This is a genomic window from Koromonas soli, assembly GCF_059726265.1.
In genome coordinates, this window is sequence record NZ_AP040872.1 from 3391394 (window position 1) to 3506736 (window position 115343).

Consider the following 115343-nt stretch of genomic DNA (forward strand, 5'->3'; position numbering starts at 1 on the left):
GGGGCTGGCGTGGGTTTCTCACGCTACGCCGATGGGCTGTGGAGCGCATTGCTGTTTCAGGCGCTGGCGGGTGTGGCTGTGGGCGCGACCTACATGCCGGGGCTGCGCATTCTTACCACGCGGCTGGGCGAGCGCACGAGGGTGCGGGCAGTTCCCTACTACACGACGACCTTCGCAGTGGGCACAAGCATTTCATACATGCTGAGCGGGTTTATGGCTGCGCACCATGGCTGGCGCTCGGCTTACCTGGCGACGGCAGCAGGGCCGCTGGTGGCAATGGTGCTGGTGTCGATTGCGACGTGGGGGATCGAGCCGGAAAAACTGGAGAACAATTCGAAGAGGCATCCGCTGGATTTTCGTCCGGTGTTGAAGAACCGGCAGGCGATGGCGTATGTGCTCGCGTATGGCGGGCACTGCTGGGAACTGTTCGCATTCCGGGCGTGGCTGCCGACTTTCCTGCTGTTCGCGTGGCATCACTTCGGGCGGGAGAACGCACGGGTGGCGGTGGCGCGATGGTCGATGCTGATTATCCTGATCGGGGTTCCGGCGAGCATTATTGGCGCGGAGTCGGCGGATGCGCGGACACGGAATCGCAATATCCGGCGATATCAACTGGCGAGCGTCGCGCTGTGCCTGGTGGGAGTGGCATGCACGGGGTTTTCAATATGGCTTACGGTGGCGGCGCTACTCGCTTATAACGTGGCCATCGCCGCCGATTCCGGAGCGCTGACGGCGGGTACAGTGGTGTGTTCGAGGCCGGAAGACCAGGGAGCGACGCTGGCGGTGTACTCGCTGATCGGCTTCTGTGGCGCGGGACTGGGACCGCTGCTGGCAGGGATGGCGCTGGACCTCAATGGGGGATTCCAGAATGCGCACGCATGGTATTTCGGATTCGGCGCGATGGGAGTGGGGTCGGCACTGGCGGCAATCGCAATTACGGTGGGAGAGAAGTAGGGAGCGGAACTCCCTCGCAGGTTATTGCCGAGAGAAGCGGAGGAACTTTGACGCCCGCGTTTCGCCGGTTTTACTCAACGCAGACGGCCGATTGGGGATAGGTGGATACTAGTCCTGTATTATGCAGCTATCTTCGTGCTCTTCGTTTACCCTGGACATTCGGAAGCGTTTAGCTACTCTCAACGTCATACAATAGGCAAACTATCCGTTAGGCACTAAGTTCACACGAAAGGAATGACGTGATTCAAATACTGCATCGCGTTTCTTTCACGGCATGTTGCCTTGCGGCAATCTTCATCGTTCTTTCGTGGGACACCGGAGGGGACACCGGTTGGTTGACTGGCCCTCTTCTCAATTTGGTAAGTTTCAGCCCTCTATTGTTCCTAATTGCTGGCGTTTCAGTGTGGATACGTTTCCGCTTCGCCGCAGCAATTGCGCTCGGAGCGTCGGTAATATGCTGGCCGTGGTGTTTGTACGTGATCAACCCTAATGTCTACAAGCCCGTATACGTGGTGTACAAGTCAATTAATTCACAAGTAGAGTGGTCGAAGTCTCCCGTGCCCGATTCGTTCTGGTATTCGTTCTCGCGCAGCCCTCAACTCTGGCTGGAGGCTCTGTTCCTGTTACTTGTCGGTGTCTTCAGCATCTACTTGTTGAGTTCTAAGACCCCTTCGCCATTGCGCAAGGCTGATAGTTAACGAAAATCGCCATTGCACGAAGTGTCCCAATTCGAAACTGTGGGGAGGAGTCCTTATGGCAGATCACCGAAGCGAAGAGCGAGATGGGTGGTTTTCAACTGGTTCCACACCCCAAATGGACAACTCCAGCATCCATGCAAAGGGGATGCACGTTGCCCAACTCATTGCTGCTGTCGTGATCTTCACGCTCCAGTACGCCACGGGACATTCAGCATCGGAGAGCATATTCGACGCGGTAATCACCTTCATTGGGGCGGAGATCTCATTGTATGCGTACCGTCGGGTTTGGCCGAAGAAGGGCGGTTCCTAGCGCATCCACCTCCGATACCCAACACTAAATCGCCTTTCGTTAAGTAATAGTCCAGTGCCTTAACTATCTGGTTGAAACTTCAGCTACTTTGATGACCTAGATGGAAATTGAGCAACGAGGAGTGTAGGCGTATGCGGCAGTGGATTGCATGGTTTGTCATCGCAGTTTGCGGCGTGGCGTATGCACAAAAGGTGGACGCTGACTCCAACGAGAGAATCCTGCGCGCTCTACGCACCTTCAACAAAGCGCAAGCTCTTTATCAACTTTATGGCAAAGGTTTCGCGTGTCAGCTAGAGCAACTGGGGCCACCACGGAGCGGCGCAAAGCCTTCCGCTCAGGCAGCGGGGTTGATTGACGAGGAACTCGCATCCGGCAAGTTCGCGGGCTATCACATTCGATTGAACTGCACACCTGACGACTTTCAGGTCACGGCTGTTCCTGCGCCCGAAGGCGTAGGAGCGGTGTGGTGCGTTGATAAGAGTGCTGTCTTGCGAACTGCGGATTCGGCCGATACTTGCATCGTTGAAGGTAACGTTCCGCCACGGCTGAAGCGGGCGACAGCAGATCAGTTCTCAAAGACGGCTCCAAGCGTGGCTCAGGAAACTCAGGCGCGTGGGTACTGGGTCGATCCGTCCGATGGGCTTATGTGGGCCGCGATAGATAGCGGCAACAAGGCAATGAAGTACTGCCGCCAGCTGCAAGTGGCGGGATATTCGGATTGGAGGTTGGCGACGATCGACGAACTGGAGAGCCTCGTTAACCTGCCGGCTTACGCTACCGAGTATGTAGGCAGCTCCGACATTCTGCATCGCAATGCTGGCCTTCAAGTGAGCGGAGGCCTTCTGCTTACCGACGGGCGCCAATGGAGCAGCACTCCGGTCATTGAGGCAAATGGGCATGCTTCAGGCGCCCATTTCTGGTCCTTCTGGTTCGACGAAGGGCGCAGGTGGAAGGGCTTCGAAGATTGGGCCGAAGGCGACACCATGCACGCGCTCTGTGTCCGAGGCGGTAACGCTCCGGCGTCGAAATAAATCCATCTCCGGCGCGGAGAAGCGCTCGCACAGTGAACCCTGCCGAACTGGGCGATATATCGCCTAGTATCTCACTATCCCAAACGGTACCGACAATAACGCCAATATCCCCACTCAAGCCAAAAGAGGGCTTGAATGGGCACCCAGCCTGGGGTGCCGATTCGGTGGTTGGTGACCTGGATCGCAAGAAGAGATGGACGTGGCGGCTGGGATCCTTCACTTCGTTCAGGATGACACCTGAAAACAAAAGATCATTCAGCGGCAACCCTGGATTGGGGAGTGGCATCTTAGGGTTAAGGTTCGGCCAAACAGCCCTCGGCTGCTCGACCCTGCGAGCCTGATTTCAGAACGACAAGGAATTGGATTTACATGGAACAAGGAACAGTAAAGTGGTTTAACGACGCAAAGGGATTTGGATTCATCACCCGCCAGAGCGGCGAAGATGTCTTCGTGCATTTCACGGCCATCCAGGCAAATGGGTTCCGCACCCTGCAGGAAGGCCAGGCCGTTCAGTTCAACGTCGTGAAGGGACCCAAAGGGTTGCAGGCCGAGAGCGTAGCCGTACTCTAAGACCATCCGCATGATCGCTGGGGCAGCTTAAGGGCTGCCCCTTTTGTTTTGCGCGAAACTGTCGATGGAAATTACGAAAGCAGGGTGGCGATTTTGGCGAGAAGCTCGCGAGGGTGAAGCGGCTTGGCGAGGACATTAAATGAATATCCCTCGGCTCGGGCGCTCTCAAGCAAGTCCTGTGTGGCGGCGTTGCCGGAAAAGATGAGGATGTTGTAGTGCGGGTATTTCGAATAGACGGTCTTGGCCATCTCGATGCCATTGATCTCGGGCATGATGACGTCGGTGATGATGAGGTCGGGAGCGAACTCCTCAAGGATTGCAAGGGCCTCGGCGGCGCTGTAGGCGCAGCGGCACTCGTATCCGGCTCGACGAAGGATCTGGGAGAGTGTATCCGTGATGGGCTGCTCGTCGTCGACGACCAGGATACGCCTCCGGGATATCTTCACCGTGTCCTGAGACGAGAGCATTGTGCCGTCACTCCTTGAAATACAGGTTCAGCGCCGTGCAGCGGGAAACTGCACAAGATACTGAGATTGTGATGAGAGAACGTTCTTCTTAAAGTGTACACTGGCTGGCTGGTCATCGCGGCTACGAAATGGTTGGATGGCATGGCCGGTTTGACGGTTATTTGAACAAATGGAGTACATGTACAACACTCCGCAGCATATACTCGATAGTCCTGAGTGAACTCCTCTTCGAGAGACTCTGTTACAACGCTGAAAGCCAGATTGAAATCAGGTGGTTGGTGCCGACTGGGACCCTATGGAATACAGTGAAGCTGGTTCAGTTCTTCTACTCCGCGTGCCGGCCGGAATCTGCGCTCTGCCATTGTCGGAAGTGATCGAGACCATGCGCCCGCTGCCTATCTCACCGGTAGCGGACGCGCCGGATTTCCTGTGTGGGGTGTCGGTGATCCGCGGCGTGCCGACTCCGGTGATTCAACTGGGAGCTTTGCTCGACGGCAGCCAGGACCAGGCTCGTGAGCGATTTGTAACGGTAAGGAGCGGAGGGCGCGTAATCGCTCTCGCGGTGCAGGACGTGATCGGGGTGGCCGCGCCGGATCAACTGAAGTTGGGGAGCCTTCCGCCGCTGCTGAAGAATGCGCGGAGGGAAGCCGTGAAAGCAATCGGAACGCTTGACTCCGACCTGCTGGTGATGTTGCAGACAGCGGCGATTGTGCCTGAGTCCGTCTGGAAGACACTCCAACCGCATGAGGCGACGTTGTGAAGCCCAGGTTCCGGATTGCTGAGCTCAGCGAATTTCGAGACGCCATCAACCGGCATCTTGGGCTGCGCTTTGAGGACGCGAAGCTGGACGAACTGACCGATGTACTGAACGCGCGTCTGAAAGCGACGAGCAGCCGGCTGGAGAGCTATCTCAACCTGCTGGGACAATCACGCGAAGAACAATATGCGGTAGCCAGCCATCTCACGGTGCCGGAGACATTCTTCTTCCGCATGAAGGACCACTTCCGCGCATTGCGAGAACTGATTCTGCCGGAGTTTCTGCAGCACGGACGGGTGCGGATTCTGTCGGCGGGCTCGGCCACTGGCGAGGAAGCCTACTCGATCGCCATGCTGCTGCAGGAGTGCTGCGATGTGCGCAAGACGGCAATCACGATTACCGGCGTCGATATTAACCCGGCGGTGATCGCCAAAGCGAGGCAGGCAAAATACACGGAATGGGCACTGCGGGAAACTCCTCCGGACGTGCAGGAAAAGTACTTTCACCGACAGGGTCGCGTGTTTCAACTCGACGACGAGATTCGGCAGATGGTGACGTTCCAGGAAGGCAACCTGATGGATGCCGACGCCAGTTTCTGGACAAGAGGAAGCTGGGACATCATCTTCATACGAAATGTGCTGATGTATTTCTCGCCCAACTGCACGAAGGAAGTCATTGCACACGCAGAACAGGCACTCGCGCCCGGGGGATACCTGTTCATGGGCGCGGCGGAAAATCTTCGAGGCGTTTCGCAAGCTTTCCATTTGCGCCAGACGCATGATGCTTTCTACTACCAGCGACGCGCGGAGGGCGAGACGGTGCCGCTTACGCCGGAAGTGGGGCGGAGCACAAGCAGACCATCGTCAAAGGCCGAGAAGCATATGGCCACGGAAGGTGTGCCGCAGATCGAAGGCGACTGGCTCGATACGATACGGGCAGCCTCGGAGCGGGTGAAAGGGCTTACAGCGGGGCGTCCGCAGCAAGAACCCGGCGCGGCATCGTCGGCTCCTCCGAGACCGGAGCCAATCCCGGACGTGGCGGCGGCAATGGAGTTATTGAGGCGGGAGCGGTTTGCCGAGGCACTGGAGGCATTGCCCGAGCAATCTGGCAGAAACAGCGAGGCGCAACTACTGCGCGCTGTGGTGCTGGCGAATTCAGGTAAGCTGACCGAAGCAGAAAGTGCTTGCGAACTGTTGCTGAAGAACGATGAGTTAAACGCGGGAGCGCACTACGTGATGGCCCTGTGCCGTGAACACGCGGCGGACTGGAGCGGCGCGAGCAAACACGATCAGGCGGCGATTTATCTGGATCCGTCGTTCGCTATGCCGCACCTCCACATGGGTTTGCTGGCGCGGCGGGGGCAGGAGCTGGACGCGGCGCGGCGCGAACTGCAACAGGCAGCGCTGCTGCTGGAGCGCGAGGATGCTTCGCGTATTCTGCTATTCGGCGGTGGATTTACACGCGAGTCGCTTGTGGAGCTTTGTAAGCGCGAGTTGAAGGCGTGCGGAGGTATGCCGTGAGTTCAACCGAAATGAAACTGCGAAGCAAAGTGGCGGATCTGCGCGAGCTTTTCGACAACAGTTTTGCCGTGCCGGAGCGGATGGAGCACGCGGCGGTTGAACATCTGCTGGCGATTCGCGCAGGTTCCGAGCAACTGGCGATCGCAGTGAAAGACATTTCAGGGTTGACGATGGCCAGTGGCACCATTCTGCCGGTGCCGAGCAGCGTGCCGGAACTGGTGGGGATCACGGGCGTGCATGGTGTGGTAGTGCCGGTATTCAGCCTGGCGGCGTTGCTTGGCACTGGGTCGCGGATGGCGGAGTACCGATGGCTGATCCTGAGTGGCGAGAAGCAGACGGCCATCGCACTGGGCGTCGATCTGGTCGAGGGAAACCTTGAGGTGCCAACCGACGAAATCATCCCCTCGGGCACTGATGTAAAGTCGCACTACATAAAACACACCGTGAGGGTCGGGAAGACGCTGCGCGGTGTGGTCGATCTGCAAGTCCTGATTCAAAAGATAAGAGGAAGAGGGCGCGTCTAGTCGCCCGATCCGCAGAAAGAAGGAGTCGAGAGCATGGGTAACTCCTGGACTTTTGGCAAGAAGCTGGCACTGGGATTCGGCCTGACGGCCGCTTTGTCCATTGTGATGGCCCTTACGGCGTTGTATGCACTGCACCGGGCAGTTTCGAGCAAAGATCACGTGATCTCGGTGAATGCCCAGAACCTGATCGATGCGGCTAGGTTGCAGACGGAAGCCGCGCGCAAGGGACTGGCCGTTCGTGGCTATCTGCTCTCGGGCGACCGCCAGTTCTTTGAGAAAGAAGAGGCGGCGCATCAGGACTTCCTGCGCATTCTGATCAAGCTGAAGGGCAACGTTTACACCGACAGGGGTAAAGAACTGCTGTCCCGGATTGAACAGCTTGATGCCGAACATCAGCGGCTGATCGACCGCGCCAATAAGTTGCGCGAAGGCAAGACGCCGACCATGGAAAACATGTCGAACTTCATGACCAAGGAAGTTGCGCCAATGCGGCAGCGCCTGGACGGGAGTATCGATGAGTTTGCAGCATGGGAGCAGGAACTGCTCGACAAGGGTGTTAATGAATCGACACAGGCGGCACAGAAGGCTTCTACCTCGCTGATCATCATGGCGCTGATGGTGATCGCGCTGGCGACTGGACTGGCTTCGCTGCTGACCCGAAACCTGACAAAACAGGTGGGGACCGCCGTGCATGAGGTACAAAGCTCCTCGGCCGAATTGCAGACGACGGCGACACAGCAGGCTACGGGAGCACGAGAGCAGGCGACAGCCCTGAGCGAAATCACAACCACGATCAGTGAATTGCTGGCAACGTCGCGCCAGATTGCGGAGAGCGCGCAAAGGGTTTCGCAGATTTCGGCGGAGACCTCGAACGCTGCGGCAGCGGGCGACCGCGTGATGCAGAGCGCACACGAGTCCGTGCTGGGCATAAAGAAGCAGGTGGACGTAATCGTAAGTCACATGCTGGATTTGGGCCGGAAGTCACAGCAAATCGGCGGCATTGTGGATATTATCAACGAACTGACGGAGCAGACGAACATTCTCGCCATCAACGCGACCATCGAGGCAGCGGGAGCGGGCGAGAGTGGTAAACGTTTTGCCGTGGTGGCAGACGAAATTCGAAAGCTCGCGGACCGTGTGGGCGGCTCGACCAAAGACATAAGAACACTGATCGAAGAAATTCGTGCGGCGGTGAACTCTACGGTGATGGCAACCGAGGGTGGATCCAAGGCAGTGGACGCAGGGACTCGCGGCTTCTCCGACATCACGACAGCCCTGGGCCAGATCAATTCACTGCTCTCGACAACAACCGACGCAGCACGCGAAATCGAACTGAGTACGAAGCAGCAGACAACCGCCGTGGAACAGGTGAAGGTGGCTGTATCGAACGTGGCGCAGGTGAGCAAGGAAGCGGAGGTCAGCACGGTGCAGGCCCTCAAGACCGCTTCGCAACTGGCTGAACTGTCGCGCAACCTTAGCCTGCTGATCCAGCCGAGGATGAACGGGACACACTAATGGCGCGAGACCTGTACAAGTACTTTCGAATCGAGGCAAGAGAGATCGTGGAGCAGTTGAGCCGCGGCATGCTTCGCTTTGAGCAAGGTGCTTTTGAGCAGGCCAACGTCGCAAGCCTATTGCGGCTGGCGCACACTCTGAAGGGCGCAGCCCACGTCGTTAAGCAAGCGAGAATCGCACAACTGGCGCACGAACTGGAAGACACACTGGGACCGTACTCCTCAGGTGAAGAGATTCCGGCGGAGACTGTGCGCTCCATGCTGCGCCAGGTAGACGAGATCAATACCTGCATCGCAGGGCTCGATGGACAACCATCCACTAGCGAAACGCCGAGCGCGGGCTTGCAGGCGACGGCGAATCCGCAGGAAACGCCGACAACACCAGAACCCGCGCCTGCGGTGGACGATGTTTTCGATACAGTGCGGGTCGAAATTGGCGATATGGATGTGCTGCTGAATGGCATCGCCGAAGCGAGCTTGCAGGTTGCAGGACTCAAAGCTCGACTGGCGGCGGTGGAACATGCCGCGGACCTGGGCTCGGTGCTGATGAACCAACTGGCGCGTCGCGCGGCAAACGTCACCGAAGAACGGGCAAACGCCTCCTGGGCCAAGGCGCGAGTGCTGGCCGAGGATATGACGAGTCTGCTGAAACCGCTGCGCCGCACGCTGACCGCCGGACTGGAACAGGTGGAGAGCGAGCTGGCGCAGGTGCGCGATACTGCCAGCCAGGTGCGGTTGATTCCCGTGAGCGCCGTGTTTGGCACGATGCGAAGAGCGGTGCGGAACAGCGCAGAGACCCTAGGCAAGGAAGTTGAATTCGAAACTTCGGGCGGAGAGCATCGGCTCGATGCACACGTACTTGCCGCGATGCGGGATCTGCTGCTGCACGTCGTTCGCAACGCTGTGGCACACGGAATTGAAACACGCCCGGAGCGCATGGCTGCGGGCAAGATTCCGGTGGGCAAGATTACGCTCGAGGTTCGCAGGCAGGGGCATCGTGTTGCATTTGCCTGCCACGATGATGGCAAGGGTTTCGATGTGGTGGCGCTTCGTAGAGCAATTGTCGCGAATGGGATACGCTCGGAGAGCGACGCAGAAGCGATGGATTTGCACGAGCTGCTGCGCGCAAGAGTTGCCGGAATCAGCACGAGCCGCACGGTGGATGAGATTTCCGGACGCGGCATTGGGCTCGACGTGGTACGGGATGTGGCAACGAAGCTTAAAGCCGAAGTCAACATTCAGACGGAAGCGGGCAAGGGTTCCACCATACAGATCTCGGTGCCTGTATCGCTGCTGTCGCTTCCTGCGATACAAGTGGAGAGCGATGGAGTGAGCGCTTCGCTGCCACTGGATGCAGTGCGGCAGACGCTGCGGGCCGCAGACAGCGATATCGTGCATCATCCGGACGGAGATGCAATTGTCTTTGAAGGAAAGACGATTCCGTTTGTGTGGCTGGGACGCGCGCTCGAGCGAGACGCGGGAAAACCAGTGGCGAGACATGAGAAGTTTTCCGCGGTAATTGTGCGCTCGGGCGTGGAAGTGGCCGCAATCGGCGTGGATCGATTGCTGGGAACAGAAACCGTGCTGCTGCGTCCGATTCCGGCATATGCGGGAGTGGCTCCGGTGGTGGCGGGAGCGGCACTCGATGCAGAGGGGAATCCGCAACTGGTTCTGGACCCGGCGGCGCTGGTGTTGACGGCGCAGGAAGTGCGAAGCGAGACAACGGCACTGGCGGTGGAGGAGACTCCGGTGGTGCTGGTGGTGGATGATTCGCTGACGACGCGAATGCTGGAGAAAAGCATTCTGGAGTCGGCGGGATATGAAGTGGAGTTGGCCAACTCAGCCGAAGAGGCGATTGAAAAAGGGCTGGCGCGGCATTATGACCTTTTTGTAGTGGACGTAGAAATGCCCGGCATGAGCGGGTTTGAATTTGTAGCAAAGACGCGGGAATACTCAACGCTGGCAGACACCCCATCAATCCTGGTCACCTCGCGGAGTTCGCCGGAAGATAAAAAGCGTGGCGAGGAAGCGGGGGCACGAGCCTATATCGTGAAGGGCGAATTCGATCAGGGTGAGTTGCTGCAGCGAATCCGTGAATTAATCAGCTAAATATGCAGAAGATACGTGTCCTTGTAGTCGATGATTCGCTTACGGTGCGGAAACGCATTGTGGAGGTGCTCGCCTCCGACCCGGCGCTGGATGTTATCTCGGAAGCAGATAACGGGCGCCGGGCGATTGAGTTGTGCCGCACGCTGCGTCCGGATGTGATCACACTGGACATGATGATGCCCGAGATGGCCGGAGTGGCGGTGACCGAGTACGTAATGGCGTACTGCCCGACGCCGATCCTGATCGTGTCTGCCTCAACCAATCGCGGAGAGCTGTTCAAGACCTATGATGCGCTGGCGGCCGGTGCGCTGGATGTGCTGGAGAAGCCTAGAACGCAGGACGTGGACAGCGAGTGGGAACGGAAACTAATCTCGACGGTGAAGCTGATTTCGCGCATTAAGGTGATCACTCATCCACGCGCGAGATTGATGCAGTCGCCGGGAGATGGCGATGACGTTGCAGTGAAGTCAGGCAATCCAGACTCGGACTATTCGGTAGTCGCTATTGGTGCCTCGACTGGAGGGCCCGGCGCAGTGCTGGAGATACTTCGCGGACTACCCTCGAATTTCCCGATTCCGATTCTGCTGCTGATTCACCTGGCCGAGCCATTTGCAATGGCATTGGCGGAATGGCTGGATGCACAGTCGCCGTTGCGGGTGCGCTACGCCCGCGATCGCGAAGCACTCCCCGCCAATGGCGTGGTGATGGCTCCGGCGGGAAAGCATCTGGTAGTAAGCGAAGGGCGGTTGCGCCTGACCAGCGACGCGGAACGGCACTCGTGCCGCCCATCGGTGGACGTATTGTTTGAGTCGGTGACACGGGAGTTCGGAGCACGCAGTATTCAATGTCTGCTGACAGGGATGGGCAAGGACGGAGCGGCGGGATTGCTGCAAGCCCGGAGAGCAGGGGCGCTGACGATCGCGCAGAATGAAGCAAGCTCGGTCGTTTTTGGAATGCCGGGCGAAGCCGTGCGAATAGGAGCTGCGCAGCGCGTACTGCCGATTGAAGATATCTCTCGCGAGTTGCTGGAAGCCCTGAAGAAACCACAAGGCCGGAGGCGCAGTTGAGAGTTCTGATTGTGGACGACAGCCTCACGGTTCGGATGGACCTTAGCGATGCGTTTGAGAACGCAGGATTGGAGACGACGCCGTGCACCTGTCTGCAGGATGCGCGCGAGGCGCTGTCGAGACTTTCCTTTCACTTGATCGTGCTGGACGTGCTGCTGCCAGATGGCGACGGAATCACGTTTCTGAGCGAGCTGAAACACGATCCGGCTACGGCGAATGTGCCGGTGATGCTGCTCTCGACCGAAGCGCAGGTGGGCAACCGTGTGCGCGGGCTGAAGACGGGCGCAGAGGAATACGTTGGCAAGCCGTATGACGCTGGTTACGTGGTGGCGCGCGGCAAGGAGTTGATGCACGCGGGCCGCGAAGATGGCGGCGGCCAGACGGAACGCAGAGTGCTTCTGATCGATGACAGTCCAACTTTTCGCGGTGAGATGCAGGCAACACTGGAATCCTCAGGCTATAAGGTTCTGACGGCCTCTTCGGGAGAAGAGGGGTTGCAGATGGCGGTGAACAATCGCCCAGCAGCCTTGATTGTCGATAACGGGTTGCCGGGAATCGATGGCACGACGGTGGTTCGACGAGTGAGAGAAGACGCCGCACTGCGACGGACGCCGTGCCTGTTGCTGACCGCCTCGGAAGACCCGGCAGAAGAGTTGCGCGCGCTGGAAGGCGGCGCGGATGGGTTCATCCGCAAAGATCAGGACTTCAGCATTATCCTGGCGCGCCTGGCGGCGGTGCTGCGATCTTCGAGCACGCCCTCGGCGTTCGATCCGCAATCGGGGTTCCTGGGGCCAAAGAAAGTTTTGGCCGTGGATGACAGCGCAACATTCCGAGAGGAGTTTGCGGCACAACTGCGGCAGGAAGGTTATGACGTGGTGCTGGCCTGCTCTGGCGAGGAAGCGCTGGAACTGCTCTCGGTGCAACCGGTGGACTGCATTCTGCTGGATGTGAATATGCCGGGGATGTCGGGGCACGAGACGTGCCGCTGCATCAAGGAGTCACCTGAACTGCGCGACATTCCACTGCTGATGCTGACGTCGCTCGACTCGCCGCAGGCGATGAGCGATGGCATTAACGCGGGCGCGGATGACTACATCTCGAAGCGAATCGAGTTTGGAGTTGTCAGGGCACGTATTCGCGCGGCACTGAGGCGCAAGCAGTTTGAAGACGAAAATCGATCGGTTCGTGAGCAACTGCTGCGCAAGGAAATGGAAGCTGCGGAGGCGCGGGCGCAGCGCGAGTTGGCGGAGACGCGTGCCGCGTTCCTGTCGGAGTTGCGCGAGACGGAAGAGCGGCTCAGGCTGGCGGCGGAAGCGGCAGATATTGGCGTGTGGTGCTGGTATCCGCAAACAGGGGAGCACGAGTGGGATGAGCAGTGCAGAAAGCTGCTTGGCTTGCCGGAAACCGTCAAGCCAAGTCATACGGCCTTCATCTCAAGTCTGCATCCCGACGACCGCCTGCGCACGGAACAGGAACTGTCGTCGGCGTTGAAGAACCAGAGCGAGTTCGAGGTTGAGTGCAGAGTCGTGTGGCCGGATGGCTCTACTCACTGGATTATCGCTCGCGGTCGCGCGCTGAGCGAAAACGGCGAAAAAGCGGTGCGCATGAGCGGCGTCGTAATGGACGTCTCGGACCGCAAGCGCACGGAGGCAGCACTGGTGCGAAGCGAAAAGCTGGCATCGGTGGGCCGCATGGCTGCCACGATGGCGCACGAGATTAATAATCCGCTGGAAGCAGCAACCAATGCGCTGTTCCTGATTTCATGTGACGAGCAACTGAACCCGGAGACTCGGGCCAACGTGGACCTGGCGGAGCGCGAGTTGAGTCGCGTGGCACACATGACGCGGCAGACACTGGGCTTCTATCGCGAAGGTTCGCGGGCAGGAGAAGTGAACCTGTCGGAGATGGTGGACGAGCTGGTCGGACTGTACTCCCGCAAGATCACCTCGAAATACATTTCACTGGAGAGAACGTACCGCGGCGCGTGTGTGGTAAATGGCATTGCGGGCGAGTTGCGGCAGGTGCTATCAAATCTGCTCGCCAACAGCATTGATGCCGTGCCCTCGCGAGGCACAATCTATGTTCGCGTTTCGAAGGTGCACGTCAGAGACTACGCGGTGCGCGTCACGATTGCTGACACGGGCGTGGGAATTCGGCGAGAGGATCTGGCCTCGATCTTCGACGCGTTCTTTACAACGAAAAAGGATGTGGGAACCGGACTGGGATTGTGGGTCACACGCCAGATTGTGGAGAAGCATGGCGGCGTAATCAGGGTGCGCAGCAAAAAAGGAAAAGGCACCGTGTTTTGCGTGTTCCTGCGATTGGAAGCCGAGGACAACGAAACTCCTGTCAACTCGGAAGTGAATCAGGAGAGCTCGCCAAGGTAGCGTTGAGCAAAGCTTCCTAAATAGCGTGAGCCGCGGCTGATGATACAGGCGCTACGGAGTGAGTGGCATGAGATGGCGCGGCACAATCGCGTAATGCAAAGCACGGTGATGGCACAGGTACAACACCTGCAAGCTGGCGGCATCGTATGACTATCGGACGGTTGTGCATCGATGATGTCCGGTTTCTCAAATGCCAATTTCCCGAAGAACCGCAGCCTCGAATCGAAGCACACCATCCCCTCAACCACAGCTAGTCACATCGAGAAGACCTCCCCAGAAAAGCAGACGCGCGATATGGATTGCGGGTGCAGTGGTGCTGGCCGCTATGTGCGCTGTCGCAATACTGTTTGCGGTGAAGTGGCCGTTCACACGCGCAGGAATCACCGAACGACTGCATCAACACTCCTCCGCAGTCGTTGAGTTTGGAAGCTTCCAGCAGGTGTTTTTCCCGAGACCGGGATTCGTCGTCGAGCAGGTGACGCTGCGGCGTGCTCCGAATGCGGAACCGAGCGTGACAATCCGGCGGTTGACGCTACTCTCCAGCTACACGGGGATGATTGGCTCATCGAAGTCGATTGAATCGGTAAAAGCGGAAGGCTTGGTGGTACGTGTCTCCACCAAGGGAGCGTCGGAAAACCTGGAGTTTCATAGAGCACAGAACCAGAAGGGACAGTTCACGCTCGAGCACCTGATCGCCGATGGGGCTGAGTTGCAGGTGGTCTCGAGTGAACCCCAAAAAGCGTTACGCTTCACGATCGAGCGCATGCGAGTGGACAATATCGGCGCAAACAAGACGAGCAAATTCGAGGCGGCTTTGCAGAATCCGCTGCCGATGATGCAGATTGCAGCGCAGGGAAACATTGGGCCATGGCGTTCGGATGAACCGATGCAGACGGTGGTAACGGGATCATTCCATGTGAGCGAGGGCAAGCTGGAGACGGTGCCCGGGATTGGGGGCCTGATGAGCAGCAATGGGCAGTTCAAAGGGGCGCTTAACAATATCGCGGTGACGGGACAGGTGGATGTCGCAGGATTCGAGGTGCGCAAGGCGCATCATCCGATGCCGCTGCATGTTGGGTTCAACGGCGCGGTGGATGCCAGCAGCGGGCTGGTCAAACTGCAAGCGGTGGACGCGCAGTTAGGATCAACCGCGATCCAAGGCTATGGCGTGATATCGCCCCAGGTAGCGCAGGATGCGCATGATGTGGTGAGGATGCAGTTTACCTGTGCTCATGGGCGAGTGGAAGATCTGCTGCGCCTGTTCGTCTCTGCGCCGCAGCCGTCGATGATGGGACCGATCCGTTTTAAGACAAGCGCCAATGTTGAACGCGGGAATAAGCCATTCCTGGAAGAAGTGCGGCTGACCGGCAACTTTGTGATCAACGATGCGCACTTCACCTCTCCGCAAACACAGCAGAAGTTGAACGAAATGGGAGCGAAGTCGCGAGGGGATGCGAAGGATGACGACCCGCCGGATCATGCAATTTCTGTGATGTCGAGCGATGTGGATATGAGGGATGCGATTGCGCATCTCTCCAACGCAAGATTCCGCGTGCCCGGAGCGGATGCCAACGGGGCAGGAACATTCGACGTACACAACAGCCATGTGAACTTGAAGGGCAAGCTGCGGATGCAGGCAGAGGTTTCCGAAGCGACAAGAGGAATGAAATCATTTCTGCTGAAATTCGTGGACCCACTCTTCAAGAAGCACAATGCTGGGGCGGAACTGCCGGTGAGCGTCACAGGAACGACCCGGCAGCCGAAATTCAAAGTAGGGCTGAAGTAGGCTTCACGGTTGTCGCGATCCTCAAAGAGCAATTAACGTAGTAGGCGAACTCTCTGTGAGGATTCGCCATGGCGGACACTGCTTTCTTTGAGCCTGATCTATTCGATTTTCTGCGGCAGTTGAAACGCAACAACAACCGCGAGTGGTTTGCGAAAAACAAGGCGCGGTATCAGACAGTGGTGGTGGACCCGGCAATGGAGTTCATCACGAGCTTCGCTCCGCACCTGGCGAAGCTGAGTGGACATTTCGTGGCCGACGCACGGCCTACGCGCGGATCGCTATTCCGCATCTATCGGGACACGCGATTCTCGCAGGATGGGCTGCCGTACAAGACGCACGTTGGAATGCGCTTTATGCACGAGAGCGGGAAAGATGTGCATGCGCCAATCTTCTATCTGCACCTGGAGCCGACAGGGTGTTTTGTAGCTGCGGGAGTGTGGCATCCGGATAATCCAACGCTGACGAAGATACGGACGGCGATCGTGAAGGATCCGCAACAATGGCGCAAGGTGGCAGGTAAGTACGAATTGGAAGGCGGAAGTCTGACGCGTCCGCCGAAGGGATTTGATCCTAAGCATCCCTGCATAGAAGACCTGAAGCGCAAGGACTACATTGCATCGGTCGAGTTGACGGCAGAGCAGGTGTGCAGCGCGAAATTCATGCGCGATTTCGTCTCGGCCTGCAAGTCGCTGACGCCGCTGGTGGAGTTTACGACGAAGGCGATGGGATTGAAATTCTGAGTCGAGTGGGAGCGTGTTTCTGCTTCAGTCGCGCAGATAGCCTTGCTTGCTGGGATCGGGCATGAGGATGGCAACGAGGAGAGCGAGCGCGCACATAGCGGTGACGTACCAGTAAAAAGTCGCTTCCCTGCCGATGGATTTCAATTCGAGGGCGACGAACTCGGCGGAGCCGCCGAAGACTGCATTGGCCAGAGCGTAAGACAAGCCGACGGCGAGCGCACGAATCTCGATGGGAAACATCTCGGCCTTGATGAGCCCGCCGATGGATGTGTACAGGCTGATGATGGACAACTCAAGCATGACAATCGCGAACGCCGCATAAGGGCTCCTCACGTGGGCCAGAGCATGCAGCACGGGAACGGTGCTGAGGGCGCCTAAGGCTCCGAACCAGATCATGGAAGCGCGGCGGCCAATGCGGTCGGAGAGCGCTCCGAACAAGGGCTGGACAAGCATGTACACGAGCAGCGCCACAGTCATCACTTCGCTGGCGGAGCGGGCGCTCATGCCAGCGGTGTTGACCAGGTACTTCTGCATGTAGGTGGTAAAGGTATAGAACATGAGCGAGCCACCGGCGGTGAATCCGAGCACGGTGACGAAGGCGCGCTTGTGCTTCATGACTCCGGCGATGGTGCCCGCCTCAAGATTGCGGCGCGATTCCGATGTCGTGGTCTCATCGAGCGAACGGCGCAAATAAAAGGCGACGATGGCGGCGAGGGCTCCTAGAGCGAAAGGAATGCGCCAGCCCCAGGCCTTCAACTGTTCGTTGCTGAGAAAGTGTTGCAGGATGACGAGCACCATGACGGCGAGGAGTTGGCCGCCGATGAGCGTGACGTATTGGAAAGACGCGAAGAAGCCGCGACGTCCGCGCAAAGCGACCTCGCTCATGTAGGTGGCGCTGGTGCCGTATTCTCCGCCAACGGACAAGCCCTGCAGCAGGCGCGCGAGCAGAAGCAGAGCGGGCGCGGCGGTGCCGATCTGCTTATAGGTTGGCAACAATGCGATGAGCAGCGAGCCCGAGCACATCATGAGGACGGAGGTCATCATGCCTGTCTTGCGGCCACGTTTGTCGGCGATGCGTCCGAAGAGCCAGCCTCCGATGGGGCGCATGAGGAACCCGGCGGCGAAGACTCCAGCAGACTTAAGTAGCTGGACGGTGGCATTGCCGCTCGGGAAAAAAGATCCGGCAAAGTAGATGGCGCAGAAAGCGTAAACGTAAAAGTCGAACCACTCGACGAGGTTTCCGGAAGAAGCGCCAATGATGGCGACGATGCGTTTCCGGGTGTCTGCTGCGGTCGAGAGTTGCGACGAGGTCATGCGCACAATCCTGTGTTCGAATGAATCTTACGATGCGCGAGTGCTGAATGACAAAAAGAAGGCGGCCCTTGCGAGCCGCCTTGCGATGCAGGTGAAGCAGTTACTGCCTGCCGTTGGGGAAGATGTCGAAGACATAATCGTGGGCGGCGAGTGCGGCCTTTGCCGACTCACCACGCTTGACGAGTTCTTCGCGTGAGAGATCGAAGATGGCATCCAGAATCTGCGTCCGCTCCTGCGCACTGGCTGAGCCGACGACGAACAGAACGCGCGCGCTGTGCTGGATGTAACGCTTGGAGATCAGCTGGCGCTTCAGAAGCTCCATGATGACCTGTGCCTTGGAACGATCAAAGCGGCCGGGATCGCCACGGCGGTCGAGTTCGGCGAAGAACTCCTTTGTCCACTCATCGTGATAGGTGAAGACCTTCTCGAACAGTTCGGACGTGAAGCGCGTGCCAGCCTTCACATGATCGGCGTTGGTTGCGGGCACGACACCATCTTCGGTGAGTGCGGGACGCTTGAGGTATCCGTCCTTGGTGATGGTGGCCTGGTGCTGCACGAGCGTCCACAGCCAGGACATATCGATGCGATAGGTGGCTAGGTCGTTCATGAAGCGCAGGTACAGTTCGTAATCGTCGATGGCGGCGGCAAAGTTTCCGTTAAGTATCTGGAAGCCGTAGTTGGCAGCCATGTAGAAGGCGTGCTGGATGTGCTCGATGGTGATGTCGCCCTTGGGAACTCCGTAGATGGACTCCCACAGCTCGGGCGAGAGGAACTTCTCGGGCGTGTCGAGCGACTCGCGGGCGATGACCTGGGGCGTGATGCGTCCATTGCCATCGATGAGGCCGCGAGACTGGAAGAGCTGCTGCTCGGCCTCGACGAGCCCGCTGCCGACGGTGGGCACGGGCTTGCCCTTTACGTCAACGGTCTCGCGCTTGGCATCGAGCATCTTCTGCAACTCGGGGAGAGATGCACGGAGAGGCGCATTGCCCGCGGCAACATACGCCTGCTCGGGGCTGGCGACCCAGCTCTGGCGATATGCGTCGTAGAGCTTGCCTTTGACTTCGCCGGAAAGTATCTGGTCGAGAGTGGGGCGCGTGCCGGCGGGCAGTTGTCCGTCCGGAACAAACATGAGCCCGAGGAGGCGCTCGCGCAGCTTATCGATGGCCATGGCACGCAAGGCAAGCTGGTTGTAGCGCGCACGACCATAAGCATCACTCGACTGATAGATCATGACGGCAGCCATTCCGCCAATGGGTCCGCCCTGCGTGAACTCACCATGCTTTAAACCTGCGAGCAGGATGTTCAAGGCGTTGTAGCGCTGGTAGGCGATCATGTTGGGCGCGGCCATGCCGACGGTTTGCGGGTCGGGGAAAACGCCGTTGGGATCGTCCTTCCACATCTCGATGAGGCTGCCAAGGTAGTCCCAACGACCGACGTTGGTGCCGAGAAGACGGCGGCGCAGGGTCCAAACAATAGCGGGCAGGAAGCGTCCGCCGTTGCCTTCCTCGTAGAGCATCTTGATCTTGATGGTTCCGGCGGGAACGCCAATCATCTGTTCGAGGCGCGCAAACAGCTTCTCGACGATGAGGGCTTCGTGCGGTGTCTGGAGCTTAGGAATGTAGAAGTAAACGCCGGTTCCGGATTTCTTCAGCGACTCGTAGTTGTTGAACGTCCAGAGAACGGCGATGACGATGAGGCCCGGAGCAGGCTGATTATCAACGCGCACGTGATCGTAGCGGATGTGGATGCTCGGCGGGCGTACGAAACGCGTGGGCCATTGTCCGGAGTCGCGGCCGATGGTGTATTTGCGCGTTTTATCCTTCTTCTGCACCTCGTAGGCGCGGTCTTTCCACTTGCCTTCGAAGATCTCCTTGGCATTCTTGAGGGCTCCGAAGACTCCGATGGGAGCATGGACGGGAGTGCCATCAGGACGGAAGTGCGTGGGCGAGGCATCCTCGAAGTCCGGCATATTCATGGGCGCGTTGCTGTTCAGGGCGTTGAAAGCCATGTCGAGCGGATACCACGGTCCGGTCAACTCAAGCCCCGGATTGTTGAGCGGATGAGCGTCAGCCGGGATGGGAACCTGGTCATTGAGGCGCCAGCGATGCGGAGTTTCACGATCGAGGAAGTTGTCGATGAGTCCCTGGATGATTTCGCGGAAGGTCCACGGCTGACCACTGATGGGATCCTCGAAATGCTCGTCCCACTTGGGCCATGCGTACTTCTCTCGCACCGGCAACGGCGAATTGAGAATGGCACGGCGGGCTGAAAGCGCAGCGGCAATCGCTGGATTCAGCTCACGGGTAAGTGTGGCGATGGTCTCCTCGACCTTAAGCTCGTGTCCACCTACTTGCTTTGTGCCAAATAGCTCAGGAAAACTCTGCAGAACGTCCTCTCGAATCATCGCAGCTGCTCCTTCTAGGCTGATGGCGGTCTTCAGGCCTGAAAACCGCAACTTGAAATGGAATCATTAAACTGGCTGCTCGTCAAACAGCGGTCAGGGCGCTAGCTGGCGATCGCCCGGATACCACGCGGGCTCGGAACCATGCTCCGCATTATGGTGAACAGAAATGCGACGAGAGGCAGAGCGGCAAGTAGGTAGAAGTCAGGACAATGATGCCTCAGAATGACGTGGCTGAAAACCCCTGTTGCGAAGGCAGTGGCGGCAAGGCACACGTCTGTCAAAGGACCCACCTCTGCCAAAAGAGGGCAGAGGTGGGGCACCACATTTCGAACTGAATGGAATGGCGTACTGCTCAGAGCCGTGCGACGTTCTTCTCGCTTATTAGTTTTTGCGCTGTGGAGAGGTCGGAGACAAGGCGAGCGTAAATCGCGCGTGACTGGTGTTCGTCTGAACTGCGGAGGACGAAGCTGGGGTGCACGCTGATGACGGTGTGAGCGGAGTAGGGCGTTTGGATCACCTTGCCCGCATCGCGAGTGATGCGGACGCTGCTGCCGAGCAAAGATTTGGCGGCGGTGGCGCCCAGCAGAAGGATGGCTTGCGGCTGGATGGACTGGAGTTCGGCTTCGAGCCAGGGGCGGCAGGCAATGATTTCCGACATGCGCGGGGTCTGGTGAATGCGGCGCTTGCCCTGACGGATGAACTTGAAGTGCTTCACAGCATTGGTCAGGTAGATGTCGGAGCGCAGGATACCGGCTTCATCCATGGCGCGCTGGAGGACCTCGCCCGCAGGGCCGACGAAGGAATGGCCAGTGAGGTCTTCTACGTCTCCGGGTTGTTCGCCGACGAGCACAAGACGGGCGGTGGGCGAGCCCTCGCCGAAGATAGTTTGCGTGGCATCGCAGTGCAGCGGGCATGCGGTGCAGGCGCTGGCAGCTTCGCGCAAGACGTTGAGGTCGCGACTGGGCGGGACGATGTGTTGCGCGGAGGTCGATTGCTGACGATGCATGGTTTCGAGACGGGCGGGGACATCGGCCAGCACTTCGGGCAACGCCTGCAACTCGGGGAGGTTGGTCCAGAAGCGCGAAGGCATTTCCTGCCGCATGAGATCGAGATTCATGCGGGCGGGGTTGAAGGTGGTGCGGTAGTAGGTGGACCAGAGCGATTCCAACTCGTCTTTGTTTGAAGACTGCGGCATGGCGACGCCGGGCGAGTAGGAAAGACGAAGGCCGTCCCAGTTGGCCGATCCGTGCGGAGTGAGGATCGTCCAGCGCATGGCAGCAAAACGCTTCTCGAAAAACGGGGCGACGAGGCGGATGATGCGGTAGTCGGGACGATACCAGGCGACGAACCATTCGGCTCCGTCGCGTTCCATGCGGCGGAAACGGACGAAGGCATGCATGTGGTGAATGTCTCGAACGATTTCCTGACGCATGCGGTTGAGGCGCAAAACTTCAGGATCGATTTGCACGGAGAGCAGGCTGCGCTCGCCGTGAACGACACGCCACAGAACGCTGTAGAGCAGATGCCATCGCGCTGGATCGGTGTGGCACGAAACAAGGCGTGCAAGATCGAAGTAGCGCCGGGGAACGCGGAGCTTGCTGCCGGATTCGCCAACGGGCTCGGAGGGAAGAAGCGATAACTGCTCGGCATCGGCCTCCGACCAGGCGACATCGTGAGGCGCTACGTTGGAGGCCAGCAGTTCGCGGCAACGCTGGCGGAAGCTGGCGAACTGCGGCTCAACCGAAACGTGGATCACAACTCACCTGCTACGGCCGCGGTGGCTGCGTCGAATAGTGCAAGCTGCTCGGGAACGGCGGTCACGGTCGGCAGGCGATTGGAGTCGAGCAACACGACCGAGGGACTATGGTCGGTAGTGATGACGAACGGCTTGCAGCGGCGTAGCGAGACGCGCAGCTTGCGCAGATCGTCGAGCGAGAGATGGTGATAGCGCCGGATGGACAGAATGCGCATGGCATTGCGATAGCCGATGCCGGGGACGCGCAGCAATTCTTCGCGAGTGGCGCGGTTCACATCCACTGGGAAGAACTCGCGATGGCGCAAGGCCCAGGCGTGTTTGGGATCCACCTTGGCGTCGAGGTTGGGTTCCTGCTCGGTGGTGAGCTCGTCGGCGTGGAATCCGTAGTAGCGCATGAGCCAATCGGCTTCATAAAGGCGATGCTCGCGCACAAGCGGCGGGGCCGCAATGGGCAGGCGGGCATCAGCCTTGGGGAATGGGCTGAACGCGGAGTAGTACACGCGACGCAACTTGTAGGCGGAATACAGGTGCGAAGACTTCGCCAGAATCTGCGCGTCGGTGCTGGGAGTAGCGCCAACGACCATTTGCGTGCTTTGTCCGGCGGGGGCGAGGAGGCGAGCCGATTTCGATTTGGCACGCTCTTCTTTCGAGGACACGATTTCAGTTGTAACGCGCCCAAGAGTGTTCTCGATGACAGCGCTGTTCTTTTCTGGCGCGAGCTTGTCGAGATCGGTCTGCGTGGGCAGCTCGACGTTGGCACTCAGTCGGTCGGCATAGCCGGCGGCCTGACGAAGAAGTTCGGGCGAGCAGCCGGGAATCGTCTTGAGATGGATGTAGCCGTTGAAGCGGTGGTCGGTGCGAAGGGTACGCGCGACCTCGATGAGCTGCTCCATGGTGTAGTCGGGCGACTGGATGATGCCGGAGCTCAGGAAAAGCCCTTCAATGTAATTTCGCTTGTAGAAGTCGATGGTGAGTTGCGCGACCTCGGCGGGAGTGAAGCGGGCCCGCGGGATGTCGCTGGAGCTGCGATTGACGCAGAAGACACAGTCGTAAATGCAGTAGTTCGTCAGCAGGATCTTGAGCAACGAGACACAGCGGCCGTCGGGCGTGTAGCTGTGGCAGATGCCGCAAGCAGCCGTGTTGCCGAGAGCTCCAAGTTCGGCACTGCGGCGCGATCCGCTGCTCGCGCAGGAGGCGTCGTACTTCGCCGAGTCTGAGAGGATGCGAAGCTTGGTTTCCAGCTCCATTGACCAGATTGTAACAAGAGAAGAGAAGGCGAACATAGGCCAGAATTGGCCCGATATCCGGGGGAGAAAAAGGTTTTCACGGCGGGCTGAGGGCTGAGTCTAAATCAAACTCCCCCGCCGTAAACTCGCGAAACGCGAGTTTACGGGAGGGCACCTGGGTGGAAGAAAATCCCCGCCACCTACATTGGTGACGGGGACTGGAGGAAGACTGCTCAGGAGGTTAGAAGTCGAACTTCAGCGAGATCTCTGACAGGCGACGTCCGACGGTCAGAGGGGCGAAGCCGAAATTCCTGTTGGCGCTTGTCGCTGTCGCGGGCGAGTTGCCGGACAGATTGAGCGTCGTCTGATTGGGATACGGCGTGCCGAAGCTATGCAGCGGGTGGTTCAGGAAGTTGAAGGCTGCATAACGGAAGCGCAGTTTGCGACTTTCGCCGAGAGAGAAGGACTTCTCAAGGCTGAGATCGCTGTTGAAGAACGCCGGGCCGTGCATGTAAGGCATGATGTACGGACCGTTGGTTCCAATCTCCGGCAGGGCGAAGCATCCGCCGTTGATGAACTGGTTCTTGCCAAGGCCGGAGCGTGGGTTGCACTTCATGACCGGCTGCAAGCTCACGTCAGGCGTTCCGAGGATGGTCTGGCTGTTGACCGGGTAGCTTCCGCCGTCGGTGGGAGTGATGGTGCCCTGCAGGTAGAAGTCCGGCGAGAAGCTGACTCCGGTCTGCATGTTGCCGCCGCTCTCGAGGGTGGTGATGCCCGAGATCATCCAGTCGTTGGCGATCAAGCCGAGCGTTCGCTGCGGAGTGACCTTGCCGAACTGGTAGGAGTAGGAGAGGTTGAGGATGTGGCTACGGTCATAGTTCATCGGGCCGTAGTTGTTCTTGATGTGGAAGGGATCGACCGGCGCGGTGTAGTTGAAGTCAGCCGCGGAGCCGAGGATGCCGAGTGCCTTGGACCATGTGTAATTGATGTTGTAAGTCAGGCGTCCGGACTGCTTCACGAGCAGAGCCTGGAAGCCATTGTAGTTGGCATAGGTATTGTGCTGCGGCACGATGATGCTGCCATATTGCGGATAGGGACGGGCGGCCTGAACGCTCGGCTCACCGGCCCAGTCCTGCGTGTTGTTCAACTGCGCGGCCTGGTAAGGCGTGCATCCCTCGGGATTGCAGGGGCGCGGCATCCAGGAGGCCGTGGCAGCGTTGATCTTGGCTGCCGCAGCGGCGGTGAACAGGTAGCCGACAGGAACGGCGTTGATGTTATTGAGCACGACGGCCTGCGTGGTGCCGTTGTTCATCAGCGAGTTGCTGTTATTGCCGGCGTAGGAGAACTGGAGGTATGTCGTCTTGTTCAACTGCTGGGCGATGCTCAAGCTGTAGTTGTTGGTGACCGGCGTCTTGCGATCGCTGGCGAGGAGTCCGGAGACGGAGGAAATCGGCAGCGAGGTCTGGGTGCCTCCGGCATTGCCGTAGGTCGCCGGATTCTGGTGGACGGTGCTGACACCAGCAAGGGTGTTTCCGCTGAAGCCTTGCAGGTCGGCTTTGCGCAGTCCGGTTGCGGTTTGGAACGCGCCAATCACGTCGTCGGCGGAGTCATGGAAGCGATAGGCTCCGTAGCCGCCGCGGATGACGGTCTTACCGTTCTTGAACACATCCCACGCGATGCCGAAACGCGGTGCAAAGTAGGCTCCGGTGGAACTGGTGCCGGAGTTGGGTATCGCAGGATTGATGCCATGCCACTGGAATCCGGGGAACGGATTGGAGGTGGCGTTCATGTTGGTGCCGATGAGGTTTGGCTGCCAGACGGCTGCGCCGAGCCCGTGCGAGTCCGTCCAGGCTCCGAGATGGCTTACGCGAAGACCGTAGGTGAGAACAACGCTCTGGCTGAGACGCCATGCATCCTGCGCATAACCTTCAATGTTCCAGAAGTAAATGTTGGTGCGCGGGGTGAACGAGGTCTGGTGGAAGTCCTGAATCTGGCCTTCAAAGAAGTTGGCCAGCGAGTTTCCGCTGTTGAAGTGGGGCGTGGGATCGAAAGCCGGGCTGCCGTCTGGATAGAAGCCGTTGTAGCTGTGGAGTTCGTTGCCGGCGGCGCCGAACCAATAGTTCTGAATGACGCCGTTGGCCTGGCTCTGGTTGGCCTGATTGTTGGCTACGCGCTGGCCGAAGATTCCGAACTTGAGGCCATGCTTGCCGACGACTTTGCTGAGGTTGTCGCTGAGGGCGGGCTGATACTTATGCAGGTACAGTCCACCGGTAGTGAAGTCCGGCCATAGACCGAGCGGCAGGCCGCCGTAGGGAGCATAGGTTCCGAGTTGCGGATATTGCTTGGAGCCGTTATCAAAGACTGCGTTGTATGGGTAGTTGATGGTGGATTTCAGCAGGGCCTTCTGGTTCTTCGGCTCGAACTGCTGGGTGAAATAGGTGAGAGTCGCAGTCAACTCGTTGGTCAGCGTGGGGGAGAAGACCTTGACGTAGTTGGCCGAGGCGCTGTGCACGTTGATGCGGTTGAGGAGGCCGCCGCCAGGGGTGTTCACGGCACCCATGATGCTTTGCGGAGCATAGTAGGGAACCTGCGGCTGTCCCTGCAGTCCGTGTTCGAAGCTGTAACGGAAGAAGACGAGGTTGTTGGAGTTGATGTTGTAGTCGAGACGGCTGGTGGTCTGGAAGATGTTGTTGCCCACCAGATTGAGCGTCTGATAGTTGTAGCCGTCGCTGTTGGTGGCCGCAAGATTGGGCAGTGGCAGGGTGTTGTTCACCAAGGCCATGGCACCAGGATCGAGGAAGGCCGCGATGTTGCCGTTGGTCAGCGCGCCACCGTTATCTCCCACGGTCGGGGTGGGCGAAATCTGGGCGTAGGTGCCGCTGGTGTAGCTGGGGCCGAGGTAGTTCTTGATGGCCTCGGTGCTGAAGTCGCCCTTGCGCATGGCGGCCGTGGGCACGAGCGCGTTGACTATGGCGCTGCTGGCAGAGCCGTAGGCGTAAACGTCTTTCTGGAAATCAAGCTCGGCACCAGTGAAGAATGTCAGCTTCTTCGTTCCGGGGACCGGACCGCTGAGAGTGAAACCGGGATAGATGTAACGGTCGTCGGGGCGTGCGATCTTGCTGTACTTCGCCAACGAGTCGTTGGAGTTCAGTGCGCTGGTTCGGGCGTAGGTGTAGAGCGAGCCGTGATAGGTCTGGGTTCCGGGCTTGGTGACGCCGGTGATGACCACGGGACCGTTGGACTGATCGACGCCGAAGTTGGAGGTCTGCACCTGGACTTCGCTGACGAATGCGACGTTGATGTTCTGAAGGTTGGCACCCATGTTGCCGGAGTCGGTAAGGTTGGCACCGTCAAGTTTGAGAGTGGTGCCCGCTACAGGAGCGCCGTTGGAGATATAAGCATTGCCCATGCCGATGTTCACTTGCGAGAAGTCGGGGGCAGTATTGGTGTTATCAGTGCTGCGAATGGCAAACCCGGGAAGAATCTTTTGAAGTTCGGTGGCGTCGCGTCCGACAACCGAAAGACGATCGACATCGGTGGAGGAAATGGTGGAACTGAGTTGGCCGCTATCGAGCGGGATTTCGCCGGTTGCGCCCTCGACGGATACGGTTTCTGCGGTCGAGGCGAGGCCCAGCTTGATGTCCTGCAAGGCGAGCGCATCACCCGGGTTGATGTGAACGCTGGGCCGGACGAAGTCGCGGAAGCCAGCCATCTTGATAGTGATGCGATAGTCTCCGCTGGGCACGGCGGCAAAGTAAAACGCACCTGAGGCGGTGGTCGTGAGAGTGCGTTCGAGCCCGTTCTGAAGATTGGTGATGGTGACTACGGCACCAGAGACGACGGCAGAGCCGGGATCCTGAACCATGCCGCTCAGGCTGCCTGCTCCGACCTGTCCTGTTGCCACGCCGCACAGACAGAATGCAACGAGGCATATAACGAATGCGGAAATCCACCGCTTTGCACACCAGCGGCCGCCGCGAACAGCTTTGTTGTAAGTACTCATTCCTGCCTCCCCAAAGACAACATCCCCACGGCGGCCGAGATCATTGCCGGCTCGCTCGATGACGGGGTACCTAAGCTGAACCTTTATAAGTCAGCCACAATGGGAGGGTAAGGTGAGTTACAGAAAAAGCAGCACTCTTATCAGGTAAAACATTTTTGGATTGAGCAGCTTAGACCAGGTTTTCCGATGTGCTTAACATCACGGCCTCATCTTTTTTACCTTCGAACAGACTCGCCGGATCAATTGCCCGACAGACCGCGTGTATCGAACGACGGCATAGAACGCCAGGGACGGGTGTTTCCTGAAGCAAACAGAACTCAGAGGTTCAATTCGCTTTTATGGCGAGTTGGCCCGAACGCAGCGAACCTTTGCGCCGGGGTTTGTCGTCGGGATAACGTGGCTGCATTGCCTCCCATCCAATCCGCAAGATTTGCGAAGGCATTTCAAAGTGAGCGGAGCTTTGCGCGATCTTGATTGACCGCCACTTCAACGAGTGCAAAACTACACAGCCGTTCGAAGAACCTCGCAAACATCGGAGAGCCGTCATGAAGGCCACCATCCCGATCCCGGACGACGAGTCGGCACGGTTGAGGGCACTATTCGAACTGCAAATCCTGGATACGCCTCCGGAAGAGGCTTTTGAGCAGATCACTCAACTTGCGGCGATGATCTGCAAGGCTCCGATGGCGATCATGACCCTGCTGGACGAGAGCAGGCAATGGTTTAAGTCGCGAGTCGGAGTCAAATTCACCGAGACTCCCCGGGAAGTTGCATTTTGCGCATACGCCATCATGCAACGCGACATGATGGTGGTCCGGGACGCATCCGCCGACCCACGGTTTCAAGACAACATTCTGGTCACCGGAGAGCTGAACGTTCGCTTCTATGCAGGCGTTCCCTTGCTGATTGGCGAAATGGCCGTGGGAACACTGGCGGTGCTCGACACAGTACCCCGCGATATCACAGAGGACCAGCGCACCGGCCTGCGCCTGCTTGCCCATCAATGTGTTCAGCATCTGGAGAACAGGCGATTTGCATTCAGCAGGAAAGAGATGCTGGAAGGAGTTCTGGATGCCTCGCCGCTGGCCATCATTCTGCTGAACACTCGCGGAGAGGTTATCTCGTGGAACAAGTCTGCCGAGCGCATCTTTGGCTGGCGCAGTGAGGAGGTGCTGAACAAGCCGTATCCGGCCGTGCCCGCCGGACTTGAGGCCGAATTCGATAGAACGCTGGCTGGAATGTTGTCGGGCTCCGAGTACCAGTTCGACACCGTGCGACAGCGGAAGGACAACGCGACTTTCCCGGCAAGGATATGGGCGGCGGCAGTAAGAAATCCCACAGGAGAGGTGGTGGGTGCCGTGGTGCTGGTGGAAGACATGACGGCAGATGTGCAGATGGAGAACAATCTCCTGCAGCTTGGAGCCGCAATTTCGGCTTCGGAAGACGCCATCATCTCCGAGGATCTCGAAGGATATATAACAACCTGGGCTGGAGCAGCAGAGAAGATACTCGGATACTCCGCGGAGGAAATGGTTGGGCGTCATATCAGTACTCTGCTACCGCCAGAACGCAGGGGAGGGGTCGCGAAATCGTTAAAACGTATTCGCAACGGTGAGTCCTTTACCAGCTCGCGCGTGGAACAGGTGCGCAAGGATGGAAGGAAGATCATCGTCTCCGCGTCATTCACGCCATTGCGCAACTCGACAGAACAAATCACCGGGGTCTGCGTCGTGGTGCGCGACGTCACGGCGCAGATTCACATTGAGCAACAACTGGCGCAGGCGCAGAAGATGGAAGCCGTAGGACGCCTTGCCGGAGGCGTGGCACACGACTTCAACAACATGCTCGGAGTCATCCTGGGCTATGCGGAACTTGCCGAGTCGAGTCTTCCACCGGACAGTCCGGTGAAGAGAAGTCTGGAGATGATCAAGACGACGGCAATGCGCTCCGGAGACCTGACGCGGCAGTTGCTGGCCTTCAGCCGAAAGCAGGTTCTAGAGCCGACACTGCTGGAGCTGGACGAGGTGGTGACTGAGTCGCAGAGGATGATGTCTCGCGTGATTGGCGAGCACATCGAGCTGCAATTTCAACTGAACGCAGGGCAAGGACGGGTAAGAACCGATCGCAGCCAATTACAGCAGGTGCTGATGAACCTGGCGGTAAACGCACGCGACGCCATGCCGGAAGGCGGAAAGCTGTGCATTGAAACCTACACGTTCAAAGGCAGCCCCGCACCGCACATGCCGGAGGACCGATACCTGGTGATAAGGATTTCCGATACCGGATCGGGCATCGACCAGTCAACGCAGGAGCATATGTTCGAGCCGTTCTTCACCACTAAGGAGTCCGGCAAAGGTACGGGATTGGGACTCTCAACAGTGCACGGCATTGTGACGCAGAGCGGCGGGCATGTCGCGGTGCACAGCGAGATGGGGAAGGGCACGACCTTCGAAGTGTATCTTCCAGAGGTAAGAGAGAAGAATCAAGGCGAGCGACTGAAAGCGGTCGAGCGGCAAGACTCCGGCGGCGGAGCCACGGTACTGCTGGTGGAAGACGAACTTTCTTTGCGGAAGATCATTGCCGAATGGCTGCGCGCTCACGGCTATCGGGTCATCGAGACGGAGAACGGAGAGCGGGCGGTGCAGGAACTCAGCCATGGGGATATTGCAGTCGATGCGATCGTCACGGACGTTGTAATGCCGAAGGTGAGTGGGAAACAGGTCGTGCGGGAACTTCGGTCACGGTATCCAGATCTGAAGGTGCTCTACATGTCAGGCTATGCGGATGGGGTGCTGGACCTCAGCGATATTGGCGACCGAGGCGTTGCCTTCCTGGCGAAACCTTTTACGGCGTCGGCTCTGACAGCAGCCCTGAGCAAGCTGATGAACCAGGACGAAAACTCCGAGGAGCTTCGGCCAGGTGCGTGAAGGCCGACACTGGAATGAGCTGTTCATGGGCCAGGTTCTTGGTTGCGCTGCTTTCTGACTGGGTGGATCTGCCACGGATCAGGTGATATCTCGTCTGTTTGGCTCTCGCGGCGCTGCCGACGTCGCTCTGTGCCAAGCGCCTCCCTCTTGAGGCGTTCGATCTCTTTGCCCTGTTCGTCGGCCATTTTCTCGAGGAATTCCCGAATGGTCGGCATCTTCACCGGCTGTCCGATTGATACGAGCTCGCCTTCTCTGTGCAGCATGCCTGATTCGATTCTCATATCGCATTTTGGGATGTGAGGAATGCCGTTCAACCGTTCCGGTTTATTTGCGTGAAGACTCCGGAGGTCGGCTGCTGCCTGAATCCAGTGTCGCTCGACTGACAGCAACACCTGCCGCAGATGCGATAGCTTACACTGAAACTACATGCTCAACCGGGGCTATGCCTACACCACAATCATCAGCAGGAAATACCACGGACAAACCCTGCTCACCCACCTGGCAAGCCATTACCCCCACTCAACCCCACAGGCCTGGCAACAAAACCTGAACAACGGCGAAGTCACCCTCAACGGCGTTACCGCCACCGGAAGCGAGTTGGTCGCTTCAGGCCAAATCCTTGTCTGGAACCGTCCACCCTGGATCGAGCCAGACGCACCTCGGCACTTCGAAGTCCTGTTTGATGACCCCTATCTGTTGGCCGTCAACAAACCCAGCCGGCTGCCCACCCTTCCGGGCGCTGGCTTCATGGAAAACACCCTCCTGCGCTTGGTGCAAAAGCAAACACCCAACGCAAACCCTGTCCACCGGCTGGGCCGAGCGACCAGCGGCATCGTCCTCTTCGCCAAAACCCGGAAGGCGGCCGCGAAGCTGGAGGCAAACTGGAACACAACCAAAATTCAAAAGATCTATCGGGCGCTAGCTCAAAACGTTGCACCGCACGACGCCTACGAAATCCTCACGCCTATCGGACTCGTACCGCACCCGCGCATCGGTTTCGTGTGGGCCGCCAACCCAAGTGGCAAACCGTCGAAGTCATTGGCGAAGGTGATCTCACGCACCTCAAGCACCACGACATTTGAAGTAAGCCTGAATTCGGGCCGCCCTCATCAAATCAGAATCCATCTGGCATCCATCGGCCATCCACTGGTAGGCGATCCTCTGTACGGCTTAAACGGCCAGCCGCTTGAAAACCTTCCCGGCCTCCCCGGCGATGGAGGGTACTTCCTGCACGCCCAATTTCTGAAATTCCACCACCCCATCACCGCAGAACAAGTCAGTCTTGAAGCAGCTTTGCCATCCGGGTTCTCGTTGCATCAGTGAGTGGATCTCCCGCCTTATGTCGTGACCAAGACGTTGTTCTCCTGCAGCCGTTATCATCGTAGATGGAATTTAAGATTGACTGTAGGTGAGGCCTGCACATGCCGCTTTCCGCCACGCGTATTTGGCGACAATTACCGAATGAGATTAGAGTTTCTGCCAGCAAAGTGTTTTGGGTGGAGACGCCGAAAGAACAGAAACAGTTCCTCTTTGCAGCTCTCGCGAAAGCAAAAAACGTTCGTGAGATTAGTGTTCGCCGGGCTCCGATTGAGCGCCTAGCCAATTGGACCGCAGCAACTCTGAATCTTTCTGAGCAGATTGCAAATAGCGTGCTGCAGGAATATCTGCTCCATGATCATCGTGCGACGGTCGTGAGCTATGTTGAATCGTTGGGGATTCCACATTCCGATGGAATAATCGAAGAGAGCTTTGACCTCGCCTCGCTGCCGAAAGAGCGCGTCCAAGATGCTGCTCGTACTCTTCTCGCATCTGCCACCAACCGGCAAGCAGCCGAACTCTATTTGAAGTATCTCGTAGTTCAGGGCGGGCCCTGGTCGGCGATTGAAGAGGTCCTGCCAGCAGAGGAGTTGTAAAACACTTACGGCTTTGGGGGCGGCCGTTGCCGAGCGCAATCAATCCTGCCCCCAATGCGACTCTGGCTGCCGGGCTCTGGCAAATCAATCTATATCTGCGCAACGTGGAATCGCGTTTACTTCCGGACTGGCGACAACTGATTCCGAGCTGGGTTAGCTAAATGAGCTGATCCGCGCCTCTGGCATTGAGCTGGGTTGCCCTCGGGCGTGCGATATTCCTGCATGAACTCTCCTTTCTAATTGACTCCTGGGATGCTCCGGACAACAATGCCCGCCTCAGATTTCGGGGGCAGCAAGGCAAGCAGAAATTATCTATTTCAGCATAAAGAGCGCGGGGTTTTATCACGTGCGCTTTGGCCTTTTATGTTTCAGCGAGCAATTGCTGCTGAGTACATTGCCATACCGATCACCCCGGCAAGGCCGTGTGTCTGCTCCGATTTCAGTGACAGAGGAGGGGAATCTTATGCACGGAACAGTTATTCATAGCGGACAGCAAGTGGGTAGCGGGCAGCAACAGAGCAGCAAGGGAAATGGATTCAAACAGAAAGCCAAGCACTCCGCCACAAAGCTGTACAACTGGGTTGTCCTCATGATCGTGCTCGGTGCGTTCGTCGGGCACTTCTATCCATCGGTGGGCGTGGCGATGCAGCCGGTCGCGGATGGCTTTATCAGTCTTATAAAGATGCTCATTCCGCCAGTGATTCTGTGCACCGTCGTGTTGGGTATTGCCGGTGCAGGCAGCATCCGGAAAGCAGGACGCGTAGGTGGAAAAGCAATCATTTACTTCGAGGTGGTCAGCACATTCGCCCTGGTGCTCGGCCTGTTCATGGCCAACGTGTTCGGGCCAGGCCGCAACTTCCACGCCGATCCTTCGAAGCTGGATCCCAAGCTGGTGGCAGGGTACGTGACGCAGGCGCAACACATGACCATTGCTGACCATTTGCTGAAGATGATTCCGAGGACGTTCTTCAGCGCGTTCACCGAGGGGGACATTCTCCAGGTGCTCCTCATCTCGGTGCTTGTGGGCTTCGCTTTGGCCCGGGTCCCGGAGGAATACGCGCGGCCCGTGAAAGAGCTACTAGGGAATATCAGCAAGGTACTGTTCGGGGTCATGCGGCTTGTGCTGTATACGGCACCGCTGGGTGCCGGAGCCGCCATCGCGTTCACCATCGGCAAATTCGGATTGCGCTCGCTGCTCCCGCTGGGGGCGCTCATCCTTCTGTTCTATGCGACATGCGCGGCCTTTGTCTTGGTCGTGCTCGGGACAATCGCGCGCTTCTCCGCGTTCAACATTCTGAAGCTACTCCGGTATATCAAGAGCGAGCTCCTGTTGGTGCTGGCGACCAGCTCATCGGAGTCTGCGCTGATTCCTCTGATGGAGAAACTGGAGCGCATTGGATTGTCCCGTTCGGTTGTTGGCTTGGTGGTCCCCACTGGCTACTCGTTCAATTTGGATGGAACGAATATCTATATGACACTGGCGTCCATCTTTATCGCGCAGGCTTTGGGCATACACCTCACGGTCGGCCAACAGATGTCCATCTTGCTGGTGGCCATGCTCACAAGCAAAGGCGCATCGGGGGTCACGGGCTCCGGCTTCATCACGTTGGCCGCAACCCTCGCGGTGGTTCCTGGAATTCCGGTGGCAGGCATGGCACTGATCCTCGGAATCGACAAGTTCATGTCCGAGGCACGGGCGATTACGAATCATATTGGCAACTGCACCGCAGCGGTGGTGATGGCCTCTTGGGAAGACGAATTGGACTGGGACAAATTCCGGGCGGAGTTAGATCGAGGTAGCCAGTCCACAATTTAGTGCGGTGGCGCAGCTTTCGTTCGTGACCGTTTCTGACTTGGTGCCGTTTCCCTCGGGTTGACGGCACCTTGCGGAATTTCCGCGGTCGCAGACGAGCCTGATTTTTGAGCGCTGCCGATCTGATTGCGGCATTCGAACGTGAGCTAGCGTCGGCGCAAGCCATTGCCCAGACTAGTAGGAGATTTTATTTGTAGAAGGTTGGAAGCGTCTGGCGGAGAGAGGGGGATTCGAACCCCCGGTACAGCTTTTGACCGTACAACGGTTTAGCAAACCGCCGCCTTCAGCCACTCGGCCATCTCTCCGCACACATCGGCTGAGCCGATTATAACGGAACCGTTTCTGTTTCGTATATCCATCGGCCAGCGATTTCGATGTTTATTTTAGTACAGCCGCAAAAGCTTTTTCTCCGGGTCTACAAGTAGCTTCTGAGTGCCGAGGGGGACCTTGATCTCAATATGTGCTTCGTTTCCATCGGCAAACACGCGCTGGAGGAAGATGCGCTCACCTCCGGCAAGCTCGGCAAAGAGAGGGACGGAGGTGATCAGCGAGTCGGGAGCCTGCTCCTGGACGAGGGAGAAAGTAGCGATTCTGGCCTCTCCGCGGCGCTTGAAAGCGAGTTTCCGGATTTCGATCTTGGGGACCGAACTGCCGCGGATCCATTCGTCGAAAAACCAACTCAGGGTGCGTGCACCCTCGAAGCGAGCCTTGGTGGGAAGGAATTCTTCCAGCACCTTGCGGAAATCATCGGTTGTGGCCGTGCTTCGGTCATAGCGGCGGCCAAACTCGCGCAACGCGGCGAGGAAACGTCCACTTTGCGGGAGGGCTTCTTGCTTTGCCGCAATTTGGGCGGGCGCAGATTTAACGTCGAGTTTCTCGTAGTCGGCGAAGTAGTCGCGCAGCATGATCATCAGCCACAGACCGCGTCCGTAGGTGACTGGGATGTAGGCATTGGGAAAAACGGACGACGATAGGCGATAACCTAAGGTGACGGGGCCAGCGTCGGCGTAGCTTTTGCCCTTGGCATTGGTGGCGAGCAACTCTTCGCGGTAGTACTCGAGCAGGGCACGGGCGAGCGTCGGCCGTTCCTCTTCCATGATCATGAATGCACTCAGATTGGCAAGCGCCTCCATGAGCCACTGATCGCGATAGCTCTGCCATGCGACTCGGTCTCCCCACCACTGATGCGCCGTCTCGTGGTCCTGCATGAATCCGTCGTAGATCAGACGACGGAACTCATCGAGCGAGAGCGCGCGCCGTTCCTGATCGGTAAGGTAGGCGTAGCTGCTGAGGTACACCAGGGTTGGCCATCCCTGCGACACAGGTCCGGGCAATTGGGTGAGCGCCAGTTCTTTGTAAGGAAAAGGGCCAAACCACTGGGAGTACTTTCGAATCGTCTCTGCAGAACGCTGGGCGATGGCGACGTTGCGGGTGGAGGATTCTGAGGCGAGCACCGAAGTCGCTTTTGCGATGGGCTCTTCGACGACTCCGGCGGTGTAGCTTGCAACGGTGACGTCCTCGACCTGGGATGAGGCTTTTACGAAACGCCCGAGGTTGAATCCGGCGAGCGGGATGTTGCCTTCGGATTTCCACTGGCCGACGCGCTGGTCACCTTGCTCCAGTGTGGAGATGTGGTGCCCGGTGGCGACAAGCGTCCAGTCCTGCGGCCAGCGAAACTTGAGATCGAAGCGGCTCATCTGCACGCCGCGGTTGGGATACCAGGTTCCGCGCGCGCCCACGTAGAGCAGTCCGGGGGCGGCTTGCTGCATGACCGGTCCGGCATATTGAAACTGCAACTGATAGTGCTCGCCGGGGCTCAGCGTGTGGGGCATGACGATGGTGACAAGGTCGTTTCCAACCCTGGCGAGTTCGCTTCCGGTGAGGGCCTCGTTTTGCAGGAACTCCACATCAGCGCCGTCCACTTTTACCGAGCGCACCTGAAGCCAACGAGATAACTCGAAGCTGAGCAAGCGCTGTCCGCCATCGTGAACCTCAAGGTCGAGGTCGGCAGTTGCTTCGAGCGTTTCAGGCGGAGTGAGCACGGTGTCAATGCGAAAGGCAGTGATGGCAACGGCGGAAGAGGAGCCTACGGGATCGATGACCCGGCGTTCACCCGAGGCTTTTCGGCTGGGGAAGGCCATCCAGACGTCGAAATACAGCGTGTCACCAGAATGCCCGAGGCTTCCGATGGTGAAGCGGTCTTCCTGCAGCGAGTCATCGAAAAGGTCGAGATTACCGAGTCGTGTCGCTAGCCGGGCGTGGAGAAAGTGATCGAGTGAGGCCAGCGCGGGCGCTTCCATGAAGCTTCCTGCCAGCCGCAAAGCATCTAGTTCGGCGAGTTCGCGAGCTCGCGCATCGTGCTCGGCAATGAATTCCTGCTGCTCCTCGCTCTCACGGAGATAGGGCTTGAGCTGCGTCAGTAGATCGTCATTGAAACGGAAATAGGCAGCGGAGAATTTCTCGTCGAGCACACCCATGCCGGAGAACAGGCCGAGTGAGGCGCGTTCGGTGATGTTGGGCGGACGCATGAGCACCTCGCCCTCGCCAACGAAATAGGCCCCGGTCACCCGGCCCTCGACGTCCTGAGTGAATGCAATGGTGCCGTCGGTGAGATACAGATGGAGGTCGTCGCGATCCATCACCGCCTCGCGGATGTGGAAGACCTTACTGGGGTCGAGTCCCACAGAGCGAAGCGCGCGATAAAGCGCCGCCGTTGGCCCGCTTCGCTGCGCTTTATCGACCTGTCGAGGCGGTGGCGGAGCGGTGGCCATGCCGGGAAACTGAAGCGTGGGGTCTTCCCATGGCGGCGTGGCACCGTGCTGCGCAAGGAGAGCCGAGGCGCTCAGAAGGAGCGCGGAAAGCACGAGGAAGGCGCGATGGATCTTCAGTCGCATTCTGATCTATGTCGTTTCCATTCTGCCGTTCGCACGACGGCAAACACGATACAGCATCAGGCTGGCACATGGATATCTGTTCGCAGCGCCTCGAAAACGTGCTAATTTCAACTTGTCTCAGCCATGAAGCTTTTGAATCTCCTAGCCCCGCATCCCACTGCGTTGCGCACCCCGGCACCGCTGGTGAGTCCAGTAATGGATTCAGTGCGGGTTGACTTGCAATATCATGGCTTTCGCACGGGCGGAGACTTCTTCGATGCGCTCAACATCGAGGAGTCGCGGCTGGTGTGCCTGATGGTTGATGTCGCTGGCCGCAGGGCAAGTGCAATGGACCTGGCTGCTGCGATGCAAGATGAATTTCGCTGGCGCTCCCCGAAGCTTTTCGCTGGCGAGATCAACGAATCGGAAGCTATCTCCGCACTGTGTCTGCACCTGAACCGGACAATCTTGACGACCAGCGCCCGGGCGCACATGACAGCAGCCTTCCTTGCGGCTTTCAATTGCGAGCTCGGCACGCTGACCTATATCAATGCCGGACACGTTCCGGGGTTGCTGCTGGCTGAGGACTCTACCGAATTTCTGGAATCGACCGGCCTGCCGCTTGGCTTGTTTTCGCACGCCACACACGAGGCCTGCTTTCGGGTGATTCCCAAGGGTGGCGCCCTGGTGCTGGCCTCGCGCGGAATTGTGGAAGCGCGCGGGAATTCCGGAGCGCTCGACTGCATGGGCCGAAATCCTGAATTCGGCGCACAGGGCCTGCTGCGGGCGACCGAGGGCGCGGAGCGAGTGGCCCAGTCTCTCTGCCGTCGCGTACTGGATGCCGCCCTGATGCATGCAGGTGCGCACATCGACAACGATATGTCGGTTGCCGCCATTTCCCGCGACGCGTAGCCAGAAACCGGTTTCGGGTACAAGGCACCCTGCTTTGCTATTCCCGATTGGCAAACCGGGTAGCCGCTGGATGATGTGCTTGCCGGGAGTTACAATAGAGCGTCTTGTACCGTCAAATTACCAGCGGCGTTCCGCCTGTGAACCGGGCCGGATTCGCAACGCGCCCCGGATCTCAATGAAGAAGCTTTTGTTGTCGCTGATCGCCCTCTGTTGTGTAGCCTCGCCAGCCCTCGCGCAGCAAGACACTGTCGTTGAGGAGATCGTCGCCCGCGTAAACAACTCGATCATCACGCGTGCCGACCTTAAGAAGAACCAGGAGCAAGCCACACAGGACCAGCGGGATCAGAATCTGCCGCGCAATGTCGTTGAGCAGCGCGAGGCAAACTCGCTGCGCGACCTGATTGACCAGCAACTGCTGTTGCAGAAGGCCGCTGACCTCGGTATCTCCGCCGATGCCGACCTGGTGAAGCGCCTGGATGACCTGCGTCGAGAGATGAAGGCCAGCTCGATGGAAGACCTGCAGAAAATGGCCGAGTCGCAGGGCGTGAGCTGGGAAGATTTCAAGCTGAACACGAAGAACAATATTCTGACCCAGAAGGTGATTGGCTCGGAAGTCGGTCAGCACGTTCAGGTGACGCGCGAAGAAGCTCAGAAGTTCTACGACGAACACAAGTCGGAAATCGAACAACCGGAGCGCGTGCGTCTGAGCGAGATCCTGATCGCTACGAATCCGAACGCTCCCAAGCCAGAGGCGGGCAAGGAAAACAAGATGACGGAGCCGACGGCTGAGCAGGTGGCCGCAGCGGAAGCCAAGGCCAACGCCATCTATCAGCAGCTCAAGTCGGGCGCGAAGTTCGATGAACTCGCACGCAAGGAATCAAATGGCTCCAGCGCCGATCAGGGCGGCGATATCGGCTACTTCAAGCGCAACGATCTGGCGAAAGAGCTGGAAGACAAGACGTTCAACCTGAAGGCCGGGCAGTTTACCGAACCGATCCGCACGCGTCAGGGATTCATCATCTTGCGGGTGAATGATCACATTGACGCAGGTCTGCCTCCGTTTGAACGCGTTCGCGACCAGATTCAGGAACAGCTCTACAGCCAGAAGATTCAGCCTGCTCTGCGCGAATACCTGACCAAGCTGCGCGAAGAGGCCTACATCGACATCAAGCCGGGATTTACTGACACCGGCGCCAGCCCGAATCAGACCAAGCTGGTCTATACCTCCGAAGCCGGCCCCAAGACAAAGCAGGTTCGCGGCAAGATGGGCATGGGCAAGAAGAAGACCGTGGTCGTGGTCGGCCATGACAAGAATGAAAAGCAGCCCACAGGAAGCACTTCAGCACTGGGACGCGCCAAGTCAGACGTGGATGCCAACCAGAAAGCGGAAGACGACCGCAAGGCAGCCGCCGCCGTAGCTGCGGCAAAGGCCAAGGCTGACGCCGAGGAGCGGGAAAAGCTGAGCAAGATGTCTCCGAAGGAGCGCAGCAAGTACCTGACGCACAAGAGGAACGAGGCGAAGGCGGAAGCCAAGCAGGCGAAGAAGGAAGCCAAGAGAGAACAGAAGCTAGCCAGGAAAGAAGCGAAGAAGAAAGCTCAGGAAGCCAAGGCTGCGAAGAAAGGCAAGACTCCCGCGGCAAAGGCTGATGAGACCAAGACGGCGGAGAATCAGCAAGATGATCCGAACGCACCGCCGAAGAAGAAGAAATCCATCTCCTGGTTCTAATCGCAAAAGTCAGCAGTTCTTGGGCGCGAGCTTCACGGCTCGCGCTTTCTTATTGCAAGAAAAAGGCGGCCCTGACGGACCGCCCACGATTACTACTCTCGCTGCTAATTACTTACCGAATCCCTTGCGCCGCTGTTTGCTGTAAGCGGCCAAAGCGGACTCGATGACCGGAAAGGCGTCCTCGGGCGGCTGGACTACATCGACCTCGACGGCCTTGCCCTCGAGCAGCTTGTAGTCCTGGAAGAAGCGGCGCAGCATCATGAGCCGGTGCGGAGGCATTTCCTGCGCGTCGGTGTAGCTGTTGAACTCCGGATCTTTGCTGGCGACGGCGATGATCTTGTGATCTTTCTTGCCGCCGTCGATCATCGTCATCAGTCCCACGGTGCGCGCCTGGATGATGGTCAACGGCACCACCGGCTCCTGACAAAACACCAGAACATCGAGCGGGTCATCGTCTTCCGCCAGTGTCTGCGGGATGAACCCGTAGTTCGCCGGATAGTACACGGCCGAATACAGGATTCGGTCCAGCTTGATCATCCCGCTCTGCTTGTCCAGCTCGTACTTTACGCTCGAACCAAACGGAATCTCGATTACCGCATTAAACTCACTCGGAATGTTTTCACCGGGTGTGATGTCGTGCCATGCATGAATCATTAATTACCCCTAACCAAAACCATCTGCTGTCATTGTACTGAATCCTGCTCTCGACGCCCATTCTGCGACGATTTCGAAGAGCTAACGTGTAGAATCATCCCAGCTTACCGGCTTCAACGCGATGATCGAAACAACAGCCTCCGACAGAGTGCCGAAACCGCGCAGGGGTAGAGCCGCAGCCAGTATGGTGGCCGCCGGAATCCTGCTCAGTCGAATCAGCGGCCTGATTCAGTTCCGCCTCTTCGCACATTATCTCGGCATTTCCGATGCAGCCGATGCGTACCGTGCGGCGTTTCGCGTACCCAACATGCTGCAAAATCTGCTCGGCGAAGGCGTACTCTCCGCATCGTTCATTCCCGTGTATGCGAGGCTTCGCGCGGAGGGGCGCAAGCAGGAAGCAAGCGAACTGGCTGAAGCCGTCTTCGTTCTGTTGTTTCTTGTAGCCAGCATCATCGTCGCACTCGGGATCATTTGTGCTCCACTACTGGTGACGGTGCTCGCGCCCGGTTTTCACGGAGAAAAGCGCGACCTCACGATCGCTTTCGTGCGCATTGTGTTCCCCGGCACGGGACTGCTGGTGTTTGCCGCCTGGTGTCTCGGAGTGCTGAACAGCCATGGGCGTTTCTTTCTCTCCTACGCTTCGGCTGTGATGATGAACGTGGCCATCATCGCCACTCTGCTGTGGCAGGGCGGATTGCGCGGGCATGGCTCAGTCTCAATCGCTTACGCAATCTCGTGGGCTGCGGTTGCAGGAGCCGTTCTGCAATTCGGAGTACAGGCGCCTACTGTGTTTTCCGTGCTGCGCCCGCTGAGCGGACACCTGCAATTGCGGTCGGTTCATGTGGCAGCCGTGATTGCGGCATTCATTCCGGTATTCATCAGCCGCGGTGTGTTCCAGATATCCGGGTTCATCGATCTTCAGATTGCCAGCTTTCTGCCGAGCGGAAACGTGCTGCTCAACTACGCGCAGACGCTCTACATGTTGCCGGTGTCTCTGTTCGGTATGTCGGTTTCTGCCGCGGAGCTGCCTGCGATGTCGAGCGCCGTCGGCACGGATTCGGAGATCGCGACGACGCTACGCTCTCGCCTCAGCGCGGGCCTGGAGAAAATCTCCTACTTCGTCGTTCCCTCGGCAGTGGCATTTCTGGCGCTCGGAAACGTCGTTACGTCGACACTGTATCGCACGGGAAAGTTCACCGAGCAGGATGTGTTGTTTGTGTGGGCCGCACTGGCTGGCTCGGGTGTGGGACTGCTGGCACAGACGATGGGTCGTCTCTACTCATCCACCTTCTATGCGCTGCGTGACACGCGCACTCCCCTGAAGTACGCTCTCGTTCGCGTCGTCCTCACCTTGTGCCTGGGATACCTGTTTGCGCTGCCTCTGCCGCGCGCGCTCGGGATTGATCGCAACTGGGGCGTTGCCGGACTGACGTCTTCGGCGGGCATTGCAGGATGGATCGAATTTCTGCTGCTGCGTCGCGGTATTCAGGCGAAGATAGGGCACGTTGCGTTCTCAGCGACGCGGGTGCTGAAGCTATGGGTTGCTGCGCTTACCGGCGCTGGTGTCGCAATTTTGGTTGAGTGGCGACTGCACGTGGTCTCGCCAGTGCTGAGAGGCGTGGTGATTCTCACCATCTTCGGCTGCATCTATCTGGCGCTTACGCAAACGATGGGATTAGGCGGCGGACTCGAATCGATCGTAGGAAGATTCAGCAGAAGACGCGCGTAGGGCTTCACTGCTCTCCTTCATGCAATTCGCTTGCTCGCTTCGAGCCCTTAAGCAAACCAAGGGCAACACGCTTCCAACCGAAGCCATCAACAGTGATGCCTCACCATCCTCTGTGCGAACTCTGAGGCAAATCCACTCCGAAGAGAGAACACTCCATGGCAAAGTTTGTCAGTTGCAGGAACGTAGGAGTTGATTGCGATTTCGTGGCTCGTGGCCAGACTGAGCAGGAAATCCTGGATCAATGCGCGGAACATGCTCGCACTGCCCATGGCATGAACGAGCTCTCACCCGAGTTAGCCCAGAAGGTCCGAGCAGGAATCCGCGAAGAAGGAGAGAACGCGGCATAAGCAGGGCGGGCAAGAAGTTTGCAGGTGAATACGAGGGCGGCCCACATCCGCCCTCATTTGGCGAATGTGGCACAACAAGAAATCGTTTATCCGGCGGCCTTCAACTTGGTCTTGATCACTTTCATCGCGCTCCAGTCATAGCCAAAGCGCCTGCCGCAATCGAGACACACAACATAATGGGAGCAGCCGGCCGGAAGTTCTTCGGACCAGTCCAGGTGTCCCTGATGCTGCCGTGCCATGTCCATCGAAAAAGGCACAGACAGGTGAGCGTGCCGGCACCCCAAAGAAAATAAGCTCAGCACTTTCTTAAACATGTTCAGAACACACCTCGCGAGACTCGAGCCCGCTGACTTTGACACCGTCTGTCTGAACCGGCATCTGCTTCGTTAGTTCGCCTCGGAAAGGTGACGATGTCGGTCACCTTCAGGAGGCTGATGTGATACTGGCCCGGCAGTTGGCTACCGGGCCAGCAAATTCCGTCACCAGGTACGCCGAATGCAGAAGACTTAGGCGCGAACAGCAGCCTTGTCCTGCGCTGGCGTTTCCACCGGTTGGGGCTTTTCGTTGGCGTTGGGCTTGCGAATATCGATGCCGCCCTTGAAGTACGCGCCATCCTCAATACTGATGCGCTGCGCGATCACATCACCGGTCAGCGAGCCTTCGTTGCGAATGTCAACGCGGTCGGTGGCCGATACGTTTCCGCGAACCTTGCCCAGGATCACAGCTTCACGCGCCGTGATGTTAGCGGCGATCACACCATTGCGGCCTACGGTGACGCGATTGCCCGGAAGATGAATCGAGCCTTCCACTCTTCCGTCGATGTAAAGTGATTCCGATCCGGTCACTTCACCCTTGATGACAAGAGACTTGCCAATCGTCGCCTGGTCAGATACTGCCGGTTGAGCGGTCATCGGCTTCGGCGGATTGTTGTTGTACTCGGTTACGGGAGACGGTGTGGAGGTCGGACGCTGCGGTTCCGCAGACGCAGGGCTATTGCCAGGCTGATTAGAGGGCTTCCACATTGTTGTTAATGAATCCTTTCATTAAGCAGGTGTGCACCTGCGTCGCCATTCTCTGTGCAAATCCGTAAGTGTGAACTGCGCAAAGGCTTCTTGGTTTGGCTTGTCTGAAGTAGAGGCGTGCTGTTCGTTCCCTGTATGCACTATATTCCACTTCCCCGGAAGTTTCTGCACTGGCCAAAATACCTGATGACTCCTAAGATTCCTCCCTAGTTATTGCGTACTGTTGTGTAACCCACTTCGATCCTCGATTTCCCGTATCTCACGCGAACGCGATACCATCTCACATTGACAGATGATCTCTGCTAGCGATCTGCTGCAACACATCGAAGACCAGCCTCACCACGCCGCCGGATATAAGCAGCTCATCCGGGAACTTTCCCTGCGCGGCCGCGAACGGCAGGAACTGGAGTCCATGCTCGCCGATCTGGTCGTGCGTGGCAAACTTGTCCTGGTGGCGCGCGACCGTTATGCCATCGCCTCAGCCGCCGCGAATCGCAACCTTGTTGTCGGCACGTTGAGCATGCATCGCGACGGCTTCGGCTTTGTACGCGCACTCGACCGCGAAGTACGCGAACGCCTTGCGGGCGATGTCTTCATTCCGCCATTTGATACCGGCGACGCCATGCATGGCGACCAGGTGCTGGTCGAGCTTTCGCCTCACTCGCGCGAGGGACGCTTCGAAGGCCGCGTCGTGCGCGTGATGGAACGCGCCCATCCCACCGTGGTCGGCACCTTCCACTACGGCGGGCGGCAGAACTATGTACGCCCGATCGATGACCGCATCAAGATGGACATCATCATCCCGGAAGGCGATGAGATCGTTGCCAAAGCTCCCGATGCGGACACTCGACTCGCACACGATCGCGTCATAGGAGCTGAGGCGAGCCGCCGTCCATGGGAAGACCTTGAGGGCATCGTCGTCGATTGCGAAATTACGAGCTGGCCGACGGCGAGCAAGAATCCGCGAGGACGGGTCACGGAGATCATCGGCTACGAAGACGATTTCGGTGTCGATGTCGAGATCATCATCCGCAAGCATCATCTTCCGCATCGCTTCCCTCCGTCTGTGCTGGCCGAAGCACGCGAGATATCGCCAGCGATTCCGGCCATTGAACTGGAGCGCCGTCGCGACTTCCGTGATCTTCCGATCGTAACGATCGACGGCGAAACGGCGCGAGATTTCGACGACGCAGTGTTTGTCCGCAAGCTTCCGAAGGGCAATTACGAGCTCCAGGTTCACATTGCCGACGTGGCGCACTACGTCCGCCCCGGCATGGATATTGACCGCGAAGCAGAAATCCGCGGGACGAGCGTGTACTTTCCCGATCGTGCCATTCCGATGCTTCCGGTGGAACTGTCCACCGACATCTGTTCGCTGCGCCCGCATCTGGACCGCCTCGTCATGTCGTGCATCATGCGGATCGACTCGCGCGGGGAGATCAGGGAATTCGAGATCATGCCAGGCGTGATTCGCAGCGCCGAGCGCATGACCTACAACGCCGTACAGGAAATTCTGGATGGTGATGCAGAGACGCGCGAACGCTACGCGCCGATGGTGGACAACTTCCTGCTGATGCAGGAGCTCGCTGAGATTCTGAACGAGAAGCGACAGCGCCGCGGCTCTATCGACTTCGATCTTCCCGAACCGCTCATTGAGTTCGACGAGAACGGCTTAATGCAGGCCGTGACGCGCTCCGAGCGCCTGTTCTCGCATCGGCTAATCGAGGAATTCATGTTGGCCGCCAATGAAACGGTCGCGACCTATCTCGAACGGAAGCCGGTTGCATCCCTCTATCGTGTCCACGAACCGCCCGACCCCAAACGCGTCGCCGATTTCGAGAATCTCGCAGCGGGATTTGGCTACTCGCTCGGTATCGGAGCGCTGCCTGTCTCGCGCTTTCGCATGAAGCCCGAGAAGCGCGTCGCCCACGTTGGTTCGCGCTCAACGGCGCACAAGGCCAAGCCACAGGATGTCGAGATTCCGCAGGAAGTGGCGATCACTCCGGCAATGTACCAGAAGCTCGCGGCGAAGATCGCCGGTAAGCCGGAAGAGCGCATTGTGAGCTACCTGATGCTGCGCTCGCTGCGCCAGGCTCATTATTCGGAAATCAACGATGGCCACTTCGCACTCGCCGCCACCTGCTATACGCATTTCACCTCGCCCATCCGGCGCTATCCCGACCTGCTGGTGCACCGAATTTTGAAAGGCGTGCTAGCCGATGACCCGGAAAGCATGGACGGCGCAGTCGCAATCGGCACGGGAGGTCACGTCGAGCAGAACGCCGAGGCGCGCTGGCCCGCCACCAAGGTCGCAGAAAGAAAGTCCGCGCGCACTCAGCCAAAGGACGATGTACATCGCAAGCCGCTGCACGGCCCTATTCCCGAGCAGGAATTGCACCAGCAAGCTGAGGATGCCAGCATGGCCGAGCGCCGTGCGGATGCCGCCGAACGTGAACTGGTGGAATGGAAGAAGGTGAAGTTCATGTCGGACCGCGTTGGCGAAGACTTCGACGGCCTGATCGTGAGCATCACCAAGTTCGGAATGTTCGTAGAACTCACCGATCTTTTCGTCGAGGGCCTGATCCCGCTGAACACGATGTACGACGACCGCTACACTTTCCACGAAAACACGCGGCAACTCATCGGGCAGCGCACGCGACGAACGTTTTCCCTGGGTGACCGTGTGCGGGTGGTGCTCGACCGTATTGACCAAGTGGAGCGCAAGCTGAACTTCGCACTGGTGGATGAGCGCCCCACTCCCACCAAGCGAGGCAAGAAGCGACGGCACTACTGAGCGGATGGCTTTGACGTATCCTCCCCCGGGACTAGTACAATTTCAGTCGAAACCAGTACGAGGACTTTCCTAAATGGCACACATGGTGCAGTGCGTGAAGCTGGGACGCGAGGCCGAAGGCCTGGATGAAGCGCCCTTTGACAGCCCTCTCGGGCAAAAGATCTACGACAACGTAAGCAAGCAGGCGTGGGACCAGTGGCAGAATCACATGAAAATGCTGCTGAACGAATATCGCCTTCAGCCATGGAAGAAAGAGCATCAGGACTTCATCGTTCAGCAGATGGAGCAATACTTCTTCGGCGGCGGAGCGCAGGCTCCCGAGGGCTACAAGCCTCCCGAAGCATAATCGTGGGCAAAAATTGAGAACGCGGGCGAGTTGGCCCGCGTTTTCCACCACGCTCTCGCCTTGGTCAGTGTTAAAATCGAATCACCCCTTCGGCGCGCCTGCGCCGTAAACCGTCGGGATGTGGCTCAGCCTGGTAGAGCACTCGCTTGGGGTGCGAGGGGTCGGCAGTTCAAATCTGCCCATCCCGACCATTTTCTTCTCCTGAACTGTTACCGCTCCCAAAGTTCCACCCCGGGATCAAGCCATCTTCTGATTCGAAGCGGCATCTATCTCCCTGTCGCGCGCCCAAACCGATCTTGGACTCAACCGCCCAACCTTCTACATGCGGGAGACCTCCATGGATGCTATAAGCAAGCGCAATTTCATTCTTCAGCAGGGTTTCGCCGAGGCACCGCCTGTGGCTGGCTGCTCTTTCCAATACTCTGCGCTGCATTTTCAACCGCGAGTTGTGCTCATCTGGATCATTGTTGGAATCGCGTTACAGTCGCCGCCTGTTTTTCTAGCGTTGACCGCGATCCTGTGGTTCAGTGCGCTTCTGCCGAGTCTCAATCCGTTCGACGCCTTCTATAACTTGAACTTGGCTCTGAGTCGGCGCAATAACGGAGTTCGCCTCAGCCCGGCCCCTGCCCCTCGTCGTGCGGCACAACTCATGGCTGGAGCATTTGCACTGTCATGCGTGCTGTTGATCTATGCCGGGGTGGCAATTGCGTCCTATGTAGTTGAGGCGATCTTCCTGACGGCCGTTTTGGCGCTTACGATTGGTGGTTTTTGCCTGGGTTCCTACGTCTATCATTTGTTACGCGGGCAAAGTGAGTTTGCGCGGCATACGCTCCCCTGGGCGCGCTGAATGCAGTGTGCTGCGCACAGAAGCTGTACTGACCGTAGTCGGCCTCGGACCCCACTGTAAGCAACCTCAGTAGCTGATTCGGCAACTCACAGTCTTTTGGAGAGCTGAGCATGCCGCCATCTATCGCTTATCGTGTGAACCCTTCCGCTGAAGAAATCCAGGTCGGACCTGTGCTCGTGCGCTTCCTGATCACGGGGGCAAACTCGAACGGCAGCATTGCGGCCTTCGAACTCGAGGTGCCCAAGACACAACGGCTACCGGCTCCGGCACACAGTCACGACCATTATGAGGAAACTATCTACGGCATCAGCGGAGTGCTGACTTTCACCGTAGATGGAACGCCGATTGGCGTTGGCCCAGGGCAGGCACTTTGCATTCCGCGCGGCGCCGTTCATCGCTTCGACAATAACGGAGCGGACGATGCCAAAGTGCTCTGCTCGATTTCACCCGCGGCGATAGGGCCTGAATACTTCCGCGAAACTGCTGAGGTGCTCAGGGCTTCGGCTGGCGGCCCTCCAGATAAGGCGAAGTTGACCGAAATCATGCTTCGACACGGCCTGACTCCCGCTACGATGGGCTAAGTCCCATAGTCGCCGAAGCCCTCGCCATGTTTCAATGTGCAAAATGTTGAGCACCCCGCAGTCGCTCCGTGGCATCTATTCACAACCAAGAACTTCCACCCGAGTGGAACCTTTATGAGCCAAGCCAATCTGTTCGGCCGACGCGCACCTGTCTTTTCTGAACCTACATTCCTGATGTGTCCGCCAAAACTTTACGAGGTTGATTACGTCATCAATCCCTGGATGACGGGCAATGTACATCAGGCTTCGCGCGAACGCGCTTCTGCGCAATGGGAGCAATTGAATCGTGCGCTCGAGCAGGTCGCGAAAGTACTGCTCGTCAAGCCGCAACCCGGCTGGCCCGACATGGTCTTCACGGCCAATGCAGGATTGGTGTGGCACGGGTCGGTAGTTGTCAGCAGATTCTTCCATCCGGAGAGGCAGGGAGAGGAGCCGCACTTTCGCAAGTGGTTCGCAGATGTGGGCTTCACGGTGGCTGAAATGCCTCGTGATACGTATTTCGAAGGGGAAGGCGATGCACTGTTTGAGGCGGAAGGCTCGCGGCTGTGGGCAGGCCACGGCGTAAGAACAGCGCAGTCGAGCCACGAACATCTCGCTGCGCAGTGGAAGGCCGAGGTGATTTCGCTGCGGTTAATCGATCCTCGGTTCTACCACCTCGATACCTGTTTCTGCCCACTCTTCGGCGGATATCTGATGTACTTCCCTGCCGCGTTCGACACAGAGTCTCTACACGAAATCGAGAGCTGTTTCCCAGCAGCGCGGCGAGTTGCTGTAAGCGAAGCCGACGCTGTGCGATTTGCCTGCAACGCGATCAACGTAGGCCGCACGATTGTGCTGAACGAAATCAGCAATGAACTGCGGCAACGCTTGCGAGCACTTGGTTTCCAGGTGGTGCAGGTGCAGTTGCCGGAGTTCCTGAAAGCGGGCGGGGCGGCCAAATGTCTCGTGCTGCGGCTGAGCGAGATGGATGTCACGCACCGGGCCGCCTCCGCAGGGCTGTACAGCCCTCTGGAGGATGCAACGCAATCTGGACGGCCTGGCCTCGGTGTTTGACGTCAGCCGTCCAGTTGATTACAGCAGGTGGCAGGCTTCTCCAAAGTCGAGTCGGGGCGAGCGTGGATAGAGCGCGGCCGGGTCGCCATAGCCAATATTGCAAATGAAATTGGACTTGATGGTCCCGGGCACAAACTCTTCCCAGATTTTTTGATCCTTTACCTTCTCGCCGAAGAATTCCTCATCGACCTTGGCAGGATCAAAGCCTGACATGGGTCCGCAATCGAGACCGAGCGCGCGCGCGGCCATGATCATGTATGCGCCCTGCAACGAGCTGTTGCGCTTGGCGGTCGTGTCGGTGAGTTCGGGATTGTTGGCAAACATGTCGCGGAACTGCGGGGTCTTCGGCGCCAGTTTCGTCAGCTTCTCGTAAAAACGCAGATCGTATGCGACGATCGCCGTTACGGGCGCAGCCATTGTCTTATCGACGTTTCCCGGCGCGAGAGCCGGACGAAGGCGTTCTTTCGCCTCTTTTGTGCGCAGGAAGAGAAAGCGCGCAGGACTGCCATTCGCGCTGGTCGGGGCCCACTTCAGCAGATCGTATAGTTGGCGAATCGTTTCATCCGAAACAGGCTTGTCGAGCCAGCCGTTATAGGTGCGCGCATTGCGAAACAGCAGATCAAGAGCGTTGTCGTTCAGAGGTTCATGCAAGGTCGTGTTCTCTCGTCCAGAAGTTTGTTGCAACATGTAGTTTTGGATGACCCGTAATCTACGTTGGATTCAGACTATCCATCCCGAAGCGAAGTCACTCCATCTGAGCTAGGTTAAGCTGCTAGTGGAGGAGACAACGATGAATAACGTGCGCGTCGGAACATCCGGCTGGGCTTACGCTTCGTGGAAGCCTGATTTCTATCAGCCCAAGACTCCGGCGTCGAAGTTCCTCGAGTATTACGCAACGCAACTCAACTGCGTGGAAGTCAACTTCACCTTTCGCCAGCGGCCGGCGGCAAAGACGTTACAGAGTTGGATTGACTGCACGCCCGCCGATTTCACATTTGTCACGAAGGCGCATCAACGCATCACGCACATCAAGCGACTCAAGGAAGTGGGCGAGGACATTGCCGGATTCTTTCAATCGCTCGAGCCGGTTGCCGCCGCAGGAAAACTCGGCCCTGTGCTCTTTCAGCTTCCTCCAAACCTCAAGCTCGATGTGGATCGCCTGCGCGCATTCCTGAAGTGCATTCCTGAAGGAAGGAAAGCGGCCATTGAATTTCGCCATGAGAGTTGGTGGAACGATTCGGTCTTCGATCTTATGCGACAGTCGGACGTGGCACTCTGCATTGCGGAAAGCGATGAGTTGCAATCACCCGAAGTTCATACAGCAAGCTTCGCGTATTACCGCTACAGGAAGTCGGATTACACCGAAGCTGATATGGACGCGATGGCGCAACATCTGGGGCAGGTCGCTGCCGAGCGTGATATCTACGTGTTTATGAAGCATGAGGAGACGCCGGAAGGCGCGCTGAATGCACGCCTTCTGTTGAGCGCGCTACGCGAGGCACAGCGCGGCGAACGTGTCGCCTAGTTCGCGGTCAGCGTCACTTTGTCGAGCCACACGGTGTAGGGCTCCTGCGCATGATCGCCATCCATCTGAAACGCGACGTCAATGTCTTCCATGGGCCAGAAAGCGTTAATGCCCTGATACTTATCTACCGTGCTGGTCTGGTCATTTACCGACACGCTGATGTAATGCACCTGATTGCCGACACGCTCGAAATTCCAAACCAGGTGAATCCATGTGTTGGCCGGCAGTTGCGTGCATGGAACCTTCGTCGGAATCCATTGGTTCATAGCACCGTCCCACACGTCCCAGACTCCATCGGCCTTGAAGTTGCACTCCGTGCCAAACACCCAGCGCTGGTTGTTAATCGTCTGGTTGACATCGAACTCCAGCGCTTGCGCGCGCTCGGGTTGGTCGATCATGAAATACAGGTCATAAGTGAAATGCAATACGCTCGCGCCTGCCGCGAAATAGTTCGTGAAGAGTTCATTGGAGTACGGAGTGGCGCCGCCAATGGTGAACTTTGTCGATGATCCGCTGAGCGAAGGCGAGCTCTGCCCCTGGGTGATGGTGTAGGTGGCATCTCCCAGGCCGGAGGCGCAAGTCTGGCCCGCACGCGGATGTCCCGGTGCAAAGTTTCGCGTGCATGGCTCCCAACCTGCCAGTTGCTGCAAATTGCTGAAGGTGCCGTTCTGCTGTCCGGTAACGTTCAGTTGGAAACTCGTGCTCACATCATTGCCGCTTTTATCGGTGCCAATCACCTCGACCGTGTGGGCGCCATTGCTCATCAGAATCTGCGCATTGATTGTGTTGAAGAAACTGAAGAACACGGCGGTTCCATCCACGTACACGCGCATGTGGTCGATGGGATTCACAAGGCTCGCGACTGCCTGGAGATTCACGGGCGACGTTACGCTCGCATTATTTGTTGGCGTCGACACACATACCGATCCTGCGCTGGTCGAACCTGGAGAGGGTGGTGGAACAGGAGCCGGAGTCGGGAAAGGCGCGACTCCGGTCATCGGCCCTTGATTTTCTGCCAGTGTGACTGTGGGACAGGAACTGGCGGGGGCGGGCGGCGCTACCGGTGGCGTCACTGGAGGCGTAACAGGACCTGTTGTGGGCGGCTGCGTGGGTGCAGGCGAGTTGCTCTTACCTGTTCCGCAGCCTACGAGCAGCGCAATCGCAATAACCGCAATCCAGCTGACAAGAGATTTCTTCGAAGGGACGCGACTCAGGCACGCGCGCACAAATTGGCTCCTGAAAGGATTCGTAGGGCGTAGGATGCGAGTTCAATGCGCGGTGTGGTTTAGCCTTGCGGCGGCTCCCGGTATTTTGGCGGACATTTGCGGACATTTAACGTTCACGGCTTGGTGTCGCTCACCTGCCCGAAGTTGAGCAGCGTCACGAAGATCACACCACCGCAGATATTTCCCGAGGTTGCAAACAGCAGCCAGCGTGCATAGTCCGCGAATTTTACGAAACCAGAAAAGACTGCACTAAGGATCTCTCCGCTGCTGGCGATGCAATGAGCGAAGTGGCCCATGCCGACGACAACTGTGAGTGCCCAGATGACAACAATCTTGCCGCTAGTCCATGAGCTTCCAGAGACGATCCATGCCATCAGCGCGATAATCCAGCCGCCAATTACGCCACTCCAGAACACGTGAACGGGTTCTCCGGCACCTGCCGCTCGCCCAAGCGATACCAGGGCCTGCGCCACCTCCGGATGCAGAGCACCTGTCTTGACGGCCAGCACAGCAAACACCATTGCGCCCAGAACGTTCGTCGCAAACACAACTCCCCAGAGCCGAAGCGTACTGATCACATGGCGACGCTCACTCAGGATCAGCGCAATGGGGTACAAGGTATTTTCGGTGAACAGTTGCGCGCGGCCAATGACGACAGCGATGAAGCCCAACGGATAAAACAGCAGCGAGATGAATTGTGCGCGGGGAGAGTCGCCCAGAACGGCTCGCGCGCTCGCCACGCCAACGCCAGTCAATCCCATGACGAGTCCACCGGCCAATCCGCTGAAGGCCAGCGAGCGCAATGTACGCTCCAACTCCGCACGTCCGTTGTCCTCTACGTTTTCATAGATCTCCGCAGCGGTGAGGCGAGATGAGCTCTCGTTCAGAACTTCTGCTGGAGACTTTTCCTGCTGCTCGGGTTTGCGCTGGGGTACGGGTTCGAGCTTCGCCACACGGCCTTAGATGCCCGTGCCGAGACGTGCGCCTGCTGATGCTCTGCACTCCAGCCCATAGTGTGCTGCCTGCATCTCTCGCTCGATCCAAAGCTGCGCGAATTCGTTTGTAGCTCGCGGGGAGCAGCTCTGGAACAGCGTTATCATCGTGCACTTGGTGAGGTATCCGGATGCAGCTCTCTGAATCGATTGTCCCTATCCTGAAACAAAAGAATGCAAGCATCTGCTCTGTCGCGCCAGACAGTTCCGTTTACGACGCCATTGCGCTTATGGCGGAAAAGCAGGTAGGAGCTCTACTGGTCGTAGCTGGTTCCAGTCTCGCCGGCATCATCTCCGAACGCGACTATGCGCGCAAGGTGATCCTCAAGGGGCGCTCATCGAAAGACACAACCGTCTCGGAGATCATGACTTCACCTGTGATTGCCATCTCGCCGGAACACACGGTCGGCGAATGCATGAAGATCATGAGCGAACGCAATATTCGCCACCTGCCTGTGCTTGACGGCGACAAGATTCTCGGAGTGATCTCGATTCGAGACCTGGTGACATGGATCATCTCCGCGCAGGACGAAACGATTCGTCACCTGGAAGCCTATATCAAGGGAGTTCCGGCCTAGCTTCGAGACACTGCTTGCGCACGTCTCGCCTCAGCCAGCGGCTTGTGGCGCGATTTTCTGAACCGGCTCTGCATCGGAGCCCAACCAGTCGGGATGCTTCGCCGTGGTGTCGAAGTGCGATGTCGTCTTGAATAGCTCATATTTTCCGCTCTTCGCGACCTCGCGCGTCTTGTTCAGGATCGAAGCCATCTGATCGCGGCTCAGGGGCTTGAAGTTCTTTGCCGCCTCAAACGCCTGATCGAGAATCGGTTGCTTGTTGATGCCCGTGATGACGACCGACGTCGGCAGGTTCAAGGCGTAACGCAGGCACTCAATGGGCTCAACGCCCGTGCCGCTCTTCAACACGATTCCTGTGCCGCCGCACATGGACTTCATTCCCAGCACGCCGATGCCTTCGCTCACTGCCTGCGGCACCACGAGTTGCGAAAAGCTGCGGAAATGCGCGTCCATCACGTTGATGGGCATCTGCACTGTGTCGAAGTGGAAGCCATTCTTCCGCGCGACCTCGAGCATGTAGAGGTGAACGCGCGGGTCCTTGTGCCCGGTGAATCCGATGAACCGCAGCTTGCCCGCCTTCTTTGCCTCAAGCACTGCCTCCATTGCGCCACCCTCGGCAAAGATGCGGTCCGGGTCATCGAAGCGAAGTACTTCATGATGCTGCAACAGATCGACGTAATCGGTCTGCAATCGCCTGAGAGATTCGTTGATCTGCGCGGCTGCGACTTCCTTCGTGCGCCCGTCGATCTTCGTCATGAGGAAGACCTTCTTGCGATAGCCTCCCGCCAATGCCTTGCCCATGCGGCGCTCGCTTCGGCCATCATGGTAGTCCCAACTGTTATCCATGAAAGTGATACCGCGATCCACGGCTTGATGCAGTAGGCGAGTGGCCTCCAGGTCCGTGATTTCTGCCGCGCCAAGATGCGAACCACCGAGCCCGATGGCTGACACCTCGACATCCGTCGTACCCAACTTGCGATACAGCATCTCGCCTCGCAATTCACCGGGTGCAGTGCCGATCGGAATTTTCATGATGTCAGAGGCAGGAAGCGTATCGGAGGAAGAGGAATCCTTGGAGGAAGACTGAGCCGGAAGCTGGAGTGCTCCGGCCATGCCTGTCAGTGCGATTCCAGCAATAAACTCACGGCGTTTCATGCGTGGTGGGATGCGCCGGAAAATGTGCGGGTGCGCTCTAGGAGAGCAGGTCGAGAACCTCGCACAACTGCTGACGGAGCTTCTGAATTCGCTCTTTTCCGCTCAGCGCGGGCTTCGCAGTTGCGACAACCGAAAGCGTTGGCTGTAATTCCGCCGGGGACTCTGGCGCGCTCACTTTCGGTGCTTCCTCGACGGCAGGCGTCTCCTGCCCTGTCCGTGAGAGCTCGCGCAGCTTCTCTCGCGCTCCGGCAATGGTGAAGCCTTCGTCGTAGAGCAAGCGTCGGATCTGCATGACGTATTCGACGTCCTTGCGGCGATACATGCGCTGCCCAGTGCTGCTCTTTGTCGGCTTGAGTTGTGAGAATTCCGTCTCCCAGAAGCGAAGAACGTAGGTCGGCAGGTTGGCCAGTTCGCTCACCTCGCCAATGCGGAAATAGATCTTGTCAGGGATGACAACATCCGCTTGCGGCTTGGCGTGTTTGCGTTTCGCTGTGGGCATGGTGATAACAATTCTATGTATCTTCTGCTTTTGTAACACGCGTGCAGAGCTGCTTCAACGCCGCAAGCACAAACGAAAAAGTCTCCGCCGAGCAAGCGGAGACTGAGCTATGGGAATATCGAGGTCTAGCCACCTCGCACTGCAAAGTCACCCAGTACCGCAGGGGCCCTTGTCTGGAACCTTCTCCCTTGAAGAATTCCTTAGCGTCTGCTGTTTACTATCTAGATCTAGCAGTCGAACTAGTGCTAGTCCAAGATTTTGTGGCTAGCTACATGAATTGTCAACAGAATTCCTCATCTTTCTGCTTGACGATTTAAAAATTCGCGAGCGGCGTTTTCGATCCGTCCTTACCGACGCTACACGCTTCTGTGAGATCGTCGCAGAAGATCGTCTTACACGTGTGCGTGAGAGCCTTTCGCTCGCGGTGTTAAAATCAGGGGTTCCAAACGTTCAAGTATCTGGGTAAGGGTGCGCATCCCCTTGCCCTTTTCGAGAGGCAAATTGTCATGTCGAAAACAATGGCGGCCGTGGTCAAGGGGGAGCCGAAAGCGGGCATTGAGATCCGCGAAGTAGCGGTTCCCGCCTTTGGTCCCACAGACGTCCTGGTAAAAGTGAAGGTCGCCTCCATCTGCGGTACAGATCTGCACATTTACAACTGGGATCCCTGGGCGCAGGGACGCATCTCGCCTCCGCTCGTGCCGGGTCACGAGTTCTGCGGATACGTGGAAGCCGTGGGCAACGAAGTCACCAGCGTAAAAGAGGGAGATTTCGTTTCCGCCGAGATGCACGTTGCATGCGGCAAGTGCCTGCAGTGTCGAACAGGCCAGGGACACATCTGCCAGAGCGTGAAGATCATCGGCATCGATCAGGACGGCGCTTTTGCCGATTACGTGGTCATCCCCGAAACAAACATCTGGAAGCTCGATCCCGCCATCCCTCACGAATACGCATCGATTCTCGATCCCCTTGGCAACGCGGTGCACACCGCGCTCTCCGGCGATCTGGCGGCGAAGACCGTCGCCATCACCGGATGCGGTCCCATTGGGCTCTTCGCGATCGCTGTGGCGCGCGCCTGCGGAGCCGCCCAGGTGTTTGCCATCGAGGTGAATGAATACCGGCGCAACATTGCCCGCCAGATGAAGGCCGATCTCGTGCTCGATCCCGCTACCGAAGACGTTCCCACCATCATTCGCGATCACACGGGCGGATACGGCGTGGATGTGCTGCTCGAGATGGCCGGACACAAGGACGCAGTGAAATTGGGGTTCGACATCCTGCGCACGGGAGGCCGTGTCAGCCTGCTCGGAATCCCCTCGCGACCGCTCGAACTCGACCTTGCACGCGACATCATCTTCAAGGGAGCCACGGTGCTGGGCATCAATGGCCGCAAGATGTTTGAGACCTGGTACCAGATGACGGCGCTGCTCAAGGCCGGCAAGCTCGATCTGCATCCCGTCATTACGAACCGCATGGCGATCAGTGATTTCAGCAAAGGTATGGAACTGCTGAACAACGGCAAGGCTTCGAAGATTCTGCTCTACACCGACGGCGTCGATCGCGCTTTTTAACGGAGAACTCATGTCCACGACTCGCACCAACCCGCTCGCGTTTCTCTCTGATGAACTCGATGCGCTGAAGCAGAAGGGTACCTACTTTAAACTGCGTGTCCTCGAAGATGAACAGGCGCCCGTCTGCCATTTCGATGGACGCAAGGTCATTAACCTCGCGTCGAACAATTACCTCGGTCTCACCACGCATCCCAAGCTTCGCGAAGCCGCGCTCGAAGCGACGCGGAAGTATGGCGTCGGCTCCGGTGCCGTGCGCACCATCGCCGGAACCATGCAACTCCACATGCAGTTGGAGGAAAAGATCGCAAAGTTTAAAGGCGTCGAGGCCTGCGTCGTGTTTCAGTCAGGATTCACGGCCAACGCTGGCACTGTGTCCTCGTTTCTCACCAAGGACGACTACATCATCAGCGATGAGCTGAATCATGCGTCCATCATCGATGGATGCCGCCTGTCGCGAGCCAAAATTCTCGTGTTCCGCCACAAGGACGTGGCACATGCTGAAGAGCAGCTCGCCAGCATTGCTGATAAGCCCGGACGCAAACTGCTCATCACCGATGGCGTCTTCTCGATGGATGGCGACATTGGGCCGCTGCCCGGACTGTGCGATGCCGCCGAAAAATATGGCGCCATCATGATGGTCGACGACGCGCATTCTTCCGGCGTTCTGGGACGCAACGGGCGTGGCACGATCGACCACTTCGGCGTGCACGGGCGCGTGGACATCCAAGTGGGAACGCTTTCGAAGGCCATCGGAGTTCTCGGCGGCTACGTGTGCGGTACTCGCGACTTCATCGAATATCTCTATCATCGCGCGCGCCCGTTCCTGTTCTCCACCTCGCACCCACCGGCCGTAGCAGCCGCATGTATCGCGGCATTCGATGTGCTGGAAAACGAACCGGAGCTCATCGAGCGCCTGTGGTCCAACACGCGCTACTTCAAGAAGGAACTCGGCCTGCTCGGCTTCAACATCGGCGGAGTCAACACTCCGGCCAGCGAAACTCCGATCACGCCCATCATCATCGGCGATGGACGCGCCACGATGGAGTTCAGCAAGGCGATCTTCGCTGAAGGAGTGATGGGCACTGGCATCGCATTCCCGACGGTTCCTGAAGGCAAGGCGCGCGTGCGCACCATCGTGACCGCAACCCACACCGAAGAAGAACTGAGCCAGGCGCTCGAAGTGCTTGGCCGCACCGGAAAGCGCATGGGCCTTATCAGTTAACTCTGGCTCAATGCGAGCAGTACAATGGGCAGCGGAGTTGCTGCCCATTTTTTATTGCACCGGAGTTCGCATGAGATTTCCTCGCGCCCTCGCAATCATTCTCTTACTCTCCACCTCATTGTTCGCACAGGAAGGCAAGCAGCAGTATGCCGACCTCGGGACCTGCAAGCTCGAAAGCGGTAAAGTCATTCTCGATTGCCGCGTTGGCTATCGCGTGTTTGGCACGCCTGCAGCCGACGGATCGAATGTCGTGCTGGTTCCCACCTGGTTTCTCGGCACTACAGAAGGGCTCGGCAAATGGACGATTGGCCCAAAGAACATCCTCGTTCCCGGGAAGTTCGCTTTCATCGCCGTCGATGCACTCGGCAACGGCATCTCGTCGTCTCCCTCGAACAGCAAGCGCCAGCCGCGCATGAAATTTCCTCAGTTCACCATGCGCGACATGGTCGAGAGCCAATACCGGCTGCTAACGGAGAAGTTCCGTTTCAAGCACATTCATGCGGTCTGCGCGGTATCGATGGGCGGCATGCAGACGTATCAGTGGGCGTATTCACATCCTGAGTTCATGGACATCGCCATTCCTATCGTCGGCACCCCGCGCCCAAGTGCGTATGACCTCGTGCTGATGCGTGCGGAGATGAACGGAATCACGCAGGATGCGCAATGGAAGCAAGGAAATTACAAAGGGCATCCAAATTTCCGCACCACGACCGACATCCACACGCTCCTGCTCACTACGCCAAATCATCTCGTCAAGAACACCCCCGCAAATACCGCCCTCCAGAAGATTCAGAAGGAGGAGGACGGCGACACCTTTGACGGCAATGATCGTGTGCGTCAACTGCAGGCCATCCTGCAGCACGATGTCGCGCCCGGTAAGACTCTGGCCGAAGCCGCGAAATCCTTGAAGGTGCCGATGGCGATTGTCACCGCCGAGCAGGACCACATGGTGAACCCGACCCATAGCATCGAATTCGCACACCAAGCCGGAGCGCCGCTGCTGATCTTGAAAGGCGAGTGCGGACACCTTGCCACAGGCTGCGAGGCCGCAGACTTGCAAAAGTTTGTCGAGGCGGCGCTGGAAGGGAAACTGAAGTGAATTGAACCGTATCCGCCGGAGGTGCTATACCTTGGAGAGTGCCTCCAGCAACGCCTCGCCGTATTTCTCTGCGCGCTTCGGTCCCATCCCCTTGATGTTGAGCAGGTCCCGCATCGTACGCGGTTGCACACGCGCAATCTCCAGAAGCGTTGTGTCCTGCAGAACGCAGTACGGCGGCCAGTGATGCTTGCGCGCGATCTCCAATCTCAATGAGCGCAGCTTTTCAAACCGCGCCTCGACCGCGCTCCCATGCAGCACTCCAACTTTTCCGCCTGCGATATCCTTCGCCGCTTCGACCTTGGCTCGCGATTCGCGGCGCTCGCGCTTCGGCGCTGTTGTACGCGATGGGATTGAAATGGTCGCGGCAGGCGCGGCTTTGGGATTCGACGAACTTAGGATGTGCAGGAGTCTCGTTCCGAAGTTGGCGACGATCTTCTCGTGAACATCGAACTGCTCGCGCAGTTGCTCCGCTGACGTTGGTGGATCGGCGATCAACTCGCGCAGCAGATCGTCCGGCAGGTGTTGGAAAAACAACGTTCCGAGCGAGCGCACCACATCGCGGCGAAGATCCTTGAGCCGCGCCAGCCGCGCATCGTTCCCGGCAAGCACCACAGCTTCCAGCGCGCGCTCCATGCGATCGGCCCGCACCTCGCCCGAACTGGAGCGCACACTGGCCGATGCGTCCGCGGCTTTTCCCGTGACGCGCAGCACCGGCCTGCCTGCGCGGCACACATCGCAGTCGCAGTTTTCCGGCACGCGGTCCTCGCCGAAGTATTCGAGGATCTGGCGTCGGCGACAGCGCTCCCACTGCGCGTAGTTGATCATTGAATCGAGCTGCTTATTGGCCCGGCGACGCAGCACTGCGATTTCTTTCTGCGTGAGCCTGTCATTGGCTTCGCCAATTTTGTCGACGAAGAACTTCTGCGTCATCACGTCGGCTTTGGCGAAATACAAGACGCACTCCGCGGGCAGTCCGTCGCGTCCAGCGCGCCCCGCCTCCTGGTAGTAGGCTTCGAGGCTGCCGGGAATGTTGTAGTGGATCACGTAGCGGAGATTCGGCTTGTTAATGCCCATGCCAAAAGCGTTCGTGGCGACCACGATGGCATCGTCGTGATCGATGAAGCGTCGCTGGTTGGTGTCGCGCGCCTCCTGATCCATTCCCGCGTGATAGGCAACGACAGAGCGCCCGCGCAGCCTGCTGCCGAGCAGCGATGTCAACTCATCGACATGCTTGCGCGTCGAGCAGTACACAATGCCGCCGAGTTTCTGTCGCCGCAAGTAGTCGAGCAGTTCTTCCTGCTTGTTCTTAGCCTTCTCGAAGACAATCGACTGATAGCTGAGATTGGGCCGATCAAATCCTGTGACGTGAATCGCCGGATCCTGCAACTCGAGGCAACGCACAATGTCCTTACGCACGTCGGGCGTGGCGGTGGCGGTCAACGCAATCGTCAGCGGATTGCCTAATTGCTTGCGCACCTCGCCGAGCCGCAAGTATTCCGGACGAAAATCGTGTCCCCACTGGCTGATGCAGTGGGCCTCATCGATTGCCAGCAGCGACAGCTTGCGCTGCGTGATGATGGAGAAGAATCCGGGTGCGCTGAAGCGCTCCGGCGCAACATAGAGCACTCCGCGAAAGCCGTCCCTCAGCCTCGACATGTTTTCGCGCTGCTCATCCCAGCTTTGTCCGCTCGACAGCATCATGGCCGGAATTCGCAGACTGCGCATTTGCCGCACCTGATCCGTCATCAGCGAAATCAGCGGAGAAACGATCAGCGTCAACCCGCGCAAGGCGACGGCCGGCAATTGATAGCACAGGCTTTTTCCTGCCCCGGTCGGCATCACTACCAGCGAATTGCGCCCGGCAAGCACGTCATTCACGATTTCGCGCTGCTGCAGACGGAAACGCTCGAGTCCGAAGATCGAGGTCAGGATGGAATCGACATCATGCATGCTGGAAACTTCACTCTAACAGCAAAAGGCCCGCTCGGCGCAGGCCTTTGTTTCACTCTCGGTTGACAGTCCTAGAGTTCGTTGTACACCACTCGCCCTGCGACGATGGTCGCAAGCACCTTCCCATAGAACTGCATGCCGTCATAGGGACAGTTGCGGGAGCGCGAGCGCGTCTTCGTCACATCGTAGGTCCATAGCTTCTTGGGATCAAAGATGGTGACGTCGGCCACAGAACCGGCAGTCAGCGTGCCTCGTCCATCGAGATTGACAATCTTCGCCGGATTGGTCGAAAGCAGTTCGACGATGCGTTTCAATCCCACCTTGCCGGATTGATATAGCAAGGTGATTGTGGCTGCAACCGCGATCTCCAGGCCAGTGATGCCGAATGCTGCTTTATCGAACTCCACTTCCTTCTCGTAGAGCGCGTGCGGAGCGTGGTCGGTGGCGACGGCATCGATGGTTCCGTCGATAAGGGCGGCCACCATGGCATCGCGATCGGCGCGCGAGCGCAGAGGCGGATTCATCTTGTAGCGCGTGTCGTAGGCTGAACAGCACTCCTCGGTGAACAGGAAGTGATGCGGAGTGACCTCGCAAGTGACGTTGACCTCGGACGCACGGCCCAACCGCACCATCTGCAGCGACTTTGCCGTGGAAACGTGAGCCACGTGCAGTCGTCCGCCCTCCTGGCTCGTAAGGCGAATGTCGCGTTCGACCATCTGCCATTCCGAAGCCGCGGGTTGTCCGCGCAAGCCCAGCTTGAACGAGGTCACGCCTTCGTTCATCGGATTGCCGCCAGAAATCTTTGTATCCTCGGCGTGCTGAATGACCGGCAGCCCGACTTTGGCAGCCATGGCCAACGCTTCGCGCATGACGTGGTCATCGAGAACCGGCTTGCCATCATCGCTCAAAGCCACGGCTCCAGCCTGCTTCAACCCGCGATAATCGCTCAACTTTTCGCCAAGGCTGCCGAGCGTAGCCGCCGCAATCGGGAAGACGTTCACCACCGCGCCACGTTCTTCGTCCTGCATCCAGCGGGTGACGGCCGGCGAGTCGTTGATAGGCCGCGTGTTGGGCATGGCGCAGACTGAGGTGAAGCCACCGGCCGCAGCAGCAGCGGTTCCGGTCGCAATCGATTCCTTGTGCGTCTGACCCGGCTCGCGCAGATGAACGTGGAGATCGATGAATCCGGGAGCGACGACGAGACCTGTGACGTCGAGCGTCTTATCGGCGGTGCTCTTCGATTTTCCCGGCTCGGCGATCTCTTCTACGCGGCCATCGCGCAACAGCACATCTGCCGGCGCATCGAAATTGCTTGCAGGATCGACGACGTGGCCACCACGCAGCAGGATCGAGCTCATTGCTTGCCTCCCAACAGCGTTGCCAGAATCGCCATGCGCACCTTCACTCCGTTCAATACCTGCTCCAGCACCACGGATTGCTCGCAGTCGGCGACTTCGTCTGTCATTTCCATGCCGCGAATCATCGGTCCGGGGTGCATGACAATGGCATCTTTCTTCGCCAGCTTCAGCTTGGAGGCCGTCAGTTGATAACGCCGGATGTATTCATCGACATTGATCTGCATGCCCGCCAATCGCTCCTGCTGCACGCGAAGCATCATCACCACATCGGCATCCTGCACGGCCTCTTCCATGTTACGTACTATCTCAATGCCGGGAGCGAGTTCACGCGCAGTCTCGGGCAGCAGAACATCGGGACCGCAGAAGACCACGCGCGCACCCAGCTTGCTGAACAGATGAGCATCGCTGCGCGCAACACGGCTGTGGAAGATGTCACCAATGGTGACGATCTTCAGCCCTTTAAGCGTCTTCTTGTGATCGATGATCGTGAATGCATCGAGCAGCGCCTGCGACGGATGCGCATGCATTCCGTCTCCGGCGTTGATGATGGGAATGTCAATCAGCCGCGACAACAGCAACGGCGCGCCCGAACTAGGATGCCGGATCACGATGGCATCGACAATCGATTGCAGCGTCTTTCCTGTGTCCTTCAGCGACTCGCCTTTTTCAATACTGGCCGTGGTCGCGTGAATTACGACCGTGGAGGCGCCAAGGGATTTTGCCGCGATCTCAAAGCTGGTGCGGGTGCGGGTCGAGTTTTCGTAGAAAAGAAGGGCGATGCGCCGACCACGAAGCGTAACACGCGGCCGGGCTGGATTCATCTTCTTCGCCAGGGCAATGATTTCTGAAATCTGTTCCGAATCCAGCGGCTCGATCCCGAGCAGTGACCGGAGCTTGGCTTTCATTGAGAACCTTCGCTTAGCCTTCGGTTTCCGGTACGCGCTCGACGAGCAGCACCTTCTCCATCTGGTCCGTCTCGCTCAGCTTTACTTCGATGATTTCCTGTTCGGAGGTCTGCACACGGCGTCCGACGAAGCTTGCCTCGATGGGCAGTTCGCGATGTCCGCGATCGATGAGCGTCAACAGCTTTACGCTGCGAGGGCGGCCCTGATCGAACAGAGCATCGAGCGCGGCGCGCACCGTGCGACCGGTGTAAAGCACGTCATCGCATAGCACGACGTCCATGTCGGTGATGTTGAATCCGATTTTGCGCGGCTCGACGACCGGCTTGGGGCCTACCGTGGAAAGATCGTCACGATAAAGCGTGATGTCCAGCGTGCCCACGGGTACGGGAGCTTTTTCGATGCGCTCGATGTGCTTTCCCAGGCGCTCGGCAATGGGGATGCCCCGGCGACGGATGCCGATAAGACCAAGGGTCTTGATGCCATTGTTCTTTTCGACAATTTCGTGTGCCAGGCGAACGAGGGTACGTTCGATTTCGGAGGCAGACATAATCTGCCCTTTTTCGCGGAGATGAGGAGGCCGTGAGATGACGTTCATAGCTGCATATGATGATACGCGACGGCGCGATCAGGCGGCAAGGAACCCCGAATTACTCTTTGCGCGCGCCTTCCCGTCCAAACAGCACTGCGCCTAACGCGCCTCCCATGGCACTGAACGCCAGGAAGAAAATGCCCGCGACCACGACCAGGAGCAGAATCACGACGACCAGTCCCGTGTCGCTGCCGATATAGGACCCGAACTGCTGCATGGAATTGGCGACATTGGGATCACCAGAGGTTGTTGCCGTCTCACGCAGTTTGTCCAGCAGCAAGGCGCGCATGCTGGAACGCGCATTGCGGGAGACCAGCACAAGCAGGTTGGGCAGAGCTCGCAACCCAAATCCGAGGGCGCCAGCCAGTAGGCCTATCTTGACTCCCATCCATGTGGTCACCGGGCGCAGTCCGGCGCGACGCCGGTAAAACGTAACTCCCAGGCCGCCCGCGGCAAACATGCACAACATGGCGAGGGGAACGACAGGGATCGAGGTTCCGATGGCGGCAATGACACCCGCGATGAGCGCGGCTCGAAACGCCGCTCGGCGGTTCAGTTCGTTTGGCGCAGTCGGTGTCGGAACAGGTTGTGGCTGAACTATGAAAGGACGCCCGCGATCCTCTATGGGCTCTGCTGGAGGCTGCAAGTCGTCAGGCGTGCCAGGCGGCAGCGGCTCAGTGACCGGAGCAGTCGGAGGACGAACGGGCACCTTGATCTGAGGCGCACCACATTTGGGACAGAACGGACGTCCGCTCTCTACCTCTGCTCCGCATTGGCTGCACACGTGCTCCACCTGAAAAACCTAACAGCCTCATCGTCGGTAAGCAAATCGCGCGGCTTCACTTTTGCAAATGAAACACGCGCCGAGGCTGCTATCAGTCGTGCTTAGGACGGCTGCCTGCCCGCGTAGCTGTCATCCTCTTTGCTGCTTCCCATGTGCAAGTAGAGGAGCTCGAACTCGCTTCCTTTGCCGCTCGGCTTTACCGAAACCGAATGCTGGTTGCCTTCGGTTCCAACCTTGAGGCTGATTGCGTCGCCGCTCTTCTGGTCCTTGCTGCATTTGACGGGATCATTGAGGCCTTTGCCATGCCCAAGCTGCACCTCATCACCCTTGCCTTTGCATTCAAGTACGGTCCCATAGGTGGCCAGCTTGCCACGGTAGAATGCCAGAACTTTTTCGGGAGCATCGTCGGTCGTGTATTTCCCGGTAATGACCTTCACCTGCATGAACGGAGTACTCACGTTCACGTGTGCGCGATTCTTGTCGTCGCCTGACCCTTGCTTCTCCTGCGCACCCGGATAGATCGGCAATCCCGAGTCGTTGGCGGCGGTCGTCGTGTCCACCTTCACACTGGCTCCCGGCGCCTCAATACTGACTTTCTCATCCTTGCCGTGATCCTCGTGCTTGATCTTGCAGCCGCCGATCAACAAACCTCCGGCGATAGCGGCAAGGCTGAGAGCCTTTAGCATCTTCGTTTTCATGTCACCCTCAAGAGTTGTGCGCAAGCCTCACGACTTTCGCGCATGTGAATGAATACGGCAGTGAACCTGCTGAAGTTCCTGCTGCGGTCAATTATTTTCGCAGTGCCTGGCCGGCAAACTGCACCAGCAGCCAAATGTTCAATCCTGCAATCAGCAGGGCAGTCGCCCAAGCCAGCACCTTGAGCCACGTGGAATTGACGAACTCGCCCATCAGTTCGCGGTCGCTGGTAAACATGACGAGCGGTATTACAGCAAAACTCAATTGCATGCTCAGCAACACCTGGCTAAATACCAACAACTGCGCCGTCCCGCTCTCGCCGGCAATCGCCGTTACGACCACCGCGGGAATAATCGCCACCAGCCGCGTAATCAGCCTGCGCAGCCATGGCCGGGCACGCAGATGAATAAAGCCTTCCATCACGATCTGTCCTGCGAGCGTTCCCGTAAGCGTCGAGTTCTGGCCGCTGGCCAGCAGCGCAAGAGCGAAGATTCCGCTTGCACCGGTCACGCCAAGCAGGCCGGACATTAACTTATATGCATCCTGAATCTCGGCTACCTCATGCTGCCCGGCGCGATAGAACGTCGCCGCCGCCACCACCAGGATCGCGGCATTCACCAGCAGAGCAATCGTCAGCGCCACGGCAGAATCGATGTTGCAGTAGCGCAGCGCCTCGCGCCGACCCTCGGGAGTGCGGGCATAATCGCGCGTCTGCACGATGGCCGAGTGCAAGTACAAATTGTGCGGCATCACTGTTGCGCCAAGAATGCCGATGGCAATGTAGAGCATCATGGGATCGTGCAGGATGACCTTGTCCGGCACAAACATTCCCTTGAGCACCAATCCAAATTCGGGGCGCGAAAACAGGATTTCCAATCCGAAGCAGACGCCGATGGTCGCAGTCAGCGTTACCACAATGGCCTCTATGTAGCGGAAGCCGCGGTTTTCAAGCAGCAAAAGCAGCAACACATCAAATCCGGTGATCACCACACCGATGACCAGCGGAATATGGAAAAGCAGTTGCAATGCAATGGCTGAACCAATAACCTCGGCCAGATCACATGCCGCAATCGCCACTTCTGCCAGCAACCAAAGGGCGAAGGCTACCCGAGGGCCGAAGCGCTCACGGCAAGCCTGCGCCAGGTCGCGGCCGCTCACAACTCCCAGCTTGATCGAGAGGCTCTGCAGCAAAATGGCCATCAGGTTCGAGAGGGCAATCACATATAGCAAGCTGTAGTTGTAGCGCGATCCGGCGGCAAGGTCCGTGGCCCAGTTTCCCGGATCCATGTAACCGACGGCCACCAGGAATCCCGGACCGGCAAAGGCCAGCAGCTTGCGAATGACTCCACCGGAAGGCAGAGGAATGCGCGTGCGTACCTCCGGCAATGTGGTGGCCACAGTGTCTGCCCGCCAATGTTGTCCTTCGCTGCTCACGCCTAATTCCTCAAACTCGCTCTGAGGGCCGCCAAATCGGCCCGCGTTCGAGTTCACCAAGCGTACCAGAATGAACCGAAGCTGCGCAGGTTTCAAAGCTTCAAGCTGCACATCCGACGAATCGACTGTTCGGAGCCCTTGGCGAAGCGCTCCGAACCTACAAACCTTGCGCTTGCAATTGACTTACCCCGCTGCAAACTCATACCCTTTCCGGTTGGAGAGGTCATGAAAGTTCTTGTGCTGGGTGGCGGTGGCCGCGAACATGCGCTTATCTGGAAACTAAAGCAGTCACCTCGCGTAAAGCAGGTGTTCTGCGCGCCCGGCAACGCCGGCATTGCGCAGGATGCTACCTGTATCCCGTGCGACCTGAGCCGGTTGGATTCGATCATCGAAGCGGCCATCAAGGCAAGCCCCGATCTGGTCGTGGTCGGTCCGGAAGTTCCGCTCATGCTTGGCATCGTGGATGAACTGCGGCGTCGTGGCATTCCCGTTTTTGGCCCTACTCAGGCCGCCGCCCGTCTTGAGTCGAGCAAGAGCTTTTCCAAGGCCTTTATGACGCGCCATCGGATTCCGACTCCGCTCTACGTGCAGGTACATTCGGCTTCGGAAATCAAGGGCGCACTCAGCAACTTCAGCCCGCCCATCGTGGTAAAGGCTGACGGCCTTGCGGCAGGAAAAGGCGTGGTAATCGCCAATTCCAAAGAAGAAGCCGCCCAGGTTGCGACCGCCATGTTGCAGGGCTCGCTCGGTTCAGCCGGGCATCACGTTCTGTTCGAGGAATTTCTGGAAGGCGAGGAAATCAGCTTTCTCGTAATGAGCGATGGCGAACGCGTTGCTCCACTGGTAGCCGCACAGGATCACAAGCGCATTGGCGATGGCGACACAGGTCCGAACACTGGCGGCATGGGCGCCTACTCCATGCCCGGGTTGATCGACGACAACATGCGAACCTGGCTGCTGCGCCACATAGCTCAACCGGTGATCGAGGGCATGGCCGCAGAAGACACGCCTTACACCGGCATCCTCTACTGCGGACTGATGATGACCGCCAAGGGGCCGCAGGTGCTCGAGTTCAACTGCCGCTTCGGAGATCCGGAGACCCAGCCGATCATGATGCGCATGGAAAGCGATCTGCTCGAAGCTTTCGAGGCCAGCATCGAAGGCCGCATCAGTGACGGTGTCTTTCGCTGGACAACTGATCCCAGCGTCTGTGTCGTGATGGCCGCAGGTGGATATCCCGGCCCGGTGCAGTCCGGCGCAATCATTTCCGGCCTGGAACGCGCTCAGGCACTGGACGGAGTGAAGGTCTTCCACGCTGGAACAGCATTGAGCGAAGGGCAAATCGCAACCGCGGGCGGCCGCGTGCTCGGGGTAACGGCGCGCGGGACATCGCTTGAGTCTGCCGTGGCACGAGCCTACGAGGCTGTGCGTTGCATCAGCTTTGATGGCATGCAGTATCGCAGCGACATTGCCCACCGCCGCCTGAAGCGTTAAATCCTTCGCGGCCCTGAATGCATCTGTGCAGCTATAAGGAAGTGACAACAGAGAACATGGATAGAAAACCGCTCGTTTCCATCATCATGGGCAGTGACAGCGATCTCGAAATCATGAACGAGACCGCCAAGGCACTTGACCTCTTCGAGGTGCCCTATGAAATCGATATCTGTTCGGCGCACCGTTCCCCGGCGCGCACCAGCGAATTCAGCCGCCAGGCAGCGGGCCGCGGCGTCCGCGTGATTGTTGCCGGAGCCGGTGGCGCGGCGCATCTTGCCGGAGTAATCGCAGCCGAAACTACGCTGCCGGTAATCGCCGTGCCCATCGCCGCGACCTCGCTCGGAGGTCTCGATGCACTGCTCGCCATGGTGCAGATGCCCGCGGGAATTCCCGTGGCGACTGTTGCCATTGGAAAGCCGGGCGCTACAAATGCGGGAATTCTCGCTACGCAGATTCTTGCCACCGGCGATCAAGTGCTGGCCCGCAAGTTAACTGCTTACAAAGAGAAACTGGCGCGAGGCGTGGAAGAAAAATCACGTCGCCTGCAGGAAACGCGCGCGAAGTAGATCGACGCTTACTCAGACTGAAGGGCTTCCGCTTACGGAAGCCCTTTCTCTTGAGTAGATGCTGTAGCAATGAATTACTTCGCCACTGCTGATTTGATCTCCAGCGCGATGGCCGGAGGATGCGTCAGCGTGTTGTGAATCAGGCAGCGATGCACGGCGTCGGTGACGCCTTTGACGTGCTCTTCGCTCAGTCCCAGCGCCACTTCCACTTCGATCTTGAAGTTATCGAGCCGTGCCGGGTTCTTCGCCTTGTCGGCCGTAACGCGAACCTTGGTGCCCTCGGTCGCAAGCTTATTTCGCTTGAGATAATCCGCCGCATAGAATCCTGCACACGATCCCAGCGATGCGAGCAACAACTCAGGAGGCGTCATGCCTTCGTCAAAGCCGCCGTTTTCCGCCGGTTGATCGCTGATAACAGAGTGTCCACGCGTTTTGATTTCGAACTGTACCGATCCCAGATGATCTACCGTGACTTCCAGCATTGTCCTTCTCCTTCGGAAATTATGTGCGGCCCGCGCTGGCCATAAGTATTTCGTCCAACCGCTCTCGAAGCGCACGGCGAGCGCGGTGCAACCGGCTCTTCATGGCCGCAAGCGAGATATTCAACTGCTTTGCGACCTCTTCCCCACTCAATTCTTCGATGTCGCGCAGGATGTACACCTCGCGCGCATCCTCGGGCAGCTCACCAATGGCCTGCCATAGCACTGCTTTCAGTTCGCGACGCGCCAGCGCAACGTCGGGTGGTTCGTTGCCGGAAGGCAGTTCTGCGCCAGCATCCTCCATCTCGGAAAGCTGCAACAGCGGAGCGAGTGCCTCGCGTTCACGCAATTGCCAGCACAACCGGCGGGCGATCTGGCTGAGCCACGCGCGAAAGGCGCTCGCTTCGCGCAATTGTTCCAGGCTGCGATAGGCCTTCAACAACGCTTCCATCAGCACGTCTTCGGCATCGGCCTGATTGCCGCAAACGCGCAGCATCTGCCGGTACACCGCGTCTTTGTGCTCGTTCGTCAGCTCTTCGAAATTCATACGTCGATTGTGGAGCAAAACGTTTCGCGCTGCTCGAAGTTATCTGCAACAGGACGAGGGAGCCGCGATTTCATTCCCTGTTCCGCTCACCAGCTTCGTTCGGTTCCAAGGCATTTTCGCCAGCAGCATGCCCATCATGCAGATGTCGGTGGCCCCGGCAAACGTAAGCCCCGCGCCTACAAACATCGCAAGCCAGATTCCCGCATGGACTCCCGATACGGCCAGGACGGTCCCGGCCAGCACCAGCAATCCTGCGCCGAAGCGAACCTGCCGCTCGAGCGACCAGCGCGTTTTGACCGAAGTGACGACCTCTGCCCCGCTCGCAATCCAGGCGTCCGTGCCGCCCTCGAGTACGCGAACCGCAGCATTGTCTCCCAACCAGCCAGCGACGATTTTGGCGCGCGTGGCGCCCTTGCAGATCAGCACTACGCCGTCATCAAGTCGCAGATCTTTGCGGCGCGATTCAAACTGCTCCATGGGAATACTCACGGCGCATGGTATGTGGCCTGAGGCGTATTCCGTTGTAGTGCGCACATCGATCATCTGCGGCGGGCGGCTCTGTCCGACCTCCTCTTTCAATTGCGCAACTGAAATCATGGTGCTCATTCTTGTTCCTCTATTCATGAAGAGGGCTCGTGCTGCAAAAGGATTCTCCACTAGGCCTATTTCTTCAACAAAAAAGACGGCCCGCAGGCCGTCTCCGTTTCGAATTGTGAAAGCACTACCGTGGCTGCACGCCGAATGGCAGCTCGACTCCGGCGCGCATCTGCATCATCTCGGTCACCGTGGTGAAGAGGAATCCGCGATCTTTGTACTCGGCAATCAGTTCGTCGGTGGCCTGCACAGTGAGGCTGCGATCCTCGCCCATGCGCAGATGCCCGCCATCATGCAGCAGCACAATTTCGCCACCTGCAATTTGCCGGCGCGCGTGTCTGAGAATCTGGTCTTTTGATTTCGCTGACCAGTCGAAACAAGTAACGCGCCACATCACGGGAAACATCTTCATCTCCTCGACCATCTTGAACTGGCCGGGGCGACGCCCTCCAAAAGGAGGACGGAACAGGAAAGGCCGCTCACCGGTTACTTCCTGGATGGCCTGCGAAGTCTCTTCCAACTCCTGGCGTAGCTTGGCTGCGCTTGAAAACAGCAGGTGCGGATGCGTGTAGCTGTGATTGCCGATGGCGTGTCCTGCGGCCGAAACTGCCTGCACGATGTCGGGGCGCTGTCTCACGTAGCGCCCCACCATAAAGAACGTCGCCAGCACCTGGTGCTTGGCAAGAACATCGAGAAGCTTCAGCGTCCACGGATCATTCGGCCCATCGTCATAGGTCAATGCCAGAATCTTGCGGCCTTCCTCGATGCCGTTGAAGTTTTCTCCATAGAGCTGCGACCACGGAACCATCGTGTGCAGTCCGGCGAAGGTTGCGGCAGCGGCCGCCATTGTTCCTGCTACATAGCCAATCATCGCAAACTGATTCTACCTTCTCCCGCAATCCTGCGCTGAAATACGCAGGTCTCTGCAGTCCCGTATTTCAGAAGCTTGTTGCTCACTTCTTGGATGGCGCGCTATCCTGCACCTGAGCCTCTGAAAAGCAAACGCGACCAGCTCGACTATGGCCAATCTCTTTGAACCATCCCGCTACATCGCTGTAGAAGGTCCGATTCGAGTCGGAAAGAGCACTCTGTCACGCTATTTGGCGGACCAGATGCATGCGCAACTGGTACACGAACCCGAGGACAATCCGTTCCTGTCGGCCTTCTACGATGGCGAGACCGGGGCAGCTTTTCAGACGCAGTTTTCATTCCTCATAGAGCGTTATGAGCAACTGCGTCCGCTGAAGGCGCGCAACTCGCAGAAGATCGTGATTGCCGATTACATCTTCGAAAAAGACAAGATCTTCGCCAACCTGAACCTGAGCGATGCCGAACTCAGTGTGTACAACCGCTACTACAAGCTGCTGCGTGCCGAGCTGCCCACGCCCGACCTCGTCATCTATTTGCAGGCCCCTATAGATGTGCTGCGGAAGCGGCTGCGGCGCAAGAACGCCTCCAACGAGCGCCAGATCAGCGATGAGTACATGGAAGAAGTCGTAAAGGCCTACGAACATTTCTTCTTTCACTACTCGGCAAGCGATCTACTGGTGGTCAACACCTCGGAAATTGATTTCGTGGAACGCAGCGAAGACCTGCAGACATTGCTGCGCCGGGTGAGCGAGCCGATCAAGGGAACACAGTATTTCCTGCCGTTAGGGCAACAGAATACGGCGCGCGAGTAAGCTTGCACTCCGTTTCTGTAAAGCGCTTAAGCACTCGCGAGTAGAATCACTTTCAGGCGTTACTCAAGCCTTCTGTAACGGATTTACATATGCAAATACAAGGTCCAGCCGATAGTCCGTTTGCCGTTCTGACCGCCGTGGTCGCGCCGGCGCTGCTCACGAACTCTTCTACCGTACTTGTGCTCGGACTCGGCAACCGCATTGCTCGTGTCATTGACCGCACGCGAACAGTGGCGGCTGTGATGGCAAGCGTGGCGGAGGATTCTGACCTGCATCACAAGCTGCGACAACAGGCGGCGTTGCTGAAGCAGCGCTCGCAGATGCTGGGAAAAGCTCTGCGCCTGGGTTATGCCGCCGTCGGCGGCTTCGCTGCAGAGGCTCTGATTGCAGTGCTCGGTGGAGTGCTGGTGCACTACGGAATGCCTGTTCCGTCGCGCCTTGCTGCACTGTTCGCACTTGTGATTGGATTCCTCTCCGTCGGCAGTTTGGTTACAGCCTGTGTTTACATGGTGCGCGAGACGGCAATCGCACTCGACAACCTTGCTGAAGAAGCGAGCACAGTGATGATGGAAGCTTCGCGCCAGCTTAAGAAGTAGCGCGATTTCAGACTCCGTTGGCGTTCACGATTACTGCTGCGCCATCGATGGCATCGTTCTTCACCGCAAGAAGTGCGTCGTTTGCGTCGTCGAGTGTGAAGGTCGTGACCTTCGGCTTCATGCCGATTTCAGAGGCGAGCGCAACGAATTCGCGGGCATCTGCGCGCGTCATATTGGTCACGCTTCGAATTTGACGCTCACCCCACAGCAACTTGTCATAGTCGAACTGCGGCATGCGGTCGAGATGAATCGCATTGATGGCAACCACTCCGCCTTTGCGAAGGCAGGAGAGTGCGGATATGACGACGTCTCCGCTGGGCGCAAAGGTGATGGCGCGATCCAGCTCCACTGGAGGACGCTCGCGCTCTGAGCCAACCCACTTCGCACCCAATGATTCCGCCAATTTGCGATGCGATGCTCCGCGAGTTGAAACAAACACTTCACAATTCCAGGCGCGCAGCACATCGATGGCGAGGTGTGCCGAAGCGCCAAAACCAAATAATCCCACGCGCTCGCCGCGCTCAACTCCAGCGACACGCAAGCTGCGAAAGCCGATGATGCCCGCGCACAACAATGGCGCAGCGTGCAGCGCATCGAGCGCAGATGGCAGGGGGAACACGAAGTCGGCGCGCGCGGTTGCAAACTCGGCATAGCCACCATTCACGGTGTATCCGGTGAAGGTCGGAGCATCGCAGAGATTCTCGAAATGTTGACGGCAGTACCAGCACTGGCCATCGGTGCCGCCGATCCAGGAGACGCCAACGCGAGCGCCCATGGGCATTTCAGCGGTTGCGCCGCGCACGATCTCACCTACGATCTGGTGGCCGGGAATGAGGCTAGCGCGCTGAGGTGCGAGTTCACCTTCAACAATGTGCAGGTCGGTGCGACACACGCCGCAAGCCAGCACATGCAGCAACAGTTCGTCCGAAGCGGGTTCAGGAGTTGCAATGTCAGCGATGCGAAGCGGACGCTGGTACACGGGTGCCGGAGAGGTTAGGAGCGCTGCTTTCATCTGTAGCTCCAGCGAACACCGCTCTGCTGCGAGGAAATCATGGCGTGCGGTTGCATGCGACAGTGCGGAATTATGCCCTTCGACGACAACTCTCGCAAGTGCTGCGACCAGCTGCCAGAGCGGGGCATCTCAGGTATATCGAAACTCAGGAGATCGAAATGCGTGTTGGATTTTTAGGTCTGGGCAACATGGGACAGGGCATGGCGCGCAACCTTATTCGCGCTGGTCACGAGGTGACGGTGTGGAACCGCAGTCGCAATGCTGCCGAAGAACTCGCTAAAGACGGCGCGAAGATTGCCGATACGCCCGCGAAAGCAGCGGGCGAAGTGTCGATAACGATGCTGGCCGATGATGCCGCAGTGGAGGCTGTGGTGCATGGAGAGCAAGGATTGATTGCAGGCATGCAGAAAGGAAGCCTACATATTTCGATGAGCACGATTAGTCCGGCGGTTTCGCTAAGCATCGCCGAGGCGCATCGGGAGCGAGAGCAGCAGTATGTTGCAGCGCCTGTGTTTGGAAGGCCGGATGCCGCGGCTGCAGCGAAGTTATTCATTGTAGCGGCGGGTGCGAAAGACGCAGTGGCCAAGGCGAAGCCGCTGTTTGACGTGCTGGGACAGCGCACGTTTGAAATCGATGAGCAGCCGGAGCACGCAAACCTGATCAAGCTGTGCGGGAACTTCATGATCACCTGCGCGCTGGAGAGCATGGGCGAAGTGTTTGCAGTGGCAAGGAAGGCAGGTGTCGATCCGACCGCTGTTTTCGCGGTGTTGAGCGGCACGTTGTTTGGCGCGCCGGCTTACAACAATTACGGGCCGAGGATTATTGAAGAGAAGTTTTCGCCTGCGGGTTTCAAGATGCCGCTGGGATTGAAGGATACTCGGCTGATGCTGCAGGCGGCGGAGAAGCTGGCAGTGCCGATGCCTTTTGCCAGCATTATTCGCGACCGCTTTCTGGCAGCGATAGCGAATGGTCATGGCGAACTGGATTGGTCGGCGCTGACATTAGCAATCTCGGAGAGTGCAGGATTGGGCTCGAAGAGGTGAGTGTATGTGAGGTGAATAGGCTCTCGGGGGCGTGTGCATTACAGCAATAGGGTGATGCGAACGGGCAACATTGGCGGGGCGGTTACGGGGAAGACGTTGAGCGTGAATGGTTGGTTAATGGTGGGGCGGGGTTGAGGGTTCAGGATGGGAATTCCACAGGAAAATGTGCGCGGGGGTGAGGGGATTTTAGGGTGAAGGGTGGGGAGAACAGCCGCCAGCTCGCGATACAAGAGCATCCGGGTGGCACGTGACTTGGAGTGGCGGTGCAGATGGAGGCGGCGCTGGGATCCTTCGGCTTCGCCTCAGGATGACCCTGTTTACAAGAGCATTCCCTATACAAGCAGGGGTGAGTGACGTGCCTCATTTGCCTGAGGGGGCGGCAGGGACTAAAATCAGCGCGGTCATTCCAACTGGCCCAGCGCTGAGGCGCACAGGCGGCATCCGCAGAGGCGGAGCCACACTGGAGGGATTATGAGCATTACCACGGGCGATTTCCGCTCACGCGTTACCGTCCAGACACTCGCCGAAAAGAAATCGAAACACGAGCCGATCGTTTCGCTCACCGCATACGACTACGCTACGGCGCGCATTGCCGATGAGGCGGGAGTCGATTTCATCCTCGTCGGCGATTCGCTGGCGCAGGTTGTGCTGGGGTATGACAGCACGCTGCCGGTGACGATGGAGGAGATGCTGCATCATACGCGCGCGGTAAGGCGCGCGGTGAAGCGTGCGTTCCTGGTGGCGGACATGCCATTTGGTTCCTATCACACGGGAGACGAGAAGGCGCTGGAGAATGCGGTTCGCTTTGTGAAAGAAGGCGGCGCGGAAGCGGTGAAGATCGAAGGCGGAGTGGGTAGAGTGCCGCTGATCAGCCGCATTATCGAAGCAGAGATTCCGGTGGTGGGACACATTGGGCTGACGCCGCAGTCGGTACACAAGATGGGCGGCTACAAGGTGCAGGGCAAAACCATGTCGGCCATCGATGCGCTGATCCATGACGCGATTGCGCTGGACGGCGCGGGCGTGGCGGCACTGGTGCTCGAAGGGATTCCGCGCGAGGTGGCGACGCGCATTACGCGCGAAGTGACGACGCCGACGATTGGCATTGGCGCGGGACCGGATTGCGATGGGCAAATACTGGTATTCCACGATCTGGCTGGGATGACGTTCAACGCTCCGGCGAAGTTTGTGCGGCGCTACTGCGACGCGGGAACGCTGATTGGCGAGGCCATCCAAGGGTATTGCGAGGATGTGCGCAAGGGCGAGTTCCCGGCGGACAAAGAGTCGTATCACTTGCCGCGCGAGACGCAGCGCGCGCTGGAGGAAAGCCATCAAGACACAACGATCGTCCACCATAAGTAAGCGGACGATGAAAGCTCTGCTGACAACAACTCTCCTGATCGCTGGCCTGGGCGCGGGTGCACATGCTCAGGCCGCGAAAACCGCAAAGGCTCCCACGCAACACAAGGCTGCCGCCACGGCGGGACGCACGGAATGTGTGTTGAGCGTGGGATTGTGCGTGACGGTTCCTGCGAACTGGCAGAGGCTGGGGGATGTGTTTGGCGACCTTGGATTCGTGGTGGCCGAGCAGCACGTGGGAACAAACTCCGCAACATGGCCGCAATTGACGGTGGCCGCCATCGACGTGCCACAGAAGGACAAGAGCGGCAATCCGCCTTCACTCGACACGCTGGTAGATCTGGTGCTGACGCCGGATGAAGCCTCGACAACATCACAGACACTGGAACGCAGCCGCCTGAAGCTCAATGGGCGCGATGCGGAGATAGTACGCGTGCGCTTGCACGACAGCGAAGCGCAGACGGATTCGATGGAGGAGATTGCACTCATCGAAGGCGACGATGCGCTGGTGTATTCGATTGCGCTGCGTTGCGCGCCGGAGGATGCGGCGCGGCTGGAAGCGGTGTTTCAAAAAGCTGCTCACAGTTGGCACTTGAGGCAGGCGGTGGCGAAGCCGAAGAGCGCACCGGAAGTGCAGCCGAAAGCTGCGCCGGAAACACAGCCCCAGCAGGACTCCAACAAAACAGACTCAGACAAGAAATGAGAACGAAGAAATGAAAGTGATTCGCGATATCCGCGAAATGCAGGCGGCGAGCCGCGCGGCAAGAGCCAAAGGGAAAACGATTGGATTGGTCCCGACGATGGGGGCGTTACATGCGGGGCATGTGTCGCTGGTGCAGGAGATTCGCTCGCGGGCGGACGTGGTGGTTGTATCGATATTTGTGAATCCGTTGCAGTTTGGGCCGACGGAGGATTTTGCGAAGTATCCGAGGACGCTTGAGGCGGACTGCGCGAAGCTGGAAGCAGTGGGCGTGGATGTTGTGTTTGCGCCGAAGGTGGAGCAGATGTATCCGAAGGACGCGACGACCGTGGTGTACGTCGAGGGGTTGAGCGAGAAGCTGGACGGACGCTCGCGGCCCGGTCACTTTAAAGGCGTCACGACCGTGGTGTCGAAGCTGTTCCATATTGTGCAGCCGGATGTAGCGGTATTCGGGCAGAAGGATGCCGCGCAGGTTGCGGTGTTGAAGCGCATGGTTCGCGATCTGGATATGGGCATCGAGATGGTAATTGCGCCGATTGTGCGCGAGGCCGATGGGCTGGCACTATCGTCACGGAATGCGTATCTGTCGGACGAGCAGCGAAAGCAGGCACTGGTATTGCACAAGGCGCTGGAACATGTAGCGGCGCTGGTGAATGCTGGCGAGAACTCTGTGGAGACGTTACGCGAGGCCGCGCTGAAGGTGATTGGCGGCGAGGCGGCGGCGAAGCTGGATTATTGCGAAATCGTGAGTTCCGATACGCTGGACCCGGTGGAGGATGTGAAGCAAGGGGCGCTGGTGGCAGTGGCGGCTTCGTTTGGGACGACGCGGTTGATCGACAATGTGGTGGTGAGAGGAAAATAAACCTTACTGCCGAGTAAAGGCCGCCTATTCGGCGGCCTTTTGTGCTGCTGGGCGGTGGGTGACCTGGGGCGAACGAGGCGATGGAAGCCTCGGCTGAGATCGTTCGCTTTGCTCAGGATGACACCCTTCAATCATTAGCGATCATGGCCGTGACCATGGTGCTCCCATCCGTTATGGCGCCCATGATCGTGATGCTCGCGATCATATCTAGCCCTTTCGTCTCTGTATCTGTCGTCATAGAACCTACGGCCGCGCACGACGCGATAGCGGGTGCCGCGCTCATAGTAGTAGCCTCCGTGGAATCCGGAATCCCAGTAATGCGCGACAATGTAGGGCTCGCTATACACCACGTAGGGCTGTGGCTGCACGACAACGGGCGCGGGTTGAACGACAACAGGCGCGGGTGTTCCGATGCTGACGCCAACATGTACTTGGGCCGCTGCTTTGGGCGGGGCCATCAATGTAGCAGTGAAAATCAATCCAGATAACGCAAGTGCAGCTTTCTTGAACATCGCCTGAAACCTCCGTGCTCTGGTTACTATAAAACCCAAGTTGCTGGAGAAGTTGCGGAGGATGTAGCACGTTGGTGCATGGCTAGTTGAATGCAGGGTGTGGCGAGTCTGTTGCGCAGTGGTGGGGAGTACAAGAGCAACTGCCGCGTTGTGTTGTGGTTGGTGACCTGGGGCGGAGGAGGAGATGGAATGGCGACTGGGATCCTTCGCCTGCGGCTCAGGATGACACCTCAAAAAAGACACCTTGGTCAGGATGAAACATCAATTGCACACATGCACACACCTTGCTCGGGATGACAGCTCAAGTGCAGACACCTTTATCGGGATGAAGCTTCGAAAAATGGGAGCGCATCTAAGCTGGACTGAGTGCGTTGTCTTCTTCTGAAAATCTTCTTGTTCTGAAAACCTTCTTTGGTTGAGCAAAGGATTGCGATGCGGGTTCGGGTGAGCTGGATCAGGGCAGCGATTTTGTTGGTCGTAATGTTGTTTGGGGCAGCGGTGTGGGCGCAGGGACCGCCGTTTCAGACGGATGATCCGGTGCCGGTGGAGCTGCATCATTACGAGTTTTATGTCTTCGGCTCGGCAGATGGGACGCCGGTGGAAATGGATGCGTCGGCTCCGGCGTTTGAGTTCAACTGGGGCGCGGTGCCAAGGGTGCAGTTGCATGCGGTGCTGCCGTTTGGAGTGGCTGCGCCGAGGAATCATCCGGTGTATTTTCCGCGCGGGAGTGGGCCGAAAGAGTATGGGCTTGCGGATATGGAGCTGGGCGCGAAGATCGCCTTCATCAAGGAAGGCAAGCGCATGCCACAGATTGGATCGTTCACGATGTTCGAGATTCCGACGGGAGATGCGGACAGAGGGCTGGGCGTGGGCAGGGGGTGGTACAAGCTGCCGCTCTGGATGCAGAAGAACGTGGGGAAATGGACCTTTGATGGCGGGGGCGGGTATGTGGTGAATCCGCAATCGGGGTTCAGGAATTTTCCGTACACGGGATGGCTGGTGAAGAAGCAGCTCAGCGAGAGGCTTGAACTGGGCGCGGAGCTGTTTGCGCATGGCAGCGAGGGAATGGCACCGCCGCAGATTGAGTCTTCGGCGGTGGTGGACGTGGGCGGGTACTACCACTTCAAGCATCATCCGGGGCAACAGTTCCTGTTCTGCTATGGGCATTCAGTGGCGGGGCAGACGGAGAACTATGCGTATGTGGGGATGTATTGGACGTGGGGGAAAGACAAGGATCAAGCGAAAGATTCCCGCGCGGAGGGGTGGATGCCGCAACGTCTAGGCGGAAGGGGGTTCTGAGTTGTTGCGAGCTGCTGGACTGGGGGAAAGCAGGCGTGGACAGGAGGCAGCACCGGGGTGGGGTTCGTCATCCGTTTCAGGCGCGAGGCGTCTATGGCCGAGAGCGTGCGCGACACCATTCAGAACCTGATTGAGATTTGCAAGGACGGAGAAACAGGGTATCTGCATGCCGCCGGAGTGGCGGACACGGCGGAACTGAAAAACTACTTCCAGGAGCAGAGCACCGAGCGGGGCCGGTTTCGGGTGGAGCTGACAGAGGTGATGGAGCGCATGGGAGTACCGCATCCGGATGAGACAGGAAGCACGGCAGCAGTGCTGCATCGGGCGTGGTTTGAGCTGAAAGACGATTTCGGCGGGGGAGATCACACGCTGCTGGAAAGCGTGGAGCAGGGCGAGGACAGCGCTAAGGAAAGCTATCAGAAAGCGATGGATGCAGGGCTACCGCCCAATGTGGAAGCACTGGTGAGGCGGCAGTATTCGTCGGTGAAAGCGGCGCATGACAAGGTGAGGACGCTGAGGGACGGGAAGGCGGCGTAAGGTTCTGGTGACCTGGAGTCGAAGGGTGAGTTGCGCATGGTAGGGGTCCTTCGCCTGCGGCTCAGGATGACACTGAAAGCAAAAGCAAGAAGGGCAAAGGCGCGATAGGGATAAGCAGGGTGGGGCGGGAACAATGCTAAAATGCGCTACCTATGCGACAGCTGTGTGTGCGTGTGTCATTGAGGAACGTTGCCCTTATCTGGTTGATGCTGTGGCTGGGGATCGCTCCGGCGCTGGGAGCAAAGCGTAAGGATCTGGGAAAGAAGATTGACGCGATTCTGGCGCGGCCCGATGTGGGGCGGGCGTTCTGGGGAATCGAGATTCAAGACCTCGACACGGGCGAGGTGGTTTATTCGCACGAAAGCGATCGGCTGTATATTCCCGCATCGAATGCAAAGCTGTTTACGACGGCGGCGGCGCTGGCGCTGATTGGACCGGAATACAAAATTCGCACGACCGTGGAGTCGGCGACGGTTCCGGACAAGTATGGCAGGCTGAGCGGCGACCTGGTGCTGGTGGGGCGCGGCGATGCAAACCTGAGCGGGCGGACACTTCCCTACAACTTAAGGACGCAGAGGCCGCTGCCTCCGGCGCATGTGCTGGAAGAACTAGCGGACCAGATTGTGGCGCGCGGCGTGAAGGTGATCGACGGCGATATCGTGGCCGACGACAGCTTCTTTGTGTATGAGCGCTATGGCGAAGGGTGGTCGCAGGACGACCTGGTGTGGGAATGGGGCGCTCCGGTATCGGCGCTGGCGCTGAATGACAACGTGGTGTACATCAACATTCTGCCGGCGGAGCGCGTGGGGGATCGCGCGTTTGTCAGCATTGCGCCATTTGCCGAGTATTACCACATTGAGAATCGCGTGCTGACAACGCCTCCGGGGACGGGGCCGCGGAAGGTGTTTATCCAGCGGCAGCCGGGGGCGAACAAGCTGGAAATTTGGGGAAATATTCCGCAGGACGATGCCGGGGCGGGCGAGGCTCTGGCGATTGAGGAACCGGCGGAATTCTGCGCACGACTGCTGTGGGAGCTGCTGCAAAAGCGCGGCGTGGCGATGTATGGCAAGACTCGGGCGAAGCATACGGCGATGGCGAGCCTGGGGACGATCACGGTGACGACGACGGTTCCGATGGGCGGCGGACAGGAGGGATCGATTGCGGCGCAGCCGGGATTGGCGGCTCCGGTGGTGCTGGCCGAGCATGACTCGCTGCCGCTGGGGATGGACATTGCGGTGATCAACAAGGTGAGCCAGAATCTGCACGCCGAGATGCTGCTGCGATTGTTGGGACGCGAGAAAGGGATGAGCGGATCGATTGCAGGCGGGCTGGAGGTGCTGCGTCCTTTCCTGGCACAGGCGGATGTGCGTCCGGAGGAGTACTCGATCTCGGATGGGTCGGGATTGTCGCGGCAGAATCTGGTTTCTCCGCATGCGATGGTGAAGCTGCTGCGGTATGCAGCGACCCAGTCGTGGGGCAAAGCGTTTATGGAAAGCCTGCCGATGGCGGGAGTGGATGGCACGCTGGCTTCGCGGTTTAAGACCATTCCGGCGTCAGCGATGCTACGGGCGAAGACGGGTTCGCTCGATCATGTAAATACGCTATCGGGGTATTTGACGACGACGAAGGGGCAGCGGCTGGTGTTCTCGATCATGACCAACAATCACACGCTGATGAACAAGAAGGCGAATGAGGTGGTGGACGAGATTGTGGGCGAGGCAGAGAAGTTTCAGAAGTGAAGAGGCTGCTTTGCACCCGAGCTTGTTCGTTTACACTGAGGGCATTCGATTAGAGGTGGAGGACGGTGGATGCTCGAAATTCGCAAGGCGCGGCGCGAGGATGCGGGAACAATTCTGAAACTGATTCGGGGGCTGGCGCAGTATGAGCGTGCGTCGGAGATGGCGGTGGCGACCGAAGAAGACTTGCTGCGCGACGGATTTGGGGCGGAGCCGAAGTTCTATTGCGTGATCGCCGAGTGGGATGGCGAGCCGGTGGGTTTTGCGCTGTACTTCTACAACTACTCGACGTGGAAGGGACGTCCGGGGATTTATCTGGAAGACCTGTTTGTGTGGCCGGAACATCGCGGTAAAGGAATTGGGAAGGCGCTTCTGCTGCATCTGGCGAAGATCGCGGTGGTGGAGAAGTGCGGACGGTATGAGTGGCAGGTGCTCGATTGGAATACTCCGGCAATTGAGTTTTATGAAGGGCTGGGGGCACAGAGGATGAAAGAGTGGCTTCCGATGCGGGTGGAGGGTGAGGCGCTGAGGGAGTTGGCGAAGAGGTAGGGAATCATTAGTGAAGGAAGGCCGCCGGAGGGCGGCCTTTTTTGTTGCGGTGCGGGGCGTTCGGCTTCGACTCAGGATGACAGCTCAAAACGAAACCAACGACAAGGCCAAGAGCAAAGGCAAAACACCCACCTCTGCCAAAAGAGGGCAGAGGTGGGGCACCAGACACCACCCGCCAAGGACAACAGCAAGAGCAACAACTCGGTTCGTGGTAGGTGACCTGAAACCTGGGTGGAGATGGGAAGGTCGGCTGGGATCCTTCGGCTTCGCCTCAGGATGACACCTCAAGACAAAGGCAAAAAAAAGCAACAGCAACAGCAAAAGCAACAGCAAGAACAGAGGCAACAGCAAAGGCGAAGGCAAGGTTGGGTTTATTTGATTTCGGCGGAGTCTTGCTGGAGGTGGGAGTCGAGGAGGATGGTGGCCTGGAGGACGCGGCGGCGTGCGTCGGGGTAGATGAAGCGGACGTCGGAGAGGTGGACGATGTAGGACTCTTCCGGCGCGGTGACGTGTTCGGCTTCGGTGAGCGGGAAACGCGCCCACTCGGTGTAGAAGCGGCCAAGAGGCGTGTTGCGTGCGGCCTGAGTCGGGGCGGTGGGTTCGGGTTTGAAGTAGGTCACGGCGCTGTTGCCGGGGTCGACCTCGGGGCGGAGGGAGTTGACGTGCATGGAGACGTAAGCCGTCGGGGTTTCGGCGACTCCTGCCCAGTGGAAGGGATTGATCATGTAGGGGAAGGCAGCGACGCGGGTGGCGGGGTGGCCCTGGTATTCGATGGCATCGAGGGCAGCGATGGCGCGGCGATGTTCGTAGTCGCGAAGGCCCCAGAGAGCAGCAACAAATAGCAGGGCGGCAAAGGCGGCGCCACGTCCGCGAGGTCCGTGCTGTCGGGCTCCGATTTCCTGGCTGACGAGGCCGAAGAGCGCGGGCAGGGTGAGGGCGGCGATGAGGACGAGGAGGATGAGCGGTTCGATGATGAAAACGATGTCCCAGGCGTACCACTGGCGGGTGAATGGGTAAAACGGGCGGACACCGTAGTTGTTGGTGAAGTCGAGCAGAAGATGCGAGAGCGCAGCGATGCAGGCGAAAAGGAACAGCAGTCCCCAGCGGCGCGGGGGGAGCGGTTGCGAGGATTTGCGTTTGCGGCGGCGGAGCCAGAGAGTGTCGAGCATCCAGATGAAGCCGACGACAAGGGCGGCGACGAAGGGGACGGCGAGGAAGGTGTGGGTGATGCCGCGATGCTGGATGAATCCAACGGCCGAACCTTTGAAGTAGGCGATGACGTCGAGGTCGGCGGCTTCGGCGGCAAGAGTCATGGTGACGGTGGCGAGAGCGGTTTTGCGGTTGAATCCCGTGCGGGCGAGCACGGCTCCGGTCAGGAAGTGAGTGACAGGTTCCATTCTTTCAACGTTCCAATCTACGAACGATCAGGGTTGCAATATTCAGGCGGAATGTCAAAGGCGATGTGCGGCTTCGCGGAAGGAATGAGCGGGAGTCCACTCGGCGGTGGCGGGCAGAAGGATATTGAGCGCGCGGGGGACGATGGAGATGCGGGTGGGCACGCTGTTGAGGATTTCGCCATCGGCCTGGACGCGCAGCTTGGCCGCTGCGTGCTCGGGTGCGTGGCAGACAACGGACTGAGCGGAGATGAATGACATGGGAGCTTCGCCGTTGGAGGGATCGAGGTCGTGGTAGGCGGCGAATCCGGTGAGCGCCTGGAGGGAGTAGCGCAGCAGGTGGGTGCGGCGGGCTTTTTGCAGCAGCATGAGGCGAAGGTCGGGCGAGAGGAGCGAACTGCCGGGACGCCAATGTCGCAGAGGGCCTCCGAAGGAGCGGACGCGCATGGCAACCAACTCTAATGTCGTCGTGTGGATGGTGCGGCCGTCAGGGGTGGCGATCTCAACCGGGAACGGGACGAAGTCGTGGCTGAACAGAAGGCGAGCGCCGTGCTGGTAGTAGGCGATGAATCCTCCGCGCTGTTTGGCCTGGGCAGTGGCGCAGTAGATGAGTTCAGCGTGAACTCCGACGCCGGCGGCGACGGTGAAATATCGGGTGTGCGGGCCGCTCTCGATGCGTCCGAGGGAGATGCACTGCGGATGATAGGTGAGCAGGCGGGCAGCGGCGCGCTCGGGGTTGGTGGCGAGGTCGAGGTCGTGGGCAAGGACGTTTCCGGTGCCGAGGGGGATGACACCAAGTGTGGCTGGGGTTTCGGCGACGCCCTGGAGGATGTCGAATACCGTGCCGTCGCCTCCGCAGGCGAAAATGGCGTCGCAGCCAGCATTGATGGCGGCGCGGGCCTGGGTGCCTCCGGAGCCGCGGGAGGTGGTGGGCTCGACGGAAGTATCGATGCCGGAGCGTCGGAGGATGGTGGCGATGCGCTCGAGGGTCGAGAGGCGGGAACGGTGCCGGGAGCCGGATACGGGGTTGAAGAGTAAGAGCGCTTTGCGGAAAGGCATGGTCGGGGTGAGGTTTCTCCAGTGTGGGGAGTATAGCGCAGGGGGCGTGTGGAGGAAGGTAGGGGTCTTCGGCTTCCCTCAGGATGACATTTTAGTCAAGAGCGACGGCAAAAGAAGGGCAAAAGCAGTGGCAAGCGCAAAACCAAGAGCAACATCAAGAACAACGGCAGAAGCAACTACAACACCAACTTCAAAAACAACTACAACACCTTTGGAGGGCGCTTCGCGCGCCTTCTTTAATAGATCCCACATGCGCTTGCCAAAAGAGGCAAGCGTATATGGGGCACCCGCGGTGCTTAACGCTTGCTAACGTACACGGAGTTCTCGCCCGCGGTGCTTTGGGCGTCGCTAGGGTACAGGGACTTCTCACCTGCGGTGCTTGGGTTTGCCGGAACACATGGCATTATTCCCGCGCGCAGTGCTTGGGGTTGGTTGTGGTCTATTTAGAAGCCGACGGCGGGTGGGAAGGCGGAGGCGCTTTGGGCGGAGGGGCGGTCAGGGGTATCGGTGTCGAGGTCGCGCTGGGCTTCGTCGAACAGGCGCAGGGCCTCGAGCAGGACAGACTGAGTGCTATGGGTGATGGTGCGCGGGCACTCAGTGCGCTCGAAATCCATGAGGAACAGGCCTTCGGACCAGGCGACCATCCGGTAGACAGCAGGCTCCCCGGTGAGGTCGGCGAAGGTGGCATGAACGAGCTGGCCGTCGTGGAAGTGCATGGCTCCGGTCTGGTTGGCGTGGCTCAGGACGAGGCGGCAGGTTTTGCGTCCGATGTCGAGGGTCTGGAGAAGATCGACGACGGACATTTGCGCCAAGGTGCCACGGACGCTGGTGGAGTCGGCGGCTTCGCGGGTGGCCTTGCCGAGCAGGATGCGATCGAGGACGCGACGGATGCGGGCAGTGGCGTCATCGACGAAAAACGGCTTCTCGATGAATTCCTCGACGAGGGGGCTGGAGCCAGCGAGAGGGCCGGTGATGTCGGACCGCGAGGCCATGATGATGACCGGAACGCGGGGGAAAGAGATGCGCAGCTTGGCAAGCAGTTCGAGACCGCTGAGGCCGGGCATGCGGTAGTCGGAGATGATGAGGTCGGGCGTCTGGCGTTCGGCGCGGCGGAAGGCTTCGGTGGCGTTGGCAAAAGCCTCTACGGAGGCATGGGGCGCAATCGCTCCGGTGAGCAGCCCACGGATGATCGGATTGTCGTCCACCAGAAGAACGTTGATGCCCTGTGCCATAGCCTTCACTTCCGGTGCAGCCTGCGCGAATCGCAGTAGCTGCTGTTCAGTCCAGATAACGGCTGACGACTGCGTTACCTAAAGCATTTCACGGTCTAAATCCAAGGCAATCTTCGCATAGGGCACAAAGGATATCCACGAATAGATGGTTACTAGAAGACACCTTGGTCCTAGCTGATTTGTCCGAATGGACATCCCTGCGTAGGGCGCTCCGGGCAATGCTGACGGAGTTACCCACGGGGAAGCAGCTCAGTTCCAACGAGATGCCGGAGGAGAGCTGCTGTTGTTTGATTGCTGATGGCGGGATTTGGCTTCTCTGGAGAACAACGGTAGTAAATAGCTTTTCAGGTTCATCTCAGGTGATGAGGACGGAGCAGGCGGTGTTCTCTGCTCTTTTCGGCAGGGCGGGGTTCTGCGAGAATCGAAGAGTGAACAACGAAAAATTGCAGGTAGCGGTGGTGGGCGTTGGCTCATTTGGGCGCAACCATGCCCGCGTGTACAAGGAACTTTCTACTGATGGCGTGGAACTGGCGGCGGTGGTGGATGCCGATGTTTCGCGCGCGCAAACGGTGGCAACAGAGTTCGGCGGGCGGGCATTTAGCTCGGTGGGCGAGATGCTGGCGGCGTGTCCCAAGGTGAAGGCCGTGAGCGTGGCAGTGCCGACGGTGGCGCATCTGGCGACGGCCCGCGAGTTGATGGAACGCGGCGTGGATGTGCTGATTGAAAAGCCGCTGGCGTTCTCAGTAGAGCAGGCGGACGAGTTGATCGCGCTGGCAAAGCAGCATGGGCGCGTGGCGCAGGTCGGGCATTTGGAACGCTTCAACCCGGCGGTGCGGGCTACGTGGGCGTTGCTGACAAGGCCGATGTTCTTCGAGGTTCACCGGCTCAGCGTGTTCACTCTGCGGTCGCTCGATGTGGACGTGGTGATGGACCTGATGATCCACGATCTGGATATCGTGCTGAAGATGGCGAAGTCTCCGGTTCGCGAGTTGCGCGCGGTGGGACTGCCAGTGCTGAGCGGAAACGTGGATATCGCCAGTGTACGGATCGAGTTCGAGAGCGGATGCATTGCGAACTTTACGGCAAGCCGGATCAGCACGGAGCGGGTCAGGAAGCTGAGATTCTTCCAGCCGGCGCAGTATGTGTCGCTCGATTACTCGCGGCGCGATGTGTTCTCGCTGAACGTGAAACCGGCGACGGGTGGAATGCCAGAGATTGTTCCTTGCAAACCTGAAGTGAGCGCGGAAGAGCCGCTGAGGGCTGAGCTGAGCAGCTTTTTGAATGCGGTGCGCAAACGCGGAACTCCAGAGGTGACTCTGGAGGATGGCAGGGCGGCACTGGCGTTGGCGATTGAGATCCAGGAGCAGATGAAGGTGCATCGGAAGCGCGCGCATTTAGACGAAGTGGCAGCCATGATGATGCAAGGCGCAGCCGGGGTAAAGAATAGTTAAGCGCCGAGAGCCAGCCCTGTTTTAGCCAGACGGGATGTGTGAAGCAGTGCGAGAATTGGGCTGAACGACCGGTTCGACAAAGAAATACCGCTCCCTCCGACTATGCCGGATGGGTAGGACACCCCAAGGGTTTGGGTGAGTGCGTGTCCTGGATGGGTGGGGCTTCATCCAATGGACAGCGAGGTAATGAAGATCGATTCGGAGAGCCAAAACCAAGTAGCGCCACCCCCGCCAGCTCCGCCTGAGCCGACGAGGCCGCCTGTGCTGCGGACGAGAACGCAGATCACGGATGAGGCGCCGGAGTTTGTGCCGCAGATGCTGGCGCAACTCGAGGACGAACTGGCCCGCTCGCGGATGCGCGAGGCTTTCTGGATTTCGGTCATTGTACATATTGTTTTCATCCTGCTGGTGGTGTTCTCGCCGCAGTGGCTGCCGCATTGGGCGCAGCCGCACCTGATACGGGCGCAGGACCTGGCGATGAACAAGGAACCGACGTTCCTGGCACTGCCGAAGGATCTGCAGAAGCCTCCGGAGAAGGTGCAGAGCGACAAGATCAGCGATAAGAACCGGATTGCGCAGACGACGCATCCGATTGACCGCAAGACGCTGGATGAAATGAAGGAAGCGAGGCTGCGAGGAAACCAGACGCCTCCGGGACCTCCGGCCCCGCGTCCACAACCGCAGCAACAGCCTCAGCAGGCGATGCCGCAGTCGGCACAGGGCGGTGCTCCGCGTCCGCCACAACAGCAGCCGCAGCAGTCGGCTAGCAACTTCTCGCAGCCACGCGTGCAGGAGCAACAGCCGCAGGTGAATCCGTTCAGGACGCCGGGAACGGCGGGAGCGGCGATCGCGCAGGCGACGCGGAACGCTTCGCGAATGGGATCGATTCCGAGCGGCGGCGGCGCGGGTTATGGAATGGGGCCGGCGGATCGCAATGCGCGACTTGGGCCGTTTGACGTGCTGAGCGATACGCAGGGCGTAGATTTCGGTCCATACCTGTCCCGCGTGCTGCAGTCGATCAAGGCGAACTGGTACACGCTGATTCCCGAAGAGGCGCGGGCGCCGCTGCTGAAGCATGGCAAGGTGGCAATCCGCTTCCTGATTACGCCGACGGGCAGAGTGACGGGAATGTATATCGAAATGCCTTCGGGAGATATTCCGCTGGACCGTGCAGCGTATGGCGGAATCACGGCGTCGGATCCCTTTTCGCCGCTGCCACATGAGTTCCATGGGCCGTATCTGGCGCTGCGGATTACTTTCTTCTACAACCCGAAGAATGGGGAACTCGAGCAGTAGGTCAACAGAGCGGATTGTCAGCTTCCTAAAATGAGTTGAAGAGCAACAGCCCCACTCAACGAAAAGAGCGTTGAGTGGGCCACCGCCGCCCATCTGTCCGCCTGTCCTGTGCTCCTTCTGTTTAGGCTTCGCGTACAATGAGCGCGTGCCGCTTCTTACACGCCAACCTGAAATTCCCTACACCAAAGGACTGCTGGTGGTGCTTGCCCTTGTGGTGGGCACGGCCGTGGTGCGGTTCTTCCCTTTCTTTGTGGATCAGGTGTGCGGCCTGAAATAGTGGCCGGTGAAGGCATGAGCACAGAACTCTCTCCGATGATTGTGATTGCCGGGCCGACGGCGAGCGGGAAATCTTCGCTCGCGATACGGCTGGCGCAGCGCTTTGGTGGCGAGGTGATCAGTTGCGACTCGGTGGCCGTGTATCGGGAATTTGATATTGGCACGGCGAAGCCAACGCCCGCAGAACGGGCGCTGGTGCCGCATCATTTGATCGACGTGGTGGCTCCGGATGCGTACTTTACGGCAGGCGAGTATGCACGCATGGCGAGGCAGGCGGCGAAGGAGATTACGGCTCGCGGGCGGGTTCCGATTGTGTGCGGAGGAACGGGGCTTTATCTGCGGGCGATGCTGGATGGACTTTTTGATGGGCCGGAGCGGGACGAGACGTTGCGCGAGCGGCTGAGGCGTCATCGGAGGCCAGAGTCGCTGTGGCGGCTGCTGCGGAAGATGGATGCGGAGGCGGCGCGGCGGATTCATGCGAACGACGAGCCGAAGCTGATAAGAGCCATCGAAGTATGCGCGGCGACGGCGAGGCCGATGAGCGAAGCGTTGCGCGAAGGACGAGATGCGATCGAGGGATATCGCATTTTGAAGGTGGTGCTGAGTCCGGCGCGGGAGCGGCTCTATGAGCGCATTAATCGGCGTTGCGCGGAGATGTTTGAGCGCGGGCTGGTGGAGGAGACTCGCAGGCTGCTGGAGCGCTATGGCAACGAGGTGTTTGCGATGCGGTCGCTGGGGTATCGCCAGGCGGCGGAGTATGTGCGCGGGGAATGCGGGCTGGAAGAAGCCATTGCGCGGGCGCAGCAAGGACATCGGAATTATGCGAAGCGGCAGTTGACTTGGTTTCGCAAAGAGCAAGAGATGCAGTGGGTAGAGTGTTTTGGGGCAGAGGCGGGAGAGAAGGTTGAGGAGATGGTGAGGGAGTTTATCGGGTAATCGGTGAATGCTTGGCCTGAGTGCGATAGAACTATTGGAGCATTCGGCACGAGTGTTAGTGGGAATGGCGATGCACTGCCCTCCGGCGGCTCGCAGGTTAGTGCTTGCTGACGCTCGGGTGTTTGAGGAGGGAGGTAGGTGACCTGAATTCGTGGCGGAGCGGAAGCAAAAGCAAAATCAAACAGCAACAACAAGAGCAACGGCGAGGGCAAGAGCAGCGGCTAGCTTTGCTGGGATGACTCAACAGGGGCGGATGAGTTAGACGGGCGGTTGGTTGCGATAGAAGTAGGACAAGGTGAGGAGGGCGAGGTCAGGGTCGGCGAGGAAGGCTTCGGCGGTGAACGGCGAGAGATAGGGAGTGCCGGGGGGAGCTTTGTCGAGGTTGAGGAAGCCGAGTCGGGCGCCGTCGAATTCGCGCTCGCAGATGGTGCGGTCGCTGATGAGGCGGATATCAATGTGGCGCGGGTCGGCCGTGATGCGGGCAAACATGTCGCGGATAACGGTGGCGGGCCCTTCGATGACCTGAAGAAAATGATTCTGCTTATGGAGCAACATGCCGGTGATGCCGACATGGCTGTCGTTATCCACGCACTCGCGGCGGAGAGAGTTCAACGCCTGTTCCGGCATCGGCTGGGCAGCGGTGCTGAAATAGACAATAGATCGCATTGGGCGGCATGGTACAGCGGAGTTTTGGCGATTACAACCGGAGACAGGTTCGAAGCCGCGGAAGGTGCCCAATCCCCGGAATAGCCAAGCTGCTGGAATGCGGGTGAATCTGACCGGGCGCGTTTGCGAGTGGCGTGAGAGAATCTTTGTGCAATGGCACGCACACAAAATACAACTTCCCGAAAACGTACGAACCAGCCCGGCCTGACCGAGCAGCAGAGACTGCGGCGGATCGTCGAGTCGTTTCCTAAACTAAGCGTGCTGGTAATGGCCGACATGATCGCCGATGAGTTCATCTACGGCGAGATTTCACGCGTGTCGCGCGAAGCTCCGGTGCTGATCTTGAAGCATCGCGACCGGATGCTGGTGCCGGGAGGCGGCGCGAACGCAGTCATGAACCTGGCGGCGCTGGGTATTACTCCGCTGCCGGTGGGAATGGTGGGCGACGACGAACAGGGTCGAGCTCTGTTACAGATTTTCCGGCGCAATAAGATTTCGGTGAGCGGGATCTCGAAGCTGAAGGGGCAGACGACGACAACGAAGACGCGGCTGCTGGCGTATTCGTCACACTCATCGCGGCAGCAGGTGGTGAGGATCGACCGCGAATGCCAGGAGCTGAAGGATACGCATCCGGCGCTGGTGGAACTGGTGGCGTCCGCAAGGGAATACGTTCCGGCGGCGGACGCGATGCTGCTGAGCGACTATGGGTATGGCGCGGTATCGCCAAGGCTCTTCAATTTCGTGCGAGCAAAGGGCGTGCTCGGGGATACTCCGGTGACGCTCGACAGCCGCTATCGCATGCTGGACTATGAGGGCGTGACGGCGGCGACTCCGAATGAGTCGGAGGTAGAGGCGGCGCTGAATGTGAAGATTGGCGATGATCGCGAGAAGCTGTTTGATGCCGGAGCGGAGTTGCTGAAGCAGATGAAGCTCGATTCGCTGGTGATTACGCGCGGCGGCGATGGCATGGTGACGTTTGAAAAGAAACGCGAGCCGGTTGAGATTCCGATCTATGGCAGCAACCAGGTGGTGGACGTGACGGGCGCGGGAGATACGGTGATTGCGACGTTCACGGCAGCACTGGCGGCTGGGGCGGACGCTCCGCTGGCGGCGAAGCTGGCGAACTATGCCGGAGGCATCGTGGTGATGAAGCGCGGAACGGCGACGGTGAGCCAGAAGGAATTGCTGGAGGCAGTGGGAGAGTAAACAGCCTTCGTGGGCGCAGGTTCGGGGCGGTTGGAACGGACTGCACTCCCAGGATCGCTGCCCGCATGGTTAGTAGAGGAGAGTTGTGGGAGAGATTGTCGATCGCAAACGGCTGGCGGAACTGGTGGCGGAATGGCGCGCGACGGGGGAACGTGTGACGCTGGCCAATGGCTGCTTCGATCTGCTGCATGTGGGGCACGTGCGGTATTTGCGGGCGGCACGCGAGTTGGGCGGAAGACTGGTGGTGGCCGTTAATTCCGACGAAAGCGTGAGAAAGCTGAAGGGGCCTCCGAGGCCGACGGTGCCGGAGCTGGAGCGGGCAGAGATCATTGCGTCGCTGGCGTGCGTGGATGCCGTGGTGGTGTTCGGCGAGCCGGATGTGCGGGCGCTGATACGGGAGATCAAGCCGGACGTGCAGGTAAAGGGCACGGATTACACAGCGGAATCCGTTCCGGAACGCGATGCGGTGATGGCCTACGGCGGGCGGGTGGAGATTGTGGGCGATCCGAAAGACCACTCCAGCACGGCGCTGCTGGAAAAGACGGGATGCGGCGAATGAACTGCGTCCTGTGCGGCCGGTATTGTGTTGAGGGCCGCAATGTCTGAAGCTGCAAAAATCATTCGAAAACGAGCAGGAGACTCGGTGCGGTTGAGTCCGAGCGCGCTGGTGGTGCGCCTGGGCGCCATGGGCGACATTCTGCACGCGCTGCCGGCAGTGGCGATGCTGCGCAGGGCTCTGCCTGAAGCGAGAATCGGCTGGGTGGTGGAGCGGCGGTGGCGCGAGCTGCTGTGCGCGGCAGGCGTGGAGCTGGCGGGGTCGCGCAGTGCGGGGCGTCCGCTGGTGGACGAGGTTCACCTGGTGGACACGCGCGGATGGCGGAAGCATCTGCTGGCGGCGGAGACACGCAACTCGTTCCGGTCGGCCATTGGCGAGCTGCGGCATGCGCACTACGATGCGGCGCTCGAGATGCAAGGCGCGATCAAGTCTGCGGCAGTCGCGAGGCTGGCAGGAGCGGAGCTGATTGTTGGTTTCCGCAACCCGAGGGAGCGGATTGCGCGCGTGCTGTATGACTCGCTGGTGGATGGGCGCTCGAAGCACGTGATTGAGCAAAACGTCGAGGTCGTGCAGAAGTGGCTGGAGGAGATTGGGCTGCCTCCGGTGACGTCGGCTTTGCAGCCTGGAACGGCGCTTCTGCCACGCGATGCGGCGAGCGAAGAGCGAATCGAAACCAAGTTGAAGGCAGCAGGGCTGGGTGAAGCAAAGATCGCAATTCTGAATCCGGGCGCGGGCTGGGGGGCGAAGCAGTGGCCTGCGGCGCGGTATGGCGAGCTGGCACGGCGACTGGCCGAGCTCGGGATGCGTTCGGTGGTGAACTATGGGCCGGGCGAGGAAGAGTTGGCGCGAGAGGCGGTGGCGGCTAGTGGCAGCGAGGCAGTGATGCTGATCAGTTCGCTGGGCGAGCTGATGGCGCTGGCGCGGCGGGCGGAGCTTTTTGTCGGCGGCGATACGGGACCGATGCATTTGGCGGCTCTGCTGGGGGTGAAGACCGTCGCGCTGTTTGGTCCGACGGATCCGGGGAGGAATGGTCCGTACTGGGCGGGGACCCGCGTGCTGAGGGATGCGGCGAGCGTGACCAGCTACAGTCACAGTCGGATGGAAGATGCGGGACTGAAGAGGATTTCGGTGGAGCAGGTTTTGGAGGAAGTGAAGGGGCTGGTGGGGTGAGACGGGCCGGAGGGCGGGACCTTCGCTGCGCTCAGATGGGAAAGGGCAAGAACACCCGGTAAGGTCTAGATGCGGGCGGGGTGCTATCCCACTTCTGCCAAAAGAGGGCAGAAATGGGGCACCATCGAGTTTGCTAAGACGAAGGAACAGCAAAGGCGAAGGCTGGGCATAATGTCGAGACTCGGGTGGCGGTCTCTCAGGTTATTACTTTTCATATTCTCCGTTTCAATTTCGTGAACGTAAGTGGGGGCGGTGCTTCGTCCTTTGTCCTCAATGCCGTAGAATACAAGAGCAGCTCTGAGTAAAAGCGAGGGGTAATGGACTGGGGTCGGGTAGCCAAGAGAATTCGTGTGCCCCTCGGGTTCTTGTTTGCAATTTTCTTTTTGTGGCGGGCTCAGCCTGCGTGGTGGTCGCTGGCGGCAGGGTCGGCTGTGGCCTTGGTCGGCGTGTGGATTCGGGCGGTATCGAGTGGGCATGTCAAAAAGAATGAAGAGCTTGCGACCACCGGACCGTATGCGTACACGCGTAATCCGCTGTACTTTGGCTCCATTGTGATCGCCCTGGGGTTTGCCGTGGCGGCCTTGCGCTGGGAGATTGCCGTGGCGCTGGTGGTCATGTTCGCCGCCATTTACATCCCGGTAATTCGGGGTGAAGAGCAGTTTCTGAATCAACGGTTTGCGGACTATGCCGCCTATTGCGCGCGGGTTCCGAGGCTGGTGCCGCGGTTGACGGCCGGTAGCGAGGGGCAGTCGCGGTTTTCGCGTGAGCTGTACCTGCAACATCGTGAGTACAATGCCCTGCTTGGGACGCTGGCGGTGATAGTCGCCCTGGTGGCCAAGCGGATCTGGATGGCGCAGTAAACGGATGCGAACTCTTCGAGCGATTGTCGGTCGGATCTTTCCTGCCGCACTGGTTGCTGTGCTGGCGCTGGCGCCGATGCCAGCGGCACGGGCACAGCAGGCCACCATCTCGGCAGTAGCGAAGTCGGCGATCCAGCCGGGCGATGCTCACCGATTCCCGAACAATGAGACTCTGCACTATGACGCCGAGTGGCGGCTATGGAAGGCCGGTACCGGGACGCTGAGGATTGAACAGCGCGGCGATCAACAGCACGTAATCGGCACGGCGGAAGCGGCCGGGGCGGTCGCGGTGCTCTACCGGGTGCAGGACAGGCTGGAGTCGTACTTTGACCGGCGCACCTTCTGCTCGCAACGCATCCTGAAGCATACGGAAGAGGGGCTGCATAAGCGGGAGACTTCGCTGCAGTTCGACCCTTATCGCGGGAAGAGCGTGCTGGATGAGCGCAACCTGCGGAATGGGGAGTTGAAGCATCAGGAAACGGACTCTCCGGCGTGCGTGACGGATGTTCTCTCGGGTATCTACTACGTGGCGGCGCAAAGGCTGGAGCCGGGGATCACGCATGTGTTTCCGGTGAACGACGGTGGCAAGACGGTGGACGTCAAGGCCTATGTCGAAGGTCGCGAGGACGTGAAAACCGATGCCGGAATCTTCCACACGGTACGGGTGGGGGTTTCGTCGGATACGGGGCCGCTGAAGGGCCGGGGCAAAGTGTGGATCTGGTACACGGATGACGCACAACACCTACCGGTCCAGATGCGCTCACGCCTGTTCTGGGGAACGATGACGCTGCGACTGACCCGAGTGGACAAGTAGTCCTAACGCTTAGGCTGGAAAAGAATTGCGCGGCTCGCGGGCCGCGCATTCTTATTGCAGGCGAAAACGTTCGCGCATCAACCGTTGGAAACGTGGGCGGTAGAGCAGGTCGTAGGCGAGTTCCTTGCCGGGGAACATGGCCAGAGCTGCGGTACGTGAGTCGGCCACCATCTGCGAAGCTTCTTCAAAAGTGAGCTTGGGATCCTGGGCGATGACCTGCATGACGAGGTTCATCATGAGTTGCAGGCGACGGAGGCGTTGACCTTCCTCCTGCTCGGCCTGGACCTGGTCGGCTTGATGCGCGTGATCGGAATTTTCATAATTCATGCAAAGTAGCTCCTGGCTCCGACGTGCTGTTATTTCGATGTCGAACTGTGGACCGAGGGTGCCGCAAAGGCGTGCCAAAGCCGGCCAGAGCGGTGTTGTGCAGGTCGAATGTGGATTGACCGCGGGGCGAAGCGGTACTACGCTCATCAGTCGCATCGAAGTGGAGGAGGAGACTTTATGGCAGAGCCACTCAGAGAAGAGCCTAATGAAGTGCTGGTGAATGTATTCGAGAGCGAGCAGGAATCCGAGGTGATGGTGGTAAAAGGCCTGTTGGAGTCGGCTGGAATCGACGCACTGCAAACGAACTTCGACGCTCCACAGGACGTGCTGCCAGGGGTGGGAGGGGTGGCACTGCAGGTGAGAGAAGATGAGGCAGAAGAGGCACGAGCCATCATTGAGGAATATAGAAGCAAGGGCGTGACCGAGGCAGAGGCGGAAGCGCAGGGGTAAGGTTGTGAGTTTGGAAAAGCGCGTCCTGCGGGACGCGCTTTTCTGTTGGGGTAAGGCAAGGGCAACGACCGATTAGGAGTGGGTGACCTGGAGCGGCAGTGGAGATGCGGACAGCGCTGGGGTCCTTCGCTACGCTCAGGATGTCACCTAAACACCACTAATGCTCGTTTACCACTACTAATGCTCTTTAAGGATGAGACCTCAAACTATCTTGGGACGGAGGGGTGGACGCCAGTGGCGTCGAGGTAGAAGGTGATGGGGCCGAGGAGGTCGGTGCGGTAGGTGCGAACGTGGTGGGCGGAGAGGCGTTCGATGACCTCGGGGCGGGGGTGACGGAAAGAGTTGCGGATGCCGGAGGAGATGACGGCATAGGTCGGGCGGACGGCGTCGAGTAGTTCGTCCGACGACGAGGTGTTGGAGCCGTGGTGGGCGACCTTGAGCAGATCGACATGGAGAGAGCGGTGGTGGATTTCGGCGTCCTCGACCATCAGCTTTTCCATGCGCTTGTGGATGTCGCCCATGAGCAGGGCTGTGTGTCCGGCGTAGGTGAGGCGCAGGACCATGGAGGCGTCGTCCTGACCGCGAGGTTTGAGTTCCCAGTCGGGCGGCGGGGAGAGGACCTCGAAGCGGATTCCGTCGAAGGCGAAGCGGTCTCCGTAATGGCGCTCGATGCGGTGGACGTGGAAGCGGTCAGCAGTTTCGTCGAGGGTGGCGACTTCGTGGGACGGGAAGTTGGGGGCGTACCACATTTCGCGCGGGTGGAAGTTGCGGATGATGGCCGACATGCCTCCGATGTGGTCGGCGTGAGGGTGGCTGAAGGCAACGGCATCGAGGTGGGAGAGTCCGCGGTGCCAGAGGTAGGGCGAGACGACGTCGTTGCCGATGTCGAGTTCGCTGTGGCTGATGGCGAGCAGTCCGCCGGAGTCGAGAAGAAGGGTGTGTCCGGCGGGCGTGACCAGCAGGAATGAGTCTCCCTGACCGATATCGATCGCGGTGATCTCTAGGCGGTCGGGATCGTGGACGAAGGGGCGCGGGTGCTGGAAGAGGTTCCACGCAGCAGCGGCAAGCAGCGCGAGCGAAGCGGTGGTGAGTAGCCAATGGCGTCGCGCAAAGCACACGGCGACGGCATAAGCACCAGCGACGGCGAGCATCGCTGCCAAAGCGGGCATGGCGACGCGAAGATCGGGAAGCTGCGCTCCTCCAGACCAGTGCACGGTGTAGAGAATTCCCTGGAGCGACCAGCGGGCGGCGATGGAGAAAGGCGTGGCGAGTGTGGGCGTGAAATAAGAGAAAACCACGGCCAGCATGGAGGCCGGCATGAGAAGGCTGGTGAGCGGGAGCACGGCCATGTTGGCCCAGAGGGCGTGCGCGTTTACGCGGTGGAAGTACCAGACGGTGGGCAGGGTGAGCGCGGCCTGCATGAGCGTCGAGAGCAAGGCGAGTTCGGCAAGGGCGAGGACGGCTTGGATGAGCTTCGCGGTGAGCCAGAGGGCGGGACGGTAGCCGATGACGATTCCGACCTTGGCCGCAAGATCGCGGAGGTCGAGGCGGAACTGCGCCTGACGCGGGCGGAGAGTGATGTCGCGCTGGAGATTCGGAAGATCGTCGAGCGATTCGCGAACAGGCGTGGTGGTGCGGGTGAAGATGGGTACGGCGATGGCAGCGATGGTGAGCACGGCCAGCATCGTCAGTTGGAAGCTAGGGTCGAAGAGCGATTGCGGATTGGCGGCGAGCAGTACGAGCGCTGCGAGCGAGACGGTGTTGAGCGGGGCGCGGTCGCGGTAGAGCAGGGTTCCGAGCTGGTAGGCGACGATCATGATGACCGAGCGCAGGATAGGCGCGCCGAGATCGGTGAGCCATGCGTAGCCGCAGGTCAGAAGGATGGTCGCGAGGGTGGCGTATTCGGCGGGCAGGCGGAGGCATCGCATGAGCCAGAGCAGGAAGACGGCGAAGATCGCAACATTCATGCCGCTGACGACGAGTAGGTGGAAGGTTCCACTGCGCTGAAACTCGAGGCGCTGCTCGTGGGAGACGAGGCCGCGCTCTCCGATGACCATGGCCTGGAAGAGTCCCGCGTAGGGAGCGGACCAGAGGTGCTCCATGTGCTGGAGGACACTGCGGCGTGCGTGGGAGCGGAGGAGGGCGCGGCGGGTGCCGCCGAGTCCGGGGAGAAGATCGACATTTGTCGATTTTGCGGAGCCAAGCACCGCGACGCCCTGACCACGCAGCCAGCCAACGTAGTCCATGTTGCCGGGATTGCGATAGTTGACGGGCGGGCGAAGCTTGGCGCGGACGCGAAGGCGCTGTCCGTAATCGTAGTCGGGAAGGGCGGAGGGTTCCTCGTCTTGGGGCTGATCGTCGTCGCCCCAGGCGGCGCGGGAGCCAGGGACGTAGAGATTGAGGCGAGCGATGCCGGTGACGGGGTGAGGTGCGTCGCCATCGAACTGCGCCTCGTCCACGGCGATATCGAGCGACTCGCGGAGATCGCGTCCAGCACGGCGTGAGCTGTCGCGCGCGACGTAGCCGGTGAGTGTGACTTCGTCGCCGGTGGCGTAGGCGAGCAGGGTTGGCGCGGGTGCGGTGCGCGTTGAGGCCGCTGCGGTGACGAGCGCTCCGGCGGGAACGAAGGCGAGGACGGCGGCGGTGTATGCAATGAGAGCGCGACGGCCGCGCGAGGCGAAGCGCATGGCAAGCGCCGAGCAGCAGGCGAAGGCGATGGTGCAGGCAAACGAGAGCGCGGGCGGCTTGTAGGTGCAGGTCTGGAGCAGGATTCCGAAGGCGAAGGCGAGGACGGCGGCAAAGAGCGGAGCGGCCGGGGGTCGGCGGCGAGGTGCTTCCGGCGGATTGGGTGCGTCAGAGTTCACGGCGTTGCGACGAAAAGAGGTCGCCAGATGGCGCTTCCGCCGATGAAGGAGGAAGCGCCGATCAAGAGTTCATTGGAAATCAAGGGTTCAGTGGAACAAATTCAGTTCAACACGATTACAGCTTGTCGAGCCCTTCGTTGCCGATTACGGGATTCCAGGGAATCAGTTCGTAGTTGGCGACGTTCTTCTTGTAGAACGGATCGTTGTCGCGAAGGCCGGTGAGCGTCTGCTGCACGTTTTCATCGGGAATGCGCAGGAGCAACGCGCCGCCGACTCGGGGGTCCATGGGACCGGAGGCAAGCAGGATGCCTTTGGATTTGAGCTCGCGCAGATAGGCGCGGTGTTCGTCAGTGACCTTGACGACCTCTTCGAGGGGAAGGCGGTAGCGAATGACAACCAATGCGTACATTCTTGCTCCTTATGGCTGACGCGCTCAGCGCGCGAGGTGAAGAACGGTTTCCATGTGGTAAGTCTGCGGGAACAGATCCACCATGTGGGCCTGCTCCACTTTGTATCCTGCGGCGATGAGTGTGACGAGATCGCGCGACAACGTTGCCGGATCGCAGGACACATAGACGATCCGCGGAATCGACAATTCGACCAAACGCTTGGAGACACGCTCTCCGAGACCGGCGCGAGGCGGATCGACAATGGCGAAATCCCAACGACCGCGAGCGGCGTTCACGTAATCTTCGGTGGTGCTATGCACGGCCTGGATGTGGGGCACGGCAGCGTTGGCCGCTAGATCGTCATAGGAGTTGGGCGCGATTTCAACGGCCACGGTGCGCTCGAACTGGCGCGACAGCGGCAAGGTGAACAGTCCGACTCCGGCGAAGAGATCGAGCGCGGCGCGACCTTCGAATCCGGCAGTGGCTAGCTCGACGAGCTTCGCGGCTAGAAAGCGGTTGGTCTGGAAAAACGATCCGGCGGAGGCGCGGTAGATGCGGTCGGCGACCTTGTAATTGATGCTGGGCGAGCCCTCGATGTGCGGGACTCCGGCGCGCGCGATGCGACGCGAAGTCTCGATGCTGCCGTCGTCGATGTCGCTGTCGGTGGGTCCGGAGGCGAACACGGCAACGCCTGAAATCTGCGGCATGCGCTCGCGAAGAGCTTTGGCGAACTTCGCCAGCGACGCGGGCTTGGTGGCGTGGTGGATGAAGAGCTCGACCAGCAGCTCGGTGTCATCGTGATTGGCGAAGAACTGAACTTCGCGCAACGCAGTGTGCGGCGCGGCCTCGGGCGCGAGATCCCAAAGGGCTGCAATGGCCTGGTTGATGAGTGGCGAGCTGATGGGGCAATGTCGCACCGGTTCGAGTTCGTGCGAGCCGTGACGATAGTAGCCGAGGGCGAAGTCGGGCTCGACGACGATCTTCATGCGTGTGCGATTGCGGAAGCCGTAGGGCTCGGCGGAGTGGATTTCGATGTCGGGAACGGAGAGCTTGGCGCCGCGCAGGATGGTTTCCTGAAGAATCTGGCGCTTGGCCTGAAGCTGGGCGTTGTAGTCGGAGTGCTGGTACTGGCATCCTCCGCAGACGCCGAAGTGAGGACAGGGGGGCGTGACGCGCTCGGGCGATGGAGAGAGGACCTCGACAAGCGATGCGCGGGTGTATCCCTTGCGCTCTTCGGTGACGCGGGCTTCTACTCGCTCGCCGGGGAGGACATAGGGAACAAAAATGGTCTTGCCGCGACGTTCGTCGCCCGAGGCAGGAATGCGCGCAAGGCCGTCGCCGCCGTAGATGAGTTTTTCAATGGTGAACTGCACTGTATGAGGATAAACCACGGAGGCAAGAGAGCTTAGTGAATTCGGCGAGTGAGCAATGCCGTGTTCGTCTGCAGAACGGATTGGACGGGCAGATGTGTGCTTCGCGAATCCTGTGTTAAGTCCGCTCACTCCGTGAACTTGGGAACGAAAGTTACGCCGAACCACTCCCGGTTCCGAGATAACTGGCGACAGCTAGGTTCTTGTACTCCCGGAATTGGAAGTGAGTGGAAGGGCGATATTGCGACAGTTAGCCTTGCATCTCAGAATTGTTCGCGCGAATATGCTGTAACCTTTGTTGGTACGGAGCGTCTTATACAGAATGCTGACTCCACTCCAACCCGCAGGTTCGTCGCAGGCGAGGCTGACGTTCGCAATCTCTCTGTGCTTGCACTTGGCAATTCTCGGTGTGCTGCTTTATCGTCCGGAGCCAAAGCTGCTCCGGACGTCGCAGGCATTGAAAGGTGCGGGCGGGCGAGGCAGCATGAGCGTGGTCTATATGCCCGGATCCAGCGTCGCCGTGGTGGCTAAGGCTGAGCGCAAACCAGAGGAGGAGCGCAAGCATGCGAGCCTGATGCCACGGCCCGCTCCTCACAAGACAGCGCCTCAACGGGTAGAACTCGCAGCTTCTACCGACCAGAATTTGAAACCCGGAATGCCAGGCTATGTGCTGGGCGGGCTCGACTGGGGATTCGCCGAACAGCATGACGTCCGCATTGCCTTGCCCGTAGTTGCGCCTGACCCGCCCATCGCTCGCAGCAAGCTTCCCAACTGGATCAATGGCGATGTCGTCGTCGAAGTGACGATTGATGAGCAGGGTTCTGTGGTCAAAACCAAGTTGCTCCAGGCGGTTGGCTTTGGCCTGGACGACATTGTGGTCGCAACCCTGCGCGGCTGGCACTATACTCCCGCCAAGGTAGACGGTATCGCGGTGGCCTCGTTGCAGGACGTGTACTTCCACTTCCCGGCCTAGCATTAGCAATCAGCATCGTGGAGCTTTCATGGAAGCCTCTTGCTAGCGGCGCGGTTGGACTCGCGTTTACGTTGTTGCGATATGGTCAAGGCGCCGGCCAGTAAATAGTGAGTGCCTTGGCGATGTATTGTCCACGATCGCCGGATTGTGGCGGTGGCGCAACCCGGCGATGTCATGTCGCTAATTATGCCGCCCCGTGCTCCAACGCTGTCTTGCAGCGCGGAAGAGCAAGGCTGAAGCAACTGCACTGAGCAACGCGACCGAAATTGTGTATTCAATGAACCGATAAGTACGGGTGATCAGTAATGCGACACCCGATCCAGCCTCGATCGCGCAGAATGTTCCCGAAAGCGCAAATGCTCCGCTCACCACTCTTGGCAGCCTATTCCAACTCAACGCTAAGAAAGCCACAAGAAATATCAAGCATCCCGTGTCGGCCGCTGCGCCAAATCGAATAAAACGATGTACGAGAACACCCCTTACATCTTGCTCATAAAACGTAAATGGGAACCCGAATCCAACGATGCCATCAGGGTGCGCCTTGATTCCCAACGCCATTGTTAGCACAGTAAGTATCGCAACTGCGGCGATAAGGCTGACACTGTATTTGTATAGGCTGTTCATCGCGCTAGTCGGAGTGGCCTCTATAGCAGGCGAGATTGTGGCCTGTTTGCCTCCATTTACAAAAGTGCATGTCCCGGAACGGGATAGTGAGAGCCTGGGCGATTGATATACAGCTATCGAGTAGGATGGCTTCCACCGCAGCCTCACCAACCATGTCGAATCGCGTTATCGCCATCGAAGAGCACAGAGCGAGACGAATCGGCAGGGGACACTCGCACCCACACAGTCTTGTCCCCGGAAAACTGCTCTAGGTATGCACGCAAGGAGCCCCCGCTGAGGAATGGCTTGCGATTGCAAGCGGTAATGCGCTCGTCTGCCACCTTGTACCAGTAATGAATCTCTGCGATCTGGCTGCCGGCGGTGTGGCCTTCGGCCGAAAGAGCGGAAGCCACCCTGGCCTCGCGCGGTTCCCAGCCGAGAGCCCGCACCTCGCGGTACCAGCGCACGACGACGCGAATCAGCCACTCAATCAGGATGTCCAGCACAAAAGGCATGCGGAATTGTACCGAATGACGATAGTGGACGAGACCGAAACCTGTGCTTGCCTATCCGGAACTGGGATAACTTCACCCTTGGCGATATATAGACAGTTATCCAGCAAACGATGAGCTTTCTAGTAATAGGTGTCGTAACTTGATGGGTTCCATCCGTTCCGAGTAGATGAAATGGTCAGCCATGCGTTTCTCCAATCCGGATAACCGATCGCGTACACCTTGTATTGCAGCGAAACACTGCCATCAGAACCATCAGTCCTGTCTACAAGCGTCCATCCGGTGATCTTCCATCTCCGCTCTGCTCCACAGGTCTCGCTGGCGACGGCAGTTAGCCCAGTGCCACATTCACCTTGTTTCAATCGTTCCCAAAAACTATCTGCCACCCGCTCAGGAGCGCGGCTTCGCACTGGACTGAACAGCACATATAGACGATCTCCGGGATCAACCGCTGATGGGTCTTTGAAACGCACAATCACCGGACTAGTAATGGCCCGGATACAAGCCGCCGCCACGATCAACGTGAAGAGCAACAACGCAATCTTGCGTGACTTTTTCATGTTCATGCGTCAGTGCCGAATCGTAACCCATTCAACGCGGTAGCCCCAAGAGATTTCAGCCCTCATGGAGATACCTGTTTACTACAGGGCAAGTATCCACCAACCAGTAAATTTCGGGAGCAGGTCGGAGTGTTAGCAGGGCAGGGGACGCGAGGTTCACGATTGCAATGGGGCTGGATTCAATCACCCCACTCAACGAAAAGAACGTTGAGTGGGGCACCCGCGGTACCCGCGCATCCGCGGAGAAGGCGACGAGAGTCATCGCTGATTAGCTGAGCGGTTCGATGAAGAAGATGAGGCCGCGTTCGTCGGTGGTTGCGCCGACCCATTTGCAGGCGCCGTCTTTCTTGGTCGCGGTGATGACGTAGGATTTGGCATCGGTTCCGACGATGATTCGCAGAACGTATCCGGGCAGAGGGTCCTCCGGGGTGCCGATTGCGACGGAGCCTTGGACGGGCAGTGAGAAGCTCTTGTCGGCCGCGAGTTTCTTCGTCTCCTCGAAGCTCATCAACTCCGGCAGTGTGGCGTAGCGCTTGTTTGCGGAGTAGAAACCCATTTCCGCAGTATTCATGACTCGGAACGCGCCGAGCAAAGCGGCCTGCGTCGGTCGCGGCGATTCACATTTCGGCGCAGAATCCTGCGCGTAGATAGACTGCACAGTGGCAAACAGCAGAATGAGAAGGGCGAGTCGCTTCATAATGGTCTCCTTGCAGCCAAAATGAATACCCGAGAACTATAGGCGAAGAGTGGCGTCGATCATAGCGCCGAGCGCGATCTCCACGGAAATCAATATGAGTGTGGGTGCGACTTAAAGGTAGAAGAGGCTGAGGCGGGGAAGTTTGTATTTTTCCATGAGCTGCTTGTTGCCATACTGGCGCAGAAGTTGATCGATCTGCGGGGCGGACATTTTGCCGCGATAGGGAGCGAGTTCGCGTTCGGCCTGGGTGCGGGCGGAGAGAAGTTCGTCATCGGAAGCGTTGCTCCAAAGGGCGGCGAAAAGCTTTTCTTCCATAACGGTCATGCGTCGCTCGAGGTCTTCGAGATCGGCGGGGGCGTTGCTGGAGGTGACGGATGCGGCGAGCGAGCGCAGAGTGTCGGCCTGTTCGGCGATGAGCGCTGAGACGGCGGCGCTGGGGTGTTTGGATGCGGCAAGCTGTGAGGCATTGCGCTGGAAGTAGCGCGCGACGTCGTCGTTGGGAATGGTCGTGGCGTTGGGGTCGCGAGTGGAACCGATGGCGGCTTCCTGAAGGTCTTCGACGGCGGCGAGGACTTCCTGCTGGCAGTAGGCGAGGGAGTTGATTTTGCGGGTCTTGCTGGGACGGCGGTCGTATTTGTCAAAAGCAGCGTCGATGCCGCGCAGAGCGGCTTCGAGGGGAATGCCTGCTTCCTTCCAGGTTTCCATCAGCGCCCAGTCGAGGGGCGAGCAGATGAGGATGTTGCCACGGCGGCGCTGGAAGTGTTCTTCGATTTCGGAGAAGTAGGAGAAATGTTCCACTGAGGCAATGGTAAATGAATTCGGGGGTCGTTCGCTGCGCTCACGACGACGGTAAAAGCAACACCCGGGTGGTGGTTGGTGACCTCAGGCCGCAGTGGAGAAGGAGAGGGCGCTGGGATCCTTCGCTGCGCTCAGGATGACACCTCAAAAACAACAGCAAGAGCAAAGCCAAGAGCAAGAGCAGAGCCAAGGCAACAGCAACAACAACAGCAACAGCAACAGCAAAGCCAAAGCCAAAGCGACATCAACAGCAAAAGCAAAAGAGCAAAAGCAATCTAAGAGCGATTCGGTTTTGGTTATTTGCGGCGGGTGTGGAGGTTGCGATCCCAGACGATGCGAAGGCCCATGAGGGTCAGGGTGTCATCGATGTCGGAGAGGAAGCGCGAGCCGCTGGCGATGAAAGAAGCCATGGCTCCGGTGGCAATGACTTTAGCGGGGCCGAGTTCAGCAAGAAGGCGCTCGAGGATTCCGTCAACGAGGCCGACGTAGCCGTGGAAGATTCCGGACTGGAGCGAGTGGACGGTGTTGCTGCCGATGACGTGCGGCGGCCGCTTGAGGTCGACGCGGGGGAGGCGGGCCGTGCGGGCGAAAAGCGCATCGGCCGAGATGATGATGCCTGGTGCGATGACGCCTCCGAGGTACTCGCCGCGCGGGGAAACGGCGTCGAAGGTGGTGGCGGTGCCGAAGTCGACGACAACGCAGCTCTGGCGGAAACGGTCGTAGGCGGCGATGGCGTTGACGATGCGATCGGCTCCGACCTCGGCGGGATTGTCGTAGTGCACGGGCATGCCGGTCTTGATGCCGGGCTCGATGAACAAAGGCTTCAGGCCGAAGTAGCGTTCGCACATCTGGCGCATGCGGGACTCGAGCGGAGGAACGACGGAGGCGACGGCAATGCCGTGTACGGCGCTGAGTTCGAGCGAGCGCATGGCGAAAAGCTGGCGGATGAGGACGCCGTACTCGTCAGCCGTTTGGTGATGCGAGGTCGAAATGCGCCACTGCGCACTGAGTTCGGCGGCGGCGGTGCCGTCGGGTTTGAGCGGAAACAGGCCCAACTCGGTCTCGGTGTTTCCGATGTCGATGACGAGCAGCATGGTGGCTGAAATGATAGTACATGGGCGCTAGCGCGCGGAGGTGGATTTTGCTTTGCGCTCGGAGTCGAAGGCGGCGCGTGCCCAGGGCGTGCGCTTGACGAGCAGGCCGATGAGGAATCCGGCGATGGCGGACTGGACGGCAGCGCCGAGCGCCATCATGGTCTCGAAGAAAGCCTCTGCACTGATTCCGACGCGGGTGGGGACGTCGTCGGGATAAACAAACGACGTGACGGCGGCGGCGACAGGCACGGAAAGCTTGTCCCAGCTGAAGAGCAGGTAGAGCGTGAACTGCGAGTGAGTAAGGCGAAGCGCGAAGACAAGCAGAACGGCCACGGCGAAGCCCATGATTCCGAAAACCAAAGCCCACAGCCACTCGACTTTCTGATTCACGTTGCTTCTCCCGGATGGAATGTTACTCGCCATGGCTTATGAAGGGCGAGTGTTATCTATCCCTTCATCGAACCTCGTTATCGAACTTCCTTTATCGGACCTCTTTTATCGAACACCGGCGTGCTCAAGCATGGAAGTGAAGCGCGCGTTGGCTTGCTCGACTTCGATGACGAGGGCGGGGGCGAGGATCGGCTTGAGCGGAGAGGAGCCGAGTTTGACGAGATCTTTTTCGGTGGTGAGGAAGCCGTTGGCCTCGTGCTGACGAGCGAGGCGCTGCAGGAGAGCGATGTCGAATGAGTTGTAACGATGATGGTCGCCGAAGGCGAAGGTGCCGACCGGGTAGATTCCGATGTCGGAGAGCGATTGCCAGAACTGGCCGGGCTGCGCGAGTCCGCAGAAGGCGATGGGGCGCGTAGGGGCTGGAGCGGGCAGGACGAGACGGCGGCGAATGTGCCAGATGTTCGGCCGCGCGAGCAGGGCTGCGAGGTCTTCGGGGGCGACGACTGCGTGAGCGCGAGAGAGGGATGACAGCGGCTCGCGGAGGCGTCCGAAGGGGAGAAGCTTGCCGCGCAGGTCGCTGTGCGAGAGCAGGACGATGTCGAAATCGCGATGCAGACGGCGGTGCTGGAATCCGTCGTCGAGGATGTGCAGGCGGGCCGGGCGCTTGGATGAGGCGGCAAATGCTTCGGCGGCAAGGCCAGCCTGGTAGCGATCTTCTCCGACGAAGACAGGCGCATGGAGGGAGCGGGCGAGGAGCAAAGGCTCGTCTCCATAGGTTTCAGCCGCTCCGGCGGGATCGACCTGGAGGACTCCGCGGGTTTTGCGTCCGTAGCCGCGGGAGAGGATGTCAAAAGGAATGCTCTGCGCGTTGAGCCAGCGGCCGAGCGACTGCACGAATGGCGTCTTGCCGCTGCCTCCGACGCTGAGATTGCCGACGCTGATCACAGGGAGCTTGAGGCGGTGGATGGTGGCGCGCTCGGTGTCATAGCGAGAGTTGCGCAGGCGCACTCCGAGCGAAAACAGGAACGTGAGGGGATCGGGGATCAAGCGCGCGACCTCCCGGCGAGTTGGAGGATGCGGGAGAGGCTGCGTGCGGTGGCTCCGCGCTGACGAGCAAGCACCTGAAAGGCACGCTGGCCAAGGGCTTCGCGCTCGGCGGTTTCACGCAGCAGGGCAATGAAGGTGATGCCGAGATTGTTGGGCGTGCAGCGCACGACGGCGCTCTCGGCTTCGAAGCAGGAGAGAATGTCTCGGAAATTTTCAGTATGCGGGCCGGTGAGGATGGCGCGGCAGAAAAACGCAGGCTCGAGGATGTTGTGTCCGCCACGGGGGACGAGCGAGCCTCCGACGAAGGCGATGTCGGCGTAGCGGTAGATGGCGGCGAGTTCGCCGAGGGTATCGAGCAGCAGCACGGAACCACGGAGATCCTGCTCAGGAGCATTGAAGGTGGAGCGTCGAATGTAGCGGAAGTGCTTGGCCTTCAGCAGTTGCGCAACCTGGTCGAAGCGTTCGCGATGGCGCGGGGCGAGCACAAGCGAGGCGGTGGGGTACTCGAGAAGCACCATGGTGAACGCCTGGAGAACGTAGTCCTCCTCGCCTTCTACGGTGCTGCCGGCGACGAGGATGGGAGCTCCGGAGGATCGTAACTGCTGGCCGAGTTGCGTGACGGTGGGCGACTCGACGGGTGGCGCGACATCGAACTTGAGGTTTCCCGCGACCTCAACGCGTTCGGGTGCGGCACCGATGGCGCGAAGGCGCTCGGCGTCGGCATCGCTTTGGGCGAGGAAAAGCTCAATGGGCGAAAGCACGCGGCGGAGCAGTCCGCGAAAACGGTGGTAGCGCGGGAAAGAGCGATCGCTGATGCGGGCATTGACCACGGAGACACGGGCTCCGCTGGCGGCGGCAAGGCGCAGGAAGTTGGGCCAGAACTCGGTTTCGGCAAGGATGACCAGCGAAGGACGCAGGGCGCGCAGGTAGGGTCGGATGCAGAAGGCAAAATCCAGCGGAAAGTAGAAGACGTTCGATGCACCGTACTTGTCGCGCGCGAGACGCTGGCCGGTGTGGGTGGTGGTGGAAACTACGACGCGGTAGCCGATTTCGCGCATTTGGGCGATGAGCGGGGCAATGGCGAGGGCCTCGCCGACGCTGACAGCGTGGATCCAGGCTACGGGCGCGCCGTTCGATTCGGATAGTATGCGCGATGGCACGCGGCCGAGCCGCTCCCAAAGACCGGCACGGTACTTGCCGAGGCGAAGCATTTGCACCAGCCACCAAGGCGAAGACACGAGAAGTCCGAGGGCGAGGATTGCGCTATAGAAGAAATACACGCCAGCCATTGTAGATGGCGAACGAGAGTGGATGGAACAAATCAGCGAACCGGGAACAGTCGGAAGGGCAATTTGGGAGCACGGTCGAGGCACTCTCGACCTATAATTGCGCGTCATGAAGCGAACTGCTTACCTCGCGATCCTGCTCGCCGCACTGGTTGTAGCCTCCTTCGCCGCCAAAGAATTTGTGATGCCCCGGCTGGTTCCCGCCTCGACGATGGCCAACCACGACGCGCACCCAATAGAGAAGGTGACGCTTGGGGCGGATGCCTACGACACGCAGGAGAAGCTTTCGCTGTTCCATCCCAACATGCAGGCGCACTCGGTGATGCCGGTGCTGGTGGTCTTCAGCAACGATGGCGACGAACCGGTGGTGCTGAGCAAGGCGCGGTTCCAACTGGTGACGCGCGACCGCGCCAAAGCCGAACCGTACTCGATGGACGACCTGCGCAGGGTCTTCACCGACCTGAGGCCACCGAACTCGCGAGCGCAGGACAAGCTGCCTATCCCATTGCCAGGGAAAAACAAGGCTCATGGCGGGTTGTCGCAGCAGGATCGCGACCAACTCGAGCGGGCATCGTTTGCGGCCAAGGCGGTGGAGCCTCATGGCGGGCAGCAGGGATTTCTGTTCTTCGATGTGGGCGATCTGGAAGATGCTTCGCGGGGAGCAAAGCTGTTTGTGACAGGAGTGGTGGACGCCAAGGGACATGAGCTGATGTATTTCGAGGTGCCGCTGGGGAAGCAGTAAGACTTCCACAAGTTTCGGTCGTGCAATCAGTCCCAGAGTTGGCGAAAAGAGCGCCAACTCTGGGCCACCCTCGAATCCAACTTTTCGTGACCCCACCAAAGCAGGACGAAACGCGAAACCGTTGCCGTTATAATTTTCTATATGGCAACCACGGCAAATAAATCGGCGGGCGTTTTGTCCAAGTACGAGACGGTGATTGGTCTGGAGGTGCATGTGCAGCTCCTGACCAAGACGAAGATATTCTGCGGCTGCGCCAACATCTTCGGCTCGGAACCTAATACGAACGTCTGCCCGGTGTGCCTTGGCATGCCCGGGGCGCTGCCGGTGCTCAATGAGCAGGCAGTGGAGTTTGCGGTGAAGGCTTCGCAGGCGCTGAATCTGAAGGTTAACGAGACTTCCATCTTTGCGCGCAAGAACTACTTCTATCCCGACCTGCCGAAGGGATACCAGATCAGCCAATACGACAAGCCGCTGGCCGAGCATGGATGGATTGAGGTTCCGACGGCGGATGGCGGCAAGAAGCGGATCGGCATTACGCGCCTTCATATGGAAGAGGACGCAGGCAAGTCGATGCACGAGGGCTTTGCCGATTCGGACACGAAGACTTATGTGGACCTGAACCGCACGGGGACCCCGCTGGCAGAGATTGTTTCTGAGCCGGAAATCAGCACGCCGGATGAGGCATACGAGTACCTGACGCGACTGAAGGAGATCATCCTGTACACGGGCGTGAGCGACTGCAATATGGAAGAAGGTTCGCTGCGCTGCGATGCCAATGTGTCGATTCGTCCTCGGGGACAGAAAGAGTTTGGAACGAAGGTTGAGATAAAGAACGTGAACTCGTTCCGATTTGTGCGACAAGCGCTGGAGTACGAGATCGAACGCCAGGCCGAGGTGCTGGACGAAGGCGGCAAGATCGTGCAGGAAACACGGCTCTACAACCCGGGCGAGGGCCGCACGTACACGATGCGCACGAAAGAGCGGGCGCACGATTATCGCTACTTCCCGGAGCCGGACCTGCTGCCGCTGATTGTCGATCAGGCGAAGCAGGATGCAATCCGGGCAACGCTGCCGGAGCTTCCCGAGGCGAAGCGGCAGAGGTTGATTGCCGAATATGGGCTGACGGAAGGCGATGCGGCGGTGCTGACGGCAACGCAGGCGCGGGCCGATGCCTTTGAGACCGAGGCGAAGAAGGCGAAGTCTCCAAAGAAGCTGGCAAACCTGGTGATCAGCGAACTGCAGGGACGGCTGAAGGCGGCGGGGCTGGAGTTGGAAGATTCTCCTGTGACGATGGCCGGGGCGAGGATGTCGGCCGACCTGCTGGAGGATGGCACGATCAGCTCGAAGATTCTGAAGGAACTCTACGACCACGCCTTTGAGCAGAAAGTGGACTTCCCGGTGATCTATGAGAAGGAGAAGCCGCAACAGATTACAGAAACCAGCGAGATTGAGAAGATGATCGACGACGTGCTGGCGGCGAGTCCGAAGCAGGTGGAGCAGTACAAGGCCGGAAAGACCACGCTGATCGGGTTCTTCGTGGGGCAGGTGATGAAGGCGTCAAAGGGCAAGGCAAACCCGGCAGTGCTGAACGAATTGCTGGCGAAGAAGTTGAGCTAGGTTTCAAGGTTTCACAATCAGAGTTTAGGGGAGCCGGGCGCGCCAGTGAATGCGCCCGGCTTTTTTGATGCTTAGTTCTTGAGCACCCAGTCTGCGATCTTCTCCAGCGCCACGGGCGAGATGGTTTCCTCGATCTGCGCGTACTCGGAGATGGAGCCAGTCTGGGCGGTCTGAAACAGGTGGTTGAGGCCGGGGAGTTCGATGACCTCGAAGTGCTTGTTGCCGGACTGCTCGAGCGCCTGACGGATGACGGGCAGGTTCTGCCGGGGCGGCACCTGCATGTCGAGACTGCCATTGAGGGCGAGAACCGGGCACTTCAGCTTCTGCAGGGAAGGCGCCGGATCGTAGGCGAGGAAGTAGCGGAACCACGGCGAGGTGAGGGTCGCGATTTCGGCATTGGCCTGATCGGCAGGCATGAACGCGCTCAAGGTTTCGCGCAGGCGTTTGTCGCGTCGATCAGAATCGTTTTCCTCAAGCACGATGGCGATGGTCTCGCGCTCCCGGCGGGCTTTCTCCTCGGCCTTGTCGGCTGGAACTCCGGCGGCGATGGCGATGAGCCTGGCCTGCTCGGGGATGAGTTGGCTGCCGGGAACGGAAGAGCCAGCCATCATCACGACGAAGGCAACGTTAGGATTGCGCGAGGCCACCATGGGAGCAATGGTGCCGCCTTCGCTGTGTCCGATAAGCCCAATATGGCGGGCGTCGATTTCGGTGCGGGTCTTGAGGTAGGCGATCGCGGCTTCGACATCGGTGGCGAAGTCGGCGGTGGTGGCGGCAGCGTAGTTCCCTGCCGATTTGAAGACGCCGCGATCATCGAAGCGGAGCACGGCAACGCCTTTGCGCGTGAGGTAGTCCGAGAGCACGAGGAAGGGGCGGTGGCCCAAGAGTTCTTCGTCGCGATTCTGCGGGCCTGAGCCGGTGATGAGCACGGCGGCTTTGAACGGGCCTTTCCCCGCAGGCAGGGTCAGGGTTCCTGCGAGCTTGATCGCGGCAGGCTTGTTTTCGAAGACGACCTCTTCCTCGCGATAGGGATAGGGCTTGGCGGGATTCTGAGGGCGGCGCAGAACGAGCGCGTCTTCGGTGACGCGCTTGAGAAGCAAAGGTAGCTTAGCCCCGCTTTGCGACCACGTGCCATCGATGGTGGAGGCATCACTGCTCAGCTTGCCTTCAAACTTGCCGCCGATATTCGACATATCAAAAGTGACGCTCTCGGCCTGCTGCGTGGCCGACTGTACCGGGATGCCCCTGGCTCCCTGGTCAATGCTGTCCATGGTCGCCATGATCCCGGCGGGAGACTTGGTGACATGGAAGGCGGTGCGCAGAGTATTACCCCCGAAGGATATGCTGCCAAGCCACGTGCCTTCGACGGAAGGCGCGGGCTGAGCGGAGGCCGACAGACAAAGGATGAGGATGGTTGCGAAAGTTATAAATAGGCGTTTCAATTCGTATCTCCTGAGCTGAAAACGGTGAAAACAAAGACGAGCAATCCTAGACCCTGCCCGGCTGCCGAAGGTGAATGATTGTTGCTGAATCAAGATACGTAATGCGGGCCGAATAGTTCGGCGGGAATCGGAGTGTGAGTGAAGGCGAACAGGAGGGACGGACGTTCCTGATGAATCAACAGCTAAGGTTTCAAATTCTGCTGTACGCACCAGGAACTGTGCTATCTTCTAGCTCCCTTCAACCAATGTAAGTCTCCCCCGGATTGAAGGTGCGGAGTAGTGCTGTGCGAATGCAGAAGCCGATCAGATGGCGAACTGCTGAGCAGAATATCGGGAGTTCCTTATAGCGACACGAGCACGCACCATCCGCATCTACAAGGGGTTTAGAGGGTGTGTACGGGTAACAATCGTTGGGGGTTGCTATGTTCCACTTTGTTTCCTCGATGTTTGGATGTCCTCATGACCACTGCACGTTCCCGATCACGGCGAAGAGGCCGCAGTCGGTTGCTGACGACGGCACGCCGCTGAAGAAGACCTATGTTGTGTGTCTGGATTGCGGTGAGGAATTTCCCTATGACTGGCAGCAGATGAAGCAGATGCCGAAGCAAGCCGCCTGATGCGCGAACGCGCGATCCCATAAATCCGGCCATGGCTGCCAGTGAACGGCGGTGAAAGCCGATCCCTGTGCCTGCCGACAATGGTTCCTGCAAACGACTTCCCGGCACGGAACTGCTCCTGATGCGCTCTGATAAACTTAAGGTTTCCAAGCCGAGGAAATCTCTGTCTTATGTCGCACGAACTGTCGAAGGCTTACGATCCTGCCGAAATTGAACAACGCTGGGCCGAGTACTGGGTCCGCGAAAACCTCTTCCACGCTGAAACGCCGAAGGACGCCTCGAATGTGTTCTCCATCCTGCTGCCGCCTCCGAACGTAACCGGGCGCCTGCACATGGGACACATGCTGAACCACACGGAGATGGACATTCTGGCGCGCTGGCAGCGCATGCTGGGCAAGGTTTCCATGTGGCTGCCCGGCACAGACCATGCCGGAATCGCCACCCAGATGATGGTGGAACGGCAGCTGGCGAGCGAGGGCAAGAAGCGCCAGGACATGGGTCGCGAAGCCTTCATCAAGAGGACATGGGAGTGGCGCGAGCAGTACGGCGGATACATCCTGGAGCAGATGAAGCGGCTGGGCGATTCGGTCGATTGGTCGCGCGAGTTCTTCACCATGGATGAGCACCTGTCGCGCGCGGTGCGCGAGGCCTTCGTGCGCTTCTGGGAGGAAGGGCTGATCTATCGCGGCACCTACATTGTGAACTGGTGTCCGCGGTGCATGACCGCCCTGAGCGATCTGGAAGTGGTGCACGAAGAGACGCAGGGCAAGCTGTGGGAGATCCGCTACCCGGTGGTGGATATGCCAGGCGAATACATCGTCGTGGCAACCACGCGTCCGGAAACGATGCTGGGCGATACGGCGGTGGCGGTGAATCCGCGCGACGAGCGCTACACGCACCTGCATGGACGCAAGGTGCGGCTGCCGCTGGTGGGACGCGAGATTCCGATTATCCTCGACGAACTGGCGCAGCCGGAGTTTGGCACCGGCGCGGTGAAGGTCACTCCGGCGCACGATCCGAATGACTTCGAGGCCGGAAAGCGGCATGGGCTCGAAGAGCTGGTCATTATGGACGAGACGGCGCACATGAATTCCAATGCCGGGGCAAGCTACCAGGGACTCGATCGCTACGCAGCACGCGAAAAAGTCGTTGCCGATCTCGAAGCAGAAGGCGCGCTGGTGGGCACGAAGGATTACGTGGTGGCGCTGGGCAAGTGCGACCGCTGCAAGACCGTGGTGGAGCCGCGCATTTCGACGCAGTGGTTCCTGGCGGTGAACAAGGAAACAAAGGACGGACGGCCTTCGCTGGCACGGGTGGCGCAGGATGTGGTGAACGATGGCCGCATCAAGTTCACTCCCGAGAACTACAAGGCGATTTACCTGCAATGGATGGAGAACATCCACGACTGGTGCATCTCGCGCCAGCTCTGGTGGGGACATCGCATTCCGGCATGGCACTGCGCAGACTGCAAGGAAATCACGGTGGAGCGCGGCACTCCGACGAAGTGCGCTCACTGCGGAAGCACGAAGATTGAGCAGGACACGGACGTGCTGGATACGTGGTTCAGCTCGGGGCTGCTGCCGTTTTCGGCGCTCGGGTGGCCGGAAAAGACGGCGGACCTCGACGCGTTCTATCCGACCTCGACGCTGGTGACGGGCTTCGACATTCTGTTCTTCTGGGTGGCGCGCATGATCATGCTGGGATGCCACTTCATGGACGAGCAGAAGACGGACAAGCGCGATATTGTGCCGTTCCGCGAGGTGTACATTCACGCGCTGGTGCGCGATGCCGAACGCCAGAAGATGTCGAAGACCAAGGGAAACGTCGTCGATCCGATTGGCGTGATCGAGAAGTTTGGCACGGACGCAGCACGCTTTACGTTGGCGGCAATGGCCGCTCCGGGAACGGATATCGCGTTCAGCGAGAGCCGCACGGAAAGCTATCGGGCATTTGCCAACAAGATCTGGAACGCGGCGCGATTCCTCTTTATGAATGTGGATCGGGCAGCGGAAAAGGGCGTGTGGTCGCTAGGAGAGTTCGCTGCACACTCGCACTTGAATACCTCGGTGGGGTTGGACGGCTTTAGGGCGGCAACACTCGAAGACCGCTGGATACTATCGCGGTTTAATCGCGTGGCTGGCGAAGTGTCGGCGGCGTTACGCGAATACCGTTTCCACGAGGCGGCGCACGTGGTCTATCACTTTTTCTGGGGCGAGTACTGCGACTGGTATGTCGAGTTGCTGAAGCCTCGGTTGCTGTCGGAAGACAGTGAGGTGGCGCGTGCAGCCTTTGCCAACATGGTGCAGGTGTTTGAAGGCGCGCTGCGGTTGCTGGCACCTTTCATGCCGTTCATCACCGAAGAGATCTGGCAGGCGGTTTATGACGGCAAGGCTCCGCTGAAGTCGATTGCGCTGGCTGCCTATCCACAAACCGACGCAGCGCAGCTAGACGTGGACGCCGAGCGGGATATGGCGATCCTGCAGGATCTGATTGTTTCGGTGCGGAATATCAGGGCCGAGCTGAAGGTAGCGCAGAAAGAGAAGCTGCCCATTGAGGTGTTCCCGCAGGACGGTGTGCGCGCGGTGATCGCCTCGAACACAGGGGCAATTGAGCAGTTGGCGAATGTCTCGGCACTGGAGTACGTGGATCACTCGCTGGCCAAGGAGTCGAACTCGCGAGCGACGGCGCGGTTTGAGGTTCGCCTGGTGTACGAGCAGAAGATCGATGTCGAGGCCGAGAAGGCGCGCGTGATGAAAGAGCTGGAAAAGATGAACGCCGAGTACACGCGCAACACGGGGCAGTTGCAGAACGAGAGCTTCCTGTCGAAGGCT

Annotated in this window: 104 protein-coding genes, 2 tRNA genes and 1 pseudogene (2 of these 107 running past the window's edge); 59 read left to right on the forward strand and 48 right to left on the reverse strand. The window is 59.0% G+C overall.

From position 1 onward, the window contains the following. The 4 genes from AC6IY8_RS14670 to AC6IY8_RS14685 all read left to right on the forward strand — a co-directional run. Positions 1–954 carry the 3' portion of an MFS transporter gene (locus AC6IY8_RS14670; protein WP_497775268.1) on the forward strand. The gene continues 282 nt to the left of window position 1, outside the view, so the window shows 954 of its 1236 coding nt (coding positions 283–1236); the start codon falls outside the window, past its left edge; its stop codon occupies positions 952–954. A gap of 753 nt (positions 955–1707) precedes the next feature. Then, positions 1708–1962 carry a hypothetical protein gene (locus AC6IY8_RS14675; RefSeq protein WP_497775269.1) on the forward strand — a complete coding sequence of 85 codons (255 nt, stop codon included), beginning with the start codon at positions 1708–1710 and terminating at the stop codon, positions 1960–1962. Between the two features lie 131 nt (positions 1963–2093). Beyond that, positions 2094–2993 carry an Lcl domain-containing protein gene (locus tag AC6IY8_RS14680; RefSeq protein ID WP_497775270.1) on the forward strand — a complete coding sequence of 300 codons (900 nt, stop codon included), beginning with the start codon at positions 2094–2096 and terminating at the stop codon, positions 2991–2993. 369 nt (positions 2994–3362) lie between these two features. Then, positions 3363–3563, forward strand: coding sequence for a cold-shock protein (locus AC6IY8_RS14685; RefSeq protein WP_497775271.1), 201 nt, complete (start codon positions 3363–3365; stop codon positions 3561–3563). 71 nt (positions 3564–3634) lie between these two features. Here the strand turns inward: AC6IY8_RS14685 and AC6IY8_RS14690 are convergent, their stop codons facing one another. Beyond that, positions 3635–4030 carry a response regulator transcription factor gene (locus AC6IY8_RS14690; RefSeq protein ID WP_497775272.1) on the reverse strand — a complete coding sequence of 132 codons (396 nt, stop codon included), beginning with the start codon at positions 4028–4030 and terminating at the stop codon, positions 3635–3637. 295 nt (positions 4031–4325) lie between these two features. Between AC6IY8_RS14690 and AC6IY8_RS14695 the strand changes: the two genes are divergently transcribed. The 9 genes from AC6IY8_RS14695 (at position 4326) to AC6IY8_RS14735 (ending at position 16434) form a co-directional block, all read left to right on the forward strand. Next, entirely contained in the window at positions 4326–4790 is a 465-nt protein-coding gene (locus AC6IY8_RS14695; protein ID WP_497775273.1) for a chemotaxis protein CheW, read from the forward strand. Continuing rightward, the gene (locus AC6IY8_RS14700; RefSeq protein ID WP_497775274.1) at positions 4787–6307 is read left to right on the forward strand and encodes a CheR family methyltransferase; all 1521 of its coding nucleotides are present in this window, start codon (positions 4787–4789) and stop codon (positions 6305–6307) included. The genes AC6IY8_RS14695 and AC6IY8_RS14700 overlap by 4 nt, the downstream gene beginning before the upstream one ends. Then, positions 6304–6831 carry a chemotaxis protein CheW gene (locus AC6IY8_RS14705; protein ID WP_497775275.1) on the forward strand — a complete coding sequence of 176 codons (528 nt, stop codon included), beginning with the start codon at positions 6304–6306 and terminating at the stop codon, positions 6829–6831. The genes AC6IY8_RS14700 and AC6IY8_RS14705 overlap by 4 nt, the downstream gene beginning before the upstream one ends. Before the next feature lie 33 nt (positions 6832–6864). Continuing rightward, positions 6865–8346 (forward strand): HAMP domain-containing methyl-accepting chemotaxis protein, encoded by a 1482-nt coding sequence (locus AC6IY8_RS14710; protein WP_497775276.1) that lies wholly within the window; start codon positions 6865–6867, stop codon positions 8344–8346. After that, positions 8346–10454 (forward strand): hybrid sensor histidine kinase/response regulator, encoded by a 2109-nt coding sequence (locus AC6IY8_RS14715; RefSeq protein ID WP_497775277.1) that lies wholly within the window; start codon positions 8346–8348, stop codon positions 10452–10454. The genes AC6IY8_RS14710 and AC6IY8_RS14715 overlap by 1 nt, the downstream gene beginning before the upstream one ends. A 2-nt stretch (positions 10455–10456) precedes the next feature. Further along, positions 10457–11521, forward strand: coding sequence for a chemotaxis-specific protein-glutamate methyltransferase CheB (cheB, locus tag AC6IY8_RS14720; protein WP_497775278.1), 1065 nt, complete (start codon positions 10457–10459; stop codon positions 11519–11521). After that, on the forward strand, positions 11518–13908 hold the full coding sequence (locus tag AC6IY8_RS14725; RefSeq protein ID WP_497775279.1) for a response regulator: 2391 nt from the start codon (positions 11518–11520) through the stop codon (positions 13906–13908). The genes cheB and AC6IY8_RS14725 overlap by 4 nt, the downstream gene beginning before the upstream one ends. A 325-nt stretch (positions 13909–14233) precedes the next feature. Then, complete coding sequence (locus AC6IY8_RS14730) at positions 14234–15694, forward strand: AsmA family protein (RefSeq protein WP_497775280.1); 1461 nt, start codon at positions 14234–14236, stop codon at positions 15692–15694. A 68-nt stretch (positions 15695–15762) separates the two neighbouring features. Next, the gene (locus tag AC6IY8_RS14735; protein WP_497775281.1) at positions 15763–16434 is read left to right on the forward strand and encodes a DUF2461 domain-containing protein; all 672 of its coding nucleotides are present in this window, start codon (positions 15763–15765) and stop codon (positions 16432–16434) included. 24 nt (positions 16435–16458) lie between these two features. Here AC6IY8_RS14735 and AC6IY8_RS14740 read toward each other — a convergent pair whose 3' ends face one another. The 5 genes from AC6IY8_RS14740 to AC6IY8_RS14760 form a co-directional block, all read right to left on the reverse strand. Then, positions 16459–17748, reverse strand: a complete 1290-nt coding sequence (locus AC6IY8_RS14740) for an MFS family transporter (protein ID WP_497775282.1) — start codon at positions 17746–17748, stop codon at positions 16459–16461. Between the two features lie 100 nt (positions 17749–17848). Further along, a complete protein-coding gene (locus tag AC6IY8_RS14745; RefSeq protein WP_497775283.1) occupies positions 17849–20152 on the reverse strand; it encodes an aldolase/citrate lyase/malate synthase family protein in 2304 nt (767 codons plus the stop codon). Positions 20153–20504: 352 nt separating this feature from the next. Then, positions 20505–21908, reverse strand: coding sequence for a UdgX family uracil-DNA binding protein (locus tag AC6IY8_RS14750; RefSeq protein ID WP_497775284.1), 1404 nt, complete (start codon positions 21906–21908; stop codon positions 20505–20507). After that, entirely contained in the window at positions 21905–23155 is a 1251-nt protein-coding gene (locus AC6IY8_RS14755; RefSeq protein WP_497775285.1) for a putative DNA modification/repair radical SAM protein, read from the reverse strand. Before AC6IY8_RS14755 ends, AC6IY8_RS14750 begins: the two co-directional genes overlap by 4 nt. Before the next feature lie 220 nt (positions 23156–23375). Continuing rightward, a complete protein-coding gene (locus AC6IY8_RS14760; RefSeq protein ID WP_497775286.1) occupies positions 23376–27137 on the reverse strand; it encodes a carboxypeptidase-like regulatory domain-containing protein in 3762 nt (1253 codons plus the stop codon). Positions 27138–27682: 545 nt separating this feature from the next. Between AC6IY8_RS14760 and AC6IY8_RS14765 the strand changes: the two genes are divergently transcribed. From AC6IY8_RS14765 to dctA, 4 genes are all read left to right on the forward strand, one after another. After that, positions 27683–30064, forward strand: a complete 2382-nt coding sequence (locus tag AC6IY8_RS14765) for a hybrid sensor histidine kinase/response regulator (protein WP_497775287.1) — start codon at positions 27683–27685, stop codon at positions 30062–30064. Positions 30065–30490: 426 nt separating this feature from the next. Continuing rightward, entirely contained in the window at positions 30491–31387 is an 897-nt protein-coding gene (locus AC6IY8_RS14770) for an RluA family pseudouridine synthase (protein ID WP_497775288.1), read from the forward strand. Between the two features lie 98 nt (positions 31388–31485). Next, on the forward strand, positions 31486–31977 hold the full coding sequence (locus AC6IY8_RS14775; protein WP_497775289.1) for a hypothetical protein: 492 nt from the start codon (positions 31486–31488) through the stop codon (positions 31975–31977). Positions 31978–32440: 463 nt separating this feature from the next. Beyond that, on the forward strand, positions 32441–33793 hold the full coding sequence (gene dctA / locus AC6IY8_RS14780) for a C4-dicarboxylate transporter DctA (protein WP_497775290.1): 1353 nt from the start codon (positions 32441–32443) through the stop codon (positions 33791–33793). Positions 33794–34002: 209 nt separating this feature from the next. Here dctA and AC6IY8_RS14785 read toward each other — a convergent pair. Together AC6IY8_RS14785 and AC6IY8_RS14790 are read right to left on the reverse strand one after the other, a co-directional pair. Beyond that, positions 34003–34095: transfer RNA gene (locus tag AC6IY8_RS14785), tRNA-Ser, on the reverse strand. Positions 34096–34173: 78 nt separating this feature from the next. Next, positions 34174–36684 carry a M1 family metallopeptidase gene (locus tag AC6IY8_RS14790; protein WP_497775291.1) on the reverse strand — a complete coding sequence of 837 codons (2511 nt, stop codon included), beginning with the start codon at positions 36682–36684 and terminating at the stop codon, positions 34174–34176. A gap of 195 nt (positions 36685–36879) precedes the next feature. Here AC6IY8_RS14790 and AC6IY8_RS14795 point away from each other — a divergent pair, with 195 nt between their 5' ends. Both AC6IY8_RS14795 and AC6IY8_RS14800 read left to right on the forward strand, forming a co-directional pair. After that, positions 36880–37575 (forward strand): PP2C family protein-serine/threonine phosphatase, encoded by a 696-nt coding sequence (locus tag AC6IY8_RS14795; protein WP_497775292.1) that lies wholly within the window; start codon positions 36880–36882, stop codon positions 37573–37575. A gap of 73 nt (positions 37576–37648) precedes the next feature. Continuing rightward, positions 37649–39301 carry a peptidylprolyl isomerase gene (locus AC6IY8_RS14800; protein WP_497778638.1) on the forward strand — a complete coding sequence of 551 codons (1653 nt, stop codon included), beginning with the start codon at positions 37649–37651 and terminating at the stop codon, positions 39299–39301. A 108-nt stretch (positions 39302–39409) separates the two neighbouring features. On the opposite strand, the gene AC6IY8_RS14805 is transcribed toward AC6IY8_RS14800, so the two are convergent. Next, the gene (locus tag AC6IY8_RS14805; RefSeq protein WP_497775293.1) at positions 39410–39955 is read right to left on the reverse strand and encodes an inorganic diphosphatase; all 546 of its coding nucleotides are present in this window, start codon (positions 39953–39955) and stop codon (positions 39410–39412) included. 121 nt (positions 39956–40076) lie between these two features. Between AC6IY8_RS14805 and murJ the strand changes: the two genes are divergently transcribed. After that, complete coding sequence (gene murJ, locus AC6IY8_RS14810) at positions 40077–41684, forward strand: murein biosynthesis integral membrane protein MurJ (RefSeq protein ID WP_497775294.1); 1608 nt, start codon at positions 40077–40079, stop codon at positions 41682–41684. Positions 41685–41839: 155 nt separating this feature from the next. After that, entirely contained in the window at positions 41840–42031 is a 192-nt protein-coding gene (locus AC6IY8_RS14815) for a DUF1059 domain-containing protein (protein ID WP_497775295.1), read from the forward strand. 86 nt (positions 42032–42117) lie between these two features. Here the strand turns inward: AC6IY8_RS14815 and AC6IY8_RS14820 are convergent, their stop codons facing one another. Together AC6IY8_RS14820 and AC6IY8_RS14825 are read right to left on the reverse strand one after the other, a co-directional pair. Next, positions 42118–42270 carry a hypothetical protein gene (locus tag AC6IY8_RS14820; RefSeq protein ID WP_497775296.1) on the reverse strand — a complete coding sequence of 51 codons (153 nt, stop codon included), beginning with the start codon at positions 42268–42270 and terminating at the stop codon, positions 42118–42120. Positions 42271–42537: 267 nt separating this feature from the next. Continuing rightward, positions 42538–43053 (reverse strand): bactofilin family protein, encoded by a 516-nt coding sequence (locus AC6IY8_RS14825; RefSeq protein ID WP_497775297.1) that lies wholly within the window; start codon positions 43051–43053, stop codon positions 42538–42540. 292 nt (positions 43054–43345) lie between these two features. Here AC6IY8_RS14825 and AC6IY8_RS14830 point away from each other — a divergent pair, with 292 nt between their 5' ends. The 6 genes from AC6IY8_RS14830 to AC6IY8_RS14855 all read left to right on the forward strand — a co-directional run bounded on the left by AC6IY8_RS14830 (position 43346) and on the right by AC6IY8_RS14855 (position 48674). Then, positions 43346–45847 (forward strand): ribonuclease R family protein, encoded by a 2502-nt coding sequence (locus AC6IY8_RS14830; protein ID WP_497775298.1) that lies wholly within the window; start codon positions 43346–43348, stop codon positions 45845–45847. A 73-nt stretch (positions 45848–45920) separates the two neighbouring features. Next, complete coding sequence (locus AC6IY8_RS14835) at positions 45921–46193, forward strand: oxidative damage protection protein (protein ID WP_497775299.1); 273 nt, start codon at positions 45921–45923, stop codon at positions 46191–46193. Positions 46194–46307: 114 nt separating this feature from the next. After that, positions 46308–46384, forward strand: a tRNA-Pro gene (locus AC6IY8_RS14840). A 146-nt stretch (positions 46385–46530) separates the two neighbouring features. Further along, complete coding sequence (locus tag AC6IY8_RS14845) at positions 46531–47040, forward strand: DUF4395 family protein (protein WP_497775300.1); 510 nt, start codon at positions 46531–46533, stop codon at positions 47038–47040. A gap of 110 nt (positions 47041–47150) precedes the next feature. Next, the gene (locus AC6IY8_RS14850; RefSeq protein ID WP_497775301.1) at positions 47151–47621 is read left to right on the forward strand and encodes a cupin domain-containing protein; all 471 of its coding nucleotides are present in this window, start codon (positions 47151–47153) and stop codon (positions 47619–47621) included. Positions 47622–47735: 114 nt separating this feature from the next. Continuing rightward, on the forward strand, positions 47736–48674 hold the full coding sequence (locus AC6IY8_RS14855; RefSeq protein WP_497775302.1) for a dimethylarginine dimethylaminohydrolase family protein: 939 nt from the start codon (positions 47736–47738) through the stop codon (positions 48672–48674). An 18-nt stretch (positions 48675–48692) separates the two neighbouring features. On the opposite strand, the gene AC6IY8_RS14860 is transcribed toward AC6IY8_RS14855, so the two are convergent. After that, a complete protein-coding gene (locus AC6IY8_RS14860; RefSeq protein WP_497775303.1) occupies positions 48693–49325 on the reverse strand; it encodes a malonic semialdehyde reductase in 633 nt (210 codons plus the stop codon). Between the two features lie 139 nt (positions 49326–49464). Here AC6IY8_RS14860 and AC6IY8_RS14865 point away from each other — a divergent pair, with 139 nt between their 5' ends. Continuing rightward, positions 49465–50199, forward strand: a complete 735-nt coding sequence (locus AC6IY8_RS14865; RefSeq protein ID WP_497775304.1) for a DUF72 domain-containing protein — start codon at positions 49465–49467, stop codon at positions 50197–50199. Here the strand turns inward: AC6IY8_RS14865 and AC6IY8_RS14870 are convergent. Both AC6IY8_RS14870 and AC6IY8_RS14875 read right to left on the reverse strand, forming a co-directional pair. Beyond that, positions 50196–51116, reverse strand: a complete 921-nt coding sequence (locus tag AC6IY8_RS14870; RefSeq protein ID WP_497775305.1) for an Ig-like domain-containing protein — start codon at positions 51114–51116, stop codon at positions 50196–50198. The genes AC6IY8_RS14865 and AC6IY8_RS14870 overlap by 4 nt on opposite strands. A gap of 422 nt (positions 51117–51538) precedes the next feature. Continuing rightward, complete coding sequence (locus AC6IY8_RS14875; protein ID WP_497775306.1) at positions 51539–52378, reverse strand: formate/nitrite transporter family protein; 840 nt, start codon at positions 52376–52378, stop codon at positions 51539–51541. Positions 52379–52548: 170 nt separating this feature from the next. On the opposite strand from AC6IY8_RS14875, the gene AC6IY8_RS14880 reads away from it, so the two are divergent. After that, positions 52549–52995 (forward strand): CBS domain-containing protein, encoded by a 447-nt coding sequence (locus AC6IY8_RS14880; protein ID WP_497775307.1) that lies wholly within the window; start codon positions 52549–52551, stop codon positions 52993–52995. 30 nt (positions 52996–53025) lie between these two features. On the opposite strand, the gene AC6IY8_RS14885 is transcribed toward AC6IY8_RS14880, so the two are convergent. Then, complete coding sequence (locus AC6IY8_RS14885) at positions 53026–54147, reverse strand: aldo/keto reductase (RefSeq protein ID WP_497775308.1); 1122 nt, start codon at positions 54145–54147, stop codon at positions 53026–53028. A gap of 37 nt (positions 54148–54184) precedes the next feature. Next, a complete protein-coding gene (locus AC6IY8_RS14890) occupies positions 54185–54646 on the reverse strand; it encodes a MerR family transcriptional regulator (protein WP_497775309.1) in 462 nt (153 codons plus the stop codon). A 506-nt stretch (positions 54647–55152) separates the two neighbouring features. On the opposite strand from AC6IY8_RS14890, the gene tdh reads away from it, so the two are divergent. From tdh to AC6IY8_RS14905, 3 genes are all read left to right on the forward strand, one after another. Further along, positions 55153–56214: an L-threonine 3-dehydrogenase gene (tdh, locus tag AC6IY8_RS14895; protein ID WP_497775310.1), complete on the forward strand. Its 1062-nt coding sequence runs from the start codon at positions 55153–55155 to the stop codon at positions 56212–56214. A gap of 10 nt (positions 56215–56224) precedes the next feature. Then, complete coding sequence (locus tag AC6IY8_RS14900; RefSeq protein ID WP_497775311.1) at positions 56225–57436, forward strand: glycine C-acetyltransferase; 1212 nt, start codon at positions 56225–56227, stop codon at positions 57434–57436. Between the two features lie 70 nt (positions 57437–57506). After that, on the forward strand, positions 57507–58535 hold the full coding sequence (locus AC6IY8_RS14905) for an alpha/beta fold hydrolase (protein ID WP_497775312.1): 1029 nt from the start codon (positions 57507–57509) through the stop codon (positions 58533–58535). Between the two features lie 24 nt (positions 58536–58559). Here the strand turns inward: AC6IY8_RS14905 and AC6IY8_RS14910 are convergent, their stop codons facing one another. From AC6IY8_RS14910 to AC6IY8_RS14945, 8 genes and pseudogenes are all read right to left on the reverse strand, one after another. After that, entirely contained in the window at positions 58560–60485 is a 1926-nt protein-coding gene (locus AC6IY8_RS14910) for a RecQ family ATP-dependent DNA helicase (protein WP_497775313.1), read from the reverse strand. Between the two features lie 71 nt (positions 60486–60556). Continuing rightward, positions 60557–61843: a dihydroorotase gene (locus AC6IY8_RS14915; protein ID WP_497775314.1), complete on the reverse strand. Its 1287-nt coding sequence runs from the start codon at positions 61841–61843 to the stop codon at positions 60557–60559. Continuing rightward, positions 61840–62748, reverse strand: coding sequence for an aspartate carbamoyltransferase catalytic subunit (locus AC6IY8_RS14920; RefSeq protein WP_497775315.1), 909 nt, complete (start codon positions 62746–62748; stop codon positions 61840–61842). The genes AC6IY8_RS14915 and AC6IY8_RS14920 overlap by 4 nt, the downstream gene beginning before the upstream one ends. Positions 62749–62761: 13 nt before the next feature. Then, positions 62762–63343 (reverse strand): bifunctional pyr operon transcriptional regulator/uracil phosphoribosyltransferase PyrR, encoded by a 582-nt coding sequence (gene pyrR / locus AC6IY8_RS14925; protein ID WP_497775316.1) that lies wholly within the window; start codon positions 63341–63343, stop codon positions 62762–62764. Positions 63344–63395: 52 nt separating this feature from the next. Continuing rightward, entirely contained in the window at positions 63396–64046 is a 651-nt protein-coding gene (locus tag AC6IY8_RS14930; RefSeq protein ID WP_497778658.1) for a hypothetical protein, read from the reverse strand. Positions 64047–64058: 12 nt separating this feature from the next. Further along, positions 64059–64130 (reverse strand): annotated as a pseudogene (locus AC6IY8_RS14935) (zinc-ribbon domain-containing protein); the annotation flags it as partial. A gap of 92 nt (positions 64131–64222) precedes the next feature. Continuing rightward, positions 64223–64819, reverse strand: a complete 597-nt coding sequence (locus AC6IY8_RS14940) for a hypothetical protein (RefSeq protein WP_497775317.1) — start codon at positions 64817–64819, stop codon at positions 64223–64225. Positions 64820–64910: 91 nt separating this feature from the next. Continuing rightward, entirely contained in the window at positions 64911–66251 is a 1341-nt protein-coding gene (locus AC6IY8_RS14945; RefSeq protein ID WP_497775318.1) for an Nramp family divalent metal transporter, read from the reverse strand. Between the two features lie 225 nt (positions 66252–66476). On the opposite strand from AC6IY8_RS14945, the gene purD reads away from it, so the two are divergent. Together purD and purE are read left to right on the forward strand one after the other, a co-directional pair. After that, the gene (gene purD / locus AC6IY8_RS14950; protein WP_497775319.1) at positions 66477–67745 is read left to right on the forward strand and encodes a phosphoribosylamine--glycine ligase; all 1269 of its coding nucleotides are present in this window, start codon (positions 66477–66479) and stop codon (positions 67743–67745) included. Positions 67746–67801: 56 nt separating this feature from the next. Next, the gene (purE, locus tag AC6IY8_RS14955) at positions 67802–68311 is read left to right on the forward strand and encodes a 5-(carboxyamino)imidazole ribonucleotide mutase (protein WP_497775320.1); all 510 of its coding nucleotides are present in this window, start codon (positions 67802–67804) and stop codon (positions 68309–68311) included. A 74-nt stretch (positions 68312–68385) separates the two neighbouring features. On the opposite strand, the gene AC6IY8_RS14960 is transcribed toward purE, so the two are convergent. From AC6IY8_RS14960 to AC6IY8_RS14975, 4 genes are all read right to left on the reverse strand, one after another. Continuing rightward, positions 68386–68793 carry an OsmC family protein gene (locus tag AC6IY8_RS14960; RefSeq protein WP_497775321.1) on the reverse strand — a complete coding sequence of 136 codons (408 nt, stop codon included), beginning with the start codon at positions 68791–68793 and terminating at the stop codon, positions 68386–68388. Positions 68794–68812: 19 nt separating this feature from the next. After that, positions 68813–69337 (reverse strand): RNA polymerase sigma factor, encoded by a 525-nt coding sequence (locus AC6IY8_RS14965; RefSeq protein WP_497775322.1) that lies wholly within the window; start codon positions 69335–69337, stop codon positions 68813–68815. 39 nt (positions 69338–69376) lie between these two features. Beyond that, on the reverse strand, positions 69377–69943 hold the full coding sequence (locus AC6IY8_RS14970) for a rhodanese-like domain-containing protein (protein WP_497775323.1): 567 nt from the start codon (positions 69941–69943) through the stop codon (positions 69377–69379). A gap of 115 nt (positions 69944–70058) precedes the next feature. Then, positions 70059–70802: a polysaccharide deacetylase family protein gene (locus AC6IY8_RS14975; RefSeq protein ID WP_497775324.1), complete on the reverse strand. Its 744-nt coding sequence runs from the start codon at positions 70800–70802 to the stop codon at positions 70059–70061. Between the two features lie 148 nt (positions 70803–70950). Here AC6IY8_RS14975 and AC6IY8_RS14980 point away from each other — a divergent pair, with 148 nt between their 5' ends. After that, positions 70951–71613: a deoxynucleoside kinase gene (locus AC6IY8_RS14980; protein WP_497775325.1), complete on the forward strand. Its 663-nt coding sequence runs from the start codon at positions 70951–70953 to the stop codon at positions 71611–71613. Between the two features lie 89 nt (positions 71614–71702). Next, positions 71703–72209, forward strand: coding sequence for a DUF2721 domain-containing protein (locus tag AC6IY8_RS14985; RefSeq protein ID WP_497775326.1), 507 nt, complete (start codon positions 71703–71705; stop codon positions 72207–72209). Between the two features lie 7 nt (positions 72210–72216). On the opposite strand, the gene AC6IY8_RS14990 is transcribed toward AC6IY8_RS14985, so the two are convergent. Next, complete coding sequence (locus AC6IY8_RS14990) at positions 72217–73221, reverse strand: zinc-dependent alcohol dehydrogenase family protein (protein ID WP_497775327.1); 1005 nt, start codon at positions 73219–73221, stop codon at positions 72217–72219. Positions 73222–73379: 158 nt separating this feature from the next. Between AC6IY8_RS14990 and AC6IY8_RS14995 the strand changes: the two genes are divergently transcribed. The 4 genes from AC6IY8_RS14995 to panC all read left to right on the forward strand — a co-directional run bounded on the left by AC6IY8_RS14995 (position 73380) and on the right by panC (position 77185). Further along, positions 73380–74264 (forward strand): NAD(P)-dependent oxidoreductase, encoded by an 885-nt coding sequence (locus AC6IY8_RS14995; protein ID WP_497775328.1) that lies wholly within the window; start codon positions 73380–73382, stop codon positions 74262–74264. Between the two features lie 471 nt (positions 74265–74735). Continuing rightward, complete coding sequence (gene panB / locus AC6IY8_RS15000) at positions 74736–75626, forward strand: 3-methyl-2-oxobutanoate hydroxymethyltransferase (protein ID WP_497775329.1); 891 nt, start codon at positions 74736–74738, stop codon at positions 75624–75626. A gap of 7 nt (positions 75627–75633) precedes the next feature. Then, positions 75634–76326 (forward strand): hypothetical protein, encoded by a 693-nt coding sequence (locus AC6IY8_RS15005; protein ID WP_497775330.1) that lies wholly within the window; start codon positions 75634–75636, stop codon positions 76324–76326. 10 nt (positions 76327–76336) lie between these two features. Continuing rightward, positions 76337–77185, forward strand: coding sequence for a pantoate--beta-alanine ligase (gene panC, locus AC6IY8_RS15010; protein ID WP_497775331.1), 849 nt, complete (start codon positions 76337–76339; stop codon positions 77183–77185). A gap of 134 nt (positions 77186–77319) precedes the next feature. Here the strand turns inward: panC and AC6IY8_RS15015 are convergent, their stop codons facing one another. Then, a complete protein-coding gene (locus AC6IY8_RS15015) occupies positions 77320–77697 on the reverse strand; it encodes a hypothetical protein (RefSeq protein ID WP_497775332.1) in 378 nt (125 codons plus the stop codon). 432 nt (positions 77698–78129) lie between these two features. Here AC6IY8_RS15015 and AC6IY8_RS15020 point away from each other — a divergent pair, with 432 nt between their 5' ends. From AC6IY8_RS15020 to AC6IY8_RS15035, 4 genes are all read left to right on the forward strand, one after another. After that, a complete protein-coding gene (locus AC6IY8_RS15020; protein ID WP_497775333.1) occupies positions 78130–78996 on the forward strand; it encodes a transporter family protein in 867 nt (288 codons plus the stop codon). 93 nt (positions 78997–79089) lie between these two features. Then, positions 79090–79533, forward strand: coding sequence for a PA2169 family four-helix-bundle protein (locus AC6IY8_RS15025; protein WP_497775334.1), 444 nt, complete (start codon positions 79090–79092; stop codon positions 79531–79533). A gap of 179 nt (positions 79534–79712) precedes the next feature. Then, the gene (gene dacB / locus AC6IY8_RS15030) at positions 79713–81272 is read left to right on the forward strand and encodes a D-alanyl-D-alanine carboxypeptidase/D-alanyl-D-alanine endopeptidase (protein ID WP_497775335.1); all 1560 of its coding nucleotides are present in this window, start codon (positions 79713–79715) and stop codon (positions 81270–81272) included. Positions 81273–81341: 69 nt separating this feature from the next. Continuing rightward, positions 81342–81818, forward strand: a complete 477-nt coding sequence (locus tag AC6IY8_RS15035; protein WP_497775336.1) for a GNAT family N-acetyltransferase — start codon at positions 81342–81344, stop codon at positions 81816–81818. A gap of 371 nt (positions 81819–82189) precedes the next feature. On the opposite strand, the gene AC6IY8_RS15040 is transcribed toward AC6IY8_RS15035, so the two are convergent. From AC6IY8_RS15040 to AC6IY8_RS15055, 4 genes are all read right to left on the reverse strand, one after another. Beyond that, the gene (locus AC6IY8_RS15040; RefSeq protein WP_497775337.1) at positions 82190–83215 is read right to left on the reverse strand and encodes a metal-dependent hydrolase; all 1026 of its coding nucleotides are present in this window, start codon (positions 83213–83215) and stop codon (positions 82190–82192) included. A gap of 54 nt (positions 83216–83269) precedes the next feature. Next, complete coding sequence (locus AC6IY8_RS15045) at positions 83270–84271, reverse strand: diacylglycerol/lipid kinase family protein (RefSeq protein ID WP_497775338.1); 1002 nt, start codon at positions 84269–84271, stop codon at positions 83270–83272. Positions 84272–84349: 78 nt separating this feature from the next. Then, positions 84350–84523, reverse strand: coding sequence for a hypothetical protein (locus AC6IY8_RS15050; protein WP_497775339.1), 174 nt, complete (start codon positions 84521–84523; stop codon positions 84350–84352). 191 nt (positions 84524–84714) lie between these two features. Then, positions 84715–85503: a DUF4388 domain-containing protein gene (locus AC6IY8_RS15055; protein ID WP_497778639.1), complete on the reverse strand. Its 789-nt coding sequence runs from the start codon at positions 85501–85503 to the stop codon at positions 84715–84717. A 428-nt stretch (positions 85504–85931) separates the two neighbouring features. Here AC6IY8_RS15055 and AC6IY8_RS15060 point away from each other — a divergent pair, with 428 nt between their 5' ends. The 4 genes from AC6IY8_RS15060 (at position 85932) to miaA (ending at position 89462) form a co-directional block, all read left to right on the forward strand. Beyond that, positions 85932–86954: a Gfo/Idh/MocA family protein gene (locus AC6IY8_RS15060; RefSeq protein WP_497775340.1), complete on the forward strand. Its 1023-nt coding sequence runs from the start codon at positions 85932–85934 to the stop codon at positions 86952–86954. A gap of 261 nt (positions 86955–87215) precedes the next feature. Then, positions 87216–88250, forward strand: a complete 1035-nt coding sequence (locus AC6IY8_RS15065) for a TonB family protein (protein WP_497775341.1) — start codon at positions 87216–87218, stop codon at positions 88248–88250. Positions 88251–88395: 145 nt separating this feature from the next. Beyond that, positions 88396–88527 (forward strand): hypothetical protein, encoded by a 132-nt coding sequence (locus AC6IY8_RS15070; protein WP_497775342.1) that lies wholly within the window; start codon positions 88396–88398, stop codon positions 88525–88527. 14 nt (positions 88528–88541) lie between these two features. After that, complete coding sequence (miaA, locus tag AC6IY8_RS15075; protein WP_497775343.1) at positions 88542–89462, forward strand: tRNA (adenosine(37)-N6)-dimethylallyltransferase MiaA; 921 nt, start codon at positions 88542–88544, stop codon at positions 89460–89462. Between the two features lie 258 nt (positions 89463–89720). Here the strand turns inward: miaA and AC6IY8_RS15080 are convergent, their stop codons facing one another. After that, on the reverse strand, positions 89721–90128 hold the full coding sequence (locus AC6IY8_RS15080; protein ID WP_497775344.1) for a BLUF domain-containing protein: 408 nt from the start codon (positions 90126–90128) through the stop codon (positions 89721–89723). Between the two features lie 153 nt (positions 90129–90281). On the opposite strand from AC6IY8_RS15080, the gene AC6IY8_RS15085 reads away from it, so the two are divergent. From AC6IY8_RS15085 to AC6IY8_RS15105, 5 genes are all read left to right on the forward strand, one after another. Continuing rightward, entirely contained in the window at positions 90282–91334 is a 1053-nt protein-coding gene (locus tag AC6IY8_RS15085; protein WP_497775345.1) for a bifunctional heptose 7-phosphate kinase/heptose 1-phosphate adenyltransferase, read from the forward strand. An 85-nt stretch (positions 91335–91419) separates the two neighbouring features. After that, on the forward strand, positions 91420–91893 hold the full coding sequence (locus AC6IY8_RS15090; RefSeq protein WP_497775346.1) for an adenylyltransferase/cytidyltransferase family protein: 474 nt from the start codon (positions 91420–91422) through the stop codon (positions 91891–91893). Between the two features lie 39 nt (positions 91894–91932). After that, positions 91933–93060, forward strand: coding sequence for a glycosyltransferase family 9 protein (locus AC6IY8_RS15095; protein WP_497775347.1), 1128 nt, complete (start codon positions 91933–91935; stop codon positions 93058–93060). Between the two features lie 350 nt (positions 93061–93410). Beyond that, positions 93411–93920, forward strand: coding sequence for a methyltransferase family protein (locus tag AC6IY8_RS15100; protein WP_497775348.1), 510 nt, complete (start codon positions 93411–93413; stop codon positions 93918–93920). A gap of 4 nt (positions 93921–93924) precedes the next feature. Then, positions 93925–94734, forward strand: a complete 810-nt coding sequence (locus tag AC6IY8_RS15105) for a DUF3108 domain-containing protein (protein WP_497775349.1) — start codon at positions 93925–93927, stop codon at positions 94732–94734. Positions 94735–94785: 51 nt separating this feature from the next. Here AC6IY8_RS15105 and AC6IY8_RS15110 read toward each other — a convergent pair whose 3' ends face one another. Beyond that, entirely contained in the window at positions 94786–95061 is a 276-nt protein-coding gene (locus AC6IY8_RS15110; protein WP_497775350.1) for a hypothetical protein, read from the reverse strand. Between the two features lie 177 nt (positions 95062–95238). Here AC6IY8_RS15110 and AC6IY8_RS15115 point away from each other — a divergent pair, with 177 nt between their 5' ends. After that, entirely contained in the window at positions 95239–95511 is a 273-nt protein-coding gene (locus AC6IY8_RS15115) for a putative signal transducing protein (protein ID WP_497775351.1), read from the forward strand. Between the two features lie 206 nt (positions 95512–95717). Here AC6IY8_RS15115 and AC6IY8_RS15120 read toward each other — a convergent pair whose 3' ends face one another. The 3 genes from AC6IY8_RS15120 to rlmD form a co-directional block, all read right to left on the reverse strand. Next, positions 95718–98375: a ComEC/Rec2 family competence protein gene (locus AC6IY8_RS15120; RefSeq protein WP_497775352.1), complete on the reverse strand. Its 2658-nt coding sequence runs from the start codon at positions 98373–98375 to the stop codon at positions 95718–95720. A gap of 115 nt (positions 98376–98490) precedes the next feature. Beyond that, complete coding sequence (locus AC6IY8_RS15125; protein ID WP_497775353.1) at positions 98491–98784, reverse strand: YciI family protein; 294 nt, start codon at positions 98782–98784, stop codon at positions 98491–98493. 24 nt (positions 98785–98808) lie between these two features. Beyond that, positions 98809–100266, reverse strand: a complete 1458-nt coding sequence (gene rlmD / locus AC6IY8_RS15130; RefSeq protein WP_497775354.1) for a 23S rRNA (uracil(1939)-C(5))-methyltransferase RlmD — start codon at positions 100264–100266, stop codon at positions 98809–98811. 190 nt (positions 100267–100456) lie between these two features. On the opposite strand from rlmD, the gene AC6IY8_RS15135 reads away from it, so the two are divergent. Further along, on the forward strand, positions 100457–101107 hold the full coding sequence (locus AC6IY8_RS15135) for an energy transducer TonB (protein ID WP_497775355.1): 651 nt from the start codon (positions 100457–100459) through the stop codon (positions 101105–101107). A 767-nt stretch (positions 101108–101874) separates the two neighbouring features. Here AC6IY8_RS15135 and AC6IY8_RS15140 read toward each other — a convergent pair. From AC6IY8_RS15140 to AC6IY8_RS15175, 8 genes are all read right to left on the reverse strand, one after another. Next, positions 101875–102225, reverse strand: a complete 351-nt coding sequence (locus tag AC6IY8_RS15140; RefSeq protein WP_497775356.1) for a hypothetical protein — start codon at positions 102223–102225, stop codon at positions 101875–101877. A 119-nt stretch (positions 102226–102344) separates the two neighbouring features. Beyond that, positions 102345–102782, reverse strand: coding sequence for a hypothetical protein (locus AC6IY8_RS15145; RefSeq protein WP_497775357.1), 438 nt, complete (start codon positions 102780–102782; stop codon positions 102345–102347). A gap of 268 nt (positions 102783–103050) precedes the next feature. Further along, positions 103051–103479, reverse strand: a complete 429-nt coding sequence (locus tag AC6IY8_RS15150; RefSeq protein ID WP_497775358.1) for a hypothetical protein — start codon at positions 103477–103479, stop codon at positions 103051–103053. Positions 103480–103590: 111 nt separating this feature from the next. Continuing rightward, positions 103591–104277 (reverse strand): hypothetical protein, encoded by a 687-nt coding sequence (locus AC6IY8_RS15155; RefSeq protein ID WP_497775359.1) that lies wholly within the window; start codon positions 104275–104277, stop codon positions 103591–103593. 296 nt (positions 104278–104573) lie between these two features. Continuing rightward, positions 104574–105371 carry a type III pantothenate kinase gene (locus AC6IY8_RS15160; RefSeq protein ID WP_497775360.1) on the reverse strand — a complete coding sequence of 266 codons (798 nt, stop codon included), beginning with the start codon at positions 105369–105371 and terminating at the stop codon, positions 104574–104576. 27 nt (positions 105372–105398) lie between these two features. Next, entirely contained in the window at positions 105399–105761 is a 363-nt protein-coding gene (locus AC6IY8_RS15165; protein ID WP_497775361.1) for a hypothetical protein, read from the reverse strand. A 105-nt stretch (positions 105762–105866) separates the two neighbouring features. Next, a complete protein-coding gene (lpxK, locus tag AC6IY8_RS15170; protein WP_497775362.1) occupies positions 105867–106808 on the reverse strand; it encodes a tetraacyldisaccharide 4'-kinase in 942 nt (313 codons plus the stop codon). Then, on the reverse strand, positions 106805–108097 hold the full coding sequence (locus AC6IY8_RS15175; RefSeq protein ID WP_497775363.1) for a 3-deoxy-D-manno-octulosonic acid transferase: 1293 nt from the start codon (positions 108095–108097) through the stop codon (positions 106805–106807). Before AC6IY8_RS15175 ends, lpxK begins: the two co-directional genes overlap by 4 nt. A 106-nt stretch (positions 108098–108203) precedes the next feature. Between AC6IY8_RS15175 and AC6IY8_RS15180 the strand changes: the two genes are divergently transcribed. Continuing rightward, positions 108204–108836, forward strand: coding sequence for a hypothetical protein (locus tag AC6IY8_RS15180; protein WP_497775364.1), 633 nt, complete (start codon positions 108204–108206; stop codon positions 108834–108836). 141 nt (positions 108837–108977) lie between these two features. After that, positions 108978–110453: an Asp-tRNA(Asn)/Glu-tRNA(Gln) amidotransferase subunit GatB gene (gene gatB, locus AC6IY8_RS15185; protein ID WP_497775365.1), complete on the forward strand. Its 1476-nt coding sequence runs from the start codon at positions 108978–108980 to the stop codon at positions 110451–110453. A 71-nt stretch (positions 110454–110524) separates the two neighbouring features. Here gatB and AC6IY8_RS15190 read toward each other — a convergent pair whose 3' ends face one another. Next, positions 110525–111895 carry an alpha/beta hydrolase family protein gene (locus AC6IY8_RS15190; protein ID WP_497775366.1) on the reverse strand — a complete coding sequence of 457 codons (1371 nt, stop codon included), beginning with the start codon at positions 111893–111895 and terminating at the stop codon, positions 110525–110527. A gap of 422 nt (positions 111896–112317) precedes the next feature. Between AC6IY8_RS15190 and AC6IY8_RS15195 the strand changes: the two genes are divergently transcribed. After that, entirely contained in the window at positions 112318–112512 is a 195-nt protein-coding gene (locus AC6IY8_RS15195; RefSeq protein WP_497775367.1) for a hypothetical protein, read from the forward strand. A 170-nt stretch (positions 112513–112682) separates the two neighbouring features. After that, on the forward strand, positions 112683–115343 hold the 5' portion of the coding sequence (locus AC6IY8_RS15200) for a valine--tRNA ligase (RefSeq protein WP_497775368.1). The gene runs 105 nt beyond the window's last position; only the first 2661 of its 2766 coding nucleotides appear in the window; its start codon is at positions 112683–112685; its stop codon lies beyond the right edge, outside the window.

Bases quoted from the DNA above. Each gene is read 5' to 3' on its own strand.
- AC6IY8_RS14675 (WP_497775269.1), top strand. From the start codon at position 1,708: ATGGCAGATCACCGAAGCGAAGAGCGAGATGGGTGGTTTTCAACTGGT.
- AC6IY8_RS14680 (WP_497775270.1), top strand. From the start codon at position 2,094: ATGCGGCAGTGGATTGCATGGTTTGTCATCGCAGTTTGCGGCGTGGCG.
- AC6IY8_RS14685 (WP_497775271.1), top strand. From the start codon at position 3,363: ATGGAACAAGGAACAGTAAAGTGGTTTAACGACGCAAAGGGATTTGGA.
- AC6IY8_RS14690 (WP_497775272.1), bottom strand. From the start codon at position 4,030: ATGCTCTCGTCTCAGGACACGGTGAAGATATCCCGGAGGCGTATCCTG.
- AC6IY8_RS14695 (WP_497775273.1), top strand. From the start codon at position 4,326: ATGGAATACAGTGAAGCTGGTTCAGTTCTTCTACTCCGCGTGCCGGCC.
- AC6IY8_RS14710 (WP_497775276.1), top strand. From the start codon at position 6,865: ATGGGTAACTCCTGGACTTTTGGCAAGAAGCTGGCACTGGGATTCGGC.
- AC6IY8_RS14715 (WP_497775277.1), top strand. From the start codon at position 8,346: ATGGCGCGAGACCTGTACAAGTACTTTCGAATCGAGGCAAGAGAGATC.
- cheB (WP_497775278.1), top strand. From the start codon at position 10,457: ATGCAGAAGATACGTGTCCTTGTAGTCGATGATTCGCTTACGGTGCGG.
- AC6IY8_RS14730 (WP_497775280.1), top strand. From the start codon at position 14,234: ATGTGCGCTGTCGCAATACTGTTTGCGGTGAAGTGGCCGTTCACACGC.
- AC6IY8_RS14735 (WP_497775281.1), top strand. From the start codon at position 15,763: ATGGCGGACACTGCTTTCTTTGAGCCTGATCTATTCGATTTTCTGCGG.
- AC6IY8_RS14740 (WP_497775282.1), bottom strand. From the start codon at position 17,748: ATGACCTCGTCGCAACTCTCGACCGCAGCAGACACCCGGAAACGCATC.
- AC6IY8_RS14745 (WP_497775283.1), bottom strand. From the start codon at position 20,152: ATGATTCGAGAGGACGTTCTGCAGAGTTTTCCTGAGCTATTTGGCACA.
- AC6IY8_RS14755 (WP_497775285.1), bottom strand. From the start codon at position 23,155: ATGGAGCTGGAAACCAAGCTTCGCATCCTCTCAGACTCGGCGAAGTAC.
- AC6IY8_RS14760 (WP_497775286.1), bottom strand. From the start codon at position 27,137: ATGAGTACTTACAACAAAGCTGTTCGCGGCGGCCGCTGGTGTGCAAAG.
- AC6IY8_RS14765 (WP_497775287.1), top strand. From the start codon at position 27,683: ATGAAGGCCACCATCCCGATCCCGGACGACGAGTCGGCACGGTTGAGG.
- AC6IY8_RS14770 (WP_497775288.1), top strand. From the start codon at position 30,491: ATGCTCAACCGGGGCTATGCCTACACCACAATCATCAGCAGGAAATAC.
- AC6IY8_RS14775 (WP_497775289.1), top strand. From the start codon at position 31,486: ATGCCGCTTTCCGCCACGCGTATTTGGCGACAATTACCGAATGAGATT.
- dctA (WP_497775290.1), top strand. From the start codon at position 32,441: ATGCACGGAACAGTTATTCATAGCGGACAGCAAGTGGGTAGCGGGCAG.
- AC6IY8_RS14790 (WP_497775291.1), bottom strand. From the start codon at position 36,684: ATGCGACTGAAGATCCATCGCGCCTTCCTCGTGCTTTCCGCGCTCCTT.
- AC6IY8_RS14795 (WP_497775292.1), top strand. From the start codon at position 36,880: ATGGATTCAGTGCGGGTTGACTTGCAATATCATGGCTTTCGCACGGGC.
- AC6IY8_RS14800 (WP_497778638.1), top strand. From the start codon at position 37,649: ATGTGCTTGCCGGGAGTTACAATAGAGCGTCTTGTACCGTCAAATTAC.
- AC6IY8_RS14805 (WP_497775293.1), bottom strand. From the start codon at position 39,955: ATGATTCATGCATGGCACGACATCACACCCGGTGAAAACATTCCGAGT.
- murJ (WP_497775294.1), top strand. From the start codon at position 40,077: ATGATCGAAACAACAGCCTCCGACAGAGTGCCGAAACCGCGCAGGGGT.
- AC6IY8_RS14815 (WP_497775295.1), top strand. From the start codon at position 41,840: ATGGCAAAGTTTGTCAGTTGCAGGAACGTAGGAGTTGATTGCGATTTC.
- AC6IY8_RS14820 (WP_497775296.1), bottom strand. From the start codon at position 42,270: ATGGCACGGCAGCATCAGGGACACCTGGACTGGTCCGAAGAACTTCCG.
- AC6IY8_RS14825 (WP_497775297.1), bottom strand. From the start codon at position 43,053: ATGTGGAAGCCCTCTAATCAGCCTGGCAATAGCCCTGCGTCTGCGGAA.
- AC6IY8_RS14830 (WP_497775298.1), top strand. From the start codon at position 43,346: ATGATCTCTGCTAGCGATCTGCTGCAACACATCGAAGACCAGCCTCAC.
- AC6IY8_RS14835 (WP_497775299.1), top strand. From the start codon at position 45,921: ATGGCACACATGGTGCAGTGCGTGAAGCTGGGACGCGAGGCCGAAGGC.
- AC6IY8_RS14845 (WP_497775300.1), top strand. From the start codon at position 46,531: ATGGATGCTATAAGCAAGCGCAATTTCATTCTTCAGCAGGGTTTCGCC.
- AC6IY8_RS14850 (WP_497775301.1), top strand. From the start codon at position 47,151: ATGCCGCCATCTATCGCTTATCGTGTGAACCCTTCCGCTGAAGAAATC.
- AC6IY8_RS14855 (WP_497775302.1), top strand. From the start codon at position 47,736: ATGAGCCAAGCCAATCTGTTCGGCCGACGCGCACCTGTCTTTTCTGAA.
- AC6IY8_RS14865 (WP_497775304.1), top strand. From the start codon at position 49,465: ATGAATAACGTGCGCGTCGGAACATCCGGCTGGGCTTACGCTTCGTGG.
- AC6IY8_RS14880 (WP_497775307.1), top strand. From the start codon at position 52,549: ATGCAGCTCTCTGAATCGATTGTCCCTATCCTGAAACAAAAGAATGCA.
- AC6IY8_RS14885 (WP_497775308.1), bottom strand. From the start codon at position 54,147: ATGAAACGCCGTGAGTTTATTGCTGGAATCGCACTGACAGGCATGGCC.
- AC6IY8_RS14890 (WP_497775309.1), bottom strand. From the start codon at position 54,646: ATGCCCACAGCGAAACGCAAACACGCCAAGCCGCAAGCGGATGTTGTC.
- tdh (WP_497775310.1), top strand. From the start codon at position 55,153: ATGTCGAAAACAATGGCGGCCGTGGTCAAGGGGGAGCCGAAAGCGGGC.
- AC6IY8_RS14900 (WP_497775311.1), top strand. From the start codon at position 56,225: ATGTCCACGACTCGCACCAACCCGCTCGCGTTTCTCTCTGATGAACTC.
- AC6IY8_RS14905 (WP_497775312.1), top strand. From the start codon at position 57,507: ATGAGATTTCCTCGCGCCCTCGCAATCATTCTCTTACTCTCCACCTCA.
- AC6IY8_RS14910 (WP_497775313.1), bottom strand. From the start codon at position 60,485: ATGCATGATGTCGATTCCATCCTGACCTCGATCTTCGGACTCGAGCGT.
- AC6IY8_RS14915 (WP_497775314.1), bottom strand. From the start codon at position 61,843: ATGAGCTCGATCCTGCTGCGTGGTGGCCACGTCGTCGATCCTGCAAGC.
- AC6IY8_RS14920 (WP_497775315.1), bottom strand. From the start codon at position 62,748: ATGAAAGCCAAGCTCCGGTCACTGCTCGGGATCGAGCCGCTGGATTCG.
- pyrR (WP_497775316.1), bottom strand. From the start codon at position 63,343: ATGAACGTCATCTCACGGCCTCCTCATCTCCGCGAAAAAGGGCAGATT.
- AC6IY8_RS14940 (WP_497775317.1), bottom strand. From the start codon at position 64,819: ATGAAAACGAAGATGCTAAAGGCTCTCAGCCTTGCCGCTATCGCCGGA.
- purD (WP_497775319.1), top strand. From the start codon at position 66,477: ATGAAAGTTCTTGTGCTGGGTGGCGGTGGCCGCGAACATGCGCTTATC.
- purE (WP_497775320.1), top strand. From the start codon at position 67,802: ATGGATAGAAAACCGCTCGTTTCCATCATCATGGGCAGTGACAGCGAT.
- AC6IY8_RS14960 (WP_497775321.1), bottom strand. From the start codon at position 68,793: ATGCTGGAAGTCACGGTAGATCATCTGGGATCGGTACAGTTCGAAATC.
- AC6IY8_RS14965 (WP_497775322.1), bottom strand. From the start codon at position 69,337: ATGAATTTCGAAGAGCTGACGAACGAGCACAAAGACGCGGTGTACCGG.
- AC6IY8_RS14970 (WP_497775323.1), bottom strand. From the start codon at position 69,943: ATGAGCACCATGATTTCAGTTGCGCAATTGAAAGAGGAGGTCGGACAG.
- AC6IY8_RS14975 (WP_497775324.1), bottom strand. From the start codon at position 70,802: ATGATTGGCTATGTAGCAGGAACAATGGCGGCCGCTGCCGCAACCTTC.
- AC6IY8_RS14980 (WP_497775325.1), top strand. From the start codon at position 70,951: ATGGCCAATCTCTTTGAACCATCCCGCTACATCGCTGTAGAAGGTCCG.
- AC6IY8_RS14985 (WP_497775326.1), top strand. From the start codon at position 71,703: ATGCAAATACAAGGTCCAGCCGATAGTCCGTTTGCCGTTCTGACCGCC.
- AC6IY8_RS14990 (WP_497775327.1), bottom strand. From the start codon at position 73,221: ATGAAAGCAGCGCTCCTAACCTCTCCGGCACCCGTGTACCAGCGTCCG.
- AC6IY8_RS14995 (WP_497775328.1), top strand. From the start codon at position 73,380: ATGCGTGTTGGATTTTTAGGTCTGGGCAACATGGGACAGGGCATGGCG.
- panB (WP_497775329.1), top strand. From the start codon at position 74,736: ATGAGCATTACCACGGGCGATTTCCGCTCACGCGTTACCGTCCAGACA.
- AC6IY8_RS15005 (WP_497775330.1), top strand. From the start codon at position 75,634: ATGAAAGCTCTGCTGACAACAACTCTCCTGATCGCTGGCCTGGGCGCG.
- panC (WP_497775331.1), top strand. From the start codon at position 76,337: ATGAAAGTGATTCGCGATATCCGCGAAATGCAGGCGGCGAGCCGCGCG.
- AC6IY8_RS15015 (WP_497775332.1), bottom strand. From the start codon at position 77,697: ATGTTCAAGAAAGCTGCACTTGCGTTATCTGGATTGATTTTCACTGCT.
- AC6IY8_RS15020 (WP_497775333.1), top strand. From the start codon at position 78,130: ATGCGGGTTCGGGTGAGCTGGATCAGGGCAGCGATTTTGTTGGTCGTA.
- AC6IY8_RS15025 (WP_497775334.1), top strand. From the start codon at position 79,090: ATGGCCGAGAGCGTGCGCGACACCATTCAGAACCTGATTGAGATTTGC.
- AC6IY8_RS15035 (WP_497775336.1), top strand. From the start codon at position 81,342: ATGCTCGAAATTCGCAAGGCGCGGCGCGAGGATGCGGGAACAATTCTG.
- AC6IY8_RS15040 (WP_497775337.1), bottom strand. From the start codon at position 83,215: ATGGAACCTGTCACTCACTTCCTGACCGGAGCCGTGCTCGCCCGCACG.
- AC6IY8_RS15045 (WP_497775338.1), bottom strand. From the start codon at position 84,271: ATGCCTTTCCGCAAAGCGCTCTTACTCTTCAACCCCGTATCCGGCTCC.
- AC6IY8_RS15050 (WP_497775339.1), bottom strand. From the start codon at position 84,523: ATGTGGGATCTATTAAAGAAGGCGCGCGAAGCGCCCTCCAAAGGTGTT.
- AC6IY8_RS15055 (WP_497778639.1), bottom strand. From the start codon at position 85,503: ATGGCACAGGGCATCAACGTTCTTCTGGTGGACGACAATCCGATCATC.
- miaA (WP_497775343.1), top strand. From the start codon at position 88,542: ATGAGCACAGAACTCTCTCCGATGATTGTGATTGCCGGGCCGACGGCG.
- AC6IY8_RS15080 (WP_497775344.1), bottom strand. From the start codon at position 90,128: ATGCGATCTATTGTCTATTTCAGCACCGCTGCCCAGCCGATGCCGGAA.
- AC6IY8_RS15085 (WP_497775345.1), top strand. From the start codon at position 90,282: ATGGCACGCACACAAAATACAACTTCCCGAAAACGTACGAACCAGCCC.
- AC6IY8_RS15095 (WP_497775347.1), top strand. From the start codon at position 91,933: ATGTCTGAAGCTGCAAAAATCATTCGAAAACGAGCAGGAGACTCGGTG.
- AC6IY8_RS15105 (WP_497775349.1), top strand. From the start codon at position 93,925: ATGCGAACTCTTCGAGCGATTGTCGGTCGGATCTTTCCTGCCGCACTG.
- AC6IY8_RS15110 (WP_497775350.1), bottom strand. From the start codon at position 95,061: ATGAATTATGAAAATTCCGATCACGCGCATCAAGCCGACCAGGTCCAG.
- AC6IY8_RS15115 (WP_497775351.1), top strand. From the start codon at position 95,239: ATGGCAGAGCCACTCAGAGAAGAGCCTAATGAAGTGCTGGTGAATGTA.
- AC6IY8_RS15125 (WP_497775353.1), bottom strand. From the start codon at position 98,784: ATGTACGCATTGGTTGTCATTCGCTACCGCCTTCCCCTCGAAGAGGTC.
- AC6IY8_RS15135 (WP_497775355.1), top strand. From the start codon at position 100,457: ATGCTGACTCCACTCCAACCCGCAGGTTCGTCGCAGGCGAGGCTGACG.
- AC6IY8_RS15140 (WP_497775356.1), bottom strand. From the start codon at position 102,225: ATGCCTTTTGTGCTGGACATCCTGATTGAGTGGCTGATTCGCGTCGTC.
- AC6IY8_RS15145 (WP_497775357.1), bottom strand. From the start codon at position 102,782: ATGAAAAAGTCACGCAAGATTGCGTTGTTGCTCTTCACGTTGATCGTG.
- AC6IY8_RS15150 (WP_497775358.1), bottom strand. From the start codon at position 103,479: ATGAAGCGACTCGCCCTTCTCATTCTGCTGTTTGCCACTGTGCAGTCT.
- AC6IY8_RS15160 (WP_497775360.1), bottom strand. From the start codon at position 105,371: ATGCTGCTCGTCATCGACATCGGAAACACCGAGACCGAGTTGGGCCTG.
- AC6IY8_RS15175 (WP_497775363.1), bottom strand. From the start codon at position 108,097: ATGGCTGGCGTGTATTTCTTCTATAGCGCAATCCTCGCCCTCGGACTT.
- AC6IY8_RS15180 (WP_497775364.1), top strand. From the start codon at position 108,204: ATGAAGCGAACTGCTTACCTCGCGATCCTGCTCGCCGCACTGGTTGTA.
- gatB (WP_497775365.1), top strand. From the start codon at position 108,978: ATGGCAACCACGGCAAATAAATCGGCGGGCGTTTTGTCCAAGTACGAG.
- AC6IY8_RS15195 (WP_497775367.1), top strand. From the start codon at position 112,318: ATGTTCCACTTTGTTTCCTCGATGTTTGGATGTCCTCATGACCACTGC.